This window comes from Variovorax sp. V116 (assembly GCF_041154435.1).
In the GTDB taxonomy this organism is placed as follows: Bacteria; Pseudomonadota; Gammaproteobacteria; order Burkholderiales; family Burkholderiaceae_C; genus Variovorax; species Variovorax paradoxus.
Genome location: NZ_AP028661.1, coordinates 3075340 through 3185456 on the forward strand (window position 1 = coordinate 3075340; position 110117 = coordinate 3185456).

108 protein-coding genes, 1 tRNA gene and 1 riboswitch (2 of these 110 only partly in view) are annotated in these 110117 nt (G+C 68.5%); of the genes, 53 read left to right on the forward strand and 56 right to left on the reverse strand.

Features of this window, described 5'->3' with window-relative positions; all coding sequences use genetic code 11:
- The 11 genes in view from ACAM58_RS14675 to ACAM58_RS14725 are tightly spaced (at most 58 nt apart) and all read left to right on the forward strand, a layout consistent with a single transcriptional unit that may run on beyond the window.
- Window positions 1-63: the 3' end of a quinoprotein dehydrogenase-associated putative ABC transporter substrate-binding protein gene (locus ACAM58_RS14675; RefSeq protein ID WP_012748142.1), read on the forward strand. The gene continues 828 nt to the left of window position 1, outside the view; only the last 63 of its 891 coding nucleotides appear in the window; the start codon falls outside the window, past its left edge; the stop codon is at window positions 61-63.
- Between the two features lie 26 nt (window positions 64-89).
- Window positions 90-773, forward strand: a complete 684-nt coding sequence (locus tag ACAM58_RS14680; RefSeq protein ID WP_012748143.1) for a hypothetical protein — start codon at window positions 90-92, stop codon at window positions 771-773.
- 38 nt (window positions 774-811) lie between these two features.
- Window positions 812-1183, forward strand: coding sequence for a hypothetical protein (locus tag ACAM58_RS14685; RefSeq protein ID WP_038107147.1), 372 nt, complete (start codon window positions 812-814; stop codon window positions 1181-1183).
- A gap of 22 nt (window positions 1184-1205) precedes the next feature.
- Window positions 1206-2189, forward strand: coding sequence for a YncE family protein (locus ACAM58_RS14690; protein ID WP_049826092.1), 984 nt, complete (start codon window positions 1206-1208; stop codon window positions 2187-2189).
- 58 nt (window positions 2190-2247) lie between these two features.
- Window positions 2248-2793, forward strand: coding sequence for an SRPBCC family protein (locus tag ACAM58_RS14695; protein WP_012748146.1), 546 nt, complete (start codon window positions 2248-2250; stop codon window positions 2791-2793).
- Window positions 2794-2814: 21 nt separating this feature from the next.
- Window positions 2815-3834 (forward strand): MoxR family ATPase, encoded by a 1020-nt coding sequence (locus ACAM58_RS14700; protein WP_012748147.1) that lies wholly within the window; start codon window positions 2815-2817, stop codon window positions 3832-3834.
- 4 nt (window positions 3835-3838) lie between these two features.
- The gene (locus tag ACAM58_RS14705) at window positions 3839-4714 is read left to right on the forward strand and encodes a DUF58 domain-containing protein (RefSeq protein WP_012748148.1); all 876 of its coding nucleotides are present in this window, start codon (window positions 3839-3841) and stop codon (window positions 4712-4714) included.
- On the forward strand, window positions 4711-5637 hold the full coding sequence (locus tag ACAM58_RS14710; protein WP_012748149.1) for a hypothetical protein: 927 nt from the start codon (window positions 4711-4713) through the stop codon (window positions 5635-5637). The genes ACAM58_RS14705 and ACAM58_RS14710 overlap by 4 nt, the downstream gene beginning before the upstream one ends.
- A gap of 15 nt (window positions 5638-5652) precedes the next feature.
- Window positions 5653-6657, forward strand: coding sequence for a vWA domain-containing protein (locus ACAM58_RS14715; RefSeq protein WP_012748150.1), 1005 nt, complete (start codon window positions 5653-5655; stop codon window positions 6655-6657).
- The gene (locus ACAM58_RS14720; RefSeq protein WP_012748151.1) at window positions 6654-7205 is read left to right on the forward strand and encodes an MxaK-like protein; all 552 of its coding nucleotides are present in this window, start codon (window positions 6654-6656) and stop codon (window positions 7203-7205) included. The genes ACAM58_RS14715 and ACAM58_RS14720 overlap by 4 nt, the downstream gene beginning before the upstream one ends.
- Entirely contained in the window at window positions 7202-8200 is a 999-nt protein-coding gene (locus ACAM58_RS14725; RefSeq protein ID WP_012748152.1) for a VWA domain-containing protein, read from the forward strand. Before ACAM58_RS14720 ends, ACAM58_RS14725 begins: the two co-directional genes overlap by 4 nt.
- Here the strand turns inward: ACAM58_RS14725 and pqqE are convergent.
- The 5 genes from pqqE to pqqA all read right to left on the reverse strand — a co-directional run bounded on the left by pqqE (window position 8184) and on the right by pqqA (window position 11492).
- On the reverse strand, window positions 8184-9341 hold the full coding sequence (gene pqqE / locus ACAM58_RS14730; RefSeq protein ID WP_012748153.1) for a pyrroloquinoline quinone biosynthesis protein PqqE: 1158 nt from the start codon (window positions 9339-9341) through the stop codon (window positions 8184-8186). The two genes, ACAM58_RS14725 and pqqE, sit on opposite strands and share 17 nt — an antisense overlap.
- Window positions 9338-9631 (reverse strand): pyrroloquinoline quinone biosynthesis peptide chaperone PqqD, encoded by a 294-nt coding sequence (gene pqqD / locus ACAM58_RS14735; protein ID WP_012748154.1) that lies wholly within the window; start codon window positions 9629-9631, stop codon window positions 9338-9340. Before pqqD ends, pqqE begins: the two co-directional genes overlap by 4 nt.
- The gene (gene pqqC, locus ACAM58_RS14740) at window positions 9628-10392 is read right to left on the reverse strand and encodes a pyrroloquinoline-quinone synthase PqqC (protein WP_012748155.1); all 765 of its coding nucleotides are present in this window, start codon (window positions 10390-10392) and stop codon (window positions 9628-9630) included. Before pqqC ends, pqqD begins: the two co-directional genes overlap by 4 nt.
- Window positions 10393-10411: 19 nt before the next feature.
- Window positions 10412-11335 (reverse strand): pyrroloquinoline quinone biosynthesis protein PqqB, encoded by a 924-nt coding sequence (gene pqqB, locus ACAM58_RS14745; RefSeq protein WP_012748156.1) that lies wholly within the window; start codon window positions 11333-11335, stop codon window positions 10412-10414.
- 82 nt (window positions 11336-11417) lie between these two features.
- A complete protein-coding gene (gene pqqA / locus ACAM58_RS14750; protein WP_010100094.1) occupies window positions 11418-11492 on the reverse strand; it encodes a pyrroloquinoline quinone precursor peptide PqqA in 75 nt (24 codons plus the stop codon).
- A gap of 171 nt (window positions 11493-11663) precedes the next feature.
- Between pqqA and ACAM58_RS14755 the strand changes: the two genes are divergently transcribed.
- Genes ACAM58_RS14755 through ACAM58_RS14765 form a run of 3 tightly spaced genes read left to right on the forward strand, consistent with a single transcriptional unit; the run spans window position 11664 to window position 14673 of the window.
- Window positions 11664-12653 (forward strand): alpha/beta fold hydrolase, encoded by a 990-nt coding sequence (locus ACAM58_RS14755; RefSeq protein WP_012748157.1) that lies wholly within the window; start codon window positions 11664-11666, stop codon window positions 12651-12653.
- Window positions 12650-14029 carry a histidine kinase gene (locus ACAM58_RS14760; RefSeq protein ID WP_278880672.1) on the forward strand — a complete coding sequence of 460 codons (1380 nt, stop codon included), beginning with the start codon at window positions 12650-12652 and terminating at the stop codon, window positions 14027-14029. Before ACAM58_RS14755 ends, ACAM58_RS14760 begins: the two co-directional genes overlap by 4 nt.
- Window positions 14026-14673, forward strand: coding sequence for a response regulator transcription factor (locus tag ACAM58_RS14765; protein ID WP_012748159.1), 648 nt, complete (start codon window positions 14026-14028; stop codon window positions 14671-14673). Before ACAM58_RS14760 ends, ACAM58_RS14765 begins: the two co-directional genes overlap by 4 nt.
- On the opposite strand, the gene ACAM58_RS14770 is transcribed toward ACAM58_RS14765, so the two are convergent.
- The 8 genes from ACAM58_RS14770 to ACAM58_RS14805 all read right to left on the reverse strand — a co-directional run bounded on the left by ACAM58_RS14770 (window position 14674) and on the right by ACAM58_RS14805 (window position 23502).
- Window positions 14674-15342 (reverse strand): HAD family phosphatase, encoded by a 669-nt coding sequence (locus ACAM58_RS14770; RefSeq protein WP_012748160.1) that lies wholly within the window; start codon window positions 15340-15342, stop codon window positions 14674-14676.
- A gap of 37 nt (window positions 15343-15379) precedes the next feature.
- Complete coding sequence (locus tag ACAM58_RS14775; RefSeq protein ID WP_012748161.1) at window positions 15380-17272, reverse strand: chorismate-binding protein; 1893 nt, start codon at window positions 17270-17272, stop codon at window positions 15380-15382.
- A gap of 2 nt (window positions 17273-17274) precedes the next feature.
- On the reverse strand, window positions 17275-17808 hold the full coding sequence (gene fae, locus ACAM58_RS14780) for a formaldehyde-activating enzyme (RefSeq protein ID WP_012748162.1): 534 nt from the start codon (window positions 17806-17808) through the stop codon (window positions 17275-17277).
- A 44-nt stretch (window positions 17809-17852) separates the two neighbouring features.
- A complete protein-coding gene (locus ACAM58_RS14785; RefSeq protein WP_369663067.1) occupies window positions 17853-18683 on the reverse strand; it encodes a formylmethanofuran dehydrogenase subunit C in 831 nt (276 codons plus the stop codon).
- Window positions 18680-19633, reverse strand: a complete 954-nt coding sequence (gene fhcD, locus ACAM58_RS14790; RefSeq protein WP_012748164.1) for a formylmethanofuran--tetrahydromethanopterin N-formyltransferase — start codon at window positions 19631-19633, stop codon at window positions 18680-18682. Before fhcD ends, ACAM58_RS14785 begins: the two co-directional genes overlap by 4 nt.
- Entirely contained in the window at window positions 19630-21315 is a 1686-nt protein-coding gene (locus ACAM58_RS14795; RefSeq protein ID WP_012748165.1) for a formylmethanofuran dehydrogenase subunit A, read from the reverse strand. The genes fhcD and ACAM58_RS14795 overlap by 4 nt, the downstream gene beginning before the upstream one ends.
- Complete coding sequence (locus ACAM58_RS14800; protein ID WP_012748166.1) at window positions 21312-22544, reverse strand: formylmethanofuran dehydrogenase subunit B; 1233 nt, start codon at window positions 22542-22544, stop codon at window positions 21312-21314. The genes ACAM58_RS14795 and ACAM58_RS14800 overlap by 4 nt, the downstream gene beginning before the upstream one ends.
- Before the next feature lie 232 nt (window positions 22545-22776).
- The gene (locus tag ACAM58_RS14805) at window positions 22777-23502 is read right to left on the reverse strand and encodes a HisA/HisF-related TIM barrel protein (protein WP_012748167.1); all 726 of its coding nucleotides are present in this window, start codon (window positions 23500-23502) and stop codon (window positions 22777-22779) included.
- Window positions 23503-23540: 38 nt separating this feature from the next.
- Here ACAM58_RS14805 and ACAM58_RS14810 point away from each other — a divergent pair, with 38 nt between their 5' ends.
- Genes ACAM58_RS14810 through ACAM58_RS14820 form a run of 3 tightly spaced genes read left to right on the forward strand, consistent with a single transcriptional unit; the run spans window position 23541 to window position 26219 of the window.
- Entirely contained in the window at window positions 23541-24533 is a 993-nt protein-coding gene (locus tag ACAM58_RS14810) for an ATP-grasp domain-containing protein (protein WP_012748168.1), read from the forward strand.
- Entirely contained in the window at window positions 24514-25620 is a 1107-nt protein-coding gene (locus ACAM58_RS14815) for a hydantoinase/oxoprolinase family protein (protein ID WP_041945523.1), read from the forward strand. The genes ACAM58_RS14810 and ACAM58_RS14815 overlap by 20 nt, the downstream gene beginning before the upstream one ends.
- The gene (locus ACAM58_RS14820) at window positions 25620-26219 is read left to right on the forward strand and encodes an aspartate kinase (RefSeq protein WP_124958051.1); all 600 of its coding nucleotides are present in this window, start codon (window positions 25620-25622) and stop codon (window positions 26217-26219) included. The genes ACAM58_RS14815 and ACAM58_RS14820 overlap by 1 nt, the downstream gene beginning before the upstream one ends.
- A 30-nt stretch (window positions 26220-26249) precedes the next feature.
- Here ACAM58_RS14820 and ACAM58_RS14825 read toward each other — a convergent pair whose 3' ends face one another.
- From ACAM58_RS14825 to ACAM58_RS14845, 5 genes are read right to left on the reverse strand one after another with little or no spacing between them, the layout of a single operon-like run.
- Window positions 26250-26954, reverse strand: a complete 705-nt coding sequence (locus tag ACAM58_RS14825) for a (5-formylfuran-3-yl)methyl phosphate synthase (RefSeq protein WP_012748172.1) — start codon at window positions 26952-26954, stop codon at window positions 26250-26252.
- Window positions 26951-27532, reverse strand: a complete 582-nt coding sequence (locus tag ACAM58_RS14830) for a DUF447 domain-containing protein (RefSeq protein ID WP_012748173.1) — start codon at window positions 27530-27532, stop codon at window positions 26951-26953. Before ACAM58_RS14830 ends, ACAM58_RS14825 begins: the two co-directional genes overlap by 4 nt.
- Window positions 27529-29016 carry a DUF6513 domain-containing protein gene (locus ACAM58_RS14835; RefSeq protein WP_012748174.1) on the reverse strand — a complete coding sequence of 496 codons (1488 nt, stop codon included), beginning with the start codon at window positions 29014-29016 and terminating at the stop codon, window positions 27529-27531. Before ACAM58_RS14835 ends, ACAM58_RS14830 begins: the two co-directional genes overlap by 4 nt.
- Window positions 28995-29648 (reverse strand): flavoprotein, encoded by a 654-nt coding sequence (locus tag ACAM58_RS14840; RefSeq protein WP_012748175.1) that lies wholly within the window; start codon window positions 29646-29648, stop codon window positions 28995-28997. Before ACAM58_RS14840 ends, ACAM58_RS14835 begins: the two co-directional genes overlap by 22 nt.
- Window positions 29649-29666: 18 nt before the next feature.
- Window positions 29667-31715 (reverse strand): sigma-54-dependent Fis family transcriptional regulator, encoded by a 2049-nt coding sequence (locus ACAM58_RS14845; RefSeq protein ID WP_012748176.1) that lies wholly within the window; start codon window positions 31713-31715, stop codon window positions 29667-29669.
- A 309-nt stretch (window positions 31716-32024) separates the two neighbouring features.
- Here ACAM58_RS14845 and ACAM58_RS14850 point away from each other — a divergent pair, with 309 nt between their 5' ends.
- Window positions 32025-32456 carry a dihydroneopterin aldolase gene (locus ACAM58_RS14850; RefSeq protein WP_012748177.1) on the forward strand — a complete coding sequence of 144 codons (432 nt, stop codon included), beginning with the start codon at window positions 32025-32027 and terminating at the stop codon, window positions 32454-32456.
- Between the two features lie 64 nt (window positions 32457-32520).
- On the opposite strand, the gene fae (ACAM58_RS14855) is transcribed toward ACAM58_RS14850, so the two are convergent.
- From fae (ACAM58_RS14855) to cysS, 13 genes are all read right to left on the reverse strand, one after another.
- Entirely contained in the window at window positions 32521-33033 is a 513-nt protein-coding gene (gene fae / locus ACAM58_RS14855; protein WP_012748178.1) for a formaldehyde-activating enzyme, read from the reverse strand.
- 83 nt (window positions 33034-33116) lie between these two features.
- The gene (locus ACAM58_RS14860; protein WP_012748179.1) at window positions 33117-34064 is read right to left on the reverse strand and encodes a triphosphoribosyl-dephospho-CoA synthase; all 948 of its coding nucleotides are present in this window, start codon (window positions 34062-34064) and stop codon (window positions 33117-33119) included.
- The gene (locus ACAM58_RS14865) at window positions 34064-35017 is read right to left on the reverse strand and encodes a RimK family alpha-L-glutamate ligase (protein WP_369663068.1); all 954 of its coding nucleotides are present in this window, start codon (window positions 35015-35017) and stop codon (window positions 34064-34066) included. Before ACAM58_RS14865 ends, ACAM58_RS14860 begins: the two co-directional genes overlap by 1 nt.
- A gap of 2 nt (window positions 35018-35019) precedes the next feature.
- Window positions 35020-36027 carry a methenyltetrahydromethanopterin cyclohydrolase gene (mch, locus tag ACAM58_RS14870; RefSeq protein ID WP_012748181.1) on the reverse strand — a complete coding sequence of 336 codons (1008 nt, stop codon included), beginning with the start codon at window positions 36025-36027 and terminating at the stop codon, window positions 35020-35022.
- Complete coding sequence (locus ACAM58_RS14875) at window positions 36024-37166, reverse strand: ATP-grasp domain-containing protein (protein ID WP_012748182.1); 1143 nt, start codon at window positions 37164-37166, stop codon at window positions 36024-36026. The genes mch and ACAM58_RS14875 overlap by 4 nt, the downstream gene beginning before the upstream one ends.
- A 14-nt stretch (window positions 37167-37180) precedes the next feature.
- Window positions 37181-38098, reverse strand: coding sequence for an NAD(P)-dependent methylenetetrahydromethanopterin dehydrogenase (locus tag ACAM58_RS14880; RefSeq protein ID WP_012748183.1), 918 nt, complete (start codon window positions 38096-38098; stop codon window positions 37181-37183).
- A 59-nt stretch (window positions 38099-38157) separates the two neighbouring features.
- A complete protein-coding gene (locus tag ACAM58_RS14885; RefSeq protein ID WP_012748184.1) occupies window positions 38158-39204 on the reverse strand; it encodes a beta-ribofuranosylaminobenzene 5'-phosphate synthase family protein in 1047 nt (348 codons plus the stop codon).
- 229 nt (window positions 39205-39433) lie between these two features.
- Window positions 39434-39526, reverse strand: a tRNA-Ser gene (locus ACAM58_RS14890).
- A gap of 26 nt (window positions 39527-39552) precedes the next feature.
- A complete protein-coding gene (locus tag ACAM58_RS14895) occupies window positions 39553-40821 on the reverse strand; it encodes an aspartate kinase (RefSeq protein WP_012748185.1) in 1269 nt (422 codons plus the stop codon).
- Window positions 40822-40891: 70 nt separating this feature from the next.
- Window positions 40892-41869: a tRNA lysidine(34) synthetase TilS gene (gene tilS, locus ACAM58_RS14900; protein WP_369663069.1), complete on the reverse strand. Its 978-nt coding sequence runs from the start codon at window positions 41867-41869 to the stop codon at window positions 40892-40894.
- 24 nt (window positions 41870-41893) lie between these two features.
- Window positions 41894-42874, reverse strand: coding sequence for an acetyl-CoA carboxylase carboxyltransferase subunit alpha (locus ACAM58_RS14905; RefSeq protein WP_012748187.1), 981 nt, complete (start codon window positions 42872-42874; stop codon window positions 41894-41896).
- Window positions 42875-42890: 16 nt separating this feature from the next.
- Window positions 42891-43544, reverse strand: a complete 654-nt coding sequence (locus ACAM58_RS14910) for a DNA-3-methyladenine glycosylase (protein WP_012748188.1) — start codon at window positions 43542-43544, stop codon at window positions 42891-42893.
- 17 nt (window positions 43545-43561) lie between these two features.
- On the reverse strand, window positions 43562-44941 hold the full coding sequence (gene cysS / locus ACAM58_RS14915) for a cysteine--tRNA ligase (protein WP_012748189.1): 1380 nt from the start codon (window positions 44939-44941) through the stop codon (window positions 43562-43564).
- Window positions 44942-45133: 192 nt separating this feature from the next.
- Here cysS and ACAM58_RS14920 point away from each other — a divergent pair, with 192 nt between their 5' ends.
- From ACAM58_RS14920 to ACAM58_RS14940, 5 genes are all read left to right on the forward strand, one after another.
- A complete protein-coding gene (locus ACAM58_RS14920) occupies window positions 45134-45724 on the forward strand; it encodes a tetratricopeptide repeat protein (RefSeq protein ID WP_012748190.1) in 591 nt (196 codons plus the stop codon).
- Between the two features lie 84 nt (window positions 45725-45808).
- Window positions 45809-46408, forward strand: a complete 600-nt coding sequence (locus tag ACAM58_RS14925) for a peptidylprolyl isomerase (RefSeq protein WP_012748191.1) — start codon at window positions 45809-45811, stop codon at window positions 46406-46408.
- Between the two features lie 30 nt (window positions 46409-46438).
- Window positions 46439-46951, forward strand: coding sequence for a peptidylprolyl isomerase (locus ACAM58_RS14930; protein WP_012748192.1), 513 nt, complete (start codon window positions 46439-46441; stop codon window positions 46949-46951).
- 37 nt (window positions 46952-46988) lie between these two features.
- Window positions 46989-47759, forward strand: coding sequence for a UDP-2,3-diacylglucosamine diphosphatase (locus ACAM58_RS14935; RefSeq protein WP_012748193.1), 771 nt, complete (start codon window positions 46989-46991; stop codon window positions 47757-47759).
- Window positions 47760-47766: 7 nt separating this feature from the next.
- A complete protein-coding gene (locus ACAM58_RS14940; RefSeq protein WP_012748194.1) occupies window positions 47767-48558 on the forward strand; it encodes a M90 family metallopeptidase in 792 nt (263 codons plus the stop codon).
- A 72-nt stretch (window positions 48559-48630) separates the two neighbouring features.
- Here the strand turns inward: ACAM58_RS14940 and ACAM58_RS14945 are convergent, their stop codons facing one another.
- Both ACAM58_RS14945 and ACAM58_RS14950 read right to left on the reverse strand, forming a co-directional pair.
- Entirely contained in the window at window positions 48631-51495 is a 2865-nt protein-coding gene (locus ACAM58_RS14945) for a DUF349 domain-containing protein (RefSeq protein WP_041945697.1), read from the reverse strand.
- Window positions 51496-51683: 188 nt separating this feature from the next.
- On the reverse strand, window positions 51684-55511 hold the full coding sequence (locus ACAM58_RS14950) for a DUF748 domain-containing protein (RefSeq protein ID WP_369663070.1): 3828 nt from the start codon (window positions 55509-55511) through the stop codon (window positions 51684-51686).
- A 578-nt stretch (window positions 55512-56089) separates the two neighbouring features.
- On the opposite strand from ACAM58_RS14950, the gene ACAM58_RS14955 reads away from it, so the two are divergent.
- From ACAM58_RS14955 to nrdR, 3 genes are all read left to right on the forward strand, one after another.
- Window positions 56090-56953: a lytic transglycosylase domain-containing protein gene (locus ACAM58_RS14955; protein WP_041945524.1), complete on the forward strand. Its 864-nt coding sequence runs from the start codon at window positions 56090-56092 to the stop codon at window positions 56951-56953.
- A gap of 17 nt (window positions 56954-56970) precedes the next feature.
- Window positions 56971-57097, forward strand: a riboswitch (ZMP/ZTP riboswitch).
- Window positions 57098-57138: 41 nt separating this feature from the next.
- Window positions 57139-58383, forward strand: a complete 1245-nt coding sequence (glyA, locus tag ACAM58_RS14960; protein ID WP_012748199.1) for a serine hydroxymethyltransferase — start codon at window positions 57139-57141, stop codon at window positions 58381-58383.
- Window positions 58384-58402: 19 nt separating this feature from the next.
- On the forward strand, window positions 58403-58846 hold the full coding sequence (gene nrdR / locus ACAM58_RS14965) for a transcriptional regulator NrdR (RefSeq protein ID WP_012748200.1): 444 nt from the start codon (window positions 58403-58405) through the stop codon (window positions 58844-58846).
- Between the two features lie 15 nt (window positions 58847-58861).
- Here the strand turns inward: nrdR and ACAM58_RS14970 are convergent, their stop codons facing one another.
- The 6 genes from ACAM58_RS14970 to ACAM58_RS14995 are packed head-to-tail and all read right to left on the reverse strand — an operon-like array spanning window position 58862 to window position 65295.
- Window positions 58862-59308, reverse strand: coding sequence for a type IV pilin protein (locus tag ACAM58_RS14970; protein ID WP_012748201.1), 447 nt, complete (start codon window positions 59306-59308; stop codon window positions 58862-58864).
- 39 nt (window positions 59309-59347) lie between these two features.
- Window positions 59348-62695 carry a PilC/PilY family type IV pilus protein gene (locus ACAM58_RS14975; RefSeq protein WP_012748202.1) on the reverse strand — a complete coding sequence of 1116 codons (3348 nt, stop codon included), beginning with the start codon at window positions 62693-62695 and terminating at the stop codon, window positions 59348-59350.
- 50 nt (window positions 62696-62745) lie between these two features.
- Window positions 62746-63432 (reverse strand): PilX N-terminal domain-containing pilus assembly protein, encoded by a 687-nt coding sequence (locus ACAM58_RS14980; protein ID WP_012748203.1) that lies wholly within the window; start codon window positions 63430-63432, stop codon window positions 62746-62748.
- Window positions 63429-64238 (reverse strand): PilW family protein, encoded by an 810-nt coding sequence (locus ACAM58_RS14985; protein ID WP_012748204.1) that lies wholly within the window; start codon window positions 64236-64238, stop codon window positions 63429-63431. Before ACAM58_RS14985 ends, ACAM58_RS14980 begins: the two co-directional genes overlap by 4 nt.
- Window positions 64235-64774, reverse strand: coding sequence for a type IV pilus modification protein PilV (pilV, locus tag ACAM58_RS14990; RefSeq protein WP_369663071.1), 540 nt, complete (start codon window positions 64772-64774; stop codon window positions 64235-64237). The genes ACAM58_RS14985 and pilV overlap by 4 nt, the downstream gene beginning before the upstream one ends.
- 11 nt (window positions 64775-64785) lie before the next feature.
- On the reverse strand, window positions 64786-65295 hold the full coding sequence (locus ACAM58_RS14995; RefSeq protein ID WP_080515745.1) for a GspH/FimT family protein: 510 nt from the start codon (window positions 65293-65295) through the stop codon (window positions 64786-64788).
- A 198-nt stretch (window positions 65296-65493) separates the two neighbouring features.
- On the opposite strand from ACAM58_RS14995, the gene ribD reads away from it, so the two are divergent.
- The 10 genes from ribD to ACAM58_RS15045 are packed head-to-tail and all read left to right on the forward strand — an operon-like array spanning window position 65494 to window position 73265.
- Window positions 65494-66621: a bifunctional diaminohydroxyphosphoribosylaminopyrimidine deaminase/5-amino-6-(5-phosphoribosylamino)uracil reductase RibD gene (ribD, locus tag ACAM58_RS15000; RefSeq protein ID WP_012748207.1), complete on the forward strand. Its 1128-nt coding sequence runs from the start codon at window positions 65494-65496 to the stop codon at window positions 66619-66621.
- Window positions 66622-66676: 55 nt separating this feature from the next.
- The gene (locus ACAM58_RS15005) at window positions 66677-67342 is read left to right on the forward strand and encodes a riboflavin synthase (RefSeq protein WP_041945525.1); all 666 of its coding nucleotides are present in this window, start codon (window positions 66677-66679) and stop codon (window positions 67340-67342) included.
- A complete protein-coding gene (gene ribBA / locus ACAM58_RS15010) occupies window positions 67339-68493 on the forward strand; it encodes a bifunctional 3,4-dihydroxy-2-butanone-4-phosphate synthase/GTP cyclohydrolase II (RefSeq protein ID WP_012748209.1) in 1155 nt (384 codons plus the stop codon). The genes ACAM58_RS15005 and ribBA overlap by 4 nt, the downstream gene beginning before the upstream one ends.
- 5 nt (window positions 68494-68498) lie before the next feature.
- Window positions 68499-68969 (forward strand): 6,7-dimethyl-8-ribityllumazine synthase, encoded by a 471-nt coding sequence (gene ribH / locus ACAM58_RS15015; protein WP_012748210.1) that lies wholly within the window; start codon window positions 68499-68501, stop codon window positions 68967-68969.
- Entirely contained in the window at window positions 68966-69511 is a 546-nt protein-coding gene (nusB, locus tag ACAM58_RS15020) for a transcription antitermination factor NusB (RefSeq protein WP_012748211.1), read from the forward strand. Before ribH ends, nusB begins: the two co-directional genes overlap by 4 nt.
- Window positions 69508-70704, forward strand: coding sequence for a pyridoxal phosphate-dependent aminotransferase (locus ACAM58_RS15025; RefSeq protein WP_012748212.1), 1197 nt, complete (start codon window positions 69508-69510; stop codon window positions 70702-70704). Before nusB ends, ACAM58_RS15025 begins: the two co-directional genes overlap by 4 nt.
- Window positions 70701-71159 carry a tol-pal system-associated acyl-CoA thioesterase gene (ybgC, locus tag ACAM58_RS15030; RefSeq protein ID WP_012748213.1) on the forward strand — a complete coding sequence of 153 codons (459 nt, stop codon included), beginning with the start codon at window positions 70701-70703 and terminating at the stop codon, window positions 71157-71159. The genes ACAM58_RS15025 and ybgC overlap by 4 nt, the downstream gene beginning before the upstream one ends.
- On the forward strand, window positions 71156-71878 hold the full coding sequence (gene tolQ, locus ACAM58_RS15035) for a protein TolQ (protein ID WP_012748214.1): 723 nt from the start codon (window positions 71156-71158) through the stop codon (window positions 71876-71878). Before ybgC ends, tolQ begins: the two co-directional genes overlap by 4 nt.
- Window positions 71879-71894: 16 nt before the next feature.
- On the forward strand, window positions 71895-72332 hold the full coding sequence (locus ACAM58_RS15040; protein ID WP_012748215.1) for a biopolymer transporter ExbD: 438 nt from the start codon (window positions 71895-71897) through the stop codon (window positions 72330-72332).
- A gap of 3 nt (window positions 72333-72335) precedes the next feature.
- Window positions 72336-73265 (forward strand): cell envelope integrity protein TolA, encoded by a 930-nt coding sequence (locus ACAM58_RS15045; protein ID WP_012748216.1) that lies wholly within the window; start codon window positions 72336-72338, stop codon window positions 73263-73265.
- Window positions 73266-73310: 45 nt separating this feature from the next.
- Here ACAM58_RS15045 and dnaE read toward each other — a convergent pair whose 3' ends face one another.
- The gene (gene dnaE / locus ACAM58_RS15050) at window positions 73311-76829 is read right to left on the reverse strand and encodes a DNA polymerase III subunit alpha (protein ID WP_012748217.1); all 3519 of its coding nucleotides are present in this window, start codon (window positions 76827-76829) and stop codon (window positions 73311-73313) included.
- 62 nt (window positions 76830-76891) lie between these two features.
- Between dnaE and ACAM58_RS15055 the strand changes: the two genes are divergently transcribed.
- Entirely contained in the window at window positions 76892-77683 is a 792-nt protein-coding gene (locus ACAM58_RS15055; protein WP_012748218.1) for a sulfurtransferase, read from the forward strand.
- A 31-nt stretch (window positions 77684-77714) separates the two neighbouring features.
- Here ACAM58_RS15055 and ACAM58_RS15060 read toward each other — a convergent pair whose 3' ends face one another.
- Genes ACAM58_RS15060 through ACAM58_RS15075 form a run of 4 tightly spaced genes read right to left on the reverse strand, consistent with a single transcriptional unit; the run spans window position 77715 to window position 80449 of the window.
- The gene (locus tag ACAM58_RS15060; RefSeq protein WP_012748219.1) at window positions 77715-78638 is read right to left on the reverse strand and encodes a pirin family protein; all 924 of its coding nucleotides are present in this window, start codon (window positions 78636-78638) and stop codon (window positions 77715-77717) included.
- 25 nt (window positions 78639-78663) lie between these two features.
- Window positions 78664-79215 (reverse strand): flavodoxin family protein, encoded by a 552-nt coding sequence (locus ACAM58_RS15065; RefSeq protein WP_012748220.1) that lies wholly within the window; start codon window positions 79213-79215, stop codon window positions 78664-78666.
- Window positions 79216-79246: 31 nt separating this feature from the next.
- Window positions 79247-79732 (reverse strand): DoxX family protein, encoded by a 486-nt coding sequence (locus ACAM58_RS15070; RefSeq protein ID WP_369663072.1) that lies wholly within the window; start codon window positions 79730-79732, stop codon window positions 79247-79249.
- A 15-nt stretch (window positions 79733-79747) separates the two neighbouring features.
- The gene (locus ACAM58_RS15075; RefSeq protein ID WP_012748222.1) at window positions 79748-80449 is read right to left on the reverse strand and encodes a pirin family protein; all 702 of its coding nucleotides are present in this window, start codon (window positions 80447-80449) and stop codon (window positions 79748-79750) included.
- 177 nt (window positions 80450-80626) lie between these two features.
- Between ACAM58_RS15075 and ACAM58_RS15080 the strand changes: the two genes are divergently transcribed.
- From ACAM58_RS15080 to ACAM58_RS15100, 5 genes are all read left to right on the forward strand, one after another.
- Complete coding sequence (locus ACAM58_RS15080) at window positions 80627-81580, forward strand: LysR family transcriptional regulator (protein ID WP_012748223.1); 954 nt, start codon at window positions 80627-80629, stop codon at window positions 81578-81580.
- A 142-nt stretch (window positions 81581-81722) separates the two neighbouring features.
- Window positions 81723-82805: an FAD-dependent oxidoreductase gene (locus tag ACAM58_RS15085; RefSeq protein ID WP_012748224.1), complete on the forward strand. Its 1083-nt coding sequence runs from the start codon at window positions 81723-81725 to the stop codon at window positions 82803-82805.
- A 7-nt stretch (window positions 82806-82812) separates the two neighbouring features.
- Window positions 82813-83736 carry a tRNA glutamyl-Q(34) synthetase GluQRS gene (gene gluQRS, locus ACAM58_RS15090; protein WP_012748225.1) on the forward strand — a complete coding sequence of 308 codons (924 nt, stop codon included), beginning with the start codon at window positions 82813-82815 and terminating at the stop codon, window positions 83734-83736.
- Window positions 83736-84494, forward strand: a complete 759-nt coding sequence (trmB, locus tag ACAM58_RS15095) for a tRNA (guanosine(46)-N7)-methyltransferase TrmB (RefSeq protein WP_369663073.1) — start codon at window positions 83736-83738, stop codon at window positions 84492-84494. The genes gluQRS and trmB overlap by 1 nt, the downstream gene beginning before the upstream one ends.
- A gap of 104 nt (window positions 84495-84598) precedes the next feature.
- Window positions 84599-85762 (forward strand): ABC transporter substrate-binding protein, encoded by a 1164-nt coding sequence (locus ACAM58_RS15100; RefSeq protein ID WP_012748227.1) that lies wholly within the window; start codon window positions 84599-84601, stop codon window positions 85760-85762.
- Between the two features lie 4 nt (window positions 85763-85766).
- Here ACAM58_RS15100 and ACAM58_RS15105 read toward each other — a convergent pair whose 3' ends face one another.
- Entirely contained in the window at window positions 85767-86486 is a 720-nt protein-coding gene (locus ACAM58_RS15105; RefSeq protein ID WP_369663074.1) for a Crp/Fnr family transcriptional regulator, read from the reverse strand.
- A 102-nt stretch (window positions 86487-86588) separates the two neighbouring features.
- Here ACAM58_RS15105 and ACAM58_RS15110 point away from each other — a divergent pair, with 102 nt between their 5' ends.
- The 8 genes from ACAM58_RS15110 to ACAM58_RS15145 all read left to right on the forward strand — a co-directional run bounded on the left by ACAM58_RS15110 (window position 86589) and on the right by ACAM58_RS15145 (window position 95402).
- On the forward strand, window positions 86589-87179 hold the full coding sequence (locus tag ACAM58_RS15110; RefSeq protein ID WP_012748229.1) for an HD domain-containing protein: 591 nt from the start codon (window positions 86589-86591) through the stop codon (window positions 87177-87179).
- Window positions 87180-87203: 24 nt separating this feature from the next.
- Entirely contained in the window at window positions 87204-87971 is a 768-nt protein-coding gene (locus ACAM58_RS15115) for a class II aldolase/adducin family protein (RefSeq protein ID WP_012748230.1), read from the forward strand.
- Window positions 87972-88061: 90 nt separating this feature from the next.
- On the forward strand, window positions 88062-88988 hold the full coding sequence (locus tag ACAM58_RS15120; protein ID WP_012748231.1) for a LysR family transcriptional regulator: 927 nt from the start codon (window positions 88062-88064) through the stop codon (window positions 88986-88988).
- Between the two features lie 77 nt (window positions 88989-89065).
- Window positions 89066-90496, forward strand: coding sequence for an FAD-dependent tricarballylate dehydrogenase TcuA (gene tcuA / locus ACAM58_RS15125; RefSeq protein WP_369663075.1), 1431 nt, complete (start codon window positions 89066-89068; stop codon window positions 90494-90496).
- Window positions 90480-91706, forward strand: coding sequence for a tricarballylate utilization 4Fe-4S protein TcuB (gene tcuB / locus ACAM58_RS15130; protein WP_012748233.1), 1227 nt, complete (start codon window positions 90480-90482; stop codon window positions 91704-91706). Before tcuA ends, tcuB begins: the two co-directional genes overlap by 17 nt.
- 63 nt (window positions 91707-91769) lie before the next feature.
- Window positions 91770-92750, forward strand: coding sequence for a tripartite tricarboxylate transporter substrate binding protein (locus tag ACAM58_RS15135; RefSeq protein WP_012748234.1), 981 nt, complete (start codon window positions 91770-91772; stop codon window positions 92748-92750).
- Between the two features lie 69 nt (window positions 92751-92819).
- Window positions 92820-95099 carry a glycoside hydrolase family 3 N-terminal domain-containing protein gene (locus tag ACAM58_RS15140; protein WP_012748235.1) on the forward strand — a complete coding sequence of 760 codons (2280 nt, stop codon included), beginning with the start codon at window positions 92820-92822 and terminating at the stop codon, window positions 95097-95099.
- A 21-nt stretch (window positions 95100-95120) separates the two neighbouring features.
- Window positions 95121-95402, forward strand: coding sequence for a hypothetical protein (locus ACAM58_RS15145; RefSeq protein ID WP_012748236.1), 282 nt, complete (start codon window positions 95121-95123; stop codon window positions 95400-95402).
- Between the two features lie 81 nt (window positions 95403-95483).
- On the opposite strand, the gene ACAM58_RS15150 is transcribed toward ACAM58_RS15145, so the two are convergent.
- The 8 genes from ACAM58_RS15150 to urtA all read right to left on the reverse strand — a co-directional run bounded on the left by ACAM58_RS15150 (window position 95484) and on the right by urtA (window position 102934).
- Entirely contained in the window at window positions 95484-95834 is a 351-nt protein-coding gene (locus ACAM58_RS15150; RefSeq protein ID WP_012748237.1) for a hypothetical protein, read from the reverse strand.
- 148 nt (window positions 95835-95982) lie between these two features.
- Window positions 95983-96330 (reverse strand): zinc ribbon domain-containing protein, encoded by a 348-nt coding sequence (locus ACAM58_RS15155; RefSeq protein ID WP_012748238.1) that lies wholly within the window; start codon window positions 96328-96330, stop codon window positions 95983-95985.
- An 11-nt stretch (window positions 96331-96341) separates the two neighbouring features.
- Window positions 96342-97574, reverse strand: coding sequence for a formamidase (gene fmdA / locus ACAM58_RS15160; RefSeq protein ID WP_369663076.1), 1233 nt, complete (start codon window positions 97572-97574; stop codon window positions 96342-96344).
- Between the two features lie 27 nt (window positions 97575-97601).
- Window positions 97602-98291 carry an urea ABC transporter ATP-binding subunit UrtE gene (gene urtE / locus ACAM58_RS15165; RefSeq protein WP_041945698.1) on the reverse strand — a complete coding sequence of 230 codons (690 nt, stop codon included), beginning with the start codon at window positions 98289-98291 and terminating at the stop codon, window positions 97602-97604.
- Between the two features lie 316 nt (window positions 98292-98607).
- Window positions 98608-99351, reverse strand: a complete 744-nt coding sequence (urtD, locus tag ACAM58_RS15170; protein WP_012748241.1) for an urea ABC transporter ATP-binding protein UrtD — start codon at window positions 99349-99351, stop codon at window positions 98608-98610.
- Window positions 99352-99373: 22 nt separating this feature from the next.
- The gene (gene urtC / locus ACAM58_RS15175) at window positions 99374-100576 is read right to left on the reverse strand and encodes an urea ABC transporter permease subunit UrtC (RefSeq protein WP_041945699.1); all 1203 of its coding nucleotides are present in this window, start codon (window positions 100574-100576) and stop codon (window positions 99374-99376) included.
- A gap of 34 nt (window positions 100577-100610) precedes the next feature.
- Window positions 100611-101525: an urea ABC transporter permease subunit UrtB gene (urtB, locus tag ACAM58_RS15180; RefSeq protein ID WP_012748243.1), complete on the reverse strand. Its 915-nt coding sequence runs from the start codon at window positions 101523-101525 to the stop codon at window positions 100611-100613.
- 140 nt (window positions 101526-101665) lie between these two features.
- The gene (gene urtA / locus ACAM58_RS15185; protein WP_012748244.1) at window positions 101666-102934 is read right to left on the reverse strand and encodes an urea ABC transporter substrate-binding protein; all 1269 of its coding nucleotides are present in this window, start codon (window positions 102932-102934) and stop codon (window positions 101666-101668) included.
- A 254-nt stretch (window positions 102935-103188) separates the two neighbouring features.
- On the opposite strand from urtA, the gene ACAM58_RS15190 reads away from it, so the two are divergent.
- Window positions 103189-106575 (forward strand): ATP-binding protein, encoded by a 3387-nt coding sequence (locus ACAM58_RS15190; RefSeq protein WP_369663077.1) that lies wholly within the window; start codon window positions 103189-103191, stop codon window positions 106573-106575.
- Entirely contained in the window at window positions 106553-107461 is a 909-nt protein-coding gene (locus ACAM58_RS15195) for a response regulator transcription factor (protein WP_012748246.1), read from the forward strand. Before ACAM58_RS15190 ends, ACAM58_RS15195 begins: the two co-directional genes overlap by 23 nt.
- Before the next feature lie 9 nt (window positions 107462-107470).
- Here ACAM58_RS15195 and ACAM58_RS15200 read toward each other — a convergent pair whose 3' ends face one another.
- Window positions 107471-107929 (reverse strand): hypothetical protein, encoded by a 459-nt coding sequence (locus ACAM58_RS15200; protein ID WP_167313232.1) that lies wholly within the window; start codon window positions 107927-107929, stop codon window positions 107471-107473.
- A gap of 137 nt (window positions 107930-108066) precedes the next feature.
- Entirely contained in the window at window positions 108067-109218 is a 1152-nt protein-coding gene (locus ACAM58_RS15205; protein WP_012748247.1) for a sensor histidine kinase, read from the reverse strand.
- A 127-nt stretch (window positions 109219-109345) separates the two neighbouring features.
- On the opposite strand from ACAM58_RS15205, the gene ACAM58_RS15210 reads away from it, so the two are divergent.
- Window positions 109346-109630, forward strand: coding sequence for a DUF1488 family protein (locus ACAM58_RS15210; RefSeq protein ID WP_012748248.1), 285 nt, complete (start codon window positions 109346-109348; stop codon window positions 109628-109630).
- Here ACAM58_RS15210 and ACAM58_RS15215 read toward each other — a convergent pair.
- Window positions 109616-110117 carry the 3' portion of a DMT family transporter gene (locus ACAM58_RS15215; RefSeq protein ID WP_369663078.1) on the reverse strand. It continues 410 nt past the right edge of the window, so 502 of the gene's 912 nt are visible here — the last part of the coding sequence; its start codon lies beyond the right edge, outside the window — the gene reads right to left on this strand; its stop codon occupies window positions 109616-109618. The genes ACAM58_RS15210 and ACAM58_RS15215 overlap by 15 nt on opposite strands.

Genomic DNA, 110117 nt, shown 5'->3' on the forward strand with positions numbered 1-110117 from the left:
GCCATCCTGAAGGAGTTCGGCGTGCCGGTGGTCGATGCATCGTTCGGGGTTCCCACCAACTGAGTTGCCGTTCTTCGTTCTTCTTTCCCATGCGCTTCGCCATCGCCGCTTCGCTCTGCGTTCTTCTCTTGTCTCCCCCGGCCTCGCAGGCCGAGCCCGACAAGCGCGACTTCTCGCCCGCCGAACGCCTGCTGTTCATGACGCCGCAGCTCAAGGACCTGCAGGCGCCCATGCTGCTGCGCTACACCTTCGGCAAGACCGGCAGCTTCGAGGAAGCGTTTGCCGACAGCGTGACGGTGTCCCTGAGCGCCAAGGAAGACGGCCGCTGCTGCGATGCCAAGGGCGTGTTCCTGAGCGGCGCGCACAAGCTCCCGGTGCCCGACGTGCCGGCTGCCGAAGGCAATCCCGTGATCCTCTATTTCCTGGAGCACGACGTGCGCGAGATGAAGCGCCTCACACGCGGCTCCGAATACCACTTCCGCAAGCGCATCCGCATGGGGATCTACCAGGACGCCCAAGTGCGCGACGTGGCGCTGCGCTACCAGGGCCGCGCCATCAAGGGCAAGGAGATCGTCTTCAGTCCCTTCCTGGACGACCCGAACCGGCCGAAGTACGAAAAGTTCGCGACCAAGACCTACCGCTTCACGCTGTCCGACGCGGTGCCGGGCGGCGTCTACGGCATTCGCACCTCCATTCCGGGCGACAGCGCCGCGGCCCAGCCCCTCATGGTCGAGGAGCTCCTGATCGACGGGGCCAAGGCGCCGGCGCGCTAGTGCCTGTTGCCGCCCAAGAAATCCTTCCAGCGAACGCCATGAACAAAACAGTCCGTCTTCTTCTCTGTCTTCTCGGCCTGCCGATGGCCGTGCATGGCGCGACGCATGCCAACGACTTTCCCACACTGGACCGCGTGCTGTACGTGCAGGAATGCATCGCGGCCCACCCCGATGCGGGCCACTTCGAAATGGCCAGCAAGTGCTCCTGCGCGGTCGACGCGCTGGCCAGGGAAATCAAATACTCGGAATACGTGGACCTGAGCACCGCGGCCAAGGCCACCACCATCGGCGGCGAGCGCGGCGGCTACATCCGCGATTCGGAAAAGCTGCAGGCCGACATCAAGCGCTACAAGGCGCTGCAGGCCAAGGCCAACAAGGGCTGCTTCATCGGCCCGCCGACCGCGCGCTGAGCCGCGTCCCGGGCACAGCGCCATGACAGGTACCGCGACACCTGTGCACGCCGGGCTTGCCGCGATGCTGCTGCTGTGCAGCCCGGCCTGGGCCTCGCCGTTCGCCTACATCACCAACCAGGGCAGCCACGACGTGTCGGTGATCGACCTCGCCTCGCAGCAGGTGGTGGCCACGGTGCCCGTGGGCCGCTCGCCGGCCGGCGTGGTGGCGTCCAGCCGCGCGGGCCGGGCCTTCGTCTCCAACCCCGACAGCAAGACCATCTCGGTCATCGACATGCGCCAGCAGAAGGTCGTGAACACGCTGCCGGCCGGCGACGGGCCGGTGGGCATCGACATCTCGGCCGACGGCCGGCGCCTCTACGTGGCCGACTGGTACAGCGGCCGGCTGCTGGTGCTCGACGCGCAGGCCGCCGGTGCCGCCAAGCCCCTGGCTTCGATCGCGGTCGGCCGCGCGCCTGCCGGCGTGGCCGCGCATCCCGGCGGCGCCGCCGTTTTCGTGGCCGAGCGCGACGACGACAGCGTGGCCGTGGTCGACACCGCCGCGCAGCGCGTGCTGGCGCGCGTGCGCGTCGGCAGCCATCCCTTCGCGCTGTTCTACGACGCGCCGCGCTCGCGCCTCTACGCGCTCAACGTGCAGAGCAACGACGTCTCGGTGGTCGACATGCGCGACATCCGCCGCCCGGCCGTGATTGCCACCGTGAAGGTCGGCAAGGCGCCCTACGGCGCGGCGCTGGCCGAGGGCGGCGCGCTGCTCTACGTGACCAACCAGCACGAAGACTCGGTCAGCGTGATCGATGCCGCCTCGCTGAAGCTGCTGCGCACCCTCCCCGGCTTTGCCTACCCCGAAGGCATTGCCGCGCACGGCGACCGGGTCTACGTCGTCAACTGGATGGACGACAACGTGCAGGTGCTGGACGCCGCGAGCGGGCAGAAGCTCAAGACCATTGCCACGGGACAGAACAGCCGCGGCTTCGGTGCCTTCATCGGTGCGCCGATGGAGCCCTGACCTGTTTTTTTTTTTTGAACCGATCTTTTTTTCTTCCCACCTCATCACGGATATTTCCATGCTGACACACCCTTCCGGCCGACGGGCGCTCTCCGTTCTTCTCGCATCGATCCTGCTTGCCGCATCGGCCCCGAGCCAGGCCCACGGGCCCACGCGCCAGAAGGTGAGCGAGAAAGTCACCATCGAAGCCCCGGCCGATGCCGTCTGGGCCAAGATCAAGAACTTCAACGCGCTGAAGGACTGGCATCCGGCCGTGGCCGACAGCGCGGCCGACAAGGGCAATGCCGAAGGCTCGGTGCGCACCGTCAAGCTCAAGGACGGCGGCACGCTCGTCGAAACGCTCGAGGGCTACGACGACGCGAAGATGAAATACAACTACCGCGCCAAGGACGGCGGCGCGCTGCCGGTCACCAACTACACCTCCGTGCTCTCGGTGGTAGCCGACGGCGGCAAGTCGGTCGTCGAATGGCGCGGCGCCTTCTACCGCGGCTACCCCAACAACGATCCGCCGCCGGACAAGAACGACGAAGCCGCCATCAAGGCCGTGACCGGCGTCTACCGCGACGGGCTCGCCCACCTCAAGAAGATGATGGAGTCGAAGTAGCCCAGGGCACCGGACACCACCATGGGCACCGAAGAACAACTCGAAGACTGGCGCCGCCTCGCACTGCGCGTCGAAAGCGAAGTCGCGAAGGCGGTGATCGGCCAGGCCGAAACGATCCGCCTCATCAACGTGGCGCTGTTCGCGCGCGGCCACGTGCTGCTCGAGGGCGACGTGGGCGTGGGCAAGACCACGGTGCTGCGCGCCTTCTCGCGCGCCATCGGCGGCGACTTCGAGCGCGTCGAGGGCACGGTCGACCTGATGCCCGGCGACCTCGTCTATCACACCTATGTGGACGCCGAAGGCCGGCCGCGCATCGACCCGGGGCCGCTGCTGCGCCACGGCGAGCGCCTGGTCACCTTCTTCTTCAACGAGATCAACCGGGCCCGGCCGCAGGTGCAGTCGCTGCTCTTGCGCGCGATGGCCGAGCGCACCGTGTCGGCCTTCGACCGCGAGTACAGCTTTCCGCACATGACGGTGTTCGCCGACCGCAACAAGGTCGAGCGCGAAGAGACCTTCGAGCTGGCTTCGGCGGCGCGCGACCGCTTCATGTTCGAGCTGAACATGCCCAAGCCGGCCGACCGCGGCATCCGCCAGTCGCTGGTGTTCGACACCGCCTACCACGACACCGAAAGCCTGATCGACAAGGTGGCGCCCGCCATCCTGCCCTGGGACCGGCTCAACGCCATCGCCGCGCAGGTGCAGCGCAGCGTGCGCGCCAGCGAGACCATCGAGCGCTATGTGCTCGACGTGTGGGAGGCCACCGAGGCGCCGCAGAAGTTCGGCATCCGGCTCGACGGCGTGGACATGGACCGCCTGATCCTGGCCGGCGCCAGCCCGCGCGGCATGAGCGCGCTGCTGCGCGCGGCACGCACCGTGGCCTGGCTCGAAGGCCGCTCGCACCTGGAACCTGCCGATCTGGCGGCCGTGCTGCCCTCGGTGCTCGGGCACCGCGTCTTCTTCACGCCTGTGTACGAACTGCGCCGGGCGGAATTGTCCGAAGCGCTGGTGACGCAAATCATGGACAAGATCGCCGCCCCCTGATGCCATGGACCGCGTCGACGAATTCCACTACCAGCTGCCGCGCCGCTTCGGCGGCTGGCGCCCTGGCGCGCAGCGCGGCCTGAGCCAGGGCAGCGGGCAGGAATTTGCCGCGCACCGGCGGCTGTTCGACCACCCCGACCCGCGCCGCATCGACCTGCGCGCGAGCCTGCGCGAGGGCCGCGGCGACTGGCTGGTGCGCATCCACCGGCTGCGCGTGGCGATTCCGGTGCACGTGGTGGTCGACGTGTCGGCCTCGATGCATTTCGGCGCCGAGCGGCGCAAGCTCGACGTGGTGGCCGACCTGGTCGAGGCGCTGGGCTACAGCGCGTTTCGCGCCGGCGACACCGTCGGCCTGCTGGCCTTCGACCAGCGCGAGCGCGAAGATCTTTTCGTGCCCGCGCGCCACAGCCGCGGCAACGGCAGCCTGATGGCGCGGATGCTGCGCGAATGCGATGCGGCTTCCGGCGCACCGCCCACGGACGACAGCGCCCTCTCGGGCCTGCGCCGCGCCACCGAGCGGCTGGTGGGCCGCGGCGGGCTGGTGTTTCTCGCGTCCGACTTCCACTGGCCGATCGGCGCGCTCGGCGAGCTGCTCGAACAGTTCTCGCCCGCTTGCGTCGTTCCGCTGGTGGTCTGGGACCCGGCCGAAATCGAACCGCCCGATGCCCGCGCGCTGGTCGCCCTGCGCGACGCCGAGACCGGCGCGCGGCGCAGCCTGTGGATGCGCGATTCGCTGCGCACGCGGTGGCGCGAATCGGTCGCGGTGCGCCGCGCTGAACTCACGGCGCTGTTCAACGCGCACGGCATGCCGCCCTTTCACCTGCAGGGCCGCTTCGAGGCCGAGGCGCTCACGCGCTATTTCCTGGAGACGGCGGCATGAGCCTCGTTCATGCCGCTGTACTGGCGCTGGTGCTGGCCGCCGTGCCCGCCGGTTCTGCGCGCGCCGCCGATCCCGCCACACCCGCCACACCCGCCGCAGCCGCGACCACAGCCGCCACCATCGAGCAGCCGCGCAGCTTCGGCCATGTGCTCGGCGACGTGCTCACGCAGCGCGTGCTGCTCGAACACCAGGGCCGGCCGATCGAGCCCGGCGCGCTGCCCACCGCGGCGCGCATCGATCTCTGGCTCGAACGCAGGCCGTCGCGCATCGAGACCGATGCGCAGGGCAAGCGCTGGCTCGCCGTCGAATACCAGGTCATCAACGCCCCGCGCGCGCTGGCCGCCATCTCGCTGCCGGCCCTGACGATCGCCACTGCCTCGGGCCCCGCGCTCGCGCTGCCGGCCTGGCCGGTGAGCATTGGGCCGCTGGCGCCGGCGGAAGCCTTCGGCCAGGGCGACCTGCAGCCGCTGCGGCCGGACCGCCCGGTCGCGGCACTTGCGACCTACCCCATCGAACAGCATCTGAAGTTCTCGCTGCTTGCGCTGCTCGCGGTGCTGCTGGCCTGGCTCGCCTGGTGGGCCTGGCGCAACATGCGCGAAGCGCAGCAGCTTCCGTTCGCGCATGCCTGGCGCGAACTCAAGCGCATCGACGACCCCGCGAGCCCCGAGGCATGGCGCGTACTGCACCGCGCGCTCAACCGGAGCGCCGGCCGCGTCGTGCACGGCGCCAGCCTGCCGCAGCTGCTGGCCGACGCACCCTACCTGCGCCCGCTGCAGCCGCGGCTGGAAGATTTCTATCGCGAGTCGACCCGGCGCTTCTTCTTCGCCGAAAGCACGGCCGCACCGGCCGAGGCCCAGGCCGCCTATCCGCTCAAGCCGCTGTGCCGCGCGCTGCGCAACGCGGAAAAACGCCACCGGCATTGACCGGCGGACAAAGCCATGCGCTTCGACCTCGCCCAGCCCTGGATGCTCGCGCTGCTGCCGCTTGCGCTGCTGCCGCTCTTGCGCAAGCGAAGCGACACGCTGGGTTTTTCGTATGTGGCCTGGCTGCCGGCTGACCGCGTCGGCCGCCTGGTCGGCTTTCTGTGGCGCGCGTTCGCGGTCGGCGCCTTGGCCTTCACAGTGCTCGGGCTCGCGGGGCCGGGGCAGTCGGGCGCGGTGGTCGAGCGCGCCGGGCGCGGCGCCGAGGTGCTGATCCTGATGGACCGCAGCAGCAGCATGGATGCGACGGTGCACACCAACGGCCTCAAGACCGCGGGCCGCATGTCGCAGGAGCCCAAGGCCAAGGTCGTGCGCGACCTGCTGAGCGAATTCGTCGCCAAGCGGCCGGACAACCGCTTTGCGTTCATGACCTTCAGCACGGTGCCGATCGCGGTGGTGCCGTTCACGCAGAAGGCCGACACCGTGCAGGCTGCGCTTGCCGCCACCGCCATCGGCCGCGGCCTGCCCGAAACCCGCATGGGCTTGGCGCTGCTCGCGGCCATCGAGGAGTTCGAGGGCCGCAGCTATTCGGGCAGCCGCGTGATCCTGATCGTTTCGGACGGCGGGGCCCAGCTCGACGAGCCGACGCGCCAGCGCGTCCACGCCGGCCTCGCGCGCGAGAAGATCGGCCTGTACTGGATCTACGTGCGCAGCGGCCCCAATTCGCCCAACCTCAACACCGAAACGGTCTCGGCCTACGGCCTCGGCGAGGAACTGGCCCTGCACCAGTTCTTCAAGACGTTGAGCACGCCCTACCGGCTCTACCAGGTGGACGATTCCAATGCCATGGCCGCCGCCATGGCCGAGATCGACCGGCAGCAGAACTTCCCGCTCACCATCCACGAGCGGGTGCCGCGGCGCGACCACGGCGCGGCGTTCTACCTGGCAGCCATGCTGTGCTGCGCGGGCCTGCTCGCCTGCCGCGCCGTGCAGCTGCAGAGCTGGCGGAAAGAAACTTCATGAAGCGACGCACGGTTCACCTGGTTTTCGGCGTGCTGAGCCTGTGCTGCGTGGGCGTGGCGCTGGAGCGCGGGCTGCGGCTGCGCCAGACGATGCACCTCAACACCGAGATCGCGCGCATCGCCGCCGCGCCGGTCGGCAAGGACGCGGCGGCTGCGCCGATCTCGGCGCCGCGCGAACTGCAATTGGCCCAGGCGCTGGCGCTCTCGAAGGCCGGCGCGCACGACGCCGCGCTCAAGGGCTACGCGAGCCTGATCCAGGCCGGTGAGCGCGACCCGGTCGCGCGGCAGGCGCTGTTCAACCTGGGCAACATGTACCTGCGCCAAGGCATGGCGCAGGAGGCCGGTGCGCTGCCGCTGTTCGAGCTCGGCAAGCAGCGGCTGCGCGACCTGCTGCGCGCCGCGCCCGAGGACTGGGACGCGCGCTACAACCTGGAGCGCGCACTGCGGCTCGCGCCTGAGGACCAGGAAGCCTTCTCGGCCGAGCAGCAGCCGGCGCACGAGCAGCGCCGCGTGCGGGTGCCGGGCTTCGTTGCCGGGGACCTGCCGTGAAACCGCCGCTGCCGCAGCAGTGGCACGCCGCCTGGCGGCGCATCGGCGGCAGCACCGGCAGCTGGCCGCTGGTGCTCGCCCTGCTGCTGCTGGCGCTCGCGGTCTGGCCGCCGCGCGTGCAGCTGCAGCGGCCGGTGTTCAACTGGCAGGTCAGCTTCGACATCACGCAAAGCATGAATGTCGAGGATGTGGAGCTCGACCACGCGGCCGTGAGCCGCCTCACCCTCGCGCGCGCCGCCATGCGCGAGGTGCTGGGCGCATTGCCCTGCGGCTCCAAGGTGGGCTGGAGCGTTTTCGCGGACTACCGCTCGGTGGTGATCCTTTCGCCGGTCGAGGTCTGCAGCCACTATGAAGAACTGCTGGCTTCGCTCGAACGCATCGACGGCCGCATGCGCTGGGCCAACGCCAGCAACGTGAGCAAGGGCGTGACCTGGGCCGTGCGCGGCGCCCGCAGCGTGGGGCCCGACACGCATTTCGTCTTCATCAGCGACGGGCAGGAATCGCCGCCGCTGCGCATCAACGAGACACCGCCGATGACGGACATCAAGCCCGGCGAGGTCCAGGGCTGGCTGATCGGCGTGGGCGGCGACGTGCCGATGCCGATTCCCAAGACCGGCAGCAACGGCGAGCCCGCCGGCTACTGGCGCGCCGACGAGGTGGTGCAGGGCTCGGCCATCGGCAGCGCGCTGAACCACGAACATCTTTCCGAGCTGCGGCAGGACCATCTGCGTGCGCTGGCCGAACTGGTCGGCGTGAACTACCGGCGACTGAACACGCCCGAGGCCCTGAAGACCGCCATGCTGGACCGCCGCTACGCCCAGTATCAGCCGGCGGATACGGACCTGCGGTGGATTCCCGCGCTGCTGGCGCTGCTGCTGCTGGCGTGGCGCTTCGCGCCGGATCTGGGCTGGCTGCGTGCGCGGCGCCCAGTGAAGCGAAAAGAAAAGGCCACCGATCGCGGCGCCGCGCCGCGCGGCCTCACGCGTCCGGCGTGACGAGCGCCACGGAGGAAAGCCGCCGCGAATTGGCGGGATCGCGGAACACCAGCGGATGCTCCGTCGGCGCCGCCGGGTCGCGCGCGGCCGCACGCTCCACCGCCTCGACCACGCGGTGGTGGTCCGGGCTCTTCGCGCACACCGGATCGGCCGCGGCCGCGTCCTGCGCCAGCAGGTAGGACTGGCAGCGGCAGCCGCCCAGGTCCTGCTCGCGCTGGTCGCAGCTCGCGCAGGGCTCCTTCATCCAGCCGGTGCCGCGGTAGCGGTTGAAGCCTTCCGAATCGAACCAGATCTCCCGCAGGCTGTGCGCCTTCACGTTCGGGAATTCGAGGCCCGGCAGCATCTTGGCCGTGTGGCAAGGCAGCGCGGTGCCGTCGGGCGCCACGGTGAGGAACATGCTGCCCCAGCCGTTCACGCATTTCTTGGCCTTGCCCTCGTGGTAGTCGGGCGCCACAAAGAAGATGCGCATGCGCTCGCCGAGCCGCTTGCGCCAGGCATCGGTCACCTCCTCCGCATGGCGCAGTTGCTCGTGCGTGGGCAGCAGCTGGTCGCGGTTGACGAAGGCCCAGGAATAGTACTGGGTGTTGGCAAGCTCGAGGTACTCGGCCCCCATCTCGTGCGCCATCTCGATGATGCGGTCGATGTGGTCGATGTTCATGCGGTGGATCACCACGTTCAGCACCATCGGCCAGCCCTGGTCCTTGATGATCTTCGCCACCCGGTTCTTGAGCTCGAAGGTCTTGGTGTGCGAGAGGAAGTCGTTCATCTCGCGCGTCGAGTCCTGGAACGACAGCTGCACGTGGTCCAGGCCCGCGGCCTTGAGCGCGGCGGCGCGCTGCGCCGTGAGGCCCACGCCCGAGGTCAGCAGGTTGGTGTAGTAGCCCAGGCGCGCGGCCTCGGCAATGATGATCTCGAGGTCGTCGCGCAGCAGCGGCTCGCCGCCCGAGAGGCCGCACTGCACCGCGCCGAGCTCGCGGCCTTCGCGCAGCACGCGCAGCCAGTCCTCGGTGCCCAGTTCGTTCTCCTGCTGCGCGAAGTCGACCGGGTTGAAGCAGAACACGCAATGCAGCGGGCAGCGGTAGGTCAGCTCGGCCAGCAGCCACAGCGGCGGTCCGGGGCGCGGCGGCGCGGCGGTGGTCATGCGGGGTCCCAGCGCAGCCAGTTCTGCTGCGCCGCCATTTCGACGAAGCCGCGCACCTCGGGTTCAAGCCCGGTGGTGTCGAAGGCCTGCTCCAGGTCGGCCACGATGGCGGCGACGCTGCGCTCGCCGTCGCAGCGCTTCATGATCTCGCCCGCGCTGCCGTTGAGCCGCACCATGCCCTCGGGGTAGAGCAGCACATGGCATTCCTGCGCCGGCTCCCACTGCAGGCGGAAGCCGGGGCCGACGCGGGGTTTGCTTTCGGCGCTGAGCATGGTCGTGTTCGCGGTCATGCGCCGTTCACGCCGTAGCGCGTCGCCATCGCGTCGTTCATGGCCCACAGGATGTCGAGCTTGAACTGCAGCACCTCGAGCGCGCGCTCCTGCAGCGCGCGGGTGTCGAAATGGTCGAGCGTGATCGCCAGGCCCTGCTCCACGTCGCGCCGCGCCTGGCTCACGCGGTTGCGGAAGTAGCCGAGGCCCGCCGGCTCGATCCACGCATAGTGCTCGGGCCAGGTGGCCAGGCGCTGCTTGTGGATCTCGGGCGCGAACAGCTCGGTGAGCGAGGAGCACACGGCCTCCTGCCAGGGCGCGCGGCGCGCGAAGTTCACGTAGGCATCGACCGCGAAGCGCACCGCGGGCACCACGTGGCGCAGGTCGCGCACTTCTTCGCGCGTGAGCCCCACGGCCTCGGCCAGCCGCAGCCAGGCTTCGACGCCGCCTTCGTCCTTGATGCCGCCGAGCTCGAAGCCATCGTGGTCGAGGATGCGCTGCACCCAGCCGCGGCGCACCTGCTGGTCGGGGCAGTTCGAGAGCACGGCCGCGTCCTTGATGGGGATCGCGATCTGGTAGTAGAAGCGGTTCGCCACCCAGCCGCGGATCTGTTCGGGCGTGGCCCGGCCGCTGTTGAGCATGACGTTGAACGGATGGTGGATGTGATAGCTGCGGCCGCGCTCGCGCAGCTTGGCTTCGAATTCCTCGCGGCTCCATGCCGGGCCGGCTTTCTCGCTGCCTGTGGCCGGGCGCGGTGAATCTTGGATCCTGTCGGCGTGCATGGCGGGCTCGGTGCCTTTTTCAGAGTTGGATCGTCATCCCGTCCTCGCAGGGCTCGATGCCTGCGCGCCGCAGCGCCGCATGCTCATCGGAATCTTCGTCGAGGATGGGGTTGGTGTTGTTGATGTGGATCAGCATGCGCCGCGCGGTGGTGGCGGGCAGCTTCGACAGCCATTCGATCATGCCGCCCTCGCCCGACTGCGGCAGGTGGCCGATCTCGCGCGCGCGCTTGCTGCTCACGCCCAGGCGAACCATCTCGTCGTCGGTCCAGAAGGTGCCGTCGACCATGACCGCGTCGGCGCTGGCCATGGCGTCGAACACGGGCGGCGTGATGGCGCCGAGGCCCGGCGCGTAGAACAGGCTCTTGCCGCTCCTGCGGTCGAGGATGGTCACGCCGATGTTGTCGCCCGGCACCTGCTGCTCGCGGTGCGGCGAGTACGGCGCGGCCTTGCCGGTGAGCGCCATCGCGCGGAAGACGAGGCCGGGCACGCCGGGCACCTCGAAGGAATTGCCGCCCGGCGTGATCGCGTGGCGCGCCACGCCGCAGTAGTGCGACAGCACGCGCAGCACGGGATTACCCTCGCTCAGGTCTTCGGCCACCGGGTCGGTGCACCACAGCGGCAGCGGCGTGCCGCGCTCGCGCAGCATGAAGAGGCCGGTGGCATGGTCGACCTGCCCGTCGATCAGCACCACGCCGGCGATGGCTGTGTCGCGCATCGCGCGTGCGGGCTGCAGGATGGGGCTGCTGCGGATCTGCTCCAGGATGTCGGGCGATGCGTTGAACAGCACGCCGTCCTCGCCCTCGTCGGGGCGCACGAAGATCGACGACTGCGTGCGCGGCTTGGCGCGCACCGTGCCGCTGCGCACGCCGGCGCAGTTGGGACAGTTGCAGTTCCACTGCGGAAAGCCGCCGCCAGCGGCCGAGCCCAGGACGGTGATGCGCATCGGGAGATGAAAAAAGGGAAAACGGAAGGTCTCTAAACAACCCGCCCCGGGAGTACCGGGGCGGGTTGCGGCGAGGCGCAGCTCAACGAGCGCTGACGTACATCGTGATCTCGAAGCCGAAGCGAAGATCGGTGGCCGTCGGGGTTTCCCACTTCATAGGGTGTCTCCTGCAAGGTTGCACAGCGCCACGTGGCGGCTGCGGGAACTTCGTGTGCTCCGGTACCCATCTTGAACCCATGCACCGGCCAGACCCAGCCATGAAATCATGATTCGCACTTCATGATTTTCATGAATAGCGGCTACAGGGCCACCGCGTACCATCGCCCTCGTGCTTCCCAACGGCCTGTACCCCGAATCTCCTCCCTGGCGCACCCACGCATTGGAGGTGCCGCATGGCCATGTGCTGCATGTAGAAGAAGGTGGCAACCCGGAAGGCATCTGCGCCGTGGTCCTGCACGGCGGGCCCGGCTCGGGCAGCTCGCCGCTGCTGCGGCGCTTCTTCGATCCGGCGCGCTACCGCGTGATCAGCATCGACCAGCGCGGCGCCGGTCGAAGCCGCCCGCGCGGCGCGACGGTGCACAACCGCACGGCCGACCTGCTCGACGACCTGCGCCGCGTGCGCGAGCAACTCGGCGTGCCGCGCTGGCTGGTGGTCGGCGGCTCGTGGGGCGCCACGCTGGCGCTGGCCCATGCGGCCTTCGAGCCACAAGCGGTGGCGGCGCTGCTGCTGCGCGCGGTGTTCCTGCCGAGCGCCGAAGAGATCGACACCTTCTTCCAGGACAGCGCCGGCCGCGCACCCGCCGCCTGGGCGCGCTTCGCGTCGGTGGCACCGGCCGGCGAGCGCCATGACATGCTGGGTTTCCTGGCCCGCGGGCTGCAGCAAGCGCCGGCCGATGGCGTCCACCAGCTCGCGCTCGCCTGGTGGCGCTGGGAGCAGACGCTGGCGCGCGGCGCGGGCGCCGCAACCGGCGAGCCGCCGACCGACGAACCCGAGCGCGAAACGCTCGACGCACAGGTCGACCGCTACCGCGTGCAGAGCCACTACCTGCTGCACCGCTGCTGGCTCGATGCGCCCCCGCTGCTGGACCGCCTGGCCGCGCTGCCGCGCGTGCCCACCCTGCTGCTGCATTCGCGCGACGACCGCATCTGCGCGCCGCAGGGCGCACAGGCCGTGCACGACCGCATTCCGCACAGCCTGCTGCAATGGATCGACGGCGCGGGCCACGACCCCACGCACCCGGCCATGGCCTCCGCCATGGTCGCCGCGCTCGACAGCTACGCGCAGCACGGCCATTTCGGCAACGCATCCGCACCATGACGCTGCGCCTGAAGATCAACCTGATCGTCAGCCTGCTGACGATGCTGTTCGTCGCGGCCATGCTCGCGCTGCAGATGCGCGCCATGCGCGAATCGGTGCACGAGGAAGTCGTTGCGGCCAACCGCGTGGCCGCGCAGCTGCTGAACCGCACCGCCTGGCTCTACGCGGCCCAGGGCACGCCGGCCATGCTGTCGTTCCTGCAGGGCGTCGGCCGTGTGCGCTCCAACGACATCACGCTGCTCGACACCGAGGAGCGCGTGCTGTACAGCTCGCCGACCTCGGTCTACAAGGCGGGCCGCGATGCGCCCGACTGGTTCGACCGCCTCGTCTCGCCGCCGCCGTCGCAAATGTCGATTGCCTTTCCCGGGGGCAAGCTGATGGTGAGTTCCAACGCGTCGCGCGCCGTGCTCGACGCGTGGGACGACTTCGTGCTGCTGACGCTCAGTGCGCTGGGCCTGCTGGCGATCGTCAACGCGGGCGTGTTCTGGCTCGTGGGCCGCGCGACGCGCCCGTTCGCGGACATCGTGCATGCACTGAACCAGCTCGAGAGCGGGCGCTTCGATGTTTCCCTGCGCGCCCTGCCCGGCACCGAGGCGGCGGCCATCGGCGCCGCCTTCAACCGCATGGTCGGCATGCTGCAGCAGCACATCGAGACCGAGCGGCGCGCCGTGCGCGCCGAGAGCCGCCTGTCCGAAAGCCGCGAGCTGGGCCGCTGGGTCGACCAGAAGATCGAGCAGGAGCGCCGTCTCATTGCCCGCGAACTGCACGACGAGCTGGGCCAGTCGGTCACCGCGATGCGCAGCATGGCGCTGTCGATCGCGCAGCGCGTGCAGGCGCTCGATCCGCAGTCCGAGCAGGCGGCGCGGCTGATCGCAGAGGAATCGGGGCGGCTCTACACGGCCATGCACGGCATGATCCCGCGCCTGACGCCGCTGGTGCTCGACAAGTTCGGCCTGGTGGCCGCGCTCGAGGACCTGGTCGAGCGAACCCGCAACAGCCATGGCGGCGTGCAGGTCGAGTGGCACCTGGAGATCGAACTCGACCGCCTGCGGCTCGACACCGACACCGCGCTGGTGCTGTACCGCGCCGCGCAGGAAGGCATCACCAACGCGCTGCGCCATGGCGAGGCGCAGCGCATCGTGCTGGCCCTGCAGGGCGACGAGCAGACGGTGAAGCTCACGCTGACCGACGACGGGCGCGGCCTGCCCGGCCCTGATGCCGCCAGGGAAACCAGCACAGGGCACTATGGCCTGCGTTGGCTGGCCGAGCGCATCGACAGCCTGGGCGGCGACCTGCGCCTTGAACCCGCCGCGCCCAGCGGCGCCCAATTGACGGTGCGCCTGCCCTTGCCGGCGGCCACCGCGGAGAACACATGACCCAGGCGACTCAGCCGATTCGAGTGATGCTGGTGGACGACCATGCGCTGGTGCGCATGGGCTTTCGCATGCTGCTGGCCGATGCGCAGATCGAGGTGGCGGCCGAGGCCGACACCGGCGAGCAGGCCTGCCAGGACTACCCGCAGGTGCGGCCCGACGTGGTGGTGATGGACCTGTCGATGCCCGGCATGGGCGGCCTGGAGGCGCTGCGCCGCCTGCTGGCGCACGACCCCAAGGCGCGCGTGCTGGCGCTGTCGGCGCACGAGGACACGATCCATCCGCGCCGCGTGCTGCGCGCCGGCGCACTCGGCTACCTGGCCAAGCGCAGTGCGCCCGATGCGCTGATTGCCGCGGTGAAGGCCGTGGCGCGCGGCGACCGCTACATCGACGCCAACACCGCGCAGGCGCTGGCCACGGCGCAGATCGAGGGCGAGGCCAACCCGGCCGACCTGCTCAGCGAGCGCGAGTTCTCGGTCTTCATCCAGCTCGCGCGCGGCATGACGGTGGCACAGATTGCCAGCACGCTGAACCTTTCGCTCAGCACGGTGGGCTCGCACCTGTACCGCGTCAAGCAGAAGCTGGGCGCCACCAACCAGGCGGAACTCACCTGGGTGGCGCTGCGCTGGGGGCTGATCCAGGTCTAGCTAGCCGCCGGGCGGCGTCCGTTCGATGATCGGCCAGCCGGCCTCGACGGCCCGCGCGCGCAGGCGATCGTCGGGCGCCACCGCCACCGGATCGGACACGGCACCCAGCAACGGCAGGTCGCTGGCCGAATCGGAATAGAACCACGATTGCTCGAGTGCATCGAGCCGCGTGCCGCGCGTGGCGAGCCACTGGTTCACATGCATCAGCTTGTGCACGCCGTAGCACGGGTCGCCGTCGATGGCGCCATCGACCGTGTCGTCGATCACCAGCGAGCGCGTCGCCAGCACGTCGGCCACGCCGAACAGGCGGCCGAAGGGCTCGGCGATGAAGCGGGTGGTGGCGGTCACGATGGCGCAGACGTGGCCCGCGTCCTGGTGGCGACGCACCAGCGCACGCATCGGCTCGGGCACCCGCGGCGCGATCTCGGCTTCGAACTCCGCCGCCCACTGGCGCAGCGCGGCCATGCCGAAGCTTGCGAGCGGCGCGACGCTCGCGCGATGCAGCTCGCGGATGTCCAGCGTGCCGTCCACGTACTGCTGGCAGTAGCCCAGGTAGACCGTCTCGGCATCGGCCGGCAGCACGCCGCGCGCCACCAGGAAGCGCGTCCAGGCCATGCCGCTGTCGAACGGAATCAGCGTGTGGTCCAGGTCGAACAGCGCCAGCTTCATCGGCAAGCCCGGTCGAGCGAGGCGCGGGCCCGGCTTCTCAAGCGGCGGCCGCCTCGTGCGGCTGCGCTTGCTGAACCAGCCGCGCCGGCAGTACGCCGCGCAGCGCATTGCATACCACGAGCTTCTGCGCGGCCTCCAGGTCTTCACGGGACAGGCTGCGTTCGGTGGCCTCCCAGATCGAGTCTTCGATCAGCACGCCGCGCATCACGCCGGGCAGCGCGCCATCGGAAACGGGCGGCGTCCACCAGCGTCCGCCGATGCGCGCGAACACCGTGCTGCGCCCGCCTTCGACAAGTCGGCCGTCTTCGGTGAAGAACAGGCTGTCGAAGGCGCCGGCGCGTTCGGCCGCGCGCACGCCGGCGTCGAAGTGCTGGCGCACGGTGGTCTTGTGGGCCGCCAGCGGGTTCGCATTGGGCAGCCGCTGGTCGGCGATCAGCAGCTTCACTGCGCCCGGCGGCAAGGGCGGCAGCGGCGAATGCGTGATGCCGATGCGCCCGCCGTGCGCCAGCGCGAGCCGCAGGCGCGAAGGCTGGCCCGGTGCGAGCGCGGGCAAGGCCTCCCGCAGCGCCTGCATCGCGGCATCGCGGTCGAGCCGGAAGCCCAGCGCGCGTGCGCTGTGCGCCAGCCGCGCCAGGTGCCGGTCCAGGTAGCGGATGCCCTCACCGGGCGTGGCCAGCATGGTCTCGAACAGCTCGAAGCCCGGATCGAGTGCGGTGAGAAAGCGTGCCTTGAGCAGGCACTCCTCGAATTCGTCGGCCGCAACGCTGTCCTGCACGATGCCCGCGCCAATGCCCAGCCGCAGCGGCCGCAGGCCCTTCTGCTGCGCGCCCAGCGTGAGGGTGCGGATGGCGACCGACAGGCAGAAGTCGCCGATGGCCGCGCCCTCCGCGGGCGCATCGATCCAGCCGATCGCGCCGCAGTAGAGGCCGCGCGGCGTGCTCTCGAGTTCGCCGATCCATTCCATGGTGCGGTGCTTGGGCGCACCCGTGATGGAGCCGCAGGGGAACACCGCGCGCAGCAGTTCGGGCATGCCGACGCCGGCGCGCAGCCGCGCCTCTACGGTCGATGTCATCTGGAACACCGTGGCATAGGGCTCGATGGCAAAGAGCGTCGGCACCTTGACGGAACCGATCTGCGCCACGCGGCCGATGTCGTTGCGCAGCAGGTCGACGATCATCACGTTCTCGGCGCGGTTCTTGGTGTCGACCGAGAGCAGGCGCGCCCTTTCGCTGTCGCCCTCGGGCGCATCGGCGCGGGCCGCGGTGCCCTTCATCGGCCGCGCGGTGAGCACGCCCGCATCGTGGCGCAGGAAGAGTTCGGGCGAGCACGAGAGCACGTGGGTGGCCTCGCCCTCCCCCGCCTTTGAATTGCTTTCGGGCAGGGCGATCAGCGCGCCGTAGGCCACGGGCTGGCGTTCGCGCAGGCGCCGGTACAGCGCCACGGGCGAGCCATAGCCCTGGCCGTGCAGCCGGTAGGTGAAGTTGACCTGGTAGGTCTCGCCCGCGGCGATGGCGCCGTGAATGCGCGCGATGGCCTCGGTGAAGGCCGGCGCGTCGATGCTGGGCAGCAGGTCCATCACGCCGACGGGCTGCGGCGGGTTGGCCTCGCTCGCCTCGAGCTGCTCCAGCCAGCTGGCAACCTCGTCCGCCGAAAGCATGGCGCAGTCGCGGAACATCAGCACGCGCAGCGCCGAGGCATCGTCGGTCGCAAGCCGTGCATGCCCCGCGCGCTGCAGCCTGGCGCCCCATTCGTAGTCGGCCAGCAGCACCGCGTGCAGGCCCTGCCGCAGGTCGGCATCGACGCGCGCCCAGGCCGCATCGAGCTCGGCCGGATCCGCGCAGCGGTGCTCGCGCACGAAGCCGGTGTGCAGCCGGCTGGTGGGCCGCGCGGGCGTCGAGCCGCAGTCGTCGAGGAGCGCGAACGAAGGCAAGGTCAGCTCCAGTCGTCCATGTCGTGCTTGATGCGGTGGCGGTTGGCAATCAGCTCGTCCACCGACGGCTCGTTGTTCAGCGCGCGCCGGATCGCGAGCTTGGTGGCTTCGTAGTTGGTGCGGTACATGTCTTTCTTGTCGAGGTTCTGGTCCTTGGCGCAGCGCGGATCGATCCACACCAGGCTGATGATGCACAGCGAGTTGGCATGTTCCCGGGGAATGATGCCATCGATCAGGCAGTCGACCACCGCATCGGCGGTTGCGCTTTGCACCACGCCGCCGAACAGGTCGATGTTGGCCGCGTCCTTCAGCGTGACCTTGGGCACCATGATGGTCGCGGGCCGCACGAGCTGGTTGCAGGCGCGGATCGCGAACATCGCGGTGTGGCCCTTGCTCTGCGCCATCATGTTGGCAAAGGCCTGGCCCACGGGGCCATCGGTCGCGCCGATCAGGATCTCGGGCATGGCGTCGGTGAACTGGCCTTCCTTGGCAAGGACGGTGGCTTCGCCGGCGTGGAAAAGATAGGGATGCGTCATGGAAAGGAATTCAGGAGTGGTTTGAAAAAAAGGGCCGGGACGGGTCACGGGCACAGGATGAGTTCGCCCTTGCCATCGGCTGAAAGATCGCCCAGGTGGCGTTCGATGCGGTGTGCGGGCAAGGCCGCAAAAGCTCCGCCGTGCCGCGCGAGATCGCGCGCGAGCAGGGCCCAGAACACCGGCGTTGCGGTGGGGTTCGGCACAAAGGTCAACGCCGCCTCGATGCCCGCCGGCAGCGCCGCGCCCGGCGCTGCAAAAACGATGCTGCCGCGGCGCATGCCGTAGCCCGCATGCGCGCCGGCCTTGCCGCCGACGGCGATCGTGCCCGCCACCATGCGCGAGCCCAAGAACGCGCCCGCATCGCCATGGACAATCGCGGACCCGCGGCGCATGCGGTCGCCGAAGCGCTCGCCCGCATGGCCATGGACCACGAGGGTGCCGCCGCGCATGCCGTCCATGCTGCCGGGCAAGGTGCTGGCCGCGAAGTCGCCGACGTCGCCCTTCACGTCGATGCGGCCGCCCGCCATTTCGCAGGCGGCCAGCAGGCCGGCACTGCCATCGATCTGCAGCGCGCCGCCGCGCATGCAGCCGCCGGCATAGTGGCCCGCATCGCCCTCGACGCGGATGCTCCCGCCGTCCATCTGCCAGCCGATGCGGTCGAAGCGCCCGAGATCGCCTTCGAAGCGAAGTGTGCCCTCCTCCGTCCCGGGCGCAACATCGAACAGCTCGGCCAGCGCCAGCATCGCGTTGCCATGGCCCACGCGCAGCTGCCCGACCTGCGCAGCCGAGAGTTCCGCGACCGCGGCCGGCGTGATGCCGCGCAGATCGACGCGCAGCGCGGGCGCCTGCCGCAGCCTGAAGTGCCAACCGCTCATGGCGCGTCTCCCGCCGCGCCCAGCAGCTTGTGCAGGTGGAAATGGAACGGCCCCAGCTTGCCGCCGTAGTTGCCGGCCGAAATGCGCAGCAGGCCGCCCGCCGGGCCGATGGCAATGGCCGCTTCCATGCCCACGCGCATGGCGGCGCCCACGTCGGCCTCGGTCAGGCCGTCGATCACGATCTCCATCACGCAGCCGATCTCCTGTGCGGAAGTTCCGCCCGCCAGTTCGCTGTGCGCCACCAGCCCGACGAGGCTCGGGCAGAAGGCATCGTTGGTCGAGGCGTTGAGGTTCGCATAGCGGCTGCCGACCTTCGAGCCCGAGCGCACCACGCCGCCCGGGAACGGCATCACCACGTTGGGCAGCCGCTTCATTGCCGCCACGGCGGCCTCGGCGGCGGCCAGCGCGGCATCGGTATCGCGCGCCAGCAGCAGCAGGTTGCCGCCGCCCACGGCCTTCACCACGGGCGTGTCTTCCTCCGCGACGAATTCGCCGTCCATCACCGGCACGCGCCAGTAGCGCACGCCGTCGATCACCTTCGAGATCTGCCAGCCATCGCCGAAGAAGCGCAGGTTCTTGCCGAGCGCGGCCACGTCGCTGCCTGGTGCGCCGCGCGGCAGGCCCGCGAACACCGCGGTGGTCGGACAGGTCAGCACGCACTGGCCGACGCGGCGCTCAAGCTGCTTGCCGAGCTCCTTGCCCGACATCGAGAAGATCAGCACGCTCACGCCGGGCCGGCCATCGGGCGATTCGTCCGGCAAGATCTCGCGCTCGATGCCGGCCTCGCAGCCGCAGGCGATCACCGAGGTCGCGAAGCCGGTGGCCGACACCGCCGCATGGCGCGCCCACGCCATGTTGTGCGCCGTGACGAGGATGCGCGTGGCCTTCATCGGAAAGGCCTCGGCAAAAGTTTCGTCGATGACGACGCCGTTGCGCTCCAGGGCCTTCACGACGACGACTCCTTGAAGCACTCGGCCGGCAGCAGGCGCCCGCCGTTGCAGCATTGGCACAGCTCGTCGTGGCCGATGGCGATGTGGTCGAAGTTGACCGAACCCTGCGCCGCAAGATGCCGGCGCAGCCGCTTCTCGATGCCGCGGTCGTAGTCCGGCGCGACGAAGTGCGTGCCGCCCACCGGCGCCGCCGTGACGCGGCCCGCGCGCGAGACCAGCACGCCGTCCTTGAACACGTATTCGGGCGTCGCGAACATGGCCTCGCGGTCGGCGTTCTCGCGGTACACCGCAATGTCGGCCGCGGCGCCCGCGCCCAGATGGCCGCGGTCGCGCAGGCCCAGCAGCCGCGCGGGGCCGGCGCGGGTCATGATCGCGATCTCATACAGCGAGAGCTCGCGCGTGATCGAGCGCAGCGCGGCCTGCGCCGCCACTTCGGGATGCAGCTTGGCAAGCTGCTCCTCGCGGAAGCTGCGGTCCATCAACAGGCGGATCAGGTGCGGATAGCTCGTGAACGGGCCGCCGTTGGGGTGGTCGGTAGTCAGCACCACGCGCCACGGATCGTCGACCAGCAGGAAGATCTCCAGCCCGATGACCCACTGCAGCGCATTCACGTAGCTCTGCTCGCGGTAGCGGAACGGCACCACGCCGCAGCCGGCCTCGCACTCGATGTCGGCGCCGATCCACTTGCGCGGATCGGCCAGGCCCGACTGCGCATGCTGGCGCATGGTGTCGCCCGAGGCGGTGACGGTCTGGCCGAACATGATCTGGCCGACGTCGATGCTGACGTTCTTGTTGGCGTTCACCACCTCCGCGAGCTGCAGCGCGGCCGAGGAGAATTTCTTCGGCCCCTCGGTGCCATAGGCGTGGAACTGGATGTGCGTCAGGTGCCCGGGCAGGCCATCGAGCGCGGCGATGGTGTCGAGCGTGGACTGGATGTTGCCGGCCACGCCCAGGTTGCTGCCGTGGATGTGCAGCGGATGCGGCACGCCAAGCTCGCGCAGCGCGCGCGCCAGCGTGTGCACCACCTGCCGCGGCGTGACCTGCCAGTGCACGTGGTTCTCGTCGACGTCGAGCTTGCGCTGGTTGAACTTGAAGGCCGAGATGCCGCCCGGGTTCACCACCTTCACGCCCATCGCCTTGCTGGCGTTGATGGTCCAGCCCGCGTAGTCGCGGATACGCTCGAAGTCCCAGCCCTCGGCCAGCATGCGCAAGAACAGCTCGTCGTTGCCGAGCATCACGTAGGCGCCGTGGTCGAGGATCGGCGTGTCGCCCATCTCCATGTGCGCGTGGCGCGCGTTGCAGGCCATCATGGCCGGCTCGAAGGCCGCCGTGTAGCCCATCTCGACATAGCGGTAGCCGGTGGCCAGCGTGCCCGGCGTGCAGGTGCCGCACGAGGCCAGCTCGAGCACGTTGTCGGGCAGCGCAATGGGGTTCGCGTTGGCGCGGTGGTCTTCGGGCAGCAGCATGCGCGCGAGGTTGACCTTGCCGCCGCCGATGTGGGTGTGCATGTCGATGCCGCCGGCCATCACGATGCAGCCGCCGATGTCGATCTCCTCGGTGGCGGCTTCGTTCGGCGCGAGCTCGACCATGCGGCCATCGCGCACGTACAGGTCGCGCACCTCGTCGCGGCCGTTCGCGGGATCGATGACGCGGCCGCCGCGCAGGCGCAGTGTCGCCGTCATTGCACGCGCCCCTTCTTCAGCGCCTGCACCGCCTGCGTCAGGCGCCGGACCACCTCGGCCACGCTCGGCAGCCCGTCCTCGTACACGGGCCGCAGCGGCAGCAGCACCGAACCGTCGGTGCGGAACAGATGGCCCGCGGAGCCGATGCCGGATGTGGACACGGGAATGAACACCAGCTCGTGCGCATCCTGAGCCGCGCGCATTGCCGGATGGCCGAGCACGATGCGCGGCACGCCTGCAGCGGGCGGCGCGGGCTCGGGGCCGTAGCTCGACACCCACAGCAGCGTGTCGGCTGCGCCATCGGCCAGCAGGCGCCCGGCATCGAAGCACAGCGGCTCATGCTCCAGGCCCAGCGGCCCGGCGCGCGAACGCAGCGGCAGGCCCGAGAGCCAGGCGAACACCTGGTTCACGGTGGAGGCGCCGTCGCCGCCGCCCAGCGGCAGCGAGGCCGCGCGCGTGCTTCGGTTGAGCGTGGCGACGATGCGCTGGATCGCCTCGACGATCAGCGCGCCCTGCGCCGGCAGCCGGCCCGATTCATACACCAGCACCGCATAGCGCGCCGCCTGCAGCCGCGCCGAAAGCGCCGAAAGCGCCGCCAGGCCGGCCGGCACGCGGGCATCGTCTTTCGAAACACGGCCCGCTACGAGCGCCGCGAGCAGCGCCACGGTGTCGAACAGATCGCCGTGCAGCGGCAGCGTTTCCACGGCCACGCCCTGCCGCTCCCCCACGCCGATGCGGCGGAAGAACTCCGGATAGTGCGCCGCCGGCTCCTCGGTCATGCAGACGACCAGGTCGGCCCGCGTCCTTGCTTCCGCCAGGGTGGTGCTGAAGCCGCCGCGGTCCTGCAGCGCGCGCAGGCCATGCATCAGCGCCTGCCCCTGGGCCGGGTCGCAGATGGCGCCGGTTTCGCAGGCCAACGCATAGAGCGCCCTGGCGCCCGCGACATCGGTGCCGAGGCCGCCGAACAGGGGCTGGCGGCTGGCCGCGAGCAGCGAGGCGGCCTTGCCGATCGCCGTGTCCAGGTCGCAGTCCTGGCCGCCGGCCCGGGGCTGCGCCGCGCCGGCTGCGGCATCGAAGTTGGCGAGCGCCTTGCGCGCGCGCGGGCAGTCGCTGCCCACGAGCTTGAGCGGCGTGCCCACCTCCACGCCGAAGGTGTCGCACAGCAGGGGGCAAAAGGGGCAGGTCCAGGGGGCATTGCCGGGCGGCGCGGCAGTGTCGGGTTGATTCATGGGCAGGCCACCACGCAAGCCATGTGCCATTCACCCGAAGGGCCGCCTCGCCTTGGGACGGCGCCCTGTTGACACACACGAAGTGAGACAGAGTGTTGCGCTTTTGGCGGTCAATGCGTGCCGGCAGGGGCCGGCGGCAGTGCAAGCGAGCCCGCCGGTGGATGGCACGGTTCGTGTGTACAGCGGGCTGATGGCACGCCTCACCCACCCTCGTCGCACCGGCTTCGGCAGATCAGCGGCGCACGCGTGGCAATTGCAGGTCGTGCAGCGCGCTGGCCACCAGCCAGGCATCGGCACCGGCCGCACTCGCGCGCGCCAGGTCGTCCTCGCTGCGGATGCCGCCGGCACCAATCACCATGGCGCCCGGCGCCAGGCGCCTCACCTCCTGCAGCGTTTCCAGGTCCGGGCCGGCGCCGGAGCCGACGCGCTCCAGCGTCATCACGATCAGCCGCTTCGGCCACAGTTCCACCGCGTCCCAGCAGCCGGCAGCATCGAGCCGCTGGCCATCGCGCCGGTCCAGCGACAGCGCAGCCCCGGCGCCATCGCCGGCAATGGCCTCGAAACAGCGCGCCAGCGCCTCGCGCGAACGCAGCGATTCGCTGCCGAACACCAGCACGATGCGAGGCGCGTACGGCGCCAGCTGCTCGCGCAGCGCCTGGCCGGCCGATGCATCCGCCAAGCCGGCATCCAGCCACAGCTCGATGCCCGGCAGCGCCTGCAGCAGATCGGCCAGCACACCGGTCTGCACCGCCCCGCCCTGCAGGGCGTCGAGGTCGGCCACGTACAGCTGGCGCGCCGCGCAGTGTTCGCACAGGATGCGCGCCACCGTCACCGGATCGCTGCTGGCGCACAGCGCCGACACGATCGGCCGGTAGGCCTTGCGATCGCCGCGCACGGCCCGCACCACCTGGCCCTTCAGCAGGTCGACGACAGGGATCAGGTTCAGTTCGGAAGTCATGGAAAAGATGGGGAAGAGCCCGGAAAGTGGATGATGAAATGACCCAACGCGTTTTTATTTACGAGTATCTCAGCGGCGGCGGATGGAGCGACTACGGCGACGACGCCGCAGCCGACGAGCTGCTGCCGCTGGGCCTGTCGATGCGCGATGCCATGGTGGCGGACCTGGTGCGCGCCGCCGATTGTTCGGTTTCCGCGGCGGTCTGCGAACCGGGGAACACCCTGCCTGCAGGAGCCGTGCCAGTGCGGCCCCACGCCAACGAATCGGCCTTCGACTTCGTCGCGCGGCAGAGTGCGCTGCACGACCTGGTGTGGCTGGTGGCGCCCGAGACGGACGGCCTGCTCGCGCGCTTCCAGCGCACGGTGGGCGATGCGCGCTGGCTCGGCTGCAGTGCTGAAGCCATCGAGCTCACGGCCGGCAAGAAGGCCACGCTCGCGCACCTGGCCGCCCACGGCGTGCAGACGCCGCTGGCCTTTGTCGATGCGCCCGACATCGCGCGCTGGGTGGTCAAGCCCGACGATGGCGCCGGCGGCGTGGCCACCCATGTGCACGCCCGCCACGCCGACGCGCTCGACGACCAGGCCACGCGCACGCAGGCCGGCGCCACCTTGACGCTCGAGCCCTGGATCGAGGGCGAAGCCCTGAGCCTCTCGCTGCTGTGCACGGAGCAGAATGCCGAAATGCTGAGCATCAACCGCCAATGCATTTCGATCGATGCGCACGGCAGGCTGTCGTTCGATGGCGTGAACGTCGATGCGGTGGGCCGCGGCGACCCGCGCCGGCATGACCTGGCTGCACTGGCCATGCAGGTGGCGCGCGCCATCCCCGGGCTGCGCGGCTTTGCGGGCATCGACCTGGTCTGGCATCCGCAGCATGGGCCAGTCGTGATCGAAGTCAATCCGCGCGTCACCTGCGCCTATGTCGGGCTCTCGGCGGCGCTGGGCCGCAACCTCGCGGCGGAGCTGCTGGCGGACCGCCTGCACGGCGGCGGCACTCATCAAGAACGGGAACTTGCGCGTGCCGTCGCCTGAACGCACCACCATCGGCTGGGACATCGGCGGCGCCCATGTCAAGGCCTGCCTGCTGCAAGGCGGCGAGGTGGTCGACGTGGCACAGTGGGGCTGTCCGCTCTGGCAGGGCCTCGACCATCTGGCGCGTGCGCTGCAGGCCGCAAGCACGCGCTGGCCCATGCTTGCCTCCGCACAGCATGCCGTCACCATGACGGGTGAGATGGTCGACCTGTTTCCCGACCGCGAAGCCGGCGTGCGCGGCATTGCCGCGGCACTGGCGGCCGCGCTGCCCACGCGGCCGGGCGCGCTGCATTTCTTTGCCGGCGATGCAGGCTGGTGCACGGCCACGGACGTGGAACGGCACTGGGAGCACATCGCCTCGGCCAACTGGCTCGCGACCGCGCGGCATGCCGCGCTCGTGTTCCCCGAGGGCGTGCTGGTCGACATCGGCAGCACCACCACCGACCTGATCGCCTTCGGCAACCAGCGCGTGCTGACCACCAGCCGCACCGACGCCGAGCGCCTGGTGAGTGGCGAGCTCGCCTACCACGGCGTGGTGCGCACGCCGGTGTGCGCGTTGACCCAGCGCATCGAATGGCGCGGCCAGGCAAGTCACGTGATGAACGAGTTCTTCGCCACCACGGCCGACGTCTATCGCCTGTGCGGCGAGCTCGACCCGGCGCACGACCTGCACCCCAGCGCCGACAACGCAGCCAAGAGCCTGCCGGCCACGCGCCAGCGCCTCGCGCGCATGGTGGGGCTGGACGAGCGCGATGCATCCGCTGAAGAATGGCTGGAGCTCGCACGCGCCTGGCGCGCGGCGCAGGTCGAGGCCATCGGTGCGCAGTTGCGCCGCGTGCTGGCGGCGCATGCGCTCTCGCGCGATGCCGTGGTGGTGAGCGCAGGATGCGGCGCCTTCCTGGTGCCCGGCCTGGCCGCCGTCGCCGCGGAGGGCGAAGGCGCGGGGGCCGTGCCGCGCCGCTTCGCCGCCTATGGCAGCGACGTGGCAAACGTCGCCCGCCATGCGCCCGCGGGCACCGCCGGCTGGGCGCAGGTGTGCGCACCGAGCGTGGCGGTGGCCGCGCTGTTCGAGAGGGAGCACGACTGATGTGGGTGGTCAAGATTGGCGGCAGCCTCTGTGCCGACCCGGTGCTGCCGCAGTGGCTCGATCTGCTCACGCAGATCGGCGGCGGCCGCGTCACGGTGGTCTGCGGCGGCGGCACCTTCGCAGACGAAGTGCGGCGCGTGCAGGCGCACTGGCAGTTCAACGACCTGGCCGCGCACAACATGGCAGTGCTCGCCATGGCCCAGACGGCCTACCAGCTGCATGCGCTGAACCCGGCGCTGCAGTTGGCTGCGCGCAAGACCGAAATCCCCGACCTTCTGCGGCGCGGAAAAACCGCGCTGTGGCTGCCGCTCGAGCTGCGGCGCGACAAGCCGGACGGCCGCACCAGCTGGGACGCCACGTCCGACACCATCGCGCTCGACCTTGCCAAGCATCTCAATGCCGAGCAGCTGGTGCTGGTGAAGTCGTGCACCATCGATCCGCAGATGACGCTCAATGAGCTGGGCGACGCCGGCGTGGTCGACCAGCAGTTTGCCGAACGCTCCGGCGATGCGGCGTTTCCGATCACCCTGCTCCACAAGAACCAGCTCGCGACCATGCGTGCGTTGCTGCTGGGCGAGGCGACCTTCGCCCCGCGCTGAGCGGGCCTTGCGCCGGCTCACAAAAAAAGTTCAGACCGCTACAGGCTCCACCGCCTCGCCGTGCAGCAGCGCGGCCAGTGCCGCAAGCCGCTCCGGGCTGAGCGCCGCCTTGCGGTCGCCCACGCAGACGGCGCTGCGAAATCCCGCGAAGTCCGGCGCCAGCGACTGCAGCAGCGGAACATGTGCCGTGCGCAGCGCGCCCGCCACGCCGGCCATTTGCCCCGCGGCGCGCACCTGGGCCAGGAAGGCACGCAGATCGGCCATCGGCACGGCATCGAACAGGCTGCCGGCCTCTTTGTCGGCGGTATCGACCATGAGTCCGGGAAAGCCGAGCGTGCAGGCATGCGCGGTCAGCGCGGCATCGAGCCCGTGGTCGCCGATGAAGACCGGCACCACCGGCCAGTGGCAGGCCGCCAGCGCATCGAGCACCGCCAGGGCCTTGGGCCCACGCTCGATGCCGACCTTCACATAGTCGACGCCGCAGGCACCCACCGCGTCCACCTGCGCGAGGATCGCGTCCAGCGCATGCATCGGCAGGTCGCCGATCGTCGCGCTCACGGGCAGGCCGATGCCGTGCCCGCGCAGCGCACTCACGATGGCGCCGATGGTTGCCACCGGCAGGCCGCCCAGTGCGCCTTCGTTGGGTTCCTTCAGGTCGATGAAGTCGGCGCCGCCGCGGGCCGCGAGCAGGGCTTCGTCCACGCTGCGCACACTGACCAGCATGCGCATCGTCATGATGTGCGCTCCCGGTCGGCGGCGCGGTGCTGCGCGACCGCGGCGCGCAGCCACTCCCAGGCCTCGCGTTCCTCGGGGCCGGCGGTCTTGTCGATCGCGATCTGCAGGTAGGTCATTTCGGTTTCCACTTTCTCGGGGGGGAGCATGTGCAGGCGGCTCACCAGCACGGCCCCTTCGATCACCGCGGCCTGCGCGCGGTTGAAGCCGGCAAACGGCGCATGCGTGGCCTCGTGCACGGCCACCATGCGCAATACCGGCCGCTGCACGTCGTCGCGCTGCTCGGCCAGTTCGAGCTCGACGTGGCGCAGCGCAGCGGCCAGCCGCACGCCTTCGATGCGCTCGGCCGGCAGCGTGGGCCACAGCTTGCGGCCCGTGACGCAGCCCGCGAACACGCGCGTGTCGCAGACGATGTTGAGCACCGCATGGCCGGTGGCCACGATGTTGTCGTGCGTGGTCGAGGGCTTGAACGGCATCAGCAGGATGCCGCCCTCCTGGTAGCGGATGCCCATCGGAGCCACGTGCGGCTTGCCGCCGGGGGCCACGGTGGTCACCACGGCTTCGAAGATCTGGTCGTTCATGAGGGGGATGGCGCGGTGGTGGTGCTGGTGCTCGTGGCATCGCTCTCGGCCGCGCTGTTCTTCTTACTCGATGTCTTCATGGTGGTTCCCGGCGCGCACCAGCGCGCGAGGTCCTCGGTGGCCCGCGGCGTGGCGCAGCCCCAGTCGAGCGGCTGGTCCTGCACGTAGCGCTTGCCGAGCTGCCACGCGATCTCGGCGCGTGCCAGTTCGACGCCCATGTAGAACGCATGGTCGGCGTCGTCCTGCAGCTGGAGCTGCGGCCAGAGTTCGAAGGCGCCCTGCGCGAGCCGCATGCCGTCGCGGTTGTACACGTGCAGGCCGAGCGGCGAGATCTGCACGCGGAAGTTGGGGTCGCGCACCTGCGAGGCGATCTCGCCGATTTCTTCGGGCGTGTCGGGGAACGGATGCTTGGCGTGCACCGTCATCAGCGCATCGCTCATGCCCTTGGGCAAGGTGGCGTTGCGCGCCGCGGCATGCATGATGCGGCGCGCCCAGTCGGCCTCGCTCACCGCGCGGCGCGCATGCTGGCTCACCTGGGTGGTCAGCACCGCCGCCACATTCAGCTCGGCGGCAATGCCGAACAGCACCGCGTTGATGCCGCTGGTGTCGGCCTCGGTGAGCTCGGTGAGGTTGCCCACGCCCAGCATGATCGGTGCATCGGGAAAGCGCTCGCGCAGCCGGTGGTAGCGCACGATGGACGCGGTCAGGCCGAAGGGTATGGGATCGAGGATCGAATCAGCCAGAAAGGCGCGGCCGCGCCGCTGCATCTGCTCGACGGCTTCGTACAGCGACGCTTCATCGGACGGAACGCGCGGTATCAGCACCGGCGTGGCCGCGACCTCGTCGGCGATCCACAGGGTGTCGAGCGTGAGGCTCAGCAGGTAGTCGGCGCCGGCCTTTCCGCCGAGCAGCAGCTCCTGTGTGTCGCTCGAATCGACGCTGACCTGGAAGCCCGCCGCCTTCAGCGCCTGCACGCTCTCGGCCAGGTGGTCGAAGCGCGTTTCGGGCAGGCAGCCCAGGTCGATCACGTTGGCACCGTCGGCCGCGAGTTGCTGCGCGCGCTCGATGATCTGCACCACCGACAGCCGCGGCGCGTCGACGATCTCGGCAAAGATGGCGACCTCGTAGTCGTCCAGGTCGACGGCGCGTGCGCTGCGGTTGAAGTGGCGCGGCAGGTCTTTGAGTTCCTGCGGGCCGCGCTCCACCGGAACGCCGAAGTGAAGGCTCAGCGCCTCGACGTCGCCGCGGCAGCGGCCCGGCACCATGATGCGGTCGGCGCGGCGCGGTGCGGCGCCCTCGCCTTCGCCCTCGCTGAACACCGGGGCCGCCACACGGCGGCGGATCATGTCGGCCGTCATCAGCGCCGCCACCTGCAGTCCGATCTCGCGCACTTCCCATGTGAACGGTGCCGCCTCGATCCCGGCCAGCACCCGCGTGAGGCTGGCTTGGGCGAGGCGCCCGGTCAGGAAGACGATGTGTTCCATGCGAGAGAAAGTTCCTTCAGGCGCGTGTCGAGCGCGGTCTCCAATTGGGCCGGTGAACAGACCACCTGGCAAAAGTCGATGCCGCGCAGCCGCTCCACGTTGTCCAGTTCGATGCGCCGCGGGCGCAGCGTGACCCAGTCATGCGGCGACTTGGTCACCACCACCGGTTCCGTATCGCATGCAAACACGATGCCAGGAATGCCGAGCTTGCCGGCCTGCGCAAACATGTTCGTCGGCAGCGAGTCGCTGATGCCGAATGCGCACTTGGCCACCGTATTGCTGGTGGCCGGCGCCACCACCACCGTGTGATAGACATCGTCGTAGAGCATGCCCACCGGCACGCCGCTGGCCGTCTTGTCGCGGAACACGCGAAAACGCGGCCTGAGCGCCTCGATCTGCAGCTTGTAGATCGGCAGCACCTCTTCAGCTGCGGCCGAGAGGAACAGGTCGACCGAAGGCAGCCGCGCCGCAATCGCGAGCGATTCCTCGAGGAAATGGCCCGAACCCGTGACGCACCAGGCCAGCCGCGAGCGCGGCGGCGATGCCGGCAGCGGCGCTTCGCCGTCTTCGGCCGCCAGCGCGGCGCCGCGTGGATCGATCTTGCCCGTGCCCGCCGGCTCCCCGTTCGTCATGTCTGCGAGCCCTCAGGCTCAATCGGGTGGAGAGATCTCGATGTGAAGCTTGTGGAGTTTTCGGTACAGGGTGTTGCGGCTGACATCGAGCGCCTTGGCGACGTTGCTCACGTTCCAGCGATGCTGCTCGAGCATCTGCAGCAGCACTTGCCGCTCGTTGGCCTGGATCGGGTTGAGTTGCTTGATGGCGGGTGCCGCATCGGACGGCGCCGCTTCCGCGGCGGCATCGGACGGTTCGGACACTGCCGCACGGGCCAGCGCGGGCAATGGCGAAGGTGCCGTGCGCACGGCCAGCGAAGGCAGGTGCTCCCGCGTGATGGTCTTGCCGTCGGCCAGCGCGGCGGCGCTGCGCAGCACGTGGCGCAGCTGCCGCAGGTTGCCGGGCCATGAATAGGCCATGAGCAGGCGCTCGGCCTCTTCGCCGAGCCGGCTGTCGCTGCCGCCTTCGTCCTTGAGCACGTCGTGGATCAGATCGCGCTTGTCGCTGCGGTCGCGCAGCGCGGGCAGGTCGAGTTCGATGCCGGCCAGGCGGTAGTAGAGGTCTTCGCGGAAGCGGCCTTCGCGCACCAGGCTCGGCAGGTGCTGGTGGCTCGCGCTCACGAGCTGGAAGTCCACCGGATGGGTGTCCTCGGTGCCCAGCGGCGTGACCTGGCGCTCGTCGAGCACGCGCAGCAGCCGGGCCTGCAGCTCCAGCGGCATGTCGGCGATCTCGTCGAGGAACAAGGTGCCGCCATCGGCCTGCAGGATCTTGCCGCGCCGCCCGCTGCGCTGTGCACCGGTGAAGGCGCCGGCCTTGTAGCCGAAGAGTTCGGATTCGATCAGCGTCTCGGGCAGGCTCGCGCAATTGACCGCGACGAAGGCGCCCTCGGCATGCGGGCTGCTCTCGTGGATGGCGCGTGCGAACACTTCCTTGCCCGAACCGGTTTCGCCGCACAGCAGCACCGGGGTCCGGCGCGCGACCACGCGCCGCGCGGTGTCCAGGTGTGCGACGAGCCGCGCGTCCTTGAAGGTGCGAACGCTCGGCGCACGCGCAGCTGCGGGCCGCAGTGGCGCACGGAAGGTTTCGGCGCCCGTCTCCGCCACCATCGGAGCCGTGACTGCCGCGCCGGCCACGCGTGCACGCGCCGGCGTGGCGGCATCGGAGGCCGGCCGCCGCGCCACCGCGAAGAAGCGCAGCGCCGCATTGGCCCGGTAGGCCACCACCGGATGGAATGAAGAAGAAAGACTGCGCTGGACGATGTCCTCGAGCGAGGTCTGGAACAGATCGTCGATGCGCTGCGTGCGGATCTCGTCCATCGACTGCAGGCCGAGCTGGAACAAGGCGCTGCGGTTGGCCGCAAGAATGCGCCCGTCGTCGCCGACCGCGAGCTTGCCTTCATGCAGCGTGTAGACGAATTCGGGCCGGCTGTGGAAGTGCAGCGGATGCGCATTCGAGAAGCGCTTGTCGATGAGCCGGTTCTCGATCATGCGCGCCGTCATGCCCAGCAGCACCAGCACGTGCTGCTGCATGAGGCTGGATCGGCTGGTCACGTCGAGCACCGCGATGATCTCGCCGGACGGATCGAACACCGGCACCGCCGAGCACGTGAGCTGCGTGAAGTGGCTGAAGAAATGCTCTTCGCGCCGCACGGAGATCGGATGCGCCGCGGCCAGGCAGGTGCCCATGCCATTGGTGCCGGCCTCGGCCTCGCCCCACATGCCACCGGCGCGCAGGCCCATGGGCTCCGCTTCGGCGGCGAACTCGGGCGAGGACACCATGTGCACGATCACGCCGTCGGTATCGGTCAGCACCACGGCGGATTCGGCATCCGCGAGCTGCTGGTAGAGCGTGGTCATCTCGTAGCGCGCGCACTCGATGACGTCGGCATGCTGGTTGCGCCGGCTCTGCAGCGCCGACGATGCAATGACCACCGGTTCGCGCGGGCGGCCCGGATCGAGCTGGTACTGGTTCAGGCAGCGGCTCCACGAGCGCGTGACCAGATCATTGCCCTCTTCATGAAAGCCCCGCCTCACCACGTCGAGCACACGGTCAGCGTGTCGATCGCCTTGTCTCAGCGTCAATGTCATTGGAGTTCTCCGGCGCGTTCCATCGTGTCTCCTTGTTCGGCCCATTGTTGTGCCTGCCGGCTTGCCGCGCACCCGGTGAAACACCAAGCACTGGCAATGCCGGAGCGGGTCCGGTCTCTGGCCTGCATTTTGCGTTGACGAGTCTCGCTGGGGTGGGCTTGCATGCCGCCAGACACACTTTCAAACATATTCGATCACTGGAGACACCACTTGAACACCAGCCCGCGTCCTTCCGTCGCCCGCCTTTCTTCTTCGAATGCCTCGCCTGCCTCAAATGCATCGCCCGACGCGGCCGAGGCAGCCGCGCCCATGGACCTGATCTTCGTCGAGGGCTTCAGCGGCCAGACGGTGATCGGCATCCACGACTCCGAGCTGCATCATCCGCAGCCCCTCTTGATCGACGTGCACGCCGGTGTGCCGCGCGCACGCGCCTGCGACACCGACCGGATCGGCGACACCATCGACTACGGCATGGTGCGCGAGCGGCTGGTGCGGCTCATGGCCGAGCACCGGCTGCAACTGCTCGAAGCCTTTGCAGAGGCCATTGCCGACATCCTCATCGACGAATTCGGTGCCAGCTGGGTCCGCGTGAAGGTCGTGAAGCCGCGCAAGTTCGACGACGTGCAGGCCGTGGGCGTGCAGATCGAGCGCCACGCGCCCACGCATCGCGCTTCGAAACTGGGGCACGGCGCGACCGTGCTGAACTTTCTTGCGAGCGGCATGGTGCCTGCCAAGCACTGAACCTCCGAAGATAAAAAAGCCGACGCGGTCCACGCGTCGGCTTTTGTTCTTGCGGCTCAGAGGCTCAAAGATGGGCTGCGAACGGGTGTGCCGTCGTGCCCTTCTTGTCGACCACTTCCGCGGCGGTCGGCGAGCCGGCCACGGCGCGCTGGATGGCCTCGCGGGTGGCCTGGTAGTTGTAGTCCTGGATCTTCTTGTCGTCATCGGCAAGCCAGTGGATGAACACGCCGACGCAGATGAACAGGTTGTCCGCCTCCGCCATGGGGATGGTGCCATCCTCGACGCTGTCGGCCACCGCCAGCGCCACGGCGCGCTGCGCCGGCCCGAACATCTGCACCGCCTGCTTGGCGCCCTTGATGGTCACTTTGTTGAACATCACGGTGGCCGGCTTGGTCAGCAGGTTGGGAGCCACGACTGCGAGCAGCGAAGTGAAGCCGTCCTTGTTGTTCGTCAACGCGTTCGCGAAGGCGGTCTCGGCAGCGCTGCCGCGCGGTCCGATGATCAGGTCGATATGGGCTACTTCGTTGCCGTCGCCAACGAGCGATTCGCCCACCATCAGTCGATCGATTTTTGCCATGGTTTCGAGTCTCCTCTCAGAGGTCCAAGGTGTTTAGGGTCAATACGACACCGGTCAGGAAGACCAGCGCAAAGCCATGGGTATCACGATCCGTGCCATCCATCGGCCGCCTCGCGCGCGGGCGCCGCGCACGAGCGGATCCAGCCCGAAAGCAGCAGCGCCGCCACGGTGAAATCGGCGCTGGTCCCGGGGTTGACGCCTGCGGCCTTGAGGGAAAGGTCCCAGGCCGCGAAGCCGGGGTTGGCGTCGAGCGCCACGCCCGCGCCGGCGCGCTCCTGCCAGGCCTGCGCCGCCGTCATGACAGTCTGTGCCACGCGCTCGCCGTGTTTTCGAACAATGTGTGAATCAGGAAAGGCGCTCAGACAGGCCAGGTAGAGCCGTTGGACGAAAGCCACAGTGGCGGTATCGGGCGGTGCACCGGCATCGGCCGGCGCCTCGCCCCAGCCCGCCGGTTGCACCGGTTGCTGGAACGCCAGCGCGAACAGGTCCGCGAACCCGTCGCGGTACTGGCGCGCGATGAGGTCGCGGTCCGCGGCAAGGGCCATGGCGGCACGCAGGTCGACGCTGGGCGCATCGCGCACGTCCTCGGCCGGCGCGGTGCCCAGGCCACCGGGATGCGCCTGCGCAATCGCGCGATAGGCGGCGCGCGCATCGTCGATGTCGAGCGTGGCCAGCACCGACGCCACGGCCGCGCGCAAGGCCGCGGGGGTTGCGGCCTGCGGGTGCTGCTCCACCGCGAGCGCGATGGGCCCGCACAGCAGCAGGATGCCGAGGTTGGTGTTGCACCCCGCCACCGCCCAGGTGGCCGCCACGGCCGCCTCGATGCGCGCGCCGACGCGCAAGCCGGGCTCGAACAGCGCACCGGCCGCAGCCTCGGCGCTGGCGATGAACATCGAGGCCTGCATGCCGTGGCCTGGCGAAGCCTGGCTCACGTTGCCTGGCTTGCGCACGGCCACGTCGAGCCAGCAGGCGCGCAGGAAGCAGGCCCGTGCACGCTCGATGGCCGCCTGCCGCGCGTTCGTCGTCATCATCAGGCGCGGCGCTCCGGCGGCGGCAGGTTCTGCTGCACGAGGCGGCGCGCCTGCGCGAGCTTGCGGTCGAGCAGGTCGTCGACGATGGCGCGCGCAATGTTGAAGCCCGTCACGCGCTGCAGCCCCTGCCAGGCGGCCACGCCATTGACCTCGAGCACCTGGATCTTCGGCCCGCTGGCCGCCGCGATGAGGTCCACGCCCGCGTAGTCCATGTCCAGCGCCTGCGCCGCGCCTTCGGCCAGTTGCGCGAGCGCGGGCTCCAGCACGGCCGGCTCGCAGCGCGCGCCCTGGGCCACGTTGTGGATCCAGTGCATGCTGACGCGCCGCATCGCGGTGACGGCGCGTCCGCCCACCACCATCACGCGCCAGTCGAAGCCCGGCGAACCCATGGGCGGCACGAAGCGCTGCAGATAGGCCAGGCCCGCGTAGCGCGCATCGATGTCGGGCATCGGATGATGGACGCCGTCGACCTCTCCCACCAGTTGCAGGTTCTTGCCCTGCGAACCGAACAAGGGCTTGAGCACCAGTGCATGGCCCGCGGCCATTTCGCGCATCGCGATGCGCCGCGCCTGCGCCGCCGATTCGGTGGCCCAGGTGGCAGGCGCGGGAATGCGCGCGGCATGCAGCAGCAGGCTGGTCATCGACTTGTCGACCGTGCGCTCGATGGCGCGCGCGTCGTTGTAGACCGGCACGCCCAGTTCGCGCAAGGCATGCAGCACGCCCAGGCGCTTGGTGACCTGCTCGAAGCTTCCGCCGGCAATGCCGCGCACCAGCACTGCATCGGGCAGCTCGCGGCCATAGCCGGGAATGACCAGGCCATGCCATGCGGCAGTGGTGTCGATGTTGCAGTCGGCCAGGTCGACGCAGCGCCCCACCGCGCCGCGTGCGCGCAGCGCGGCCTGCAGCTGGCGCGTGTGCCAGCCGATCTCGTCCGTCATGATGACGATGCGCACGGTCAGGCCTCCTGCAGCCACAGGCGCTGCAGCAGCGCCATGTCGGTCGCGCCGCCGTGCCAGGTGTTGCCGCTGTCGATGTTGCTGACCCACACCTCGGCCGGTGCGAACAAGGCGCCGTCGATCTTGTAGAAGTCGTATTCGACCTCCTTGAAGATCTCGGCGAACGAGCGTCCGTGGTCGCGCGAATTGCGCGAGGGCAGCGCGCGCGCCAGCTCCCGTGCCGCGGCGTCGTCGCCGCGGACCGTCAGGTGCACGCGGCCGCCGTACAGGATGGCATCGTTGGTGCGGCCCATGGCCTCGACGCCATCGGCGCTCGGCGACGGCAGCGGCGCGGTGCCGGCGCCCTCGACGATGTTGCCCAGCGCAAAGCCCAGCTCGTGCGCCTTGTGCAATGCCACCTCGAGCACGCGCGCCACCACCTGCGTGGTGCCTGCCAGGCTGGTGGTGGGCGTGAGGATCAGGGTCAGCGCTTCGGCAGCCAGGCCGCAATCGCGCAGCAGCTTGTCGATCACGATCTTCGGCGGCGCGCGATCGACTTCCAGCACCAGCACGCCGCAGGGTGCATGGTCGCGGTAGCCCAGTTCGGCAAAGAGTTTTTCCTTGACCGCCAGCGCGCGCGCCGGCCCCGAGCCGAGCGAAAAGAACTTCTTGCCGCCGGTCTCTTCCTTGGTGGCCGAGAGGCTCCAGCCGGCGTACTGGCTGCCAAGGCAGGCCAGCACCGGCTGCGAGCTGCGCACGTCGAGCCACGTGGGCCAGCCCTCGGCGGCGGCGCCGCTGCGCAGGTTCACATGCCCCAGCCCGCCCATGCAGATCTCGCCGATCTGCAGGCCGGCCGCCACGCTGCCGCGTGCCTCGATGCCGGCATCGACGATGCGTGCGCCGCTGTCGTCGCGGCGCAGCTGCAGCCCGAGCGCATCGGAATCGGCCAGCAGGCGCTCGACCAGCGGCCGGGCCAGCAGGTTGACGCTCAGGCCCGATGCGGCTGCGGGCGGGGATGTGTTGCTCATGCCTTGGTCTCCAGTGATTGCAGCAGCCGCTCGCGGCCTTCGTTCAGTCGGGTGCGCACCTGCTGCGCGCTGCTTCCGCTCGCGGTCAGGGTGCACACGGGGTCGTCGATGTCGAAGCGCTGGCCGGCCTCGGGCAGGTCGCGGATGCCGGGCCATGCAGCCAGGCGCTGCGCCGCAGCCGCGCCGAGCTGCAGCGGCTGCCGCGCGAACACGATCTCGATGCCTTCGACTTCGTGCGCATGCGATGGCACCGGCGGCGGCAGCTCGCCATGCAGGCAGGCACGCAGATGCGCCTGCATCACGCCCGGCGAACCGGCGGGCGCCTTGTAGAGGCTCATGCTGGCCGGCGGCCTCGGATTGACCTCCAGCACGCCGATGGCGTCGCCGTCGCGCATGAAGTCGAGGCTGCACAGGCCGCGCAGTTCGAACTCCACGGCCAGAGCGCGCGCAATGGCCGTCACGCGGCGCGCGATGTCCTCTGCCACGGGCACCGGCCCGACGGCACCGCAGAACACGAAGGGCCGCGTGCCGAAGCGGCGCACGGTCTGCTCGTTGAAGCCGAGCACATGCACATCGCGGCCATTGGCGATGAAAGTGGCCGACATCGGCAGCCCGGCCATTTCGCGCTGGAAGTAGTGGTGCGAAGACGGCGGCTCGTCGATCGACCACGGCGCATGGCGCACATGCCAGCCGCCGCAGCCGTGCGCGTCTTTCATGAGCCATCCCGCGGGGTCCTCGGGCGGCTGCAGCAGCACTTGCGGAAATGGGATGACCTGCGCAGCAAGAAAGCCGAAGAAGGCCGCCGGATCGCGCAGGCGGCGCACGGCCGCGGGCGCGGTGCCGATCAGCGGCAGCACGGCCGCGCCCTCTTCGAGCAGATCGGGCTCGCCCTCGAAGCCGCTGCCTGCAATCCAGCCCTGCACCGGTTCGCTGTCCTTTGCGAGCGTGCGCAACGCAGCCACCACGCTGGCCGCATCGATCTGCAAACTGCCGGGTGCGCCAATCGGCAGCCAGCGCGAAGCCGCGCGGCGCGTGTCGACATCGCCGAACAGATCGAGCGCAATCACCTTGAAGCCCTCGCTGGCCGCCGCCTCGGCCATGGCACGCGCGGAGATGGCGGCAACGGCGATCGTCTGCATGGTGCCCGCGGGCTTCAAGCCGTCTTTCCGGCCTGCTCGACCAAGAACGCGCGGGCCACCGCAAAGGCTTCGGGAAAGCTCAGCACCTGCGCTTTTTCGGCCTCGCACATCTGCACCAGCAGACGATGCTGTGTCTGGTACTTGACGTTGCCCACCGCCAGCGCGCCGATGGCCACGGCCTGCGTGCCGGCCAATGGCTTGGCATCGTCCATCACGCCGACGCCGGCAATGCCTTCGGGCGGCACGGCGTTCACGTCGGCCGCCACCTTGAGCCGCGTCGCGGCACCAAGCGCCTCGCGGGAGACCACCTGCACGCCGGCGGCCGCGCAGGCCAGCAGCACGTCGGCATCGGCGATGGAGCGGCGCACGGCGTCGGGGTCGCCGCCCGAGAGGCCGTGCAGCTTCACGCCGAAGCGCTGCCCGGTTTCGTCGGCCGCTTCCTGCGCCGCGTCGATGCCGTTGCGGCTGGACAGGTACACCTCGGCACCGGCCCCTGCCGCGATCACGCCCGCCACGCGGCCCACCGGCCCCGTGCCGCCGAGGATCACCACGCGCTGGCCTTCCAGGCTCTGCCCATGATGGCGCTTGAGCGCGGCCTCGACGCAGGCCACCATGGCCGCGGCCGTGGTGTAGGCGCCGCTCGGGTCGGCCATTGCCGAGACGACGAAGGGCTTGACCATCGAGGTTCGCGCGCGCTCGAGCATGTCGGCCGCCAGCTGCGCATCGCGCCCGCCGATGAAGATGCCGGTGCGCGCCACGCCCTTGGGCCCGCGCGAGAAGATGGTGTCCTGCGTCAGCCCGGTGATGCGGTCCAGGCCCACTTCGCAGTACGGCACGATGATCTGGTAGCCGGCGTCCGCTGCCATGTTGATGTCGAACGGGCTCATCTGTTGGCCGGGGGTGAACATGTGGAGGATGCGGGGACGTTCCATGAGGGCCTGCGTTGGTTGATGTTGATGTGTGGAAGGTTGAGGGCGGGTGCTCTGCGGATTCAGCGGTTGCGCGATTCGGCGGCACGGCCGCGCACCACCGCCCCGCGGTTGCGGCCCGAGACGATGCGCAGCTCCAGCCGCGGATCGAGCTGCCCGGAGGCACGCGCCGCATCGACCAGCATCTCGGCCCGCACGTGCGAAGGCACGATCGCAAAACTCGTGGGGCCCCACGAGCTCTGGCCGATGGCCGCGTCATGCCCGCGGCTCGCATCCGCGAACCAGTGCATCAGCCGCCCGACCGCAGCGCTCGTGTAGATGCCGCCCTGCGCCGGCGCGAAGTGCTCGCCGAGCAGCTGCTGCATGCGGTTGATGCCCGCGGCAAACGGCGCGAACTCCGCGCGCGCGGCGCCGGGCAGCACCCGCATCAGCACCTGGTGGCAGATCTCGGCCGCGGCCGTTTGCGGCAGGGGCGGCAAGGCCGCAATAGCTTTCTTCTCCGCGCCGCCCGACAGGCCCTTGTGCGTGGGGTCCTGGACCACGATGACGCGCCATTCCTCCGGAAACTCGATGCGCGACAGCAGCGGTGCGGGCAGCCCGTCGGCGCCCGGGCCGCCATCGAGCAGCAGGCCGCCGCTGTCGAAACCCGCAATGCCGATCCCCGAGCGCAGGCCGCGCCCGAGCCAGTGCGCCAGCGTGCCTGTGTCCAGATCGAGCCCATGCCATTCGGCAAAGGCCCGCCCGATCGCCGACGCCAGCTGCGTGCCCGAACCGAAGCCCGCATGCGGCGGCAGTGCATGGCGCAGCCGCAGCGACAGCGGCGCGTGGCGGCCGCTGCGCTGCTTCAACACCGCCAGATAGTCCGCCGCGCGGGCCAGCTCCGCCCCGCCGGCCGGCGTGTCGGCCGACAGCTGGTCCGATGACGCGGACGCCGACAGTTCGAGATCGGTGGTGAAGCCGTCGATCACCAGCCCCAGGCTGCCGAACGCGCGTCCCAGCGAACCCGAGGGGTCCAGAAAACCGAGGTGCAGGCGCCCGGGCGCGCTCACGCTCACGGTGCGAACGCCCTGGTCGAGCCTGGAAGCAATGGCGAGATCGGCGGAGATCATGGGCGGCGGTGTGCGATGAGGCGAGGTCATGGACTCGCTTGTCATAGCAAGGGCCGTTCCGTCCATGCGCCCAGAGGGGGCACCGGGGCCAGGGCGCGTTCAGGAGGCCGGCGATGTCCCAGGAGCGGGACAATGTGTCACGGCGTGCGGGGGCCGCTGCAGGGGGCGGCTGCTGCGGTTGCAGCGCCAAATGAAAAACGCCCCGTGAGGGGCGTTTTTGTTTGCTATCTGGCGGAACCGGAGGGATTCGAACCCTCGATGAGGCTCTACACCCCATACTCCCTTAGCAGGGGAGCACCTTCGGCCACTCGGTCACAGTTCCTGAAAGAAGCCGAGATTATGCCACCATCAGGCGGCCGGTTGGTCCAGGTCGAAGGCTTTGTGCAGCGCGCGCACGGCCAATTCCATGTATTTTTCGTCGATCACGACCGAGGTCTTGATCTCGCTGGTGGAAATCATCTGGATGTTGATGCCCTCTTCGCTCAGCACGCGGAACATCTTGCTGGCAACACCCACGTGGCTGCGCATGCCGATGCCCACGATGCTGACCTTGCAGATCTTGGTGTCGCCCACGATCTCGGTCGCGCCGAGCGAGGGCATGACCTTCGACTGCAGCAGGTCGACCGTCTTCGCATATTCGTTGCGGTGCACCGTGAAGCTGAAGTCGGTCCGGCCGTCCTTGCTGAGGTTCTGGATGATCACGTCGACTTCGATGTTGGCGTCTGCCACGGCACCGAGGATGTGATACGCGATGCCCGGCTTGTCGGGCACGCCGAGCACCGAGATCTTGGCTTCGTCGCGGTTGAAAGCGATGCCGGATACGACGGCTTGTTCCATGTTTTCGTCTTCCTCGAAAGTGATCAGCGTGCCGGACTTGGCCTCTTCATTGATGTCGATGTCCCACGGCGTGAAGCTCGAAAGCACACGCAGCGGCACCTTGTACTTGCCGGCGAATTCCACCGAGCGGATCTGCAGCACCTTGGAGCCCAGGCTCGCCATCTCGAGCATCTCTTCGAAGCTCACGGTCGAGAGGCGGCGCGCATCGGGCTCCACGCGCGGATCGGTGGTGTAGACGCCGTCGACGTCGGTGTAGATCAGGCACTCGTGCGCCTTCATCGCGGCCGCAATGGCCACGGCCGAGGTGTCGCTGCCGCCGCGGCCCAGCGTGGTGATGTTGCCGCTGTCGTCCACGCCCTGGAAGCCGGTGATGACCACCACCTTGCCGGCGTCCAGGTCGGCGCGCACGCGCTCGTCGTCGATGCTCTCGATGCGCGCCTTGGTGTAGGAGTTGTCGGTGCGCACCGACACCTGCCAGCCCGCGTAGCTCACGGCTTGCATGCCCTCGGCCTGCAGCGCAATGGCCAGCAGCGCGGACGACGCCTGTTCGCCGGTCGAGGCGAGCATGTCGAGCTCGCGCCCGTGGGCGTCGCTCGGTTTGCTCGGCGCCAGTTCCTTGGCCAGGCCGAGCAGGCGATTGGTCTCGCCGCTCATGGCACTCGGGACCACGATCATCTGGTGGCCGGCGCGCGCCCACTTGGCGACGCGCTTGGCGACATTCTTGATGCGCTCGGTCGAGCCCATCGACGTACCGCCGTATTTGTGAACGATCAATGCCATGGATGAATTCAGAGAAATGGGAAGGGCCGCCGCTGCACCTCCGAGTGCCAGCGCGGCGCCCTGCAAGCCGTCAGCGCGAAGCCTTGGGCGAGGGCCCGGAATTGTACCAATGCAGCAGGTCGCCCCTGCGCTGGGCGAATCCATTGGCCACCTTGAGGTGGATCCGGTGGCCGCGGGTGGTGCAGGCCCGGACCTGGTCCAGCAGCTGGTCGAGCTGCGCCGCGCTGGGCGCGCAGCCGTGCGCCTGCATCAGCCAGTGCCGCAGCACATTGGCCTGCCGCGCGCGTGAAAGCGCCTGCAGCGCGGCGATGCGGGGCGGGTTGCCCACCACGACCAGGTCCTGCGCCGCGAGTTCGCCCAGCAGTTCCTGCGCCTGCGCGGCATGGCCGATGCTGCGCGCGAAGGTGGCGCGGAACTGCGGGAAGGTCCGTGCGAGCGCGGGCAGCAGCACGGCCCGGATCCGGTTGCGGGTGTAGCGCTCGTCCTCGTTGGTCGGGTCCTCGATCCACGGCAGGTCGACGCTTTTGAGCCACGCGCGGATGTCGGCTCCGGGCACGGCCAGCAGCGGGCGGTAGATGTCCAGCCCGTTGCGCCGCGCATGCGCGGGCATGGCCGCGAGGCCCGGCAGGCCGGCGCCCCGGGAGAGGGCCAGCAGAAGGGTTTCGACCTGGTCGTCCGCATGGTGCCCGAGGACTATCGATTCGATAGCGCCAAGCGCCGTATCCATGCGCGCCATGGCTGCAAAAGCGTCGTAGCGGGCGCGGCGCGCCGCATCTTCGGGGCTGTCGCCCTGCGCATGGCGCGCGTCCACGCGGTGCACCGCGAGCGGCACGCCGAGGCGTTCGCACACGGCCGCGCAATGGCGCTCGAAATCATCGGCCGCGGCCTGCAGGCCGTGGTGCACATGAAAGGCAAGCACCTGCCCGGGCCAGGCCGAGGCGCAAGCGGCAAGCAGCGCCGTGGAATCCGCGCCGCCGCTGAAGCCCACCGCCAGCGGCAGATGCGCCGGCTCGAACGCGGCCATGGCGCGTTCGAAGGCTTCGTTCATGGAAGGAGCAGCGCGCTGGCTTGTTTACCTGCCGGTGTCGGCCTTGGTGTCGTTGAAGCGCCCGTAGCTCTGCAGGCGTTCGTAGCGGCGCTCGAGCAGTTCCTTCGGCTTCAGGTCGCTGACCTGGCGGAAGGCGTCGTTGAGCGCGCGCTTGAGGAAAGCGGCCATCTGGCGGTGGTCGCGGTGCGCGCCGCCGACCGGTTCGTTCACGATCTTGTCGACCAGGCCCAGCGCCTTCAGGCGGTGCGCCGTGATGCCGAGGGCATCGGCCGCTTCCTGCGCCTTGTCGCTGGTCTTCCAGAGAATGGAGGCGCAGCCTTCGGGGCTGATGACCGAGTAGATCGAATACTGCAGCATCACGAGCTGGTCGCCCACCGAAATGGCCAGCGCGCCGCCGGAGCCGCCTTCGCCAATGATGGTGACGATGATCGGCACCTCGAGCTGCGCCATCTCGTAGATGTTGCGGCCGATGGCTTCGGACTGGCCGCGCTCCTCGGCGTCGATGCCCGGATAGGCACCGGGCGTATCGACGAAGGTGAAGACCGGGAGCTTGAACTTCTCGGCCGTCTTCATGAGGCGCAGCGCCTTGCGGTAGCCCTCGGGCTTGCTCATGCCGAAGTTGCGCGCGGTGCGCTCCTTGGTGTCGCGCCCCTTCTGGTGGCCGAGCACCATGCAGGGCGTGCCGTTGAAGCGCGCCAGGCCGCCCACAATGGAGAGGTCGTCCGAAAAGTGCCGGTCGCCGTGCAGTTCGACGAAGTCGGTGAAGATCTCGTTGACGTAGTCGAGCGTGTAGGGCCGCTCCGGATGCCGCGCGATCTTGGTGATCTGCCAGGGCGTCAGGTCGCTGTAGATGTCCTTGGTGAGCTGCTGGCTCTTCTTGCCGAGCTGGTCGATTTCCTCCGAGATGTCGACCGCCGATTCGGTCTGTACATAGCGCAGTTCTTCGATCTTTGTTTCGAGTTCAGCAATGGGCTGCTCGAAGTCGAGGAAGGTTCGTTTCGCCAACGTCTTCTCCTGTTGTTCAGTATGCGACCGGTACCGGGTCGAGCGATCGCCAAATATACCAAGTCGCCACGCTGCAATACGGGGCCCAGGCCACGGCAACGTCGCGGGCATCGCTGCGGCTCACGGGATCGCCCGAAAAATAGTTGACGCTGATGCCGTTGAGCAGGCCCAGGTCGTCGACCGGCAGCACGTTGGGGCGCATCAGGTGGAAGATGAGGAACATCTCGGCCGTCCAGCGGCCGATGCCGCGGATGGCCACGAGCTCGTCGATGATGAGTTCGTCGGCCATGTCCTTCCAGGCATCGACGTGCACCGCGCCCGAATCGAAGTGAATGGCCAGGTCCACCAGGTACTCGATCTTGCGCGCCGACAGCCCCGCCGCGCGCATGTCGTCGACCTTGAGCTTGAGCACGTTGGCCGGCGTGAGCTTGCGCGGCAGCACCACGAACTTGTCCCACACGGTCTGCGCGGCCTTCACCGAAATCTGCTGGCCCACGATGCTGCGTGCGAGCGTGGTGAATGCGTCGCCGCGCGACTCGAGGCAGGCATCGCCGAACTTCGGGATCAGCCGCTTCATCACGCGGTCCTTCCTGGACAGGTGCTTGCAGGCCTCTTCCCAATAGTCCGGCGTGAAGATCTGGACCGCCGGGTTTTTCGAGGAAGCAGGCATGGGATTCGTGGTTCCGTTCACTGCGCTGCGGCCCAGGTTGTGCCGGTGGGCGAATCCTTGAGCACGATGCCCTGCGCCAGGAGGTCGTTGCGGATGCGGTCGGCCTCGGCGAAGTTCTTTGCGGCCTTGGCGGCCGCGCGCGCATCGATCTGCGCCTGGATGGTCGCCTCGTCCAGCGTGGTGCCCGCGCGCAGGAAGCGCTTCGGGTCGTCCTGCAGGATGTTCAGGCATCCGCCGAGCGCCTTCAGCAGCCCGGCCTGCGCGGGCGACTGCGTGCGGTTCACTTCGCCCGCCAGGTCGAACAGCACGGCCACGGCCTCGGGCGTTGCAAAGTCCTCGTCCATTGCGGCCTTGAAGCGCGCCGCATACGGATCGTTCCAGTCGATGGCCGCCAACGCCTGCGGCGCGACCAGGTCGAGCGACGTGTAGAGCCGCTTGAGCGAGGCGCGGGCGTCGTCGAGATGCACGTCGCTGTAGTTGAGCGGGCGGCGGTAGTGCGCCCGCACGACGAAGAAGCGGATGGTCTCGGCGTCGTACTTCTTGAGCACGTCGCGGATCAGGAAGAAGTTGCCCAGGCTCTTGGACATCTTCTCGTTGTCGGTCACGATGAAGCCGTTGTGCATCCAGTAGTTGGCCAGCGGCTTGCCGGTTGCGCCTTCGCTCTGCGCAATTTCGTTCTCGTGATGCGGGAACTGCAGGTCTTCGCCGCCGCCATGGATGTCGAGCGTTTCACCCAGCAGCTCGCAAGCCATGGCCGAGCACTCGATGTGCCAGCCGGGGCGGCCCGGGCCGAACTCGCTGGCCCACTTCACTTCTTCGGGTTCGCTCGGCTTGGCGCTCTTCCAGAGCACCGGGTCGAGCGGATCGTCCTTGCCGTCGAGCACCGCCACGCGCTCGCCCGCGTGCAGCTCGTCGATGGACTTGCCGCTGAGCTTGCCGTAGCCCGGAAACTTGCGCACCGCGTAGTTCACGTCGCCGTTCTCCGCGCGGTAGGCCAGGCCCTTCTTCTCGAGCGTGCCGATCATCGACAGCATCTGCGGGATGTAGTCGGTGGCGCGGGGTTCGTGGGTGGGCCGCTCGATGCCGAGCGCATCGGCATCTTCGTGCAGCGCATCGATCATGCGGTCGGTGAGCGAACGGATGGTTTCGCCGTTCTCGACCGCGCGGCGAATGATCTTGTCGTCGATATCGGTGATGTTGCGCACGTAGGTCACGGCCAGGCCGCTGGCCTTGAGCCAGCGCTGCACCAGGTCGAAGGCGATCATCGAGCGCGCATGGCCCAGATGGCAGAGGTCATAGACCGTCATGCCGCACACGTACATGCGCACCCGGCCCGGTTGCAATGGGGAGAACTCCTCCAGTTCACGCGAAAGCGTGTTGTAGATGCGCAGACTCATGAGGCTCGGAAAGCGTCGCTTCGCGCTCGTGCGGTACGGGCGAACGACGGTGTATTTCAGGGGTGACGGGACAGTGGCCACGAGGGGTTGGACATGGCCCCTCGGCTACAATGCACCGCAGTATAAACGGCTGCTGCCGTGTCCATTCCGGGTGTTTTCGAAGCCCGCATTTCCCACTCCTGCCGAGGCTTCATGAAGCACGTCGCGTTCTCCAAACTCTCCATCGCCTTCGCACTGCTGTTCAGCCTGTGGGGTTCCGCGGCCTACGCCAACGACTACGACGACGTGAACACCCTGCTGCGCCAGGGCAAGTCGAACGAGGCGCTCGCCAAGGCCGACGCCTACATCGCCGGCAAGCCGCGCGATCCGCAGATGCGCTTCCTGCGCGGCGTGATCCTCACCGAGCAGAAGAAGCAGAACGAGGCCATTGCCGCGTTCACGCAGATGACGCAGGATTTCCCCGAACTGCCCGAGCCCTACAACAACCTGGCCGCGCTCTATGCAGCGCAGAGCAAGTTCGACCAGGCGCGCGCCGCGCTGGAGCAGGCGCTCAGGCTCAACCCCAACTACGCCACCGCGCACGAGAACCTCGGCGACGTGTACGCCCGCCTGGCGGCCCAGGAATATGTGCGAGCGCAGCAATTCGCCAGCACCAACGCCAGCGTGGCGCCCAAGCTCTCGCTGATCCGCCAGATCTTCACGCCCAAGGCCGAGGCCGATGCCGCGGCCCTGCCGGCGGCACCGCCTGAAGCCCGCAAGCCGGTCGGCCGCGCCAGCAAGTAAAACGACAACCGCCGGCAGCATCCTGGCCACGGCCGCTTGCATTGCCCGGCCCGCGCCCCACATCATTCGCACACGGAGCCATCCTTGACGATCCAAGCCCCTTCCCTGTCCACCCGCTTCAGCCGCCGCGGCGCGCTCGTGCTGGCCGCCTCGCTCGCACTTGCCGGCGCCGTCCATGCACAGCAGCCCGGCCCGCGCGTGAAGCTCGCCACCTCGGCCGGCGACATCCTGGTCGAGCTCGACCAGGCCAAGGCACCCCAGACGGTCGAGAACTTCCTGCAGTACGTCAAGGACAAGCACTACGACGGCACCGTGTTCCACCGCGTGATCGACGGCTTCATGATCCAGGGCGGCGGCTTCACGGCCGACATGCAGCAAAAACCCACGCGCGCGCCCATTCCGCTCGAAGCCAGCAACGGCCTGAAGAACGACCGCTACACCATCGCAATGGCGCGCACGGGCAATCCGAATTCGGCCACCTCGCAGTTCTTCATCAACGTGAAGAACAACGATTCGCTCAACGCGCCCAACCCCGACGGCTACGGCTACACGGTGTTCGGCCGCGTCGTGGCCGGCACCGAGGTGGTCGACAAGATCCGTGCCGGGCAAACCGGTAACAAGGGCGGCATGCAGAACGTGCCGCTCGAGCCCATCATCATCAAGTCCGCCACACTGGCGAAATAATTTCCGAACATCCGAAGGAAGGACTCCCTCATGAGCAACCCCAAAGTCGAACTCCACATCAAGAACTACGGCGTGATCACGCTCGAACTCGACAGCGCCAAGGCGCCGAAGTCGGCCGAGAACTTCGTCAACTATGTGAAGAACGGTCACTACGACAACACGGTGTTCCACCGCGTGATCCCGGGCTTCATGGTGCAAGGCGGCGGCTTCGAGCCCGGCATGAAGCAAAAGCCCACCGGCGCCGAGATCGAGAACGAAGCCAACAACGGCCTCAAGAACGACAACTACACCGTCGCCATGGCGCGCACCAGCGCACCGCACTCGGCCACCGCCCAGTTCTTCATCAACGTGGCCGACAACGGCTTCCTGAACCACACCGCGCCCTCGGCCCAAGGCTGGGGCTACGCGGTGTTCGGCAAGGTCACCGGCGGCACCGACGTGGTGGACAAGATCAAGGCCGTGAAGACGGGCCGCAAGGGCTTCCACGACGACGTGCCGCTCGAGGACGTGGTCATCGAGAAGGCCGTCCTCGTCGCGGAATAACGCGCGGACCGGCGAACGAACGCGGCGCGGCACGGGCATGGCGGAACCTCCGGTTTTCAAGGAACTGCTCGCCCCGCCCGCGTGGCGCACCGTCGACCTGATCTCCGACCTGCACCTGCAGGCCGACGAGCCCGCCACCTTCGAGGCCTGGCGCGGCTATCTGGAGACCACGCCGGCCGATGCGCTCGTCATCCTGGGCGACCTGTTCGAGGTGTGGGTGGGCGACGACGCCGCCGCCCTGCCCGGCTTCGAGGCCGAATGCGCCGAGCTGCTGCGCCGCACGGCCGAGCGGCTGCCGGTGTACTTCATGCACGGCAACCGCGACTTCCTCGTGGGCCCGGCGCTCGCTGCCCAGTGCGGCTTCACGCTGCTGGACGACCCCACGGTGCTGGTGCTGCATGGCGAACGCTGGCTGCTGAGCCATGGCGACATCCTTTGCCTGGACGACACCGACTACCTCCAGTTCCGCGCCCAGGTGCGCACGCCCGAATGGCAGGCCGCCTTCCTGGCCAGGCCGCTGGCCGAGCGCCGTGCGCTCGCGCGCTCCATGCGCGCGCAAAGCGAAGACCGCAAGCGCAATCCCTCGGCCGTCTGGGCCGACGTGGACGGCGGCGCCGCGCGCCAGTGGCTGCAGCAGGCGCGCGCGCACACGCTGGTGCACGGCCACACGCACCGCCCGGCCGATCACGACCTGGGCGACGGCCTCAGGCGCCTGGTGCTCAGCGACTGGGATGCCGCAGCCCATCCGCCGCGCGCGCAGCTGCTGTGCCTGTCCCCCGCCGGCGCACAGCGCGTCGATCTGCGCTAGCGCGGGTATGTTCAAGTGGCTGCGCCGGCTGCGCGCCCTTCCCTCCATTCCTGAAGACGCCTGGCAGGCCACGCTCGAGCGCTATGCCTTTCTTGGCGCATTGCCCGCCGCCGCCCAGCAGCGGCTGCGCACCCTGGCGGCCGAATTTCTGCGCGACAAGGAGTTCCACGGCACCCAGGGCTTCGTCATCACCGACGAGGTCGCACTGGCCATCGCCGCACAGGCGGTGCTGCCGATCCTCAACCTGAAGGGCGGGCTGGACTGGTACGACGATTTCGTCGGTATCGTGGTGCATCCGTCGGAGGTCGTCGCGCGGCGCAAGATCGTCGACGAGGCGCAGGTGGTGCACGAATACGACGAAGTGGTGGCCGGCGAGGCCATGGACCGCGGGCCGGTGATGCTGAGCTGGCAGGACGTGCTCGCGAGCGGCATCACGACCGGCGGCGGCTACAACGTCGTGATCCACGAATTCGCCCACAAGATCGACATGCGCGCAGGCGACGCCGACGGCTGCCCGCCGCTGCCGCCCGGCTTTGCGGGCAAGCGCAGCGCACGCGAGGCCCGCGCCGCCTGGCTCGCGGTGCTGCAGCCGGCGTACGAGGACTTCCGCGAGAAAACCATCCTGGCCGAGCGCTTCGGCGCGGAGCCGCCATGGCTCGACGACTACGGGGCGGTGTCGATCAGCGAATTCTTCGCGGTGGCCTGCGAGGCCTACTTCGTGAACCGCACGGCCTTTGCGCGGGATTTTCCGTCGGTGCTCGCGCTCTTCGACGAATTCTTCGGACGCGGCCAGGCCTGATCGCCGCGCGCGGCCGGGCAAAAGAAAAGCGCCCGCGGGCGCTTTTCTTCTTTGGCAGGACGACGATCCCGCCTACTTGCGCAGCAGCGCCTTCAGTGCATTCTGCAAACGGCGCGCGCTCGCAGGGTCATGGGCCGCCGCCAGCACCTTGCCGGCGTCCTGGCCCCAGGTCTGGGCCGGCGCCGGATCGCCGCGCTTGGTCAGCAGCTTGAGTTGTAATGCACGGCGTGCGTCGAGCTGCTCGGCCGGCGTCGGCACTTCGGCGGCCATTTCGAGGCGCAGCAGCGCTTCGGCAGCTTCATCGGGCGCGGCCTTGGGCGCCGTGCCGATGGCCTGGGACCAGCCGCTGCGCACCGCGGGCGTCACCGCGCGTCCGAGTTCCTGCACGCTGGGCAGCCGCGAGGCATCGCGCTGTTCCCATGCGCCGAGCACCTGCGTGAGCGCTTCGCCGTGGGCCTGCGCCGCAAGCTTGCGCAGCGCGAGGTCGGCGCGCTCGAGCGCTTCGCGCTGGGCGCGGAAAGCGGCGTCGCCGAGCCGCGGACCACGGTCCTCGAAGCGCGGCGGACGGTCGCCGAAGCGTCCGGCCGGCGCACCGCGGTCGCCGCCACGGCCATCGGGACGCGCCGCGCCGCGATCGCCGGGACGGCCAGGGCCGCCCGGCCCCGGACGGGCACCGTCGCGCCGATCGCCGAAGCGGCCGCCTGCACGGCCTGCGGGCACGGCCTCGGCCTTCTTGTTGCCGGGACGGTCGTCGCCGCGCACCGCGACCACGGGCTTGGGCGCGGGCTTCGGCGGTGCGGGCGGTGCCTTGGCTTCTTCGGCCGCGGCAGCTTCGCCGGCGTCATGTGCCGCCACGTCGGAGCGCGCCGATGCGTCGGCACCGTCGGCCGGCGCGACGAGGTCCGGGCTGGCCGCGGCATGGGCCGGAGCGTGCGTGCCCGGCTGGGCTTCCGCGTCGCTCGAGCCCGGCGCCTGCTCGGCGCTCTCGCCGAACTCGGCCGCGGCCTGTCCGGGCGCAACCACTTCGGTGGCGCCCACGGCGGGGCCGTCGCTCGAGGGCTCAGGCTTTGCGGCAGGTGCCGGCGGAGGCGCCTCGCCGCGCAGCGCGGCTTCGAGCCGCGCGATGGCGGCGCGGATCTTCTGCACGTCGCCGCCGGCATTGGCCGCGTCCAGTGCCTTGGAGGCCTCGAGCACATGGCGGTCGTGCTCGCTCATTGCAGAGGAGACCTTTTCGCGCTCGGCGGTCTTGCGGTTGAAGGCTTCGTCGATGGGTGCGCGGAACGCGTCCCACAGCTTTTGCTCATGGCGGCGGTCGAGCGGCACGCTCTGGGCCTCGGCCTGCCAGCGCTGCTGCAGCGCCTTGACGGCATCGATGCGCAGCATGGGCTGGGCGCCGAGCTCGGCGGCTTCCGCGATCATGGCCTGGCGCCGTTCGATGCTGGCCTTTTGCGCCGCCTCGAAAGGAGCGCGCGCGGCGCCGAAGGCTTCGTTCCACTGCGGCTGCAGTTCGGCGAAGAGCTTCTCGCCCACGTGGCCGGCATCGCGCCAGCGGTCGGCAAACTGATGCAGCGCGCGGTTGTGCGCCTTCAGGTCGGTGGGATTGGCGTGCTCGGCCGCCCAGGCCCGCACTTCTTCGATCAGCGCCACGCGGTGCGCGCGGTGCTCGGCCGCATCGGCGCGCACCTTCTCGAGCCAGGCCTCGACCACCTTGTGGGCTTCGTTGCAGGCCTCGTCGAAGCGCTTCCACAGCGCATGGTTCGGCACGCCGCCCTGGTCGGCCTGCTTCCACTGGTCGCGCAGCGAGCGCAGCGTTTCCTGCATCTTGCGGCCGCCAAGGGCCTGGCCTTCGGGGCGCTTGAGCAGGCCTTCGGCCTTGGCGACGAGGTCTTCGCGCACCTTGTCGGCGCTCCAGCGCTGCCAGCCTTCGAGCTCGCCGGCTGCGACCAGCGCCGCATGCACGCGCGCCTCGAGCGGTGCCTCGACCAGCTTGCCGTGTTCCTTCAGCACCGCGCGCAGTGCGGCGGCCGCGCCGGCGCTGGCCTTGCCGTGGCCTTCGGCGGTTTCCTGTTCGAGCTTGGCCAGGGCCGCCTGCACGGCGTCCTGCGCCGCTGCACGCACGGCCGGGTCGACCTTGGGCGCCGCGGGCTTGGCGGGCGCCGCCTTGGGTGCGACGACTTCGCCGCGCGCGGCGCGCAGTTCATCGGCCCACACCGGCACCGGCGGCAAGGGGGCGGCAGCGTCGGCGGCCGCGGCCTGCGCCTGGGCCAATGCCGCATGGAACGCATCGGAGACGACCAGCAACTGCGCCTTCGACGCTTCGAGCTGCGGGGCAAACCTGGCATCCAGGCTGTTCCAGTTGGCATCGGCCGTGATGTCGGCGGCCTGCTGCTGCCAGTGGGCCACATCGGCGCGCAGCGATTCCTCGGCGGCCTGGGCGTCCTGCCAGCCCTTGGTCGACAGCACCTCGAAGCGCTGGGCCAGCAGCACGGCGGCCTCGCGGTGCACCTGGGCGCGGTGCTGCAGGTCTTCGATGCCCTTGACGCGTTCGGCCAACTGCACCTTGAACCCCGCGAGCGGTTCGCGCGAGAGGGGCGCGCCGGCCTTGGCGGCGTCGCGCTGCCAGGCGAGCGCATCGGCGATGTTGAGCTTGGGCTGGGCCAGCAGCGCCTCGGCCTTTTGTGCCCATTCGGCGGCAATGGTCTCCTGGCTCTTGGCGCGCTTGAGTTCGTCGAGCTTTTCGCGCAGCAGGCGCGCGGCGCCCTTGTCGCGGCCGCTCAGCTCCTTGAAGACTTCCTGCATCTGCTCGGGCGCGGGGTTGCCTGCGAGCCAGTCGCGGATGCGCGCGGCGCGCTCGCCCGAAGTTGGCGCGGTGAAGGCGCCGCCGGTGAGCGTGTCGAGGGCCTGGAGGTCGTGTGGCTTGGAAGAAGTAGAGGTCACTTGCGCGAAATCGTTGTCTGAAGAGAGAAAGCGAAGGCGCCGGCAAAGGCCGGCGCACATCGACATTTTCACCCAGTTGTGGCGGGCGGTTGAATTCCATGCCGCAACCGCAGCCAAATGGCTGCCGGAAGCGGCGCGGGATGGCTACCTATATGGCGAGGCGGAGCGGAAAACCAAGTGGGCGTTCGTCACTTCATGGCCAGGTCGAGCTCGGCGCCGGGCTTCCAGTCGTCACCGCTCGCCTTGGTCTTCACGGCGCCGAGGAACAGGCGCTCGCTCGGCAGCTTCTGGGCCAGCAGGTAGTCGCGCACCACGGCGCCGCGCTCCACGGCCAGCTGGCGGATCGACTCCTCGTCGACCGGAATGCTCGCAAGCAGCAGGTTTTCCATTTCCTTCACCGGCAGGTCCTTGGCCAGGCCGACCATGTTGCGCGGCTTGGTGATGTCCGCGCGCTTGTACACGGCGGTCAGCAGCTCGGGGTATTCGGCATCGGTCAGGGGCGGCACCTCGGTGCCGTCCTGGCCGCCGCGCACCGCCACGCGCCGCTTCTCGGCCTGGGCGAGCTGGCGCAGGCGCTGGCGTTGATAGGCGTCGCGCTCCTTTTCGAGGCTGGCGGTGCCGACCACCGTCATCCGCAGGTTCGGGCGATCGGTCAGCGCCTTCACGACCTTGTCCAGGCTCTCCTTGGCAGTGGCGCTGAGCACGGCGCTTCCGGGCTCGAAGGTGATGGTGCTCGACTCGCCGCTGCCGCCGCCCAGTCCGCCGGTCAGCAGGCTGAACGGCGAGGTCACGGCCTTGACGATCAGGTTGACCACCGCCTTGAAGATCAGCGGGCCGATGCTGAACTGCGGATCGTTGAGCGAGCCCCTGAGCGGCAGGTCCACGTCGATCACGCCGTTGCGGTCGGCCAGCAGGGCCACCGCGAGCCGCACCGGCAGGCTGTTGGGCGCGCCCTGCACTTCGTCGCCGAACTGCAGCTGGTTGAGCACCAGCTTGTTGGAGGCCGTGAGCTGGCCGTCGGGTGCGATCTTGTAGTTGACGTCCATGCTCATCTTGCCGCGCTCGATGCCGTGGCCGGCGTAGCGCACCGAGTATGGCGACAGCGGTGCGAGGTCGAGATCGCGCATCTTGGCGGTGATGTCGAGCTCCAGCGGCTTGGCCAGCGGGTTGAGCTTGCCGGTGATTTCCAGCGCGGCGGTCTGCTGCGCCTTGCCGCGCAGTTCCAGGTCGGCCAGCGCGGGACGGCCGCCCTCGCCCTTGGGCGGGTTCGACGAGAAGGAGCTGAGCTTGCCGGTCAGCTCGCTCAGGTCGGCCGAATAGTTGGGCTTCACGAACAGGTCGGTGAAGTCGATGCGGCCGTTGACCAGGCTCATCGGGCCGAAGTTGATGACCGGCCTGGGCCCCGCATCGGCCTCGGCCTGCGCGGTTGCGGTGGGCGCCGCGGCCGGCTTGGCAGGCTCGGGACCGCCGCCGACCATGGCCTCGGCCGACACCGGCGCACCGCCGCCGCCACCCGAAGGCTGCTGCGGTCCGCCGCGCGTCGTGGTGGTGGTTCCGCCGAGGCTGCGCCGGGTCTTGACCTCCGCGCTGGCCGCGGCAGCGGCGTTGGCGTCCGCCTCGCCCTTCTTGGTGAGGTTCACCAGGTTGAGCCGGCCGGTCGGGTCGACGATCACGCGGGCGAAGAAATCGGTCAGCGTGGTTTCGCGCACATCCACCGCCGGTGCGGCATTGGGCGCCATGCTCACCTGCAGGCCGCGCAGGCTCAGGGTCTTCCAGCTCAGCAGCTGGTTGGTGTTGCGGTCGAAGCCCGGCGACTGCGTCAGCGAGATGCTGTTGGCGCGGAAGTCGTCCAGCGCCGTGTCCCCGGCCAGCTTGATCGTCATGCCGGCCGGCGCGCTCGCGTAGCGCACCGTCCCCTTGTAGCTGGCGAAGGCGCGGCGGATGTCGACGTTGAGCGCGTCGGCGTAGTAGGCCTTGAAGGCATGGGCCGGGAACGAGGCCACTTCGAGCCGGCCCTCGGCCGAAAGCGGCTTGAGCACCACGTTGCCCTTGTAGTCGAAGCGCCCCGGCTCCGAGCGGCGGGAGCCGATGCGCCCCGAAACCTGCAAGGGCGAGACCGTGGCGGTTTCGGGCGCGACCTTCTGCGCCTTCAGGCTGAAGGCCGTGATCTCCACGGCCACCGGCGTGGCGCTGGCCTTGTCGGCATAGGACAGCGTGCCGTTGTCGACCGCCAGGGTGCCGATGGTCAATGCCCAGGGCTTGGTGTTGGCGCCGGGCGGGGCCGCCTCGGGGCCGGCGCCGGCAGGCTTGGGCGCGGCCGCCTTGGCCTGCGCCGTGCCGCCGTTCCCGGCCGGCGTCTTGAGCCAGCGCTCGAACATCCAGCGCTTTTCGCTGTCGCGCTCGACCTGCACCTTCGGGTTGGTGGCGGTGAACGAGGCCACGTCGAGCGTGTGCTTGGTCATGTCGGCTTCGGCGTCGATCAGCTCGAAGCGCCCGACGCTTGCCAGCGCGGTCTTCGCCTGGGTGAGCGCCAGGCCGTCGACGGCCACGCGCCGCGCCTTGAAGCGCAGGTCGGGCTGGGCCCAGGCAACCTCGACCTGGCCGCTGAGCTTGCCGTCGAGCGTGGGCTCCAGGCTCTGCGCCAGGTAGGGGGCCGCCAGCGACAGCGGCAGCGCGTCGACCTCGGTCTGCACCTCGGCCACCTTGTCGGTGGCGCTGCCCTGGAACTTGAGCGTGGCGCCGGCAATGGCGGTGCTGCCGCTGAACCGGGCCGGCTTCTCCATGGGCCAGGTGAGCTCGGTCAGGTCGAGGCCGAGCGCAGTCGTCTCGATGGCCGCGGCCGGCTGGACGGTTTCATCGCGCCATCCGATGCGCCCGCCGCTGAGAGCCACCTTATCGACGCGGACCTTCAGCTTCGGCTTTTCGGGGGCCTTGCCGTTCGGCGCGCTTGCGGCGGCGGCGGGGGCTTTCGCCACCTTCTCTGCCGCTCCGGTGGCCGGATCGGTGGCCAGCAGGTTGAGCTGGCCCTTGGCGTCGCGCGCGACCGCAAGCTGCGGATTGGCCAGCGCCACCTCGCTCAGGTGAAACACCGCTTCCAGCGGCCGCACGTCGGCCAGCGCCAGCTTGAGCGAATCGAAACCCAGGAGGTCCCGCCCCCGCGCATCGCCGAGCTTGGCCTTGTGCGCCTCGACCGTGCCGGTGATCTTGAGGCCGGCCGTGGCGGCCTGCTCGAAGTCGATCTTCAGGTCGGCATCCAGGCTGCCCGCCTGCAGCTGCACTGGCAGGCCGCCCGGGATGTAGCCCAGGTACGGCGCCAGGTCGAGCCCCTTGAACTGCACGTGGGCGTCGGTCTTGCGGCTTGCCGCGAACGGCGTGGTGAGGGCCGCCGAATCGAACTTGCCGCCGTTGAGCGCGAAAGCCAGCTTGGGCTCGGTGTTGATGTCGCGCTTGGAGGCCAAGTTGCTCAGGAACGGCACGTTGAGCACGAAGCCGCGCAGTTCGTGCCTGCGCTTGACGGTCTGGTCGTCGAAATCGACCGCGCCGTCCCTGATCGAGATGTTGTAGATCGCAAAGCGCGCCGGTTCGGCCTTGGGATCGGGCGGCGGGCCGGCCGCGAGCTTGGCCAGGATGTCGTCGATGTCGTACTTGCCGTCGGCCTGGTGCGTGAGCAGGATGGCCGGCGCCTCGACCGTCACCGCATCGATCACCGGCGCCAGCCGCAGGATCGACTGCAGTTCGGCGTCGGCATAGATGCGCTTGACCGCCACCTGGGGCCGGCTGCCGTCGGCCGTGGCAATACGCAGGTCGTTCAGCGCGAGCTCGAGGGTCCAGGGCTTGAAATCGATCTTGCCGACCGTGACCTGCCGGCCCAGCTTCTCGCTCGCGATCTTCTGGAGCTGGCTCTTCGCAATTGGCGGCACCGCGAGCCAGGCGATGACCCAGAGCGCCAGCAGAACCAGCAACGCGACGATCCCACGTCGCACCCATTTGTTTTGTTTGAGCGAAGCTACATCCATCGCGGGAGTGTGCCGCAAAGAAGCTTGGAGCCAGAAACAAGAAAGCCCGGCAATTCGACGAAAAGTCTCATTACCGGGCTTGATGGCGGGCACAAAACCCATGCCATCGTTTCGCGCGACCGGAAGTCAATGGTTCCTGCCGTGCTGGCAGCAAGAGATTGCCGCCATGGATCCTCCATCGTTCCAACCCTTGACTTGCACCTCGGGCCGTAGGATTTCGGAAAACCGCCTGAGAACTCAGGCGTGTTCAGATTAGGCGCCCCATCCTTGCATTGCAATGCCGTCTTCCAAGGGTTTTCCCTTAGATTTTGTTTAAATATGTAATCACATAAGGGAATAGGTTCTTATACTTGACCGGGTATTTAGCCGCGCTAGAATCCCGCCTGCCCCTGGCCTGCCCCAGACCCAGCAGGGGCCACCTGAATCCGCTGCCGAGTTCCCCCGGCTTGATCAGGCCGCCGCGCTCCACCCCCTACACCTCCATGCGCGGAGCCTGATTCGTACCAATCCAAGCGCCGCTGCCTTCATCCATCGCCCCCGCGGCGCTGCGACCAGGTGCCGCACAGAAAGGAAGAGCGATGAACAAGGCGTTTGATGCCACGGCCCGCGGGCTGAGGACCTTTGTGTCCGATGTGGCAGACGGCTTTTTTGAGATCACCCACAACGGGTTTGCACTGGTCGGCCTGGCCATCGTGTTCGCGGCCCTCGCCCTGGTGGCGCGGCCCGACCTGCGCAAGACCGGCGAGGAACAGCTCATGGGTTGGCTGCAGTCGCGCAAGCCCGCGCCCGAAGCCACCGACCTGGAGCCGACCGCCATCGTGCGCACCACGGCCGCGAGCCCCGGCGACCTGCCCAAGCAGCAGGCCGCCGTGGCCTATTGGCTCAGCAAGAAGTACCGCGTGGCGGCCGAGCCGCTGAGCGTGCTGGTTGCGGAGGCCTATCAATTGGGCAAGCGCACCAAGCTCGACCCGACGCTGATCCTGGCCATCATGGCCGTCGAATCGAGCTTCAATCCCTTCGCCCAGAGCCAGGTCGGCGCCCAGGGCCTGATGCAGGTCATGACACGCGTGCACGGCGACAAGTACGAAAGCGCGGGCGGCACGCTCACCGCCTTCGACCCGGTGACCAACATGCGCGTGGGCGTGAAGGTGCTGCAGGAATGCATCGCCCGCGCCGGCTCGCTCGAAGGCGGCCTGCGCTACTACGTGGGCGCGGCCAACCTCGAGGACGACGGCGGCTATGCCGGCAAGGTGCTGGCCGAGCACGAACGCCTGGTTCAGGTGGCCAATGGCCGCAATCCGCCGACCATGTCAACGCCCGCGGCGCCGGTCGTGCGTGCGCAGGCCCAGCCGATTCCGGTTGCCGTGCCGCCCAAGCCGCAACAGGCGGCCGAGCCGGCAGCGGACCCGCAGAAAGTGGCCCTGCTGTCGGGCGTTTCCTGAGCCCCTGCGCTACACTTCACCCCGTACGCGACTGGCGATAGGCGCAGCACCCCGCACGGTGCCCTGCGCTGACGTGGAATACCACTGGGAAGCGTGCCGCCTGGCATCCATACAGGCGTTCAGCCGTTCGCCTGGGCAGCCCTTGTTTGGTTGAAGAACAAGGACCTCGTCTTCAAAGGACTGCCATGTACCACCGCAACATCCTGGTCGAACAGACCGATCCCGAAATCTGGGCTGCCATCCAGGCCGAAAACGCGCGCCAGGAACACCACATCGAACTGATCGCGAGCGAAAACTACGCCTCGCCGGCCGTCATGGCCGCGCAGGGCTCGCAGCTCACCAACAAATACGCCGAAGGCTACCCGGGCAAGCGCTACTACGGCGGCTGCGAGCATGTCGACGTGGCGGAGCAGCTGGCCATCGACCGCGTCAAGCAGATCTTCGGCGCCGACGCCGCCAACGTGCAGCCGCATTGCGGCGCCTCGGCCAACGAGGCCGTGATGCTGGCCTTTTTGAAGCCCGGCGACACCATCATGGGCATGAGCCTGGCCGAAGGCGGCCACCTGACCCACGGCATGCCCCTCAACATGAGCGGCAAGTGGTTCAACGTGGTGAGCTACGGCCTGGACGCCAACGAAGCCATCGACTACGACGCGATGGAACGCAAGGCGCACGAGCACATGCCCAAGCTGATCATCGCGGGCGCCTCGGCCTATTCGCTGCGCATCGACTTCGAGCGCTTTGCCAAGGTGGCCAAGGACGTGGGCGCGATCTTCATGGTCGACATTGCCCACTACGCCGGGCTCGTGGCCGCGGGCGTGTACCCCAACCCGGTGCCGCATGCCGACGTGGTCACCTCCACCACCCACAAGAGCCTGCGCGGCCCGCGCGGCGGCATCATCCTGATGAAGTCGCAGCACGAGAAAGCCATCAACAGCGCGATCTTCCCGGGCCTGCAAGGCGGCCCGCTCATGCACGTGATCGCCGCCAAGGCCGTCGCGTTCAAGGAAGCCATGTCGCCCGAGTTCAAGGCCTACCAGCAGCAGGTGGTCAAGAACGCCCAGATCGTGGCCGACACCCTCACCGAGCGCGGCCTGCGCATCGTGAGCGGACGCACCGAAAGCCATGTGATGCTCGTCGACCTGCGCGCCAAGGGCATCACCGGCAAGGAAGCCGAAGCCGTGCTGGGCAGCGCCCACATGACGATCAACAAGAACGCGATCCCCAACGACCCCGAAAAGCCGATGGTCACCAGCGGCGTGCGCATCGGCACCCCGGCCATGACCACGCGCGGCTTCAGGGACGAAGAGGCGCGCATCACCGCGAACCTGATCGCCGACGTGCTCGAGAACCCGCGCGACGCCGCCAACATCGATGCGGTCCGCGCAAAGGTGCACGCGCTGACGAGCCGGTTCCCGGTCTACCGCTGATCCGGCAAGAAGTGGCCGCATGAAATGTCCTTTTTGCGGTCATCTCGAAACGCAGGTCGTCGAGACCCGCGTTTCGGAAGACGCCGACTTCGTGCGCAGGCGCCGCCAGTGCAGCGCCTGCGACAAGCGCTTCACCACCTATGAGCGGCCAGACGTCAACTTTCCGGTGGTCGTCAAGAAGGACGGCAGCCGCGCCGACTTCGAATCGGGCAAGGTCCGCGCCTCGATGATGCTGGCGCTGCGCAAGCGCCCGGTCAGCATCGAGCAGATCGACAACGCCCTGCTGCGCATCGAGCAGAAGTTGCTGGCCAGCGGCCTGCGCGAGATCGATTCGACCAAGGTGGGCGAACTCGTGATGCGCGAGCTGAAAAAGCTCGACAAGGTGGCCTACGTGCGCTTTGCCTCGGTCTACCGCAGCTTCGAGGACGTGGACGAGTTCCGGCAGCTGCTGCGCGACATCTGAAGAAGAGCCCCGCGCTCAGCGGTTCCAGCAGGCCTGCACCAGCGCATTCGAAGCGCTGGTCTGGCCGGCCGCCAGCTTGACGCCCTGCTGGTTCACCGTGAGTGTTTTGCATTCGTCGGCGGCCGATGCGCCCTGCGGCACGGCCCGCAGCGTGTAGCTGGTCGCGTCCCGGGCCGCATAGCTGATGGTGTAGTTTGCCGTGCCGGAGGATGGCGCCTGGTTCAGCCCCGCCGGCAGCGCAACGGTTAAAGGCGGATATTGGCCGTTGGCCGTCAGGTAGCGCTCGGTCCATTGGGCCGCCTGCAGCAACTGCTGCTTGGCATCGGCCCGCTTGGCCCGCAACACGTAGCGCGTGTAGCTCGGGTAGGCGATCGCGGCCAGGATGGCGATCACCGCCGTCACGATTATGAGTTCGACCAGCGTGAAGCCGCGCGGGCGAATCCGCTCTTTGCGGGCCTGCATTTCAGGATGTTTGTTCATGGCTCGGGGAGCGCTGCGGCGTCAGTTCGACGAGATCAGGTTGCGCCAGCCGAAGCGGCGCACGGCTTGCGGCAGCTCGGTCTCGTTGCAGCCGCCGGCCGCATTGCAGATCACGTGCTTGCCTTTTTCAGCGGCGTCCTGCGGCCGGAAGACGATGTCGTCGCGGCCTGAGTGGTTCCGGAAGCCGAGGTAGCTGCCCAGCGCGCTGGTGGAGCCGTTGTAGGCAATGCCGTCGGGGACCACGCCGCTGAAGAAGTCGACCACCATCGACCAGCCGTCGTCGCTGGTGCCCGGCGCGCAGTCGAGCGAATTGCTCGCCGAACCGGGAATGGTGGACGAGAACAGCCCCGCGCTGCCGCTCAGCGCATCGCCTGGATAGACGATGCGTTCGCCGGCGGTTCCCAGCTGGAGGTACCAGCCGCGCTTGCCGCCCGAGCCGCTGTAGCTCACGCCGTGGTTCGACGCGGTGCGGAATTCCACGTCGCCTTCCTTGACCGTGCCGGTTCCGATGGTCTGCGCCACCAGGTCGGCCAGCGCCGCGGTGCCCGTGCTGCCGTTGGCGCGGTCCCAGACGCCGTACAGGTACTGCTGGGCGGTGCTGCCTTCGTCGCCGGCGGCAAACAGCCGGCCGGTGCCGAACATCACCATGTAGCCGCCGCGCGGATGGTCGACGACCAGCGGCGCGGCCGTGATCGGCTGCGTGGCGCCGGCGGCGAACAGCGGCGCGTCGTCCAGGCTCGATGCGCCCAGGGTGGCCTTCCAGTCGCTGCTCTTGGCGCTGCTCAGGTCGAACTTCCAGAGATTGCCGAGCAGGTCGCCGGCATAGACGTAGTCGACCTTGCCATCGCCGTTGCTGTCCACCACCTGCGGTGCCGACAGCCCGTTGCCGGTGCCGGCGGCCTGCGTGGCCGGCGCGGGGATCTTCAGCACGGACTTGTCGCCGTCGAGGTACTGGATCCACAGCATCGCCTTCTCGCTCGTGCTGTTGTAGCCGTTGCCCAGGATCACGGCCCTGCGGCCGTTGTTGAGCCGCGCCACCTGCAGCGCGCGCCTCGAAAAGGAATCGAGCACGGGTTGCTGGAACTGGTGGCCGAGGTCGTCGTCGGCAAGGGCGGTGGTATCGATCAGGGCCACGCCGGCGGCGTTGGCCTCGCCGATGTTCTCGGGCTTGGTGACGTCGAGCACGAAATACCCCTTGCCGCCCGCCCCCAGCGTCCCCACGAGGAAGGACTTCCACAGCTTCGCCTTCTCGGTGTCGGTGGCCTTGGCGTCGGCGGCCGAACCCATGTAGATGTCGGCCACGAACGGGCTGCCGTCGACGTAGTACCTGTGCGAGTAGGTGCTTTCGCTGAGCTTCTTGAGCTGGGGCGCCGCCGCCGTGCCATAGACGCCTTCCGGCACATAGGCGAACGCCTCCTGGCCGGTGCCCGCGTTGAAGGCATGCAGCATGCCGTCGTTGGCACCCACATAGACCATCGGCGCGCGGGCGATGGTCGAGGCGAATGCGGCATAGCCTTCATGGGTGAAGCCGCTGTTGGGCTTCCCCACATACCGGACGCTGGAGCCCACGATGTCCCCCAGCACATGGCCGCGCTTGCGCAGGTTGAGGCCGGCGCCCTCGTTGCTGCGGTCGCCGCGCAGGAAGTCGAGCACGCCCTGGCCGAGTGCGGTGCTTGCCGCGTCGGTGGCGGTGCTGCCCTTGAGCGCCGCCTTCTGCGCCTCGCTCAGGTTGGCCCACCGAAACGGCACGCCCGCCCCGCTGGCCGCGGCGCTGGTGCCCGAGAAGCTCAGCACCTTGCGATTGCCGTCGTGCGCGCCGGGCACAGCCATGCGCGCATCAAGCAGTTCGCGCGCCGACCACGCGGGCGCGGCGGCCAGCTTGCCATTGCTGCCGAACGGAGTGGCCGTCAGCTTGCCCGACCAGTCGGCCGTGTCGTAGCCGGCCTGGTAGGCCGAAGTGGCGGTCGAAACCCTGGAGCCGCTGGCCGAGATCGAGGTCAGCGAGGCACTGGTGTTGAGCAGGATCTGCGAGAGGATGGACCGGAAGGCATCGCTGAGCGCCTTCGCATTCGCCGCTGGCGTGAAGGTGCCGCGGCTGTTGAGCGCGGCGTGCCAGAGGTCCATGCGCACGGCGGCGGCGTTGTCGGCCCTCTCGTGGTAATAACCATAAGCACCACCGCCGGAACTCCAGCGCGGGGTTCCCGTTGTCACGCTTCCATCGTTCCAGGTGAACTCCGTCGTTTCCAGCGTGCTCGCCAACGGATTCCGCCAGGCAGCGGTTCCATCGACCAGTCCTGCATAGTCCCCACTGTAGGTCGGCTGCGACGCATTCGCTGAAATGGCCGGCGTGCCCGCCCACGACGAGGCAGCGCCGAACCCGATGGTGTAGGTGATCAGGTGCTGCCAAGTGGCGGGATCGTTCTTGGGGTTCCAGTACTCTGGGACCGTCGCCTTTCCTACAGTCGCATTGCCGGGCTCGGCAACGATCTTCTTGAGTTTGTTGGGGACATCGGGCTGCAGGTCAGTGGCCCAGTAGTGAAATGCCATGTCGGCCAACGTGGGCCGGTATTCCGCCGTCGGCCTCCACCCGGAACCGTACTTCCTCCAGTTGGCGCTGTTGCTGACGGCACCCGCGTTGTCCTTGTAGGGCGCGCGCGGCACATAGGTCACGGCGTCAGGCAGGGCGCGACTCGTTCCATCCGCGTTGCCGATGGCCGGCATGTTGAGCGCCGCGGGATCCGGGTTGAAGCCGAAGAAGTTGTAGTCGCCGTCCGTCATGAAGATGTGGAAGGCCTTGCGGCAGCTCGATTGGGCGGCGCCCTCCACGCCAGGGTCGTTCGAGTACGGGCTGTACCGGCCGGTGGTCGTCATGTATTCGCCAGCGCGGGTCATCATGGCGTGCAAGGGTGTTCCACCTTCCGCGGCCAGGGCGTCGACCCAGCTCATGAAATTGGCGCGGTGCGTGTCGTCCAGCGAACGCATCAGGTTCGCATTGGCTCGGCCATTGACGAGACAACTGCCGGCCTGATAGATGCCAGGGGCGATGTCGCCGAAGAAGCCGACGCAGCTGCCGTCCTTGTTGTTGTTCATCGCCTGCCAGGAAAGGCGGATCCGGCCGTTGGGAATGTTGGCCGCCGAGAAGTTGTCCCTGAGCGCGGTCTTCAGCGCTTCGAGCCGCGTGGGTGTTCCGGCCGGCGGTGCCCAATTTCCGTCCGACGCTCGCGACGACGCCGCCATGCTGCCCGAGTTGTCGACCGACACGATCACATTCGGCGCCGGCTCCTTGACCGCCGTGTTGCGCGGCGCCTGGGACAGCGGATATTGCGCGGCGTGCCCGGCGGTCTGCGCCAGCACGAGGCCGCACAGCATGGCGTTCCTCGAAAACCTATGGATGTTCATATCTATTCTTCCCGCCATGCTCAATTCACTTTCCTGACCGCGGCCGGATCGAAGGACATCTGCAACAGGACCCGCGTACCGCCGCCCGTGCTTGCGGTGCGCGCGCCGGTGGACAGCGCGGTGATCCGGTACAGCGGCTCGTCGCTGCGCGCGCGGTCGATCACTTCGATCCAGTACCGGGCGCTGGCCAGGGCCGGATTGCCGGCCGTCGGCGCGCCCGTGAATGCACCGTAGGCGGCGTACTGGTCCACGTAGGCGGAACGGGTCCAGAACCGGTAGGCCTCGCTGCCCGAAGCGGCGACCACGGAGTCGGTCCCGGCGAAGTAGCAGATGCCACGATCGCAGCTGTTGGCGCCCTTCCCCACGTAGGCGGTCACCCAGCCGGTATCCCGATCGGGAAACACGCGGCCATCGGCGGCCTTGCGGCAAGGCGAGCTCACGAGCGCGGAGCACGCCACGTAGGTCTGGGTCGTGGCATCGAAGGCCTGCTGCCGGATGTCGCGCTCGGCATCCAGCAGCGCGGCTTCGGCGGCCTCGAAGGCACGCTGGTAATCACGCTGGTTGCCCGCCATCGATTCGAGCAGCTGGGCCGTCCGCGCACCGCCCACCGCGAGCAGTGCCGAGAGCAGCAGCATGATGAGCACGATGAACAGCGAGAACCCGCGCTGCTGCGCCGAGCGTCTGCCGGGGACCTGAAAGTGCTTCATAGATTGCGCAGTGCGAACACCGCCGTGTAGACGCGGCGCAGCCTGCCGTCGCTGCTGGTCCGCGACGAACCATCGCAATCGACGTAGCTGCCGCCCGGGTTGCTCCTGGAAGTACCCGCAAGCTGCAGGCACACGCGCACCGTGCGAACCTGATCGAAGCTCGTTACGTTCGTGGCCGTCACGTAGCGCACCACGCGTTCGGTTCCGGCATCGCCGATGCCGTACATGACATCGAAGCGCTCGACGCCGTCGATGATCGGCTGCGGCGTGGTATGACCGCTGCCCTTGCACCGCAAGGCGCCGTTGACCACGTAGAACTCACTGGTGATGAGGCGCACGTTCGCGGGGTCCGCGGGAGAGGCGGGCTTGTACGCCGCTCCCCCTGAGTCCTTGTCCTTGGCCACTTGGCCGAGGCAGTCATGGAAGAAATCCGGATTCGGCGCAAAGCCGACCTTGAGCGTGTCGTTCACCGAACCGGCGGCCGCCTCCTGCCCCTTGATCGCAAAGAAGGCCGGCTCGCTATCGAGCTTGGTGCCCGCGTTCACATCGAAGTAGTACAGCGGCCCGGTGGCATCGATCGGGAAGTAGCCGGCCTGCCGGATCTGTTGGCCCAGCAGCCTGAATGCCAGCGCCGACGAATGGTGCAGCACATTGACGTCGTCGCCGGTCGCAGCGGTGCTGCGCGTGCCGAGCATGCTGGCCATGGCGGCCAGCACCACCAGCATGCCGATGATCAGCGCGACGAGGATTTCGACCAGGGTGAAGCCGGCCTGCCGCAGGCGGTGAGAGAAGGCTTTGTTGTTCATGGCTGTGGCACCGCGACGATGGCTTCCTGGCAGGCCTTGCCGCGCGGGCAGCCCCAGGCCGAATCGGGTGCGATCGGGTTGACTGCAGCGGGTTCGTCCCAGGCGATGTGCACGAACAGCAGGCCGCCGACGGCCTTCTTGCTCTGCACGTCGGCCACGCCGCCGGGCAACGCACTCGCCACCCTTTGCTTCCAGGTCCACAGATCGTGGGCCGCCAATTGAGCGGCGGTGCAACGGGCCTTCGCTCCTGCGCAGGCGGGGGTGGGCGCGGTGGCGTTCGCCGCCGACCAGCCGGCCACGTAGGGGCTGGCCGACACGGCACCGGCCACGGGATTCGCACGGATGCGATCGGCCATGTCGCCGGCCAGCAGCGCGGCGATGTTCTGGTTGCTCGCGCCCACGCTGTCGGAGAGCACACGCAACTGGAAGCCGGCCAGCGCGAGCAGGCCGAACGAGAGCACGAGGATGGCCACCAGGGCCTCGATCATCGAGAAGCCCGCTTGGCCGCGCGGCGCGCGAATCGAATTGATCGGCACGTTCCGCCCTCTCAGCATCGCCTGACGCGCCAGCCGAGCGACAGGCACACAGCGACGTCGTTGGATGAACTGGCGCTTCCAACCGGGTGGAAGCTGATGCGGGCGACGCTCGAAAAATGGCCCATGGGATCGAAGGCCATGGGTCCGAGCGCGCTTTTCTGGATTGCAACGCGCGTGTCAGGGTCTTGCCGCTGGAGGATTTCGAACCCGGTGCCGCTGCCGACCACGGTTTCCCAGCCGCAGCTCCAGTCTGCGCCGCTGCACTCCGCACGCTGCCGGATGGTCACGGCCTGCCCGCGCCGAGCCGCCTCTGCACGCGCATGGCTCACGCTCGCCACCAGAGCCGACGCCATGCCCTCGACGCGGTACTTCTCGATCAGGCTGTTGAAGCTGGGCAGCGCCAGTGCCAGCAGGATGGCCACCAGTACGATGACGACCATCATTTCGACCAGCGTGAAGCCACATGGGGCTCCGCTCCGGCGGAAATGCGCCCTCGCGGACGCGCAGAATCCGTTTTTCATGTTGTACCGTCCGCCGCCTCGCCAGAACGGCTGGAGCGGCGGACGTTTTCTCCCTGACTGCAATTTTTCAAAAATTCTATTTGGCGAATTCTTATTGGCAATCCGCTAAACGACAAACGGTCGAAATAAACGGATCAATGGATCATCGATTTCAATTGTTTTTAAATTGATTTCCAAATAGATTTGATTTAATAAAAAATGACAAATGCAAATGAAATTGTGAATTTCATGGCCCAGGCCCTGGATCTCGCACGCCAGGCCGGGCCGGAGACCGATCCCAATCCGCGCGTCGGCTGCGTGCTGGTGGACGCGAACGGCGCGGTGATCGGCCAAGGCCGCACCCAGCAGGTCGGCGGCCCGCATGCCGAGGTCATGGCGCTGCGCGATGCCGCGGCGCGCGGCCATTCGGTGGCCGGCGCCACCGCCTTCGTCACGCTCGAGCCCTGCGCGCACCATGGCCGCACCGGTCCTTGCTGCGATGCGCTGGCGGCGGCGGGCATCGGCCGGGTGGTGGCGTCGTTGGCCGATCCCAACCCGCTGGTCGCGGGCAAGGGCTTCGAACGGCTGCGCGCGGCAGGCGTGGCGGTCGAGGTAGGGCCGGGCGCGGAGGAAGCGCGCGAACTCAACATCGGCTTTTTCAGCCGCATGGTCCGCAAGACGCCCTGGGTGCGGCTCAAGGCCGCCGCCTCGCTGGACGGCAAGACCGGCCTGCGCAACGGCGTGAGCCAATGGATCACCTCGGAACCGGCGCGCGCCGACGGCCACGCCTGGCGGGCGCGGGCCAGCGCGGTGCTGACCGGCGTGGGCACGGTGCTGGAGGACGATCCCCGGCTCGACGTGCGGCTTGTGGAAACCACGCGCCAGCCGCACGTGGTGATAGTCGACAGCCAATTGCAGACCCCGCCCGGCGCGCGGATCTTCATGGCCGGGCGGCCCGTCTGGATCTACGCCGCGGCGCAGGACGAGGCCAAGGCCGCCGCGTTACAAGCGCGTGGCGCCACCATTGCCTACCTGCCCAATGCACAGGGCAAGGTCGACCTGGCCGCAATGCTGCGGGATCTGGCCCGGCGCGAGGTCAACGAGCTCCACGTCGAGTCCGGCCACAAGCTCAACGGCTCGCTGCTGCGCGAGGGCCTGGTCGACGAACTGCTGGTGTACCTGGCGCCCAAGCTCATCGGCGACGGGCTCGACATGGCTTCCGGCATCCACACCGGCGGACCGCTGGCCGACCTGGCCGGCGCGCTGCCGCTGGAATTCAGGACCATCGAGCGGATCGGGCCGGACCTGCGGATCGTGGCCCGGGTCGCCGGAAGGGACGCTTTCTAGCAGGCGAATGCGGGCGCCCGCCGGGCGGACCCCCGATGTCTGCGAAAATGCGCGGATGTTCACCGGAATCATCACCGGCGTGGGGCGCATCGCCGCCATCCACGACCTCGGCCCCTCCTCCTCCTACGGCAAAAGACTCGGCATTGCGGTGCCCGACGGCTACCTCGACGACGTCGGGCTCGGCGACAGCATTGCGCTCAACGGCGCGTGCATGACCGTGACCACGCTCGACCCCGCCCGGCAGCAGTTCACCATCGACATCTCGGCCGAATCGCTCGACAAGACCGCGGGGCTGACCGAAGAAGGCGCCCGCATCAACCTCGAGAAGGCGCTGCGCGCCAGCGACCGTCTCGGCGGCCACATCGTCTCCGGCCATGTGGACGGCATCGGCACGGTCAGCCACTTCGCGCCCGTGGGCGAAAGCTGGGAGCTGCGCGTGGTGGCCCCGCCCGCGCTCGCGCGCTTCCTGGCGTACAAGGGCTCGATCACGGTCAACGGCGTGAGCCTCACGGTCAACAGCGTGAGCGACATCGACGGCGGCGCGGAAATCAGCATCAACCTGATCCCGCACACCGTCGACAACACCTCCCTCGGCAGCCTGCAGGCCGGCTCCAGGGTCAATCTCGAAATCGACACCGTGGCGCGCTACGTGGAGCGCATGCTCCAGGCCGGCGTGCTGGTGCCGACCCCTTCCACGTATTCCAAGGACACAGCCGAATGAACGCTTCCGTCACGCCCATCGGCGCTCCCCGCGGCACGCGGGCACCCGCGCCGATTTCCTCGGTCGAGGAGATCGTGGCCGAGCTCGCCGCCGGCCGCATGGTGATCCTGGTGGACGAGGAAGACCGCGAGAACGAAGGCGACATCGTCATTGCGGCCGACCACATCACGCCCGAGGCCATCAACTTCATGGCGCGCCATGCGCGCGGGCTGATCTGCCTCACGCTCTCGCGCGAGATGTGCGAGCGGCTGCAGTTGCCGCCCATGGTGTCGCGCAACGGCGCCAAGCATTCGACGGCCTTCACCGTGTCCATCGAGGCGGCCGAAGGCGTGACCACCGGCATCTCGGCGGCCGACCGCGCGCGCACCGTTCAGGCGGCGGTGGCGCGCAACGCCGTGGCCAGCGACCTGGTGCAGCCCGGCCACATCTTTCCGCTGCAGGCGGTGGACGGCGGCGTGCTGATGCGCGCCGGCCATACCGAAGCCGGCTGCGACCTGGCCGCGATGGCCGGCTGCTCGCCCGCCTCGGTGATCTGCGAGGTGATGAACGAGGACGGCACCATGGCGCGCCTGCCCGACCTGCAGATCTTCGCGGCCGAACACGGCCTGAAGATCGGCACCATTGCCGCGCTCATCGAGCACCGCAGCCGCACCGAATCGCTGGTCGAGAAGGTCGGCTGCCGCGAGATCCAGACCGCCTGGGGCAGCTTCACCGCCCATGCCTTCACCGACAAGCCGAGCCGCGGCGTGCACCTGGCGCTGGTGCGCGGCAAGTGGACGCCCGAAGACACGGTGTCGGTGCGCGTGCACGAGCCGCTCTCGGTGCTCGACGCGCTCGAAATCAACCGCTCGCTGCACTCGTGGAGCCTGGACGCCAGCCTCGCGCACATCGCAAACGAGGGCAAGGGCGTGGCCGTGCTGCTCAATTGCGGCGAAACGGCTGGCGAACTGCTCGCGCAATTCGACGGCACCGCGCGGCCCGCGCAAGCCCCCGAGCGCGGCCGCATGGACCTGCGCAGCTACGGCATCGGCGCGCAGATCCTGCGCGAATGCGGCGTGCACAAGATGAACCTGCTCGGCACGCCCCGCCGCATGCCGAGCATGGCCGCAGGCTACGGCCTCGAAATTGCCGGCTACCTCACGAAAGACTGACCACCATGCAAGGTGCAAACAAGGGCGCTGACCACAACACGCCGCTCGACGGAAAAGGCCTGCGCATCGGCATCGTGCAGGCGCGCTTCAACGCCGACATCACCGATGCGCTCGCCGCCGCCTGCCTGGCCGAGCTCGAGAAGCTGGGCGTGGCCGCGGAGGACATCCACCATGTGCTGGTTCCCGGCGCGCTCGAAGTGCCGGTCGCGCTGCAGGCCATGGCCGTGCGCGGCGGCTACCACGCGCTGGTGGCGCTGGGCTGCATCATCCGCGGCGAGACCTACCACTTCGAACTGGTGGCCAACGAATCGGGCGCGAGCGTGAGCCGCGTGGCGCTCGACCATCGCCTTCCCATCGCCAACGCGATCCTCACGACCGAAAACCTCGAACAAGCCATTGCCCGGCAGACCGACAAGGGCCGCGACGCGGCCCAGGTGGCTGTCGAGATGGCGCGGCTGCTGGCCTCCCTCACATGACCGAAGACAACAACAAGGCAGCCGGCGCCAAGCCGCGCCCGGCGCGGCAAGTGCGTACCGGCCTCACCAGCACCGGCGCGCGCAAGGCCTCGGCCAAGTCGAACCGCAGCCGCGCGCGCGAATTCGCGCTGCAGGCGCTCTACCAGCACCTGGTGGGCCGCAACGACCCGACCGAGATCGACCACTTCACGCGCGACCTCGCGGGCTTCCACAAGGCCGACGCCGCGCACTACGACGCTCTGCTGCACGGCTCGATCGAAGGCGCCGAGCAGCTCGACGCACTGATCCGCCCGCTGCTGGACCGCAAGTTCGAAGAAATATCGCCGATCGAACACGCCGTGATGTGGATCGGCGTGTACGAGTTCCAGCACTGCCTGGACGTGCCATGGCGCGTGGTGCTCAACGAGTGCATCGAGCTTGCCAAGGAATTCGGCGGCACCGACGGCCACAAGTACGTGAACGCCGTGCTCAACGGCCTGGCGCCGCAATTGCGCGCCGCCGAGGTCGAGGCCGACCGGGCCTCGGGCAAGGCCAGAGCGTGAGAATTTCGGCGCGCGCACAGCGCATCGAACCCTTCTACGTGATGGAGGTGGCCAAGGCCGCCGGCGTGCTCGCCCGCGAGGTGGCCCACACCGACCGGCCGATGATCTTCCTGAACATCGGCGAGCCCGACTTCACCGCCCCGCCGCTGGTGCAGGAAGCCGCCGCCCGCGCCGTGCGTGCCGGCGCCACGCAGTACACCCAGGCCACCGGCCTGGAGCTGCTGCGCGAGCGCATCAGCGGCTGGTACGCGCAGCGCTTCGGCGTCGATGTGCCGGCCCGCCGCATCGTGGTGACCGCGGGGGCTTCGGCTGCGCTGCAGCTGGCCTGCCTGGCGCTGATCGAATCCGGCGACGAGATCCTTCTGCCCGACCCCAGCTATCCCTGCAACCGCCACTTCGTGAGCGCCGCGGACGGCAAGGCCGTGCTGGTGCCGACCACGGCCGAAGAGCGCTTCCAGCTCACGGCCGCCAAGGTCGAGGCCGCCTGGACCGAGAAGACGCGCGGCGTGCTCCTCGCCTCGCCCTCCAACCCGACCGGCACCTCGATCGCGCCCGATGAACTGCGCCGCATCCACGAGGTGGTGTCGCAGCGCGGCGGCATCACGCTGATCGACGAGATCTACCTGGGCCTTTCGCACGACGATGCCTTCGGGCAGACGGCATTGGCCATCGACGACAACGTCATCAGCATCAACAGCTTCAGCAAGTACTTCAACATGACCGGCTGGCGCCTGGGCTGGCTGGTGGTGCCCGAGGCGCTGGTGCCGGTGGTCGAGCGGCTGGCGCAGAACCTCTTCATCTGCGCGAGCACCGTGTCGCAGTACGCCGCGCTCGCCTGCTTCGAGGCCGAGAGCATTGCCGAATACGAGCGCCGCCGCGCCGAGTTCAAGGCGCGCCGCGACTGGTTCATTCCGCAGTTGAATGCGCTGGGCCTGACCGTGCCGGTGGTGCCCGATGGCGCCTTCTACGCCTGGGCCGACTGCACCGCGGTCGCCGAGAAGCTGGGCATCTCGGGCAGCTGGGATTTCGCCTTCGAAACCATGAAGCGCGCCCACGTGGCCGTGACGCCGGGCCGCGATTTCGGCACGGCCGAGACCAGCCGGTTCGTGCGCTTCTCCACCGCCAGCTCGATGGCGCACCTGCAGGAATCGGTCGAGCGCCTGCGCGCGATGATCGCGAACCCCGCCCGATGAGCTACGCGTTTCCGATCCGCGTCTACTGGGAAGACACCGACGCCGGCGGCATCGTGTTCTACGCCAACTACCTCAAGTTCATGGAGCGCGGCCGCACCGAATGGCTGCGCTCGCTGGGCATCGAGCAGCGAAAGCTGCGCGAGGAAACCGGCGGCCAGTTCGTGGTGAGCGAAACGCAGCTCAAATACCATCGCCCCTCCCGGCTCGACGACGAACTGCTGGTTACAGCCGATCTCCAACAAATGGGCACGGCGTCGTTGATAATCGGTCAACAGGTGCTATCAAAAACAGAGCAAGAACGAACGGGAGCCGCGGCACCCGTCCTGCTGTGCGAAGGCACGATACGCATCGGCTGGGTGGATGCCTCCACATTGCGTCCTGCGCGCATACCAGCCCAAGTTGCGGGAACCCTCGAGCGCTGCGGCGGCTCCATGACTCAACCTTTCAAGCCATGAACCAAGACCTCTCCATCATCAATCTCCTGCTCCATGCGAGCTTCGTGGTGCAACTGGTCGTGCTGCTGCTCGTGATCGTCTCGATCGCCAGCTGGGCCGCGATCATCCGCAAGTACTTCGCGCTGCGCCGCATGCGCGCGCTCAACGACGACTTCGAGCGCGAGTTCTGGTCGGGCACCAGCCTGAACGAGCTGTTCGCCTCGGCCGCGCAGAACGCCAAGTTCGCGGGGCCCATGGAGCGCATCTTCGCCTCGGGCATGCGCGAGTACCAGAAGCTGCGCGAGCGCCATGTGAGCGACGCCCCCACGCTGCTCGACGGTGCCCGCCGCGCCATGCGCGCGAGCTTCCAGCGCGAACTCGACGCGGCCGAGCAGAACCTGTCGTTCCTGGCGACCGTCGGTTCGGTGTCGCCGTATGTGGGCCTCTTCGGCACGGTCTGGGGGATCATGCATGCCTTCACCGGCCTGGCCGCGCTCGCGCAGGTGACGCTGGCCACCGTGGCACCCGGCATTGCCGAAGCGCTGGTGGCCACCGCCATCGGCCTGTTCGCCGCCATTCCGGCGGTGGTGGGCTACAACCGCTTCGCACGCGAGATCGACAAGATCGCGATTGCCCTGGAGACCTACATCGAGGAGTTCTCCAACATCCTGCAGCGCAACCTCTCGGCCAACCCGGCCGCGGTGGCGTCGGCAACTTCGGCGGCTCCGGCCAACCGCTGAGCGGAGGTTACAGCCCATGCCCGCAGTTTCATCCCGGGGCCGAGGCCGCCGCACGATCAACGAGATCAACATGGTCCCGTTCATCGACGTGATGCTGGTGCTGCTGATCATCTTCATGGTCACCGCGCCGCTCATCACGCCGAGCGTGATCAACCTGCCCTCCGTCGACCGTGCCAACAAGCAGCCCGACAAGCCCATCGAGATCGTCATCAAGAGCGATGACGAAGCGCAGATCAAGAAGGACCCGTCCACCGGCAGCGGCGGCACCTCCGTTCCCATGACCCAGATCGGCTCCGCGGCCAAGACCGCCCAGGGCGGCGACGACCAGCGCCCGGTGGTCATCAGCGCCGACAAGTCCGTGAAGTACGAAACCGTCGTGAAGGCGATGAACCAGCTCAAGCGCAGCGGCATCGAGCGCGTGGGCCTGTCCGTCACCACCACGGGCGGCAAATAAGGCATGTCGCTCGCACTGGATCGCCCCGAGTTCGCACCACCGCCGCAGCGCGGCACGCCGCGCGCGGTGCTGCTCGCGCTGGTTGCGCACGCGCTGCTGATTGCCGCGCTGACGTGGGGAGTGCGCTGGCGCAGCGATGCCGACGAAGGCGCCGTCGATGCGGAGCTGTGGTCTTCCACGGTGCAGCAGGCTGCGCCGCGCCTGTCGGCGCCGCAGGCACCCACGCCCGCTCCCGCGCCTCCGCCGCCTGCGCCTCCTCCGCCGCCACCGCCGCCTCAGGTGAAGGCCCCCGAGCCCGCACCGCCGCCGCGCGCGCCGGACATCGCCCTCGAGCGCGAGAAAAAGCTCAAGGAAGAAAAGGAACAGAAGGAGCGCGAGCTCGAGCGCCAGCAACAGCAGCGCAAGAAGGAGCTCGAAGCCAAGCAGCGCGCCGAAGACGAAGCCGAACGCAAGAAGGCGCAGCAGCAAAAGCTCGCCGAACAGCAGAAGAAACAGCAGCAGGAGGCCGAGGCCAAGCAGGCCGAAGCGAAGAAGCAGCAGGAAGCCGCAGCCAAGCAGGCCGCGGCCGACCGCGCCGCAACGCTCAAGCGCATGCAGGGCCTCGCGGGCGCGAGCGGCAGCGACGATTCCAAGGGCACGGCAATGCGCTCGTCAGGACCGTCGAGCGGCTACGCCGGACGCATTGCCGCGGCGGTGCGCCCCAACATCACCTTCCCCGATGCCGAGACGGTCAACGGCAATCCGGCGGCCGAGTTCGAGGTGAACCTGGCACCGGACGGCACCATCGTCGGCGTCAAGCTGACCAAGTCGAGCGGACTGCCCAGCTGGGACGAAGCCGCCGAACGCGGCCTGCACAAGACCGACAAGCTGCCGCGCGACACCGACGGGCGCATCTTCCCGTCGCTGATCGTCTCGCTGCGGCCCAAGCGGTAGTTGCAGGGCCGGCCAGGCGCCAAGCGCGCCCGGCCGCCTCGCCGCTCACTCGTAGACCACCGAGGCCTTGCCGGCTTCCGCCTGCGCCGTCCAGCTCGCGAGCGCGGCGTCGGTCGGGAAGAACTTCGCGCGCTCGCCCAGCTGCAGCTCGACCTGCGCACCGCCGCGCGCCATCGACAGGCGCACCGGCAGCCCCTGCACGAGGTCGCCGTGCTCGCTCTGCTCGGTGCGCGGCGGAAAGTCTTTCACCAGGCGCGCGATGTCGGGCGCCTTGCCATTGACCGCCACGCGCAGGAATTTTCCGAAGCGGCAGCGCGCGGTGGCCAGGTCCCACACCTGCTGCACCTGGAAGCGGGCCTCGAAGCCGCCGCGGCCCGGCTGCAGCCGGCCGCTCACGATCACCAGTTCGTCGTCCTTCAGGGTGTTGCGGTTCGCGTTGATCAGCGCCTCGTCGGCGGTGGCGTCGATGGCATCGGACTTGTCGTCGAGCTTGAAGATCGCCAGCCGGCCGCGCTGGCCGTTGATCACGCGGAAATCGCTCACGATGCCCGCGATCACCTGCTGCTCGCGCGTGTCCATGAGGTCGCCGATCTCGCGCTTGCAGAAGCGCCGCACCTCGTGCGCCACCTCGTCGAACAGGTGGCCTGAGAGATAGAAGCCGACGGCCGTCTTCTCGAAGGTGAGCCGCTCCTTCACGCCCCAGGGCGTGGCGTCCACCAGCTCGGGCTCCTGCGTGGCGGAGCCGTGCTCGCTGTCGCCGAAGATGTCGACCTGCGCGGCATTGGCCTCGGTGGCGGCCGCAAACTCGAAGGCGCGGTCGACCGAGGCGATGAGCGAGGCGCGGTTCTGCTGGATCGAATCGAAGGCGCCGGCCTTGATGAGCGCTTCGACCGTGCGCTTGTTGATGCGCTGGCGGTCGATGCGCACGCAGAAATCGAACAAGCTCTTGAAGGGCCCGCCTTCTTCGCGTGCGCGCACCACGGCCTCGACCGCGAGCTGGCCCGTGCCCTTGACCGCCCCCAGGCCATAGCGGATCACCTTGTCGGTGACCGGCTCGAAACGGTAGTTGCCGCGGTTCACGTCCGGCGGCTCGAAGGTGATGCCGAAGTTCTTCTGCGCGTCCTCGAACAGCACCTTGAGCTTGTCGGTGTCGTCCATTTCCACGGTCATGTTGGCGCAGAAGAACTCGGCCGTGTAGTGGACCTTGAGCCAACCGGTGTGGTACGCCAGCAGAGAGTAGGCGGCGGCGTGCGACTTGTTGAAGCCGTAGCCCGCGAACTTCTCCATCAAGTCGAAGATCTCGTCGGCCTTGTCCTGGGGAATGCCGTGCGTCGAGAGCGCGCCCGCGCGGAATTTCTCGCGGTGCTCGGCCATCTCCTCGAGCTTTTTCTTGCCCATGGCGCGGCGCAGCAGGTCGGCGCCGCCGAGCGAATAGCCGCCCAGGATCTGCGCGGTCTGCATCACCTGCTCCTGGTAGACCATGATCCCGTAGGTCTCGGAGAGCATCTCGGCCACGGCCGGGTGCGGGTACTCCACCTCTTCGCGGCCGTGCTTGCGCGCCACGAAGCTCGGGATCAGGTCCATCGGGCCCGGACGGTACAGCGCGTTGAGCGCGATCAGGTCCTCCAGGCGCGTCGGCCGCGCATCCTTCAGCATGCCCTGCATGCCGCGGCTTTCAAACTGGAACACCGCTTCGGTCTTGCCCTCGGAGAACAGCTTGTAGGTCTCGCGGTCGTCGAGCTTGATGTTCTCGTACGCGAAGTTCTCCTGGCCCTTGTGGCGCTTGACGATGAACTCTTTCGCGATCTCGAGGATCGTGAGCGTGGCCAGGCCCAGGAAGTCGAACTTCACGAGGCCGATGGCCTCCACGTCGTCCTTGTCGTACTGGCTCACGGCCGAGTCGCTGCCGGGCTGCTGGTAGAGCGGGCAGAAATCGGTGAGCTTGCCGGGCGCAATCAGCACGCCGCCCGCGTGCATGCCGATGTTGCGGGTCATGCCTTCGAGCTTCTGCGCGAGCTCGACCAGCATGCGCACTTCTTCTTCCTTCTCGATGCGCGCCGCGAGCTGCGGCTCCATCTCGATGGCGTAGTTGTTCTTGTCGCCTTCCACCTTGGGGTTGGGCGGATACTGGATGGTGACGGGCTGGCCCGGCTTGTTGGGAATGAGCTTGCTGATGCCGTCGCAGAACATGTAGCTCATGTCGAGCACGCGCCCCACGTCGCGGATGGCGGCGCGCGCGGCCATCGTTCCGAAGGTGGCGATCTGGCTCACGGCATCGCGGCCGTACTTGTCCTTGACGTAGTCGATCACGCGGTCGCGGTTGCCCTGGCAGAAGTCGATGTCGAAGTCGGGCATCGAGACGCGCTCGGGGTTCAGGAAACGTTCGAACAGCAGCTTGTATTCAAGCGGATCGAGGTCGGTGATCTTCAGCGCATAGGCCACCAGCGAACCGGCGCCCGAGCCCCGGCCCGGGCCCACCGGGCAGCCGTTGTTCTTGGCCCACTTGATGAAGTCGCCCACGATCAGGAAGTAGCCCGGGAAGCCCATGTTCAGGATCGTGTTGATCTCGAACTCGAGCCGCTCCACATAGCGTGGCCGCTCGGCCTCGCGCCTGGCCGGATCGGGATAGAGGTGCGCCAGGCGTTCTTCCAGGCCCAGGAAGGACTCCTGGCGGAAGAACTCGTCGATCGGCATGCGCACGCCTTCGCTGATGAAGGGCGTCGGAAAATCGGGCAGCTGCGGCTTGCCGAGCACCAGCGTGAGGTTGCAGCGCTTGGCGATCTCGACCGTGTTGGCCAGCGCGCTCGGCACGTCGGCAAAGAGCGCCTGCATCTCGGCGCTCGACTTGAAGTACTGCTCCTCGGTGAACTTGCGCACGCGGCGCGGGTTGCCGAGGATTTCACCTTCCGAGATGCAGACGCGCGCCTCGTGCGCCTCGTAGTCCTGGCGTTCGGCAAACTGCACCGGGTGCGTCGCGACCACCGGCAGGCGCAGCCGGGCCGCGAGCTTCACGGCGGCAATCACGTGCGGCTCGTCCTCGGGGCGGCCCGCGCGCTGCAGCTCGATGTAGAAACGATGCGGGAACATGCCCGCCAGCTGCAGCGCCAGCTCGGCGGCGCGCTCTTCCTGCCCCTGCAGCAGCGGTGCGCCCAGGGGGCCGGCCTGCGCGCCCGACAGCGCGATCAGTCCGCCCTGCAGCTCCTGGAGCCATTCGAGCTTGCAGGCCGCCTGCGACTGGCCGCGGCCCACGTTCTGCGTCCAGGCGCGCGCCAGCAGCTCGGACAGGTGCAGGTAGCCCTCCATGTTCTGCACCAGCAGCACGATGCGGGTGAGCACGCCGGGCTCCTTGCCCAGGCCTTCGATGAAGATTTCAGCGCCGATGACCGGCTTGACGCCCTTGCTTCGCCCCTGCTTGTAGAACTTGACCGCCCCGAACAGGTTGTTCAGGTCGGTGATGGCCAGTGCGGGCTGCTTGTCGGCAGCGGCGGCCTTGACGACTTCGTCGATGCGGTTGGTGCCGTCGACGACGGAAAACTCGGTGTGCAGGCGCAGGTGAACAAACATCCTTCCATTGTAGAAAGCACCGCCTCCACGATGTGGGTTGGCAATCCCTACAATCGCCCCCCGTGCAAGAGATTTTGAATATCGCGGCCTACAAATTCGTGGCCATCGACGACAGCCCCGTGCTGCGCGAAGACCTGCGCGAGCGCGCCCAGGCCCTGGGCCTCATGGGCACCATCCTGCTGGCGCCCGAGGGCATCAACCTGTTCCTGGCGGGGCTGCCCGATGCCGTGCGCAGCTTCGTGGCCGGCCTGCGCGCCGATGTGCGCTTCGCCGACCTCGAAACCAAGGAAAGCTGGTCCGCCGCGCAGCCCTTCCGCCGCATGCTGGTGAAACTCAAGCGCGAGATCATCCGCATGGACCATCCGGCCATCCAGCCGGCAGCGGGCCGCGCGCCGGGCGTGGACGCGCCCACGCTCAAGCGCTGGCTCGACCAAGGCCACGACGATGAAGGCCGGGAAATCGCGCTGCTCGACACGCGCAACGACTTCGAGGTCGACGAAGGCAGCTTCGACGGCGCAATCGACTGGCGCATCACCAAGTTCACCGAATTCCCGCCCGCGCTCAAGGCGCACCGCGCCGATTTCGCGGGCAAGACCGTGGTGAGCTTCTGCACCGGCGGCATCCGCTGCGAGAAGGCCGCCATCCTGATGCGCGAGGAAGGCATCGAGAACGTGCTGCAGCTCGAAGGCGGCATCCTCAAATATTTCGAAGAGGTCGGCGGTGCGCACTACCACGGCGACTGCTTCGTGTTCGACGGCCGGCGCGCGCTCGCGCCCGACCTGAGCGCACGTGCGGCCGATGCCAGTGCGCGTGCAGCGGAAGACGTGGGCCTCAGCAGCGGCCTGAAGAAATAGCCGGCGGGTTGCCGGCCACGCGCTTTGGAGATCAGACCGGCGTGGTGCCCACGTCGGGTTCGCGCACGCCAAAGGGCTTGCCGGGCAGCGGAATGAACTCGGTCTCGCCAGGCACATGTCCCATGCGCTGCGCAGCCCAGTCGGAGCCGGCTTCGAGGATGCGCTCGCGCCGGCTCGATACGAAATTCCAGGTGATGTAGCGCGGGCCGTCGAGCGGCTCGCCGCCGATCACCATCAGGCGCGCCGCGGTGTCGCAAGCCAGCACTGCGCCCTGGCCGTCGGGCAGAACAGCCATCGTGTGCGCGGGGATCGCTTCGCCATTGACGCGCACATCGGCATCGACGGCATACACCGCCAATTCGGGCGCCAGCGCGGGCAGCTCGAAGCGGCCGCCCGCGGGCAATGCGATGTCGAGGTAGATCGTCTGCGACAGCGTCTTGACCGGCGAGCGTTGGCCAAAGGCCTCGCCCACCAGCACGCGCACCGCCACGCCCTGCTCCACCACCTGCGGAATGCCACCGGCCGGCGTGTGCTCGAAGCTCGGCTCGATTTCTTCGTGCGCCTGCGGCAAGGCAGCCCAGAGCTGCAGCCCGTGGTTCACGTAGGTGTCGGCCTTGAGGCGCTCGGGCTTGCGCTCGGAGTGCACGATGCCGCGCCCCGCGGTCATCCAGTTGATCGCGCCGGGCAGGATCTCCTGCACGCTGCCGAGGCTGTCGCGATGCATCATCGCGCCCTCGAAAAGATAGGTGACCGTGGACAGGCCGATGTGCGGATGCGGCCGCACGTCGTGCGCCATGCCGGGCTGCTCGGTGGCCGGGCCGAAGTGGTCGAAGAACACGAACGGGCCCACCGAGCGGCGCTGCGCCGCGGGCAGCAGGCGCCGCACATTGAAGCCGCCGCCCAGGTCCTTGTCGTGTGGTTGAAGCAATTGGGTCTGTGCGGCGGTATCGGTCATCGGGGGCTCCGTGGTTGGCTGGGTTTTATCCGCGCGATCTTGCCACTGTGGCAATACGCTCGCCGAATGCCCTTGCCGTGTCGAAGTCGCCCTTGAACATCTCGGCCGGGCTCGCATCGGAAGGCGACTGCGTCAGCAGGCCGCCGTAGCCGCCCACGTAGTTCATCGAATCGCGCGTAGCCGCCTTGCTGTTGCTCGGCAGGATGCCCATGCTGACCCACAGGCCGCTGTGCTGCATCGCAAGCGTCCACAGGTAGGCCATGGTCGCGACCTTGTCGCCGTTCATGGTGGCGCTGTTGGTGAAGCCCGCGAAGAGCTTGTCCTTCCAGCCCTGCGTGAACCAGACCTTCGACGACGCATCGGCAAATTTCTTGAACTGCCAGCTCACGCCGCCCATGTAGGTCGGCGAGCCGAAGATGATCGCGTCGGCCGCGGCCAGCGTCTCCCAGCCGCCTTCGGGCAGGTTGCCATCGGCATCGATGGCGAGCAGCTGCGCGTCCGCGCCATCGGCCACGGCTTGCGCCACGCGCTGGGTATGGCCGTAGCCGGAATGGAAGATGACGACGATGTTTGCCATGTTCAGGGACTCCTTTGTTCGGGTTGTGGAATCAGCGCTTGTCGATGCTGAAGCGGCCGGGGCCGAAGGCGGCGAAGGCGAGCAGGCCGCCCGCAATGGCGATGTTCTTGTTGAAGTTGATCTGCTGCATCATCTTCATTGCATCGGGCGCCGACCAGTACTTGTGGAAGAACAGCGCGGTGACCACGGTGAAGACGGCCATCGCAATGGCGGTCCAGCGGGTCTTGAAGCCCACCAGCAGCGCGATGCCGAGGACGAGCTCGACCAGGATGGCGATCGCGGCCGCCACTTCCGGCAGCGGCAGGCCCACCGAGTTGATGTAGCCCACGGTGCCCGCAAAGCCCATGAGCTTGCCGATGCCGGCCGGGATGAACAGGTACGCGATCAGGATGCGGCCGACCAGCGCCAGCGTGTCCTGGGCTGCATTGGGGGTGGTGGTTGTGGTTGCCATGTGTGAAAACTCCTCGGGTTGTTGAAACTGAAAAAAGAACAGGGGAAAAAGAAGGCCGGGCGGCATGCGCCCGGCCCGGGATCACGCCGCCAGGTCGAACACCAGCACTTCGGCATCCTTGCCGGCGCCGAGCGTGAGCTGCGATTCGCCCTGGAGCATCGCGGCGTCGCCGCCCGCGAGCTTCTGGCCATTGACTTCGAGCTCGCCGCGCACCAGGTGCACGTAGCTCTTGCGCTTCGAATCGAGCGCCAGGCTGGCGGTTTCATCGCCGTCGAGCAGGCCTGCGAAGAGGCGCGCATCGGCGTGCACCGTCACCGAGCCGTCGGCACCGTCGGGCGAGGCCACCAGGCGCAGCTTGCCGCGCTTTTCGGCGTCGCTGAACTTCTTCTGCTCGTAGCCGGGCGCAATGCCGCGCACGTTCGGTTCGATCCAGATCTGCAGGAAGTGCGTGGTCTCGTCGGCCTTGTGGTTGAACTCGCTGTGCATCACGCCGCGGCCCGCGCTCATGCGCTGCACGTCGCCCGGCGGGATGGATTCCACATTGCCCATGCTGTCCTTGTGCGCCAGTTCGCCCGAGAGCACGTAGCTGATGATCTCCATGTCCTTGTGGCCATGGGTGCCGAAACCGGCGCCCGCGGCCACGCGGTCTTCGTTGATCACCCGCAGGTTGCCGAAACCCATGTGGGCCGGGTCGTAGTAGCCGGCAAAGGAAAAGCTGTGGAACGAGCGCAGCCAGCCATGGTCGGCATAACCGCGTTCCTGTGATTTACGGACTTGCAACATCGTCAAACTCCTTCGGCCCTGCCCCGTGGGGGTTGCTCGGGCCTTCTTCGTATGCCGCGCCGGATGCGCAGCGGATGTGAAGAACTTTAGGCCCGCACCCCATCGATAAAAGCGCCGGGTTTTGATGGCATCATTCAAATTTTTTGATCGATCGATCCGCCGGTCGAAGGAGCCGCCATGCCCAGCGCCAGAGACGTACTGACCCCCGATGCGCTCGCCATGCTGCAGACCGTGGCGAGCACCGGCAGCTTTGCCGGCGCGGCGCGCGCGCTCAACCTCGTGCCCAGCGCGCTCAGCTACCGCGTGCGCCAGATCGAGGACGCGCTCGACGTGCTGCTGTTCGACCGCAGCGCACGCCAGGCCCGCATCACCGAGGCCGGCGCCGAGCTGCTGCGCGAGGCGGCGCGGCTGCTCGGCGAGATCGATGCGGTGGCCAACCGCGTCAAGCGCGTGGCCACCGGCTGGGAGCCGATGCTCACCATTGCGGTCGACAGCGTGATCGCGCGCGACCCGCTGCTCGACCTGGCCACGGCCTTCTTCGCGCTCGATCCGCCCACGCGGCTCAAGCTGCGCGACGAAACCCTGCTCGGCACCATCGAGGCGCTGACCAGCGGCGAGGCCGACCTGGCCATTGGCGCGGTGCTCGACGCGGCGAGCCTGGCCTTCACCGCCACCGGCATCCGCAGCCGGCCGATCGGCGAGCTGTGCTTTGTCTATGCAGTGGCGCCGCACCATCCGCTCGCGCGCCTGCCCGAGCCATTGACCGATGCGGTGCTTCGCCAGCATCGCGCGGTGGCCGCGGCCGACTCGGTGCGCAGCGGGCCGAGCATGACGGTCAACCTGGTCGGTGGACAGGACGTGCTCACGGTGCCGAGCATGCAGGCCAAGCTGAACGCGCAGCTGCACGGCCTGGGCGGCGGCTTCCTTCCCGAGCCGATGGCGCGGCCCTACATCGAGGCCGGCCACCTGGTCGAGCGCAAGACCGAACGCCAGCCGCCGCTCGCGACCATGCACTGCGCCTGGCGCGTGCGCAGCGCGGGCGGACCGGGCCGCGCACTCGAATGGTGGCTCGCGCAGTTCGAGCACGAGGCCACGCGGCGGGCTCTGCTCGAACGGCATCGCGGGCGTTGATTCGGTGCGGGACATTCGCGGAGGGGAGTACCCGGTGGCCTGTGCACGTGCCCTGAACAGGACACGTCCTCCAGCCGCCTCCCGGACCGATGTAGAGTCCGGACACATCCATCCGTCTCCGTACACAAGAAAAGAGTCCCTCATGACCACTCGCGCAACTGCAAAGGCGGCCGACCGCCACCGAACCCCCGCCGCTCCACGCCACTACGCCGTCGTCGGCGCCGGCATTGCCGGAGTCGCCTGCGCCCGGACGCTGGTGCAGGCCGGCCACAAGGTCACGGTGTTCGAACGCGAGGCCGCGCCCGGCGGGCGCATGGCGAGCGTCGACACCGCCTTCGGCCGCTTCGACAGCGGCGCGCAGTACTTCACCGTGCGCGATCCGCGCTTTGCGCTGGCGCTGGAAGCCACGCCCAGCCTCTGCCGCCCCTGGAGCGCCAACCTCGTGCGCGTGCTCGATGCGCACGGCCGCGTGGCCGAGGCCGCATTGCCCGGGCGCGAATCGCACTGGGTGGCGCAGCCGGGCATGGACGCCCTGGTGGCCCACTGGGCCGCGCCGCTGGGCGACAGCCTCGTGGCCGACACGCAGGTCACGCAGATCGAAGCCGATGCGCTCGACCCCAAGCGCTGGCAGCTGCGCACCGCCGGTGAAGACGATTCGCAGCATGTGTACTCGGGCTTCGACGCCGTGCTGCTGGCCGTGCCGCCCTCGCGCACGCGCGCGCTGCTGGGTGACGGCAAGCTTTCGGCCGCCATCAGCCAGAAGATCGAGCCGGTGCGCATCGCGCCTTGCTGGACGCTGATGATCGCCTTTCCGCAGGCCAACCAGGCCAACATGTCGCACCTCGGCCCGCAATGGAATGCGGCGCGCAGCACCCATCACCGCGTGGCATGGCTGGCGCGCGAATCGTCCAAGCCCGGCCGCGAACGCGTGGAGCGCTGGACGCTGCAGGCCAGCGCCACCTGGTCGCAGGAGCACCTGCGCGACGATGCCGCGCGCGTCGAGGCCAAGCTGCTGCGCGCCTTCGCCGAGATCACCGGCATCCATGCCGCGCCCACGCACGCCCGGGCACGCTGCTGGCCCGAAGCCCAGACCCAGGTGCCCGTGGGCAAGAGCCACCTGTGGGACGCCAAGGCACGCATCGGCGTGGCCGGCGACTGGTGCACCGGGCACCGGGTCGAAGATGCGTTCCTCTCGGGCCTTTCGCTGGCGCTTGCAGTGATCTGATCCACGGATGCGGGAGACCGGCCGTTTCGCGCCCTCGCCCACCGGCCCGCTGCATGCCGGCTCGCTGGTGGCCGCGCTCGCAAGCTGGCTCGACGTGCGCGCGCGCGGCCCGAAGGCGCGCTGGCTGATCCGCATCGAGGACGCCGACACCGAACGCTGCCTGCCCGGCATGGGCGAGCACATCCTTGGGCAACTGGCCGACTGCGGCCTGCTGCCCGACGAAGCGCCGCTGTGGCAGACGCAGCGCACCGAGCGCTACGAAGCCGCGCTGGCAAGGCTGCGGGCCCTCGGCCTTGCCTACCCCTGCGGCTGCTCGCGCAAGGACATCGACGAGGCGCTGGCACGGCTCGGCCGGCCGCACACGCGCCATGGCGAGCGGGTCTACCCCGGCACCTGCCGCGACGGCCTGCACGGCAAACCCGCACGCGCCTGGCGCTTTGCCACCGAGAAATTCGAATCGGCCCAGCCGGCCTTGGCCCATGGCGAACTCTGCTGGACCGACCGCCGCCTTGGCCGCCAGTGCCAGGACGTGAGCCGCGAGGTTGGCGACTTCGTGCTGCGTCGCGCCGATGGCCCCTGGGCCTACCAGCTTGCGGTGGTGGTCGACGACGCGGAACAGGGCGTGACCGACGTGGTGCGCGGCGAAGACCTGGCCGACAACACCGCGCGCCAGATCCTGTTGCAGCGCGCACTCGGCCTGCCCACGCCCAGCTACCTGCACACGCCGCTGGTGCGCGGCGCCGACGGCGACAAGCTCTCCAAGCAGAACGGCGCCACCGCCATCGACACCGCCACGCCAGAGGCTGCCCTGGCCGCCCTCGACGCGGCCGCGCGCGTGCTCGGCCTGCGCGCCACCACGGCCGCTTCCTGCGCGCCTGCATTGGCCGGCTGGGTGCCCGAATGGCGCGATCTCTACAATTCGCGGCCGTAATGACCTTTCCCGACACCGTGCCCCACGATTCCACGCCCGACGACGACGACGACGCGGCCGACGACAACAGCAACAAGCCGCCGCATCCGCTGCACCGCCGCCTCAAGAGCTTCGTGAAGCGCGCGGGCCGCACCACCGACGGCCAGGCGCGCGCCTTTGCCGAGCTGGGCCCGCTGTTCCTCATTCCCTACAAGCCCGAGCCGCTCGACCTGACGGCGGCCTTCGGCGGCCGCGCCGCGCCGACCGTGCTCGAGATCGGCTTTGGCATGGGCGAGGCCACCGCGCACATCGCCACGGTGCTGCCCGAGACCAACTTCCTGTGCTGCGAAGTGCACGAGCCCGGCGTGGGCGCGCTGCTCAAGCGCATCGGCGAGCAGTCGATCAGCAACATCCGCATCTGCGCGCACGATGCGGTCGACGTGCTCGACCACATGCTGCAGCCCGGCTCGCTGGCGGGCGTGCATGTGTTCTTTCCCGACCCGTGGCACAAGAAGCGCCACAACAAGCGCCGCCTGATCCAGCCCAAGTTCGTGAAAAAGCTCGCCGAACACCTGCAGCCGGGCGGCTACATCCATTGCGCCACCGACTGGCAGCCCTACGCCGAGCAGATGCTCGAGGTGCTGTCCGCCGAGCCGCTGCTGCGCAACACGGCCGAAGGCTACGCACCCAAGCCCGAGTACCGGCCGCTCACCAAGTTCGAGAGCCGCGGCATCAAGCTGGGCCACGGCGTCTGGGACCTGGTGTTCCGGCGCGCCTGAGGCCGCTGCTCCTGCGGGAGGCCCGCCGGGCCTCGTTTGCCGCAGCCTTCCCCATCGGCACCGAACTTGCTACACTTTTTTACTACTGTTAAAAAAGGTGAGCCATGGACAGTTCTCGCAGGGAATGGCTGGGCAAGGCGTGCGGGGCGCTGCTGCTGGGCGGCGGCGTTCATCTGCCGGCGCTGTCGCAATCGTCGGGCCGCGCGGCGGGCGCACGGGTGGTCGTGCTGGGCCAGTCGGTGCCGCTGACAGGCGCCGCCGGCGAGATCGGGCTGGCCTTTGCGGCCGGCAGCCGGCTCGCGGTGGCCGACTTCAACGAGCGCAATGCCGCGAGCGGCCTGCAGCTCAAGCTGCTGCAGCTGGACGACGGCTACGACGCGGGCCGGGCCGCCGCCAATGCACGCACGCTGCTTGGCACCGACAAGGCCGACATGCTGTTCGGCTTCGTGGGCACGGCCAGCAGCGACGCCGGCGCCAACGTGGCCGCGCAGCAGGGCAGCCTGCTGTTCGCGCCTTTTGCCGCCGCCGACACGCTGCGCGAGGCCAGCCACCCCAACGTGTTCCACGTGCGCCCCGGCATGATCGACGAGGCGCTGAAGATCGTGCGCCAGTGCGCCACCGTGGGCCAGACGCGCATCGCGCTGGTGGGCGACGACGACGCCATGGGCCGCGCCGGCCTGGCCGCCGTGCAGCAGGCCATCACCGAGCTGAAGCTGCCCGCGCTGGTGGCCTCGGCGATGGTGCCGGCCGGCGGCGCCGACAAACTCGACGCGGCGCTGAAGACGGTGCTGCAGCAGACGCCGCAGGCCATCGTGCTGGTGTCGCTCTCGGGCACCACGGCCAATGCGATCCGCAAGCTGCGCAAGAGCGGCTACAGCGGCAGCTTCATGGCCTTCTCGATCGTGGGCATCGACCCGCTCTATGCCGAACTGGGCAAGGACATCGGCGGCATCGTGATCTCGCAGGTGGTGCCGTCGCCGCGGCCCTCGGCCATTCCGATCGTCAAGGAGTACCGCGCCGCGGTCGACAACTCCGACCAGACGCCCTCGTACGAAGGGCTCGAAGGCTTCATCGCGGTCAAGGTGGCGGGCGAAGCGGTGCGCCGCGCGGGCCGCGGCTTCACCACGGCGAGCCTGCAGCGCGTGATGACCGCCATGACCGACTACGACGTGGGCGGCTTTCGCGTCAACCTGCGCCCGGGCCTGCGCGATGCCTCGCGCACCATCGACCTGATCAGCATCTCCGCCGACGGGCGCGTGCTGCGCTGAGGCGCTATCCGGTGCTCGCCAGCGCCTGCAGCGCATCGATCGACCTGAGCTCGATGCGCCCGTAGCCCAGCGCGAGCACGCCCTCGCCCGCCAGCGCATTGAGCTCCTTCGAAAGCGTCTGGCGCGTGACGCCGAGCATCATCGCCAGCGCCTCCTGCGGCAGCATCAGCGTGCGGCGCAGCTGCGCCGACTGCGTGGCGTCGCCGCGCGCCAGCACCAGCAGCCGGTGCGCCACGCGCGCACGCAGGCTGCGCAGCGTGGCGTCTTCGGTGAGGCCGTAGAGCATGCGCACGCGCGCGGCCAGCATGGCGGCCATCGCATTGGCAAAGACCACGTCGCGCATCTGCTGGGCAAAGGCCTCGGGCGGCACCACGAGCAGGTCGAGCGCCTCCAGCGCGGTGGCGTCGTGGGTGCGCGGCGAGCCGTCGATCAGCGTGATCTCGCCGAACCAGTTGCCGGGCTCGAGCACCGCAAGAATGGCCTCGCGCCCGTCCTGCCGCAGCGAAGAGACCTTGATCGTGCCGGCCAGGAGGCCATAGAAGCCGCCGCCCGCCGCATGGATCGGATCGCCCTGGCGGAACACCATGGCGCCGCGCCACACGTGGATGAGTTCGCCCGCGCCCAGCAGTGCTTCGCGCTGCGCGCGCGGCATGCTGGTGAACCATGGATTGCGCTCCATCGCGGCGCGGTGCGGGGCGGAGAGACGCGGTTTGGAAGGCGGCATGCGGGGGTTTACCAGAGCCTTGCATTGTCAAATTCTTGACAGTTGAACGTCAAGCCCGGGTCTACAGTGGCCGCTCCCCCCAAAGAACACGGAGACAACACGATGAGCGAACGGGCAGGTTTCAGGAGCATGCAGGAGAGCACGCGCGAAGACTGGCAGCTGATAGGCGGCGAGTTCAGGCAGTTCGCGGCCGGCCTGCCCGCGCGCGTGATCCGGCACTTGCAGATCCTCGAACGCGACTACGGCGGCTTTCCGGTCGACCGCTACACCCATTCGCTGCAGACCGCCACGCGCGCGCTGCGCGACGGCCGCGACGAGGAATACGTGGTGTGCGCGCTCCTGCACGACATCGGCGACACGCTCGGCAGCTTCAACCATCCCGACATTGCCGCGGCCATCCTCAAGCCCTTCGTGAGCGAGGCCAACCACTGGATGGTGCAGCACCACGGCATCTTCCAGGGCCACTACTTCTTCCATCACATCGGCCTGGACCGCGACATGCGCGACGGCTTCAAGGACCATCCGCACTACGAGCGCACGGCCGAGTTCTGCGCGCTCTACGACAACCCGGCCTTCGACCCCCGCGCCGAGACGCTGCCCATCAGCGAGTTCGAGCCCATGCTGCAGCGCCTGATGGCGCAGCCGAAGCAGAGCATCTACAAGGCGGCCATGAAGGAACCAGCCGCGGCCTGACCCATCCCCAAGGAAACCACCACCATGAACGCAAACACCCAATCCGAAATCCAGAAGCTCGTCTCCGCCGAGGAGTGGCAGCTGCGCGTCGACCTTGCCGCCTGCTACCGCCTGGTGGCGCTCTACGGCTGGAGCGACCTGGTCTTCACCCACATCAGTGCGCGCATTCCCGGGCCCGAGCACCACTTCCTGATCAACCCCTACGGCCTGATGTTCGACGAGATCACCGCGTCGAGCCTGGTCAAGGTCGACCAGCAGTGCAACAAGATCATCGACTCGCCCTACCCCGTGAACCCGGCCGGCTTCGTGATCCACAGCGCCGTGCATGCGGCGCGCGAAGACATCCAGTGCGTGCTGCACACCCACACCAAGGCCGGCATTGCCGTGAGCGCGCAGAAGAACGGCGTGCTGCCCATCAGCCAGCAGTCGACCTTCGTGCTGGCGTCGCTCGCCTACCACGACTACGAAGGCGTGGCCTTCCGCGACGACGAGAAGCCGCGCCTGCAGGCCGACATGGGCAACGCCAATTTCCTGATGCTGCGCAACCACGGCCTGCTGACTTGCGGCAAGACCATTGCCGACGCTTTCCTTTCGATGTACACCTTCGAGAACACCTGCCAGATCCAGATCGCCGCGCAATCGGGCGGCGGCGAACTCACGCAGGTGAACCCCAAGATCGTCGAGGGCGTGGGCCAGGCGATGAAGGTGCAGACCGGCGGCCTGGGCGGGCAGTTCGTCTGGCCCTCGCTGATCCGCAAGCTCGACCGCATCGACGACAGCTACAAGCAATAAGCAACAAGCGCCGATCCCGGTTTCCACGGCTGCCAGCGCCTGCGCGACGGGTGTTGGCGGTCATTTTTTCAACTGCGCGATGATGCGGGCATGGAACTCCGGCAACTGCGCTACTTCGTCAAGGTTTGCGAACTGCGCAGCATGGGCCGCGCGGCCGTCGAGCTGGGCGTGGTCACCTCGGCGCTGAGCCAGCAGATCAGCCGGCTCGAAGGCGAGCTTTCCACGCGCCTCTTGCAGCGCAGCTCGACCGGCGTGGTGCCCACCGATGCCGGCCTGGCCTTCTTGCAGCAGGCGCAGCTCACGCTGCGCCATGCCGACGATGCCGTGCGCGCGGCGCAGCAGGCGCGCCTGTCGGGCCATGTGAGCGTGGGCCTTGCGCCCACCACGGCCACCGTGCTGGGCGTGCCGCTGATGCGCGCCATGCAGCAGCGCTACCCCGAGGTGCGGCTGCACATGGTCGAGGCGCTGTCGGGCCATCTCACGACGATGCTGCACGCGCGCCAGCTCGACCTGGCGGTGCTGTTCCAGACCGATACGCCGCGGCGCTGGAGCGTGGCGCCGCTCCTGGCCGAGAAGCTGTTCGTGATCGCATCGCCGACGCTGGAGGGGCGCCCCACGGGCACCAAGGTCCGCCTGTCGCAGCTCGCCGAGGTGCCGCTGATCCTGCCGAGCGGCAGCCACGGCCTGCGCGCGACGCTGATGGCGGCCTTTGCGCGGGCCTGCATCCAGCCGCGCATCGTTGCCGAGGTCGACGGCCTCGCGCTGCTGATGGACGCGGTGCGCGCGGGCTACGGCGCCACCGTGCAGCCCGGCGCCGCCACGGCCCGGCATGACCGCGACGACCTGGAGCTCACGCAGATCAGCGATGCGCACGTGGGCCGCCGCAACCTGCTCGTGAGCCTGTCGGACGACGAGCTTTCGCCGGCCGCTCTGGCCGCGCGCGTGGTGGTTGCCGACACGGCGCGCGCCCTGGTGCGCGAGGGGCGATGGGCCGGGGCCAGTCTTCTCGAAAGCTGAACACCCGTTGCCTCAACCGGCCTTTCGCGTGAAGGGCGCGCTCCCTAAAGTCTCCTGGATTCAAAGGAGACCCACGAGTGATAGATGTACTGGTTGTCGGCGGCGGCAATGCCGCGCTGTGCGCCGCGCTGATGGCGCGCGAGGCCGGCGCTTCGGTGCTGCTGCTGGAAGCCTCGCCGAAGGAATGGCGCGGCGGCAATTCGCAGCACACCCGCAACCTGCGCTGCATGCACGATGCCCCGCAGGACGTGCTGGTCGATGCCTACCCTGAAGAGGAATACTGGCAAGACCTGCTGAAGGTGACGGGTGGCCTGACCGACGAGCACCTCGCGCGCCTGGCGATCCGCGCCTCGTCGAACTGCCGCGACTGGATGCGCAGCCATGGCGTGCACTTCCAGCCGCCGCTGTCGGGCGCGCTGCACGTGGCGCGCACCAATGCCTTCTTCATGGGCGGCGGCAAGGCGCTGGTGAACGCCTATTTCCGGAGCGCCGAAAAACTCGGCGTGCAGATCCGCTACGAGACGCCCGTGGCCTCGGTGGAGCTCGACGGCGAGCGCTTCGTGGCCGTGCGCACCGAGGCCGGCGAGCGCATCGAAGCCAGGAGCTGCGTGCTGGCCGCCGGCGGCTTCGAATCGAACCGCGAGTGGCTGCGCGAAGCCTGGGGCCGGAACGAGCGCGGCGAATGGCCGGCCGACAACTTCCTCGTCCGCGGCACGCGCTTCAACCAGGGCGTGCTGCTGAAGTACATGATCGACGCGGGCGCCGACAGCATCGGCGATCCGTCGCAGGGCCACATGGTGGCCATCGATGCGCGCGCGCCGCTCTACGACGGCGGCATCTGCACGCGCATCGACTGCGTGTCGCTCGGCGTGATGGTCAACCGCGAGGCGCAACGCTTCTACGATGAGGGCGAAGACTTCTGGCCCAAGCGCTACGCGATCTGGGGCCGGCTGGTGGCGCAGCAGCCGGGGCAGATCGCGTGGTCGGTCATCGACCAGAAGGCCGTCGGGCGCTTCATGCCGCCGGTGTTCACCGGCACGCAGGCAAGCACGCTCGGCGAGCTGGCGCAGAAGATCGGCCTGGACGAAGCCACGTTCGTGCGCACCGTGCAGGACTACAACGCGGCCTGCCGCGTCGGCCGCTTCGACCATACGGCCCTCGACGACTGCCACACCGAAGGGATCGCGCCCGCCAAGACGCACTGGGCGCGTCCGATCGACACCGCGCCCTTCTACGCCTACCCGCTGCGGCCCGGCATCACCTTCACGTATCTCGGCCTGAAGGTGGACGAGACCGCGGCCGTGCGCTTTGGCGGCCGGCCCAGCCCCAACCTGTTCGTGGCCGGCGAAATGATGGCCGGCAACGTGCTGGGCAAGGGCTACACGGCCGGCGTGGGCATGAGCATCGGCACGGCCTTCGGCCGCATCGCGGGCACGCAGGCGGCACGCGCAGCAAAGAACCATTCGAAAAAGAATTCCCCGGAGACCGCCCTTGCAGCAACTCACTGACCTGGTCGCACGCGCCCGTGCGGATGCCGATGGCATCGGCAGCGCATCAGCGCGCGTCATTCCCATCCGGCCGGCGCTGCCGCTCGCCGCCAGCGAAGCCGAAGTCGCGCGCATCCTGCAGATCTGCAACGCCTGCCGGTATTGCGAAGGCTTCTGCGCCGTGTTCCCCGCAATGACGCGGCGGCTGGAGTTCGGCAAGGCCGACACGCACTATCTGGCCAACCTGTGCCACAACTGCGGCTCCTGCCTGCATGCCTGCCAATATGCGCCGCCGCACGAGTTTGCGGTGAACGTGCCGCAGGCGATGGCGCAGGTGCGCCTGCAGACCTACCACGACTACGCCTGGCCCCCTGCGATGGGCGCGCTCTACAAGAAGGCCGGGCTCACCGTCGCGCTGGCGCTGGCCGGTGGATTGGCGCTGTTCCTCGTGCTGGCCGTCGCGATGTCGGGCTCGCTGCTGCACGAGCCGCTCGCGGGCAACTTCTACGCGATCTTCCCGCACAACTTTCTCGCGCTGGTGTTCGGCGCGGTGTTCGCCTTTGTGCTGTTCGCGCTGGCAATGGGCGTGCGGCGCTTCTGGCGCGAGGTGTCGCCGACGCAGGAGAACGCGCCGGGCGAAGTGGCCGGCGTGCGCGCCGCGGCCGGCGCCGAGGCCGCGCAGGACGTGCTGCGCCTCAGCTACCTGGGCGGCGGCCACGGCGAAGGCTGCAACAACGAAGACGACCGCTTCACGCCCTGGCGCCGGCGTTTCCACCACTTCACCTTCTACGGCTTCATGCTGTGCTTCGCCTCCACCTGCGTGGCAACGCTCTACCACTACCTGCTGGGCCTGCACGCGCCCTATGCGCTCACGAGCCTGCCGGTGCTGCTGGGCACCGCAGGCGGCATCGGCCTGGCGATCGGCCCGGCCGGGCTGCTGTGGCTGAACCTGCGGCGCAACGCGGCGCATGGCGACGTGGCCCAGCGGCCGATGGACCGCGGCTTCATCGCGCTGCTGCTGCTCACCAGCGCGACCGGCCTGGCCCTGCTCGCCTGGCGCGACACCGCCTTCATGGCGCTGCTGCTCGCGGTGCACCTGGGCGTGGTGATGGCGCTGTTCCTCACACTGCCCTACGGCAAGTTCGCGCACGGCATCTTCCGCTCGGCGGCGCTGCTCAAGTTCGCGATCGAGAAACGCCTGCCCAGCCGCCTGCAGCTGGGTGCCGAGTGAATGAACTCGTGCACCCCAGACCCTGCAATCTTCAAAACCACGACAACACCAAGACCCATCACGATGAACAAGACGCTCTCCTCTTTCCTGCGCGCCGGCATGGCCACCCTGCTCTCGGCGGCGGCCGCATCGACCGCGCTCGCAGACGGCTGGCCCGCCAAGCCCATCACCATCGTCGTGCCCTTCGTGGCGGGCGGCACCACCGACATCGTCGCGCGCACCGTGGGCCAGAAGCTCTCGGAATCGCTCGGGCAGCCGGTCATCATCGACAACCGTGGCGGCGCGGGCGGCACCGTGGGCGCGGCCATCGCATCGAAGGCGCCGGCCGACGGCTACACGCTGTTCCTGGCCACCATCGCGCATTCGATCGCGCCGGGCCTCTACAAGCGCCTGCCCTACGACTTCCGGCGCGACTTCGATCCGGTGGCGCTCGTGGCCTCCACGCCCAACGTGCTGGTGGTCAACGACAAGGTGCCGGCCAGGTCGGTGGCGGAACTGGTGGCCTACATCAACGCCAATCCCGGCAAGGTGAACTTCGGCTCGGCCGGCAACGGCAGCACCGAGCACATCTCGGGCGAGCTGTTCCGCTCGATGACCCGGACCGACGTCACCCACGTGCCCTACAAGGGCGGCGCGCCGATGATGGCGGACCTGATCGGCGGCCAGATCCAGATGGCCATCGAGACCAGCCCCTCGGCCGCGCCGCACGTGCGCGGCGGCAAGGTGCATGCGCTGGCCGTGACCACGCTGAAGCGCTCGCCGGCCTACCCGGGCGTGCCCACGCTGGACGAGGCCGGCCTCAAGGGCTACGACATGACCACCTGGTTCGCACTCATGGCACCGCACGGCACGCCGCCGGCACTGGTCACGCGCCTGAACGCCGAAGTCGCCCGCGCGCTGCAGCAGCAGGACGTGGCCAGGCGTTTCGAGGAGCAAGGCGTAACAGCAGGCAACATGCGGCCGGCCGAGCTCAAGGCCTTCATCGGCAGCGAAACCACCAAGTGGGTGAAGGTGGCCCGCGACGCCGGCGCGACCGCCGAATAGGCGCCCGCGCCTTACCGTCAAAGCCCGGCCGTTCCGTGCGGCATCGCTTTGGCGTGAGAATGGCGTGCCATGCACGTTCGAATCCCCGCCATGGCGGCGGCCCTGCTGGGCCTGGCCTCGGTTCTCTTCTCCCCCGCGTCTCTCCCGGCCCCGGCCACCGCCGAGGGCGCCAAGGGCGCGGACGCCCGCATCGAATCGCTCATCGCCCGCATGACGGTCGAGGAGAAGGTCGGCCAGCTCAGCCTCTACGGCCCCGCCAACACCAACATTCCCGGCAACCCGCAAGCCGGCCAGCGCAATGCGCAGCAGGAAATCGACGACGTGCGCGCCGGCCGCGTCACCGGCCTGTTCAACAACGAGGGGCTGGAGCGCAAGCGGGTGCTGCAGGAGGTGGCCGTGCGCGAATCGCGCCTGGGCATTCCGCTGCTCTACGGCGCCGACGTGATCCACGGCTTTCGCACCATCTTCCCCATGCCGCTGGCAGAAGCCGCGAGTTGGGAGCCCGAACTGGCCGAGCGCACCGCGCGCGCCGCCGCGGTGGAAGCGAGCGCCGACGGCTTTCGCTGGACCTTCGCGCCGATGGTGGACATTGCACGCGATGCGCGATGGGGCCGCGGCATCGAGGGCGCGGGCGAAGACGTGTACCTGGCCAACCAGTTCGCGGCCGCGCGCGTGCGCGGCTTCCAGGGCGCCGACCTTTCGCGCGCCGATTCGCTGCTGGCCACGCCCAAGCACTTCGCGGCCTATGGCGCTGCCGAGGGCGGGCTCGATTACGCCGCCACCGACATCTCGGAGCGCACGCTGCGCCAGGTCTACCTGCCGCCGTTCCGCGCCGCGCTGGACGCGGGCGCGCTCTCGGTCATGAGCGCCTTCAACGAGATCTCGGGCATTCCGTCGATTGCCAACCCGGCGCTGCTCACGGGCGTGCTGCGCGACGAATGGAAGTTCAAGGGCTTCGTGGTGTCCGACTACACGGCCGACGAGGAACTGATCGCGCACGGCTACGCCGCCGACGGCCGCGAGGCGGCCAAGCAGTCGTTCCTGGCCGGCACCGACGTCAGCATGCAGAGCGGCCTGTACATGCGCCACCTGCCCGAACTCGTGGCCTCGGGCGAAGTGCCGATGGCGCGCCTGGACGACGCGGTGCGCCGGGTGCTGTGGGTCAAGCAGAAGCTGGGCCTCTTCGACCAGCCGCTGCGCGGGCTCGACGCCGCACCAGCGCAGCCGCGGGCCGACAACCCTGCCCACATCGCGCTGGCACGCGAGGATGCGCGCCGTTCCATCGTGCTGCTGAAGAACGAGCGCGCAGTGCTGCCGCTGCCCAAGGCGGGCCGCAAGATCGCGCTGATCGGGCCCTTCGCCTCGGGCACGCAGGACCTGCTCGGCGCGTGGAGCCTGTTTCCCGGCCAGGCGGCGCCCGTGGGCATCGACGACGGCCTGCGCGCCGCGCTGGCCGACCCGGGCGCGCTGGCGGTGGTGCGCGGCTCGGGCATCGATGCGCCGCTGGCCGGCGGCATCGAGGCCGCCGTGGCCGCCGCGCGCGAGGCCGACGTGGTGGTGCTCGCCATCGGCGAGAGCGAGCGCATGTCGGGCGAGGCGCGCTCGCGCACCGACATCGGCATTCCGCAGGCCCAGCAGGACCTGGCCGAGGCCGTGGCCGCCACCGGCAAGCCCGTGGTCGTGCTGCTGAGCAACGGCCGCGCGATGGCACTCAAGGGTGCGGTGCGCAATGCCGACGCCATCCTCGTCACCTGGTTTCTCGGCGTGCAGACCGGCAACGCCATTGCCGACGTGGTGTTCGGCGACTTCAATCCCTCGGGCCGCCTGCCGGTGAGCTTTCCGCAGGCGTCCGGCCAGGTGCCCTTCTACTACGGCCAGAAGCGCACCGGCCGGCCGCTGCCCGACTACGACCAGGCCATGGCCTTCAAGACCCGCTACGTGGACACCACGAACCGGGCGCTCTACCCCTTCGGCCATGGCATCGGCTATGCGCCGGTGCGCTACGACGGCATGGAGCTGAGCCAGGACCGGCTGCCGATCGGCGGCACGCTGCGCGTGCGCGCCACCGTCACCAACACCGGCCAGCGCGAGGCCGAGGAAGTGGTGCAGCTGTATGCCGCCGAACGCGCCGCGAGCGTGACGCGGCCGGTGCGCGAGCTCAAGAACTTCCGCAAGGTGCGCATCGGGCCCGGTGCGTCGAAGGTGGTCGAGTTCACGCTGCGCCCGGACGACCTGCAGTTCATCGGCCGCGACATGAAGCCGACGGTGGAGCCGGGAGAGTTCGACCTGTGGGTGGCACCTTCGGCCGCAGACGGCATCAAGAAGAGCTTCGCGCTCACGCGGGAGTGAGGCGCGGTGGACGATCGGCCGATGATGAAAACACCCCTGCTCGCCGGGCGCCGCCTGGCACTCATCTGCGAAACGAGCACCGAGAGCTACAGCTTCGGTCCGGACGGCACGGTCGCCGCGATCCTGGGAGAAAAGAACGGACCTGCATGCGCACCGATCTTTCGCTACAGGGTGCTGTCCGCCGACAGCATCGAGCTGCTGGACGGCGACGGGGTGTTCGCGGCCTGGACGCACATCGAGATCGATGGCGATCTGCTGCGCGCCCGATGCAACGGGCAAGCCAAGGTATTCAGGATCGGATGAGGAACGGCTGGCGGAGAACGCGAAAAACGGGCCCCGTCGGGGGCCCGTTCTTCATTGCGCCGATCAAGGGAGCGATTCGGCTCAGAGGCCGGCCTGGCGCGTGAACGACACGCTGGGCTTCTTGTAGGCTTGCGGCACTTCGTCGCGGTAGAACGCGCGGCGGTCGAGGCTTGCGAGCGGGTCGTGCGCCTTGGCAACGGCTTCGGCCTGGATGGTCGCGCGGTCGGCAGTCGAGGTGAAGGCTTGCGCACCGGCGCTGGCGCTGTCGCCGTATTCGTTGCCGGCGCGGGCGGCGGCAACGGCTTGCGGCGCGACTTCGGCGCGCGAAACGCCGGAGTTCACGGTCAGCACACCTTCGTAGGTTTCTGCATGCGCACCGGCGGCAGCCAGGAGCGAGAGGGCAGCAGCAGCGAGGACTTTCGAGGCATTCATTTCAATCTCCTAATGGGTTGGTTGGTGAAATGAAGTGTGATCCTGAAGTGCCTCAAAAAACCGCGGCAAACGGAATCGCGGCGTTCACGGGATTGAAACAATCGAGCCGGTGCCGGCCCGCTGCATGCCGTGGATTGTTAGGCCTGCATTAGTGCGAAATCATCCAGGGCCGCTTGGCGGGCGCCGACTTGGCGCCGTTGGGTGCCGTCACCGTCGCACTGCGCCGCGGCGATGAACCCGAGCAGCAGCCGCAGCCCGCCGGATGCTTGAAGCGCGCGTAGTCGCGCGAGCTGCCCGGCTCGTGCCGGGCGCGCTCGTTGGTCTCCATCGCGCGGCGCGTGCCCGAGGCCATCAGCGCGAGCCGCGGCGCGGCCGAAAGCACGCGTGGCGATGCGGCGCCGCAGTCGGGGCATGCGGCGGGATCGTCGCGCTGGCCCGAAGGCCGCAGCGCCTCGAAGCCGCCGCACTGGCCGCAGGCGTAGTCGTAGGTGGGCATGGGCGCGTCCGTCAGGCCAGGTCGTGCGAGAGCGGCATGTCGATGCTGCCGTCGATCATCTTCACCGGCCCCGCGGCGTTCGGGTTGATGTCGAAGTCGAAGATCTGCGTGGGCAGCCAGAGCGTGGCGCAGGAGTTGGGCACGTCGACCACGCCGCTGATGTGGCCCTGCACGGGTGCGGTGCCCAAAATCGAATAGGCCTGCGCGCCCGAGTAGCCGAACTTCTTCAGGTACTCGATGGCATTCAGGCAAGCTTGCCGGTAGGCCACGTTCACGTCCAGGTAGTACTGCTTGCCGGCCTCGTCGACCGAGATGCCTTCGAAGATCAGGTAGTCGTTGTACTGCGGCGTGATCACGCTCGGCTTGAAGATCGGGTTCCTGATGCCGTACTTGGCCATGCCGCCCTTGATGAGCGTGACCTTCATGTGCACCCAGCCCGCCATCTCGATGGCGCCGCAGAAGGTGATCTCGCCGTCGCCCTGGCTGAAGTGCAGGTCGCCCACGCTGAGGCCCGCGCCGTCGACGTACACCGGAAAGAACACCTTCGCGCCGCGCGACAGGTCCTTGATGTCGCAGTTGCCGCCGTGCTCGCGCGGCGGCACGGTGCGCGCACCTTCGGCCGCCGCCTTGGCGCGCGCCTCGCCGGTCATCTTGCCCATGTGGGCGGTGCCGGCGAACGGCGGATTGGCAAGGCCGGGCACGCGGTCCGGGTCGGTGGCGATGAGCTTGCCTTCGCGCTCGTTCCACATGTCGAGCATCGGCTTGTCGGGCAGGCAGCCGATCAGGCCGGGGTGGATGAGGCCCGCGAAGTTGACGCCGGGAACGTGGCGCGAGCTGGTGAACATGCCCTTGAAGTCCCAGATGGATTTCTGCGCCTCGGGAAAGTGGTCGGTCAGGAAGCCGCCGCCGTTCTTCTTCGAGAAGAAGCCGTTGAAGCCCCAGAGGCTGTCCTGCTTGGCGCCGATGTCGAGCAGGTCCACCACCAGCAGGTCGCCGGGCTCGGCGCCCTTCACGCCCACGGGGCCCGAGAGGTAGTGCACGGTGCTCAGGTCGATGTCGCGCACGTCGTCGGCGCTGTCGTTGTTCTTGATGAAGCCGCCGGTCCAGTCGAAAGTCTCGAGGATGAAGTCGTCGCCCGGGTTGACCCAGCAGGCCATCGGAATGTCCGGATGCCAGCGGTTGTGGATCATCTCGTTCTCGGTGGGCGGCTTGGTCAGGTCGACCTTGATCAGCGTGTCCGTCATTTGCAGTGGCTCCTGGGTGGGTTGTGGTTAAACGGAGAGGTAGGCTTTGATGTGATCCACATCGGTCTTGTCGCGCGCGGTCTCGTGCACGAGGCGCCCGCCTTCGATCACGAAGAGCCGGTCGGCCACGTCCATGGCAAAGCTCAGCACCTGCTCGGACACGACGATGGTGATGCCGCGCAGCTTGCGGATCTCGTTGAGGGCCTTGGCAATGTCCTTGATGATCGAAGGCTGGATTCCTTCGGTGGGCTCGTCGAGCAGCAGCACCTTGGGGTCGGTGACGAGGGCGCGCGCAATGGCAAGCTGCTGTTGCTGGCCGCCCGAGAGGTTGCCGCCTTTGCGGCGTTTCATGTCCCAGAGCACGGGGAACAAGGCGTATATCTCTTCGGGGATGCGTTTTGTCTTCGAGTTCTCGAGGCCTGTCTGGATGTTCTCTTCCACAGTCAGAGTCGGGAAGATCATGCGGCCCTGCGGCACATAGGCAATGCCCTTGGCCACGCGCCTGAAGCTTTCGTCGCGCGATACATCCTGTCCCGCCACTTCGATGCGGCCACTCTTGATGGGAAGCACGCCCATCAAACTCTTGAACAGCGTGGTCTTGCCCATGCCGTTGCGGCCCATGACGGCTATTGTTTCGTTGGCATGGCCTTCGAAAGAGATGCCGTGCAGGGCCTCGCTCTGGCCGTAGGCTACGTGGAGGTCTTCTACCTTCAGCATGATGTTGCTCATCTGGTTGTTCCTCTAAGGCTCTTGTTCAGGGCGTGTGCACAGGCCACCGGGTACTTCCCTCCGCGAATGTCCCCCGGGCTTCGCCCTCCTCCTTGATTTCGCTGCGGGAAGCACCCGATGCCCTGTGCACTGGACACGCTGCTGGTGTATCGCTGATCAACGACTGCTCCGCATCACGCTCCCGCCGATGGGGTGCCTTGCGCAGCGAAATCAAGGAGGAGGCCGCAGGCCGGGGGACATTCGCGGAGCAAGGTACCCCGTCGGCGGGAGCGCGCCCTGAACAAAGCACAACGCAAGACTTCATCTAGTGCCCCAGATAGACATCAATGACCTTCGGATCCGCCTGCACCTTCTCCATCGGCCCCTCGGCCAGGATCTTTCCCTGGTGCATCACGGTGACCTTGTGCGCGATCTGCTTCACGAAGGCCATGTCGTGCTCGATGACGATCACCGCGCGGTTCCGGCAGATGCGCTTGAGCAGGTCGGCCGTGAGCTCGCGTTCACGCGCGCTCATGCCGGCAATGGGTTCGTCGAGCATCAGCAGCTCGGGCTCCTGCATCAGCAGCATGCCGATCTCCAGCCACTGCTTCTGGCCATGGCTCAGCAGGCCTGCCTCGGTGCGCAGCCGGTCGGCCAGGCCGATGTCCTCGGCCACCGCCTGGACCTTGGCCTTGACCTCGTCGTCGCACTTGAACGCCAGCGCGCCGAGCACCGATCGGCCCTTCGGGAACGACACCTCCAGGTTCTGGAACACGCTCAGGTTCTCGTAGATCGACGGCGTCTGGAACTTGCGGCCGATGCCCAGCCGCACGCGCTTGTGCTCGGCCATCTTGGTGAGCTCGGTGTTCTTGAACTTGATGCTGCCGGCGCTCGCGCGGGTCTTGCCGCAGATCAGGTCCAGCAGCGTGGTCTTGCCCGCGCCGTTGGGGCCGATGATCACGCGCAGCTCGTTCCTGTCGATGTAGAGCGTGAGGTCGTCGATGGCCTTGAAACCGTCGAACGAGACGCTGAGGTCTTCCACGGCCAGCGCGAAGTCGGTATTGCTCATGAGGTGGTGGCTCCGGTGTTCTTCAGGCGCGCTGGCTGCCGACACCGTCGGGCAGCTGGGGTTCGGGCGCCGCGGCCGCGGCCGGCGCAGCGGGCGGCAGCGGCGGCGTGGAGGCCGGCGGCTGCACCGCGGCCTCGCGCAGCGCCTTGCGGCGCTCCTTCCACCAGGGCCTCAACTTCTCGTCCCACAGGCCCGCGAGCCCCATCGGGAAGGCCATGGTCACGCCGATGAAGAGGCCGGCCATCAGGAACAGCCACAGGTCCGGAAAGCTCTCCGAGAACAGCGTCTTGCCTGCGTTCACCAGCAGCGCGCCGTACACCGCGCCCACCAGGCTCATGCGGCCGCCCACGGCGCAGAAGATCACCATCTCGATCGAGGGCACGATGCCCACGAAGCTCGGCGACATGAAGCCCACCTGCAGCGCGAACATCGCGCCGCCGATGCCCGAGAGCCCGGCCGCCAGGCAGAAGATGAAGACCTTGAAGTTGGACACGTCGTAGCCCGAGAAGCGCACGCGGTCTTCCTTGTCGCGCATGGCGAGCAGCAGCGTGCCGAGCTTGCTGGTCTGGATCCAGCGGCACAGCACGATGCTCGCGACCAGGAGGCCCACGCAGACGTAGTAGAGAACGTACTTGGCGCCGTCGGTGCGCGTGTCCCAGCCCAGCATCGTCTTCAGGTCGGTCATGCCGTTGACGCCGCCGGTGTAGCCCTGCTGGCCGATGATGAGCACGGTGCAGATCAGCGCCACCGCCTGCGTGATGATCGCAAAGTACACGCCGCCCACGCGGCGCTTGAACATCGCAAAGCTCACGAGCCAAGCCAGCGCCATCGGCGCCAGCACCACCAGCGCCAGGCTCAGCGGCAGGCTCTTGAACGGCAGCCACAGCGCGGGCAGCTCGGTGATCTGGTTCCAGTCCATGAAGTCCGGAATGCCCGGCGTCGACTGGATCTTGGTCGTGACGGGGTCGGAGGCCTCAAGCTTGAGGAACATCGCCATCGCATAGCCGCCGATGCCGAAGAACACGCCCTGCCCCAGGCTCAGCACGCCGCCGTAGCCCCATACCATCACCAGGCCGACGGCCACGAAGGCGTAGGTGAGGTACTTGCCCACGAGGTTCAGGCGGAAGATGTCGAGCGACAGCGGCAGCACGACCGCCAGCAGCAGCACCAGCAGCAAGAGGCTGCCGAGCTGGTAGCGCAGGATCGAGGCCTTGATGAAATTCATCATCGGAACGTTCTCCAGGAAGGAATCGGGTTCATCAGCGACGCACCTTGACTGCGAAAAGCCCTTGCGGCCGCATCATCAAAATCAGCACGATCAGCGAGAGCGTCAGCACCTTGGCCATCGAGCCGGTCATGAAGAACTCCGAGATCGACTGCGTCTGCGCAATGCCGAAGGCCGAGACCACGGTGCCCAGCAGGCTGGCCGCGCCGCCGAAGGTGACGACCAGGAAGGCATCCACGATGTAGAGCGAGCCCGAGGTCGGCCCGGTCGAGCCGATGGTGGTGAAGGCCGCGCCCGCCATGCCGGCAATGCCGCAGCCGATGGCAAAGGTCAGGCGGTCGGTCTTCATGGTGTCGATGCCGGTCGCATTGGCCATGGTGCGGTTGGCCACGGTGGCGCGCACGCGCAGCCCCCAGCGGCTCTTGTGCAGCGCAAGCAGCACGCCGCCGGTGACCAGCGCGGTGAGTGCGAGCACGAACAGGCCGTTGATCGGAATGTCCAGGCCTTCATGCGGCGTCCACGAGCCCATGAGCCATTCGGGCAGCGTGGGGCTCACTTCCTTCGGGCCGATGAAGGTGCGGAAGATCTGCTGCAGCCCCAGGCTCACGCCCCAGGTGGCGAGCAGCGTGTCGAGCGGGCGTTTGTAGAGATGGCGGATCAGCACCCACTCCACGATCCATCCGACGATGAAGGCGAACACGAAGGCGAGGCCGATCGCGATCGGAAAGTAGTACGGCATGAACGCGGGCGCCAGGCTTTCGGTGACGCGCGCGGCCAGGTAGATCGAATAGGCGCCGATGGTCATGAACTCGCCATGCGCCATGTTGATCACGCCCATCTGGCCGAAGATGATCGCGAGCCCGAGGCCCATCAGCAGCAGCACCGCGAACAGGCTCAGCCCCGCGAAGCCCTGCATCAGGCCGATGTTCATCATGTCCGACAGAGTCATGGCAACGATTCCGGTGTTGGGTATTGGCTCCTTCCCCTTCCGGGGGAAGGTTGGGATGGGGGCAGGCAGAGCGTGCCCATTGGTGGCGCCGCTTGCCCCCACCCCTGCCCTCCCCCGGAAGGGGAGGGAGCAAGACAGAGTTATTGGTATCCCTTGGGAAACGGATCCGGCTTGATCAAATCAGCCGACTCCGCCACCACCTTGAACGTCCCGTCCAGCTGCCCCTGCCCGATGCGCGCCTTGCTCCACAAATGGTGGTTCGCGTCCAGCTTCACGTAGCCTTCAGGTGCCGTCTTCAGCTCGATACCCGGCGAGCCGGCCACCACCTTGTCGACGTCGAAGCTGCCGGCCTTCTCCACCGCCGCCTTCCAGAGCCACGGGCCGAGGTAGCCGGCCTGCGTGACGTCGCCGATCACCGCGTCCTTGCCGTACTTGGCCTTGAAGGCTTCCACGAACTTCTTGTTGTTCGCGTTGTCGAGCGACTGGAAGTACTTCATCGACGAATAGAAGCCCGCGAAGTTCTCGCCGCCCACCCCGGTCATTTCGTCTTCCGTGACGGCCAGCGTCAGCAGGAACTGCTTGTCGCCCGTGATGCCCGCGGCCTTGAGCTGCTTGTAGAAGGCCACGTTCGAGCCGCCCACCACCGCCGCGAAGATGCAGTCGGGCTTGGCGACCTTGATCTTGTTGATCAGCGAGTTGAAGTTGGTGTGGCCCAGCGGGTAGTACTCCTCGCCCTTGACCGAGCCCTTCTGGAAGTTCTCGATGTGCTTGCGCGCGATCTTCATCGAGGTGCGCGGCCAGATGTAGTCGGAGCCCACCAGGAAGAAGGTCTTGGCCTTCTTCTCCTTGGCGCCCCAATCGAGGCCCCAGATGATCTGCTGCGTGGCTTCCTGGCCCGTGTAGATCACGTTCTTGCTCTGCTCCAGGCCTTCGTAGAAGGTCGGGTAGTACAGGAGGCCGTTCTCCTTCTCGAACACCGGCAGCACCGCCTTGCGCGAGGCGCTGGTCCAGCAGCCGAACACTGCGGCGCAATGGTCGTTGACCAAGAGCTTCTTCGACTTCTCGGCAAAGGTGGGCCAGTCGGAGGCGCCGTCTTCCTTGATGACCTTGATCTTGCGCCCGAGGATGCCGCCCATCGCGTTGATCTGGTCGATGGCGAGCTGCTCGGCCTGGATCGAGCCGGTCTCCGAAATGGCCATGGTGCCGGAGGACGAGTGCAGCTGGCCCACCGTCACTTCGGTGTCGGTCACCGCGAGCTTGGTGCTGTTGACCTTGGCCGTGGGGAACTGCGACTGGCCGAAGCTCAGGCCGGACAGGCCCATCACGGGCAGCGCGGCGGCGCCCTGCAGCAAGCGGCGGCGGCGCAATGCCAGGGCATCGAGGGAAAGATCTTCTGAATCACGCGACATCGGGAAACTCCAGGCAGGTTGTTGGAAGGTTGAGCCGCGCACCATCGCAGTGCATCGGACGGTGCCCCGAGCACCATGGCTGGTACTTTAGAAATCAGTTGTGCCGACGCGAATACGTCATTCAACGTAGCGGCTGCACGCGCCCGGGCCTGCAGACTTGCGAGCCGCGCACAAGGGCGCGAAGCACGCAGGGAGCGCTTCTTGCTCTGCTGCCTTCCATGCCGCCGCCCTCGCCCTTGCCGCAAGCCCCCACCATGCAACCCGTCACCGGCCAGAAGATCTTCCGCATCCGCCGCGACTACAACGCGTGGGTCGCGAACGAAACGCTGGAGGACTATGCGCTGCGCTACACGCCGCGCAGCTTTCGCAAGTGGTCGGAGTTCCGCGTCGCCAACGCGGCCTTCGGCGCCACCTCGTTCCTGGCGCTGGAGGCCATCGGCGGCGCCATCGCGCTGAGCTATGGCTTCTCGAACGCGCTGTGGGCCATCCTGGTGGTGGGGCTCATCACCTTCCTGACCGGCCTGCCGATCTCCTACTACGCGGCCCGGCATGGCGTGGACATGGACCTGCTCACGCGCGGCGCGGGCTTCGGCTACCTGGGCTCCACCCTCACCTCGCTGATCTACGCGAGCTTCACCTTCATCTTCTTCGCGCTGGAGGCGGCCATCCTCGCGCTGGCGCTGCAGTTGTACCTGGACTGGCCGCTGCCGCTGCTCTACCTGCTGTCGTCGGTCGTGATCGTGCCGCTGGTGATGCGCGGCATCACCCTGATCTCGGGCCTGCAGCTGTGGACGCAACCGATCTGGATCGCGCTGTTCGTCTGCCCCTTCATCGCGGTGCTGGTGAAGAAGCCCGGGCTGTATGCCGACTTCACCGGCCTGGTGGGCCGCAGCTCCGACAGCAGCGGCTTCGACCCGCTGATGTTCGGCGCCGCCGCCACGGTGGCCTTCTCGCTGGTGGTGCAGATCGGCGAGCAGGTCGACTACCTGCGCTTCCTGCCCGAGAAGACGGCCTCCAACCGCGGCCGCTGGTGGGCCGCGGTGCTGGTGGCGGGGCCGGGCTGGATCGTGCCGGGCATGCTCAAGATGATGGGCGGCGCCTTCCTGGCCTTTCTGGCGCTCCAGCACGAGATTCCGGCCCGGCACGCGGTCGAGCCCACGCTGATGTACCTCACGGGCTTTTCGTACGTGCTGCGCGATCCGGCCTGGGTGCTGGCGATCACCACGCTGTTCGTGGTGGTCTCGCAGATGAAGATCAACCTCACCAATGCCTATGCGGGCTCGCTGGCGTGGTCGAACTTCTTCGCGCGGCTCACGCACAGCCACCCGGGGCGCGTGGTGTGGCTGGTGTTCAACGTGGTCATCGCGATCCTGCTGATGACGCTGGGCGTGTTCGCGGCGCTCGAGCACGTGCTGGGTTTCTACAGCAACATCGCCATCGCCTGGGTCGGCGCGCTGGTGGCCGACCTGGTCATCAACAAGCCGCTGGGCTGGAGCCCGCGCACCATCGAATTCAAGCGCGCGCACCTGTACGACATCAACCCGGTCGGCCTGGGCGCGATGCTGGTGGCGGCCGCGCTCGCCATGCTGGCGTACTCCGGCATGCTGGGCCAGTGGGCGCGCGCGTTCTCGCCCTTCATCGCGCTGATCACGGCGCTGGTGGTCTCACCGCTGCTGGCCTGGCGCACGCGCGGACGCTACTACCTCGCGCGCAGCGACATCCGGCGCTGGACGCCGGGGCAGATCGTGAAATGCTCGGTGTGCGACAACAGCTTCGAGTCCGAGGACATGGCGCACTGCCCGGCCTACAGCGCGCCGATCTGCTCGCTGTGCTGCACGCTCGAATCGCGCTGCCACGACCGCTGCAAGACCGACTCGCGCGCGGCCGAGCAGATGAGCGGCTGGCTCCAGGCGCTGCTGCCGCCCGCGCTGTCAGGCCGGCTCAACTTTCGCGTGGCGCACTACCTGATGGTGGCCACCTCGCTGGTGGCGCTGCTGGCCACGGTGATGGGCGTGGTGTATGCGCAGGAGGCCATCGTGGGCGCCGATGCGGTGGACCCGGCGCTGCGCAGCGCCTTCCTCAAGGTGTTTGCGCTGCTGTCGCTGGTGGCGGCGGTGGCCGCCTGGTGGATCGTGCTGGGCAGCGAGAGCCGGCAGATGGCGCAGGAGGAATCGAACCGCCACAACCACCTGCTCACCGTCGAGATCGAGGCGCACCAGCGCACCGACGCCGCGCTGCAGACCGCGAAGGAAGCCGCCGAAGCCGCCAACCAGGCCAAGACCCGCTACGTGGCCGGCATGACGCACGAGCTGCGCACGCCGCTCAACAGCATCCTGGGCTACTCGCAGATCCTGCTCAAGGGCGAGGCCGTGGCGCCGCCGCGCGAAGCGGTGCAGACCATCCAGCGCAGCGGCGAGCACATGCTGGGGCTGATCGACGGGCTGCTCGACCTGGCGCGCATCGAGGCCGGCCGGCTGCAGCTGGAGCCCGCCCCTCTCGCGCTGCCGGCCTTCCTGGACGAGGTGGTGCACATGGTGCGGCCGCAGGCCGAGAACAAGGGCCTGGCCTTCATCTACACCCACAGCGGGCGGCTGCCGCCCTGGGTGCATGCCGATGCCAAGCGGCTGCGCCAGATCCTCATCAACCTGCTGGCCAACGCGGTGCGCTTCACCGACAGCGGCACGGTCACGCTGCACGTGGATGCGCGGCGCGAGGTGCTGCGCTTCGACGTGGTCGACACCGGCATCGGCGTGGCGCCGCAGGACCACCAGCGCATCTTTCTTCCGTTCGAGCGCGGCGCCGCCGGGCGCCGGCGTGGCGAGCCCGGCACGGGCCTGGGCCTCACCATCACCGGCCTGCTCACGTCGCTGATGGGCGGCGAGCTGGCGCTGGCCGCCACCTCGCCCGCGGGCAGTATCTTCAGCGTGCGGGTGTACCTGCGCGAAGTGGCCGACCCCGGACCGCAGGCGGAGACCCGCCGTCCGGTGTCGGGCTACATCGGCGCGCGGCGCACGCTGCTGGTGGTGGACGACCAGCCGGTGCAGCGCCAGATGCTGGCCGGCATGCTCGCGCCGCTGGGCTTCGAGGTGCGCGAGGCCGCGAGCGGCACCGAATGCCTCGACAGCCTGCGCGAGAACCTGCCCTCCGCGATCCTGCTGGACCTCACCATGGACGACATGGATGGCTGGCAGACCGCGGCGCTGGTGCGCGCCTCGGGCTTCGACCGCCTGCCGATCATCATCGTCTCGGCCAACATGTTCGAGAACCAGGGCGAACTGCTGCGCGCCGCGGGCTGCCAGGCCTTCGTGGGCAAGCCGGTCATCGAGTCGCAGCTGATCGCCACGCTGGAGCGGCACCTCGGCCTCGAATGGCTGGCGTCGAACGATGCGATGCCGCCCACCGTCGACATGGCGCCGCGGCCGGTGCAGCTCGCGCTCTCCGAAGACGACCGCGCCGAGCTGATGCGGCTGGTGCAGATGGGCCACATGCGCGGCCTGCACCAGGTGCTCGACCGCCTCGCCGCCGCCTCCCCGCCGGCCGCGGCCACCTGCACCTGGCTGCGCGGCATGGCCAACCGTTTCGAACTCGACAAGCTCCGCAAGGCACTCGCAGAACAAGATGCAGACACTCTCGCCCCCTGATGAAGCCGAACGCCCCGTGGTGCTGGTGGTGGACGACGCCCCCAGCAGCCTCGGCATGCTGTGCGACACGCTCGAATCGAGCGGCTACACCGTGCTGGTCGCGGCCGACGGCGAGGCCGCGCTGCAGCGCCTCGAACTGGTGGTGCCCGACGCGATCCTGCTCGACGGCCTGATGCCCGGCCTGTCGGGCTTCGAGACCTGCCGGCGCATCAAGGCCAATGCGGCGCTCGCGCACATTCCGGTGCTGTTCATGACCGGCCTTTCGGAAACCGCGCACGTGGTCGAGGGCTTCGAATGCGGCGGCGTCGACTACGTGGTGAAGCCGATCCGCGCGCAGGAGGTGCTCGCGCGGCTGCACACGCACACGCGCAACGCGCGCATCACGCGCATGGCGCGCGACGCGGTCGACGTGGCCGGCATGGGCGTGGTCTTTGTCGATGCGCGCGGGCGCATCGCATGGCGCTCGCCGCAAGCCGCGCTGTGGCTGCATGCGCTCGATGCGGCGCCGGCCGCCGGGCTGCTGCCCGCCGCGCTCGCACCCGCGCTTGCGCCCGGCGCGGCCATTGCAGTGGCCACGGCGGCAGGCGCACGCATCTCGGTGCGCAACCTCGGCGCCGCGGCGCTCGGCGAAACCATGCTGCTGTTCGCGGCGCAGCGCGAAGGGGCCGCGGGCAAGCCGTCGGCGCGGCTGGCCGAAGCGGCGCTCACGCCGCGCGAGACCGAAGTGCTCTCATGGCTTGCCAAGGGCAAGACCAACCGCGACATCGGCGAGATCCTGGGCACCAGCCCGCGCACCGTCAACAAGCACCTCGAGCACATCTTCGAGAAGCTGGGCGTCGAGACGCGCGCTGCCGCGGCGGCACTGGCCAGCGGACAGCTGGCCTGATCGAGCTACCTACCTCTTCGTTGCCGGCATTGCAGGCACCGCAGGCGTCGTCGCGGTGCTGTCGGCCTTGGAGCCCGGCACGGCCGGCGTCGCGGGCGTGGCAGACATCGTGGACGATGCCGAGGACGAAGAAGATTGCGGCGACGGCGTGGCCGGTGTCGCAGGCGCGGCTGGCGTTGCAGGCGATGTGGCCGTGGCTGGTGTTGCAGGCGTGGCGGGTGTTGCCGGCGTGGCGGCATTGTCCGAGGCATTGGAGCCGCTGGCCGCGCCCGCGCCATTGCCGTTGGCGCCTGCGCCAACGCCTGCGCCCGCGCCTACACCGGCGCTGCTGCCGCCACCTCCGCCGCCCCCGGCACCGCCACCACCGCCTCCTCCGGAGCCGCCGCCCGCAGCCAATGCGAGCGGCGCCACGCAGGCGCCCATCAAAACCGCCACCAGGGTCGGTGCAATACGTCGTGTCAGCTTCATCGAGATCTCCTTGTTGGTGTTTCGACAAGGCCAAGCTAGACACGGCCGGAAAGCCGGCTTGTAGTCCAAAGTCTTCATGGCGGGCCGGCCCAGTCGCCGGTGCCATGCAATGGATAGCTGCGCGGCGCCTGTCGGCATCACCCGCCGGGCTGGGTCGCCTGCTTGCCGCCGCGAGGCAGATGAACGGTGAATGCCGTGCCTTCCGCCGCGGAGGAGGTCACGGTGATGGTGCCGCCGTGCCCCGTCACGATCTCCCGCGCAATGTAGAGACCCAGCCCCAGGCTCGTGGCGGGCCGCTCGTGCGGCGCCGATTCGCGTGTCGCAACCTGCACCAGCGGGTTGAAGATGACCTGCATCGAATCGGGGGGAATCGGCCTTCCGTGGTTCTTGACGATCAGGCTCGCATGCGCCCCCTCGTCCCGGATCACCAGCGCCACGGGATGGGCGGGGTCTCCATGCTGCACGGCGTTGCTCAGCAGGTTGGTGAGGACCTGGCGCATCCTGGGCGCATCGAACATCAGCACCACATCGGCTGGAAGCTCGGCGACGAGCTCCCGCTTGGGATAGGCCGCGCAGACCTCGTCGAAGGCCTCCTGGCACAGCGCACTCAGGTCGCCTTCCTGTGGAACCACTTCGATGCCGCGGCCGAGCCGGGTGCGCGTGTACTCGAGCAGGTCGGTGACCATGTCGTTGATCGACGCAATGCTTCGCCTGGCGATCTGGAGCGTGCGCTCCTTGGGCCTGGCCTCGCCAGCCAGTTCGAGAAGATGGATGCAGGAGCTGAGCGCGCTCAACGGGTTTCGCAGGTCGTGCCCCAGCACGGCCAGGAAGGTGTCCCTGGAATTGGCCACGTGCTCCGAATAGGTGGCCATGGCCTCGGCAAGGCCCTGGTCGATGCCTTCGTTGAAGCGCATCACTTCTTCCAGGACCGCGGCATCGACCGTGCCGACGTGTCCCATCCACAAACGAAGAACCGTGGCCCGCAGCGCGCGGTATTCCGCGCCCAGTTGGGAAAGGTCGAAACCCACCCGCTGGCGCAGGCCACCGTGTTCGGCGGCAAAAGTCTCCTTGAGGAACGGCAGCGCAAGTCCCTTGGACTTTGCTTCGCGCTGCCTTTCAGACTGGGCCGATTCCATTTCGCCGGCAATGGCCAGCAGGATTTCATGCGCATGGTCCCGCAGTTCGACAACGGACATGGTCTCCGCCGGCGGGATCATCGTTCGTGCAAAGGATTCCCACTCGACGAGGATGGGTTCGATGTTGTCTTTGATGAATTGGCTCAGGCGCATGCTGGCCGGAGTATGCGCCCGTGTAGGACAACAGGAGGCACGGCCACAACAGCCACTGCCCGGACGCTGGAGAAAAAGGGTACTCGATGAAGCGTATCCTGAGGCTCCTCCTACCGGAACACACGCCATGTCTGAACAGCCTCTTTCCGGGACGGACCCCGTCGATCCACCCTTCTTCCACGAGGCCTCGGGCACGGTCCGCTTCTGGGTGCTCATCGATGGCCAGCACATGGGCGCGAGCATCAGCAAGGACGTCCTGCGCTACCGCTTCCGCCCCGGCGCGCAGGGCGACGACCCGATGGAAATCTACGCGCAGTACGCGGACCAGCTCGAAGCGGCCGTGCGCCGGCGGGCGGCGCAGGGCTCGATCGAGCCGGTGATGCTGCGCGAGTTCGACCTACCCCGCGGTTGATTCCACGCGCGCACTGCGCGTGCGGGCACCGCTGGCCAGCGTCACGCCGATCACGGCGCTGGCAATCGCGATCCGGTCGATGCCCATGAGGGGCTCGGCCAGCCACCACCATCCGCCCAACGCGGAGAAGACCGGCGCCAGCCCTCCGAACGCCGCCGCCTGCGACGCGCCAAGGCGCGCAACGGCCGCGCCGAAGATCCACAGCCCCAGCAAGCCCGCGAGCGCGCCCTGCATCAGCGCCTGCCACAGCACGTCGCGCAGCGGCGCATCGGCAAGGCCCGTTCCGCCCCGCCACAGCAGCCACGGCACGAGCAGGATCGCCGACCACGCACTGACGACCGCCGCGCCCTGCCATGCGCCAAGGCCGGCGCGCCTGAACGACAGCGTGAAGCCGGCCCACAACGCGGCCGCAAGAAGAAAGAGCAGATCGCCGCGCCAGGCGCCGGCATCGACGCCGCGAAAACTGCCCGCCCCCAGCATGCCGATG

What these genes read in the sequence shown, in the direction of transcription:
- ACAM58_RS14770 (WP_012748160.1), bottom strand. Translation starts at nt 15,342, where the DNA reads ATGAAGCTGGCGCTGTTCGACCTGGACCACACGCTGATTCCGTTCGAC.
- nusB (WP_012748211.1), top strand. Translation starts at nt 68,966, where the DNA reads ATGACCGAAGACAACAACAAGGCAGCCGGCGCCAAGCCGCGCCCGGCG.
- ACAM58_RS15115 (WP_012748230.1), top strand. Translation starts at nt 87,204, where the DNA reads ATGAACGCAAACACCCAATCCGAAATCCAGAAGCTCGTCTCCGCCGAG.
- ybgC (WP_012748213.1), top strand. Translation starts at nt 70,701, where the DNA reads ATGAGCTACGCGTTTCCGATCCGCGTCTACTGGGAAGACACCGACGCC.
- pqqC (WP_012748155.1), bottom strand. Translation starts at nt 10,392, where the DNA reads ATGCACGCCGACAGGATCCAAGATTCACCGCGCCCGGCCACAGGCAGC.
- ACAM58_RS14715 (WP_012748150.1), top strand. Translation starts at nt 5,653, where the DNA reads ATGCGCTTCGACCTCGCCCAGCCCTGGATGCTCGCGCTGCTGCCGCTT.
- ACAM58_RS14795 (WP_012748165.1), bottom strand. Translation starts at nt 21,315, where the DNA reads ATGACGGCGACACTGCGCCTGCGCGGCGGCCGCGTCATCGATCCCGCG.
- ACAM58_RS14695 (WP_012748146.1), top strand. Translation starts at nt 2,248, where the DNA reads ATGCTGACACACCCTTCCGGCCGACGGGCGCTCTCCGTTCTTCTCGCA.
- ACAM58_RS14860 (WP_012748179.1), bottom strand. Translation starts at nt 34,064, where the DNA reads ATGATGACGACGAACGCGCGGCAGGCGGCCATCGAGCGTGCACGGGCC.
- gluQRS (WP_012748225.1), top strand. Translation starts at nt 82,813, where the DNA reads ATGCGGGAGACCGGCCGTTTCGCGCCCTCGCCCACCGGCCCGCTGCAT.
- pqqE (WP_012748153.1), bottom strand. Translation starts at nt 9,341, where the DNA reads ATGACCACCGCCGCGCCGCCGCGCCCCGGACCGCCGCTGTGGCTGCTG.
- ACAM58_RS14840 (WP_012748175.1), bottom strand. Translation starts at nt 29,648, where the DNA reads ATGACGAACGGGGAGCCGGCGGGCACGGGCAAGATCGATCCACGCGGC.
- ACAM58_RS14705 (WP_012748148.1), top strand. Translation starts at nt 3,839, where the DNA reads ATGGACCGCGTCGACGAATTCCACTACCAGCTGCCGCGCCGCTTCGGC.
- ACAM58_RS15145 (WP_012748236.1), top strand. Translation starts at nt 95,121, where the DNA reads ATGATGAAAACACCCCTGCTCGCCGGGCGCCGCCTGGCACTCATCTGC.
- ACAM58_RS15070 (WP_369663072.1), bottom strand. Translation starts at nt 79,732, where the DNA reads ATGCCGCCCGGCCTTCTTTTTCCCCTGTTCTTTTTTCAGTTTCAACAA.
- ACAM58_RS14810 (WP_012748168.1), top strand. Translation starts at nt 23,541, where the DNA reads ATGACCCAACGCGTTTTTATTTACGAGTATCTCAGCGGCGGCGGATGG.
- glyA (WP_012748199.1), top strand. Translation starts at nt 57,139, where the DNA reads ATGTACCACCGCAACATCCTGGTCGAACAGACCGATCCCGAAATCTGG.
- ACAM58_RS15065 (WP_012748220.1), bottom strand. Translation starts at nt 79,215, where the DNA reads ATGGCAAACATCGTCGTCATCTTCCATTCCGGCTACGGCCATACCCAG.
- ACAM58_RS15150 (WP_012748237.1), bottom strand. Translation starts at nt 95,834, where the DNA reads ATGAATGCCTCGAAAGTCCTCGCTGCTGCTGCCCTCTCGCTCCTGGCT.
- ACAM58_RS14830 (WP_012748173.1), bottom strand. Translation starts at nt 27,532, where the DNA reads ATGAACGACCAGATCTTCGAAGCCGTGGTGACCACCGTGGCCCCCGGC.
- trmB (WP_369663073.1), top strand. Translation starts at nt 83,736, where the DNA reads ATGACCTTTCCCGACACCGTGCCCCACGATTCCACGCCCGACGACGAC.
- ACAM58_RS14920 (WP_012748190.1), top strand. Translation starts at nt 45,134, where the DNA reads ATGAAGCACGTCGCGTTCTCCAAACTCTCCATCGCCTTCGCACTGCTG.
- urtA (WP_012748244.1), bottom strand. Translation starts at nt 102,934, where the DNA reads ATGTCGCGTGATTCAGAAGATCTTTCCCTCGATGCCCTGGCATTGCGC.
- ACAM58_RS14765 (WP_012748159.1), top strand. Translation starts at nt 14,026, where the DNA reads ATGACCCAGGCGACTCAGCCGATTCGAGTGATGCTGGTGGACGACCAT.
- ACAM58_RS14690 (WP_049826092.1), top strand. Translation starts at nt 1,206, where the DNA reads ATGACAGGTACCGCGACACCTGTGCACGCCGGGCTTGCCGCGATGCTG.
- ACAM58_RS14940 (WP_012748194.1), top strand. Translation starts at nt 47,767, where the DNA reads ATGTTCAAGTGGCTGCGCCGGCTGCGCGCCCTTCCCTCCATTCCTGAA.
- ACAM58_RS14875 (WP_012748182.1), bottom strand. Translation starts at nt 37,166, where the DNA reads ATGCAGACGATCGCCGTTGCCGCCATCTCCGCGCGTGCCATGGCCGAG.
- ACAM58_RS15205 (WP_012748247.1), bottom strand. Translation starts at nt 109,218, where the DNA reads ATGCGCCTGAGCCAATTCATCAAAGACAACATCGAACCCATCCTCGTC.
- tilS (WP_369663069.1), bottom strand. Translation starts at nt 41,869, where the DNA reads ATGAACGAAGCCTTCGAACGCGCCATGGCCGCGTTCGAGCCGGCGCAT.
- pqqD (WP_012748154.1), bottom strand. Translation starts at nt 9,631, where the DNA reads ATGACCGCGAACACGACCATGCTCAGCGCCGAAAGCAAACCCCGCGTC.
- ACAM58_RS14935 (WP_012748193.1), top strand. Translation starts at nt 46,989, where the DNA reads ATGGCGGAACCTCCGGTTTTCAAGGAACTGCTCGCCCCGCCCGCGTGG.
- ACAM58_RS14835 (WP_012748174.1), bottom strand. Translation starts at nt 29,016, where the DNA reads ATGGAACACATCGTCTTCCTGACCGGGCGCCTCGCCCAAGCCAGCCTC.
- ACAM58_RS14825 (WP_012748172.1), bottom strand. Translation starts at nt 26,954, where the DNA reads ATGACGATGCGCATGCTGGTCAGTGTGCGCAGCGTGGACGAAGCCCTG.
- ACAM58_RS14950 (WP_369663070.1), bottom strand. Translation starts at nt 55,511, where the DNA reads ATGGATGTAGCTTCGCTCAAACAAAACAAATGGGTGCGACGTGGGATC.
- urtE (WP_041945698.1), bottom strand. Translation starts at nt 98,291, where the DNA reads ATGCTGAAGGTAGAAGACCTCCACGTAGCCTACGGCCAGAGCGAGGCC.
- ACAM58_RS14845 (WP_012748176.1), bottom strand. Translation starts at nt 31,715, where the DNA reads ATGACATTGACGCTGAGACAAGGCGATCGACACGCTGACCGTGTGCTC.
- nrdR (WP_012748200.1), top strand. Translation starts at nt 58,403, where the DNA reads ATGAAATGTCCTTTTTGCGGTCATCTCGAAACGCAGGTCGTCGAGACC.
- ACAM58_RS14785 (WP_369663067.1), bottom strand. Translation starts at nt 18,683, where the DNA reads ATGAGCGGTTGGCACTTCAGGCTGCGGCAGGCGCCCGCGCTGCGCGTC.
- urtD (WP_012748241.1), bottom strand. Translation starts at nt 99,351, where the DNA reads ATGAGCAATACCGACTTCGCGCTGGCCGTGGAAGACCTCAGCGTCTCG.
- ACAM58_RS15005 (WP_041945525.1), top strand. Translation starts at nt 66,677, where the DNA reads ATGTTCACCGGAATCATCACCGGCGTGGGGCGCATCGCCGCCATCCAC.
- ACAM58_RS14955 (WP_041945524.1), top strand. Translation starts at nt 56,090, where the DNA reads ATGAACAAGGCGTTTGATGCCACGGCCCGCGGGCTGAGGACCTTTGTG.
- ACAM58_RS14880 (WP_012748183.1), bottom strand. Translation starts at nt 38,098, where the DNA reads ATGGAACGTCCCCGCATCCTCCACATGTTCACCCCCGGCCAACAGATG.
- mch (WP_012748181.1), bottom strand. Translation starts at nt 36,027, where the DNA reads ATGAGCAACACATCCCCGCCCGCAGCCGCATCGGGCCTGAGCGTCAAC.
- ACAM58_RS14930 (WP_012748192.1), top strand. Translation starts at nt 46,439, where the DNA reads ATGAGCAACCCCAAAGTCGAACTCCACATCAAGAACTACGGCGTGATC.
- fae (WP_012748178.1), bottom strand. Translation starts at nt 33,033, where the DNA reads ATGGCAAAAATCGATCGACTGATGGTGGGCGAATCGCTCGTTGGCGAC.
- ACAM58_RS15210 (WP_012748248.1), top strand. Translation starts at nt 109,346, where the DNA reads ATGTCTGAACAGCCTCTTTCCGGGACGGACCCCGTCGATCCACCCTTC.
- ACAM58_RS14720 (WP_012748151.1), top strand. Translation starts at nt 6,654, where the DNA reads ATGAAGCGACGCACGGTTCACCTGGTTTTCGGCGTGCTGAGCCTGTGC.
- tolQ (WP_012748214.1), top strand. Translation starts at nt 71,156, where the DNA reads ATGAACCAAGACCTCTCCATCATCAATCTCCTGCTCCATGCGAGCTTC.
- ACAM58_RS15080 (WP_012748223.1), top strand. Translation starts at nt 80,627, where the DNA reads ATGCCCAGCGCCAGAGACGTACTGACCCCCGATGCGCTCGCCATGCTG.
- ACAM58_RS15110 (WP_012748229.1), top strand. Translation starts at nt 86,589, where the DNA reads ATGAGCGAACGGGCAGGTTTCAGGAGCATGCAGGAGAGCACGCGCGAA.
- ACAM58_RS14995 (WP_080515745.1), bottom strand. Translation starts at nt 65,295, where the DNA reads ATGAAAAACGGATTCTGCGCGTCCGCGAGGGCGCATTTCCGCCGGAGC.
- ACAM58_RS15060 (WP_012748219.1), bottom strand. Translation starts at nt 78,638, where the DNA reads ATGACCGATACCGCCGCACAGACCCAATTGCTTCAACCACACGACAAG.
- ACAM58_RS15040 (WP_012748215.1), top strand. Translation starts at nt 71,895, where the DNA reads ATGCCCGCAGTTTCATCCCGGGGCCGAGGCCGCCGCACGATCAACGAG.
- ACAM58_RS15200 (WP_167313232.1), bottom strand. Translation starts at nt 107,929, where the DNA reads ATGAAGCTGACACGACGTATTGCACCGACCCTGGTGGCGGTTTTGATG.
- ACAM58_RS14910 (WP_012748188.1), bottom strand. Translation starts at nt 43,544, where the DNA reads ATGCCTGCTTCCTCGAAAAACCCGGCGGTCCAGATCTTCACGCCGGAC.
- ACAM58_RS15195 (WP_012748246.1), top strand. Translation starts at nt 106,553, where the DNA reads ATGCAGACACTCTCGCCCCCTGATGAAGCCGAACGCCCCGTGGTGCTG.
- ACAM58_RS15045 (WP_012748216.1), top strand. Translation starts at nt 72,336, where the DNA reads ATGTCGCTCGCACTGGATCGCCCCGAGTTCGCACCACCGCCGCAGCGC.
- ribH (WP_012748210.1), top strand. Translation starts at nt 68,499, where the DNA reads ATGCAAGGTGCAAACAAGGGCGCTGACCACAACACGCCGCTCGACGGA.
- ACAM58_RS14850 (WP_012748177.1), top strand. Translation starts at nt 32,025, where the DNA reads ATGGACCTGATCTTCGTCGAGGGCTTCAGCGGCCAGACGGTGATCGGC.
- ACAM58_RS15105 (WP_369663074.1), bottom strand. Translation starts at nt 86,486, where the DNA reads ATGCCGCCTTCCAAACCGCGTCTCTCCGCCCCGCACCGCGCCGCGATG.
- ACAM58_RS14820 (WP_124958051.1), top strand. Translation starts at nt 25,620, where the DNA reads ATGTGGGTGGTCAAGATTGGCGGCAGCCTCTGTGCCGACCCGGTGCTG.
- ACAM58_RS15190 (WP_369663077.1), top strand. Translation starts at nt 103,189, where the DNA reads ATGCAACCCGTCACCGGCCAGAAGATCTTCCGCATCCGCCGCGACTAC.
- ACAM58_RS14680 (WP_012748143.1), top strand. Translation starts at nt 90, where the DNA reads ATGCGCTTCGCCATCGCCGCTTCGCTCTGCGTTCTTCTCTTGTCTCCC.
- urtB (WP_012748243.1), bottom strand. Translation starts at nt 101,525, where the DNA reads ATGACTCTGTCGGACATGATGAACATCGGCCTGATGCAGGGCTTCGCG.
- dnaE (WP_012748217.1), bottom strand. Translation starts at nt 76,829, where the DNA reads ATGTTTGTTCACCTGCGCCTGCACACCGAGTTTTCCGTCGTCGACGGC.
- ribBA (WP_012748209.1), top strand. Translation starts at nt 67,339, where the DNA reads ATGAACGCTTCCGTCACGCCCATCGGCGCTCCCCGCGGCACGCGGGCA.
- ACAM58_RS14710 (WP_012748149.1), top strand. Translation starts at nt 4,711, where the DNA reads ATGAGCCTCGTTCATGCCGCTGTACTGGCGCTGGTGCTGGCCGCCGTG.
- ACAM58_RS15075 (WP_012748222.1), bottom strand. Translation starts at nt 80,449, where the DNA reads ATGTTGCAAGTCCGTAAATCACAGGAACGCGGTTATGCCGACCATGGC.
- ACAM58_RS15085 (WP_012748224.1), top strand. Translation starts at nt 81,723, where the DNA reads ATGACCACTCGCGCAACTGCAAAGGCGGCCGACCGCCACCGAACCCCC.
- ACAM58_RS15155 (WP_012748238.1), bottom strand. Translation starts at nt 96,330, where the DNA reads ATGCCCACCTACGACTACGCCTGCGGCCAGTGCGGCGGCTTCGAGGCG.
- ACAM58_RS14980 (WP_012748203.1), bottom strand. Translation starts at nt 63,432, where the DNA reads ATGAAGCACTTTCAGGTCCCCGGCAGACGCTCGGCGCAGCAGCGCGGG.
- ACAM58_RS14760 (WP_278880672.1), top strand. Translation starts at nt 12,650, where the DNA reads ATGACGCTGCGCCTGAAGATCAACCTGATCGTCAGCCTGCTGACGATG.
- ACAM58_RS14985 (WP_012748204.1), bottom strand. Translation starts at nt 64,238, where the DNA reads ATGAACAACAAAGCCTTCTCTCACCGCCTGCGGCAGGCCGGCTTCACC.
- ACAM58_RS15140 (WP_012748235.1), top strand. Translation starts at nt 92,820, where the DNA reads ATGCACGTTCGAATCCCCGCCATGGCGGCGGCCCTGCTGGGCCTGGCC.
- urtC (WP_041945699.1), bottom strand. Translation starts at nt 100,576, where the DNA reads ATGAATTTCATCAAGGCCTCGATCCTGCGCTACCAGCTCGGCAGCCTC.
- fmdA (WP_369663076.1), bottom strand. Translation starts at nt 97,574, where the DNA reads ATGACGGACACGCTGATCAAGGTCGACCTGACCAAGCCGCCCACCGAG.
- ACAM58_RS14685 (WP_038107147.1), top strand. Translation starts at nt 812, where the DNA reads ATGAACAAAACAGTCCGTCTTCTTCTCTGTCTTCTCGGCCTGCCGATG.
- ACAM58_RS15135 (WP_012748234.1), top strand. Translation starts at nt 91,770, where the DNA reads ATGAACAAGACGCTCTCCTCTTTCCTGCGCGCCGGCATGGCCACCCTG.
- fae (WP_012748162.1), bottom strand. Translation starts at nt 17,808, where the DNA reads ATGACGCATCCCTATCTTTTCCACGCCGGCGAAGCCACCGTCCTTGCC.
- pqqB (WP_012748156.1), bottom strand. Translation starts at nt 11,335, where the DNA reads ATGCGCATCACCGTCCTGGGCTCGGCCGCTGGCGGCGGCTTTCCGCAG.
- ribD (WP_012748207.1), top strand. Translation starts at nt 65,494, where the DNA reads ATGACAAATGCAAATGAAATTGTGAATTTCATGGCCCAGGCCCTGGAT.
- ACAM58_RS14975 (WP_012748202.1), bottom strand. Translation starts at nt 62,695, where the DNA reads ATGCTGTGCGGCCTCGTGCTGGCGCAGACCGCCGGGCACGCCGCGCAA.
- ACAM58_RS14800 (WP_012748166.1), bottom strand. Translation starts at nt 22,544, where the DNA reads ATGAATCAACCCGACACTGCCGCGCCGCCCGGCAATGCCCCCTGGACC.
- ACAM58_RS14970 (WP_012748201.1), bottom strand. Translation starts at nt 59,308, where the DNA reads ATGCAGGCCCGCAAAGAGCGGATTCGCCCGCGCGGCTTCACGCTGGTC.
- ACAM58_RS14895 (WP_012748185.1), bottom strand. Translation starts at nt 40,821, where the DNA reads ATGGCATTGATCGTTCACAAATACGGCGGTACGTCGATGGGCTCGACC.
- ACAM58_RS14700 (WP_012748147.1), top strand. Translation starts at nt 2,815, where the DNA reads ATGGGCACCGAAGAACAACTCGAAGACTGGCGCCGCCTCGCACTGCGC.
- ACAM58_RS15120 (WP_012748231.1), top strand. Translation starts at nt 88,062, where the DNA reads ATGGAACTCCGGCAACTGCGCTACTTCGTCAAGGTTTGCGAACTGCGC.
- ACAM58_RS14885 (WP_012748184.1), bottom strand. Translation starts at nt 39,204, where the DNA reads ATGATCTCCGCCGATCTCGCCATTGCTTCCAGGCTCGACCAGGGCGTT.
- ACAM58_RS15100 (WP_012748227.1), top strand. Translation starts at nt 84,599, where the DNA reads ATGGACAGTTCTCGCAGGGAATGGCTGGGCAAGGCGTGCGGGGCGCTG.
- ACAM58_RS14805 (WP_012748167.1), bottom strand. Translation starts at nt 23,502, where the DNA reads ATGACTTCCGAACTGAACCTGATCCCTGTCGTCGACCTGCTGAAGGGC.
- cysS (WP_012748189.1), bottom strand. Translation starts at nt 44,941, where the DNA reads ATGAGTCTGCGCATCTACAACACGCTTTCGCGTGAACTGGAGGAGTTC.